The sequence below is a fragment of the Methylobacterium oryzae genome (genome assembly GCF_036441375.1).
Lineage (GTDB): Bacteria > Pseudomonadota > Alphaproteobacteria > Rhizobiales > Beijerinckiaceae > Methylobacterium > Methylobacterium oryzae_A.
In genome coordinates this window covers 447,425-558,273 of sequence record NZ_MLCA01000010.1, presented here as the reverse complement: position 1 = coordinate 558,273, position 110,849 = coordinate 447,425, and the positions used below count along the sequence as shown (strand labels likewise).

Genomic DNA, 110,849 nt, shown 5'->3' with positions numbered 1-110,849 from the left:
TTCGGCACCGTCTCGGCCCTGGGCGGCGTGCGCTCGCCCAAGGTTCCGCGGCGGCTTCCCCGGCCGCTGCCCGTCTCCGCCGCCGTGGCGCTGACCGAGACCGCGATCCGCGCCGGCGAGGAGCGGGAGCCCTGGGTCCTCGCTCGGGACGCCGCCGTGCTGGCGCTGCTCTACGGCGCGGGCCTGCGCATCTCCGAGGCGTTGGGTCTGACCCGCCGCGACGCGCCTGTGCCGGGCGTCGATCAGGTCACCGTGCTCGGCAAGGGGGGCAAGCAGCGCATGGTACCGATCCTGCCCGTCGTGGCGCAGGCGGTGGCTGACTACATCGCCGCCTGTCCGCTGCCGCTGCCGCAGGAGGGACCGCTCTTCCTCGGCACCCGGGGCGGCCCGCTCTCACCGCGCATCATCCAGTACACCGTCGCGCGCGCCCGCGGCGCCCTGGGCCTGCCCGAGAGCGCCACGCCGCACGCCCTGCGGCACTCCTTCGCCACGCATCTTCTGGCCCGCCAGGGGGAGCTGCGCGCGATCCAGGAACTTCTGGGCCACGCCTCTCTCTCCACCACGCAGCTCTACACGCAGGTCGATGCCGCCCGCCTCATGAGCGCCTACGCGGCGGCCCATCCGAGGGCCCGCCATTGACCAAGATAGCTAAGAACTTCGACTTCGAGAGCGCTGATCATCGGCTATAGGCGCGTCATCGTGTCCGTCCAGTGCAGAGCCACGCCCTTTAAGAGCTTCGTCACGATCTTCGGCCATTATGACCAACGAACGGGATCGGCTTGGGCGGGCGTCATGGATCTTGAGGATGGGAGGGCGCCGGCACGTGTTGTGATCGCGGATTGCGATCTGGGCCGACGCGCCTCCCTGAGGGAGATCGTCCTGCGATTCGATCCCCGCGCCGTGATCGACGAAGCGACCTCGGGCCAGGCGCTCTGCGACATCCTCCTCCGGCACCGTCCGACCCTGGCCTTCGTCGGGCTGCAGCTCGACGATCTCAGTGGCCCGGAGGCGGTCGCCGTGGCGCGCCGGAAGGGGGCGGAGCCCCCCTGTTTGGTGCTGGTGGCGACCCGCGTGCTGCCGCACTGGCAGGAGATCGCCACGAGCCTCGGGGCCTACGAGGTCCTGAAGACGCCCCTCGACCCGAGCCATATCGAGCCGCTGCTCCACGCGGATGCCCGCCGTCGCGCGCCAACCCGGGCCCTGCTCGCCTGCTCGACTCCGGCCGGGCGTTCCGCGATCAGCCGCGTCGTGGCGCGCAGCGGATTCGCGATCGAGCTCGACGAGACGGATGATGGCCGCCACGCCCTCAAGCAGCTGAAGCTCGCCGCCTACGACTTCGCCTTCATCGACGTGAAGCTCGGCGGCATCGACGGGCTCGAACTGGCCTGCCAAATCCAACCCCTAGGCCTCGCGACGCGGATCACCCTGCTGACCACGTCCGAGCTGGAGCCCGTCGCACAGGCAGGCCGCTACTTCGGCGTCGACGCGGTGCTGCGGATGCCGTTCTACGCCCGCGACATCGACCTCGCCCTGCACAACGCCCTGGGCCTGCGCCGGCCGTACCTGCTGAACGCCCTCACGGCCCCGCCTGCGCCGAGCGCGCTGCTGCGGATCGCCGACCTGCCCAATCCCCGGCGCAAGATCGCCTGATCCCGCTCCGGGTCTTCTCCGTAAGCGCCACACAGATTCGAGGCGCGCGGCTTGTGACGGAGCGCGACAGGTCCCTCTCCGGCACGGGAGAGGGGACCCTCGCCCCTTCGCGCTGACGGCCGAGCCTGCCGAGATGTCAAGCTTGTGTAGCCGTGGGCCTCCGCCCGTCAGACGTGGATGGCGCGCTTGTTCACGGCGAGCGCGGCTTCCTTGACGGCCTCGGTCAGCGTCGGGTGCGCGTGACAGGTGCGGGCGATGTCCTCGGACGAGGCGCCGAACTCCATCGCCACCGCGACCTCGGCGATCAGGTTGCCGGCGTCGGCGCCGACGATGTGCACCCCGAGCACCCGGTCGGTCTGGGCGTCGGCCAGCACCTTCACGAAGCCGTCCGTGGTGCCGTTGGCCTTCGCCCGGCCGTTCGCCGTGAAGGGGAACTTGCCGGCATTGTAGGCGATGCCGTCCTTCTTGAGCTCCTCTTCGGTCTTGCCGACCGAGGCGACCTCCGGGAACGTGTAGACCACGTTGGGGATCACGCCGTAATTCACGTGGCCGGACTGACCGGCCAGCATCTCGGCGATCGCCACGCCCTCGTCCTCGGCCTTGTGGGCCAGCATGGGGCCGGCGATCACGTCGCCGATGGCGTAGATGCCGGTGACGTTCGTGGCGTAGTGCGAATCCGTCAGGATCCGGCCCTTGTCGTCGCGCTGGACGCCGACCGTGTCGAGGCCCAGGCCCTCGGTGTAGGGCACCCGGCCAATCGCCACGAGAACCACGTCGGCCTGCAGGGTCTCGGCCGCGCCGCCCGCGGCCGGCTCGACCGTGACGCTCGCGCCCTTCTTGCCGACCTCGACGCCGGTCACCTTGGTGGACAGCTTGAAGGCGATGCCCTGCTTGGTCAGGATCCGCTGGAACTGCTTGCCGACCTCACCGTCCATGCCGGGCAGCACCCGGTCGAGGTACTCGACCACGGTGACCTCGGCGCCGAGCCGGCGCCAGACGGAGCCCAGCTCCAGCCCGATCACGCCGGCGCCGATGACGAGGAGCTTCCTCGGCACCCGATCGAGCTCGAGGGCGCCCGTGGAGGAGACCACGACCTTCTCGTCGATGGTCACGCCGGGCAGGCGCGTCACGTCCGAGCCGGTGGCGATGACGATGCTCTTGGTCTCGAGCATCTGGTTGCCGCCATCCTCGGCGATGACCTCGACGCGGCCGGCGCCGGCGATACGGCCGGTGCCGTGGAAGGTGTCGACCTTGTTCTTCTTGAGCAGGAACTCGACGCCCTTGGTGTTGCCCGCCACACCCTCGGCCTTGAAGGCCATCATCTTCTTCAGGTCGAGCTTCGGGGTGCCGACATCGATCCCGAGATCGGCGAAGTGCTTGTTGGCCTCCTCGAACGCCTCCGAGGCGTGGAGCAGCGCCTTCGACGGGATGCAGCCGATGTTGAGGCAGGTGCCGCCGTGCGTCGCGCGCTTCTCGACGACGGCGGTCCGCAGGCCGAGCTGCGCCGCACGGATCGCGCAGACGTAGCCGCCGGGGCCGGTGCCGATGACGACGAGATCGTAGGACATGGAGGTTCGCTTCCGCTCGGTCGTGCCGCGTGCGAGACGGGCAGGGAATGTCAGATGGGGCTTGGCCTCAGCGGCCGCCGCCGATGTCGAGGATGGCGCCCGTGGTGTAGGAGGCCTCGTCCGAGAGGAGCCACACGATCGGCGCGGCGACCTCCTCGGCGGTTCCGGCCCGGCCGATCGGGACGCCGGGTCCCAGGCGCTCCACCCGGTCGGGCTCGCCGCCGCTGGCGTGGATCTCGGTGGCGATGATGCCGGGCGCCACCGCGTTGACCCGGATGCCGTCGCCGGCGACCTCGCGGGCGAGCCCGATCGTCAGCGAGTCGATGGCGCCCTTGGAGGCGGCGTAGTCGACGAACTGGCCGGGTCCGCCGAGGCGCGCCGCCACCGAGGACAGGTTGACGATGGCGCCGCCAGCGCCGCCGCGCTTGGTCGACATGCGCCGCACCGCCTCGCGGGCGCACAGGAAGCTGCCGACCACGTTGGTGGTCATCATCCGCTGCAGCCGCTCCGCGCTCATGTCGGCGACGTCCGACTTCACGTCGACCACGCCGGCATTGTTGACGAGCGCCGTCAGGCGGCCGAGCCCGTCGGCCGCCCTGAACAGGGCGAGGACGTCGGCCTCGCTGCCGACGTCGCCCTTCACGGCGAGCGCCTGGCCGCCCTTGGCCGCGATCGCGTCCACCACGTCCTGCGCCGCGGCGGCGTCCGACACGTAGTTCAGGCAGACCGCGTAGCCGCGCTCAGCCAGGAGCAGCGCCACCGCGCGGCCGATGCCGCGGCCGCCGCCGGTGACGATGGCGACCCTGTTCTCAGCGCCCGACATGACGGCCTCAGAGGTCCAGCACGAGGCGCGCCGGATCCTCCAGCGCCTCCTTGACCCGCACCAGGAAGGTCACGGCCTCCTTACCGTCGACGATGCGATGATCGTACGACAGGGCGAGGTACATCATCGGCCGCGCCTCGATCTTGCCGGCGCGGACCACCGGGCGCTCCTCGATGCGGTGCATCCCGAGGATGCCCGATTGCGGCGCGTTGAGGATCGGCGTCGACATCAGAGAGCCGTAGATGCCGCCGTTGGTGATCGTGAAGGTCCCGCCCTGCATGTCCTCGATGGAGAGCTTGCCCTCGCGGGCCTTCTTGCCGAAGCCGGCGATCTTCTTCTCGATCCCGGCGATCGACAGGTCGTCGGCGTCGCGCACCACCGGCACGACGAGGCCCTTATCGGTGCCGACCGCGATGCCGATGTGGTAGTAGTTCTTGTAGACGAGGTCCTGGCCGTCGATCTCGGCGTTGACCGCCGGCACGTCCTTGAGGGCGCCGATCACCGCCTTGGTGAAGAAGCCCATGAAGCCGAGCTTCGTGCCGTGCTTCTTCTCGAAGATGTCCTTGTACTGGCTGCGCATCGCCATCACGGCCGACATGTCGACGTCGTTGAACGTCGTCAGCATCGCCGCCGTGTCCTGCGCGTCCTTGAGGCGGCGCGCGATGGTCTGGCGCAGCTTCGTCATGCGCACGCGCTCCTCGCGCGCGGCGTCGTCCGGCGCCGAGGGGGCGCGCGGCAGGGTCGGGCGGGCCTCCCTGGCGGGCGCGGCCGGGGCCGGGCCCTTGGCGATGGCGCCGAGCATGTCGCCCTTGGTGACGCGGCCGTCCTTTCCGGAGCCGTTCACCGACGACGGGTCGACGCCCGACTCCCGGGCGAGCTTCGCCACGGCCGGGCCGTTGTCGCCGGCGGGGCGCTGCTGGGCCGCGGGGGCGGCGGCATCGCCGTGGTTGCCGTAGCCGGCTGAGGATTCCTGGGCCGGCGCCTCGGACTTCGCGGGCGCGGCGGCCTTCGGGGCCTCGCTCCGGCTCTCGGCCTTGGTCTCGGCGGCCTCCTTCGGGGCCTCCTTCGGGGCGGCCTTCTTCGCCGTGCCGCCGCCGGCACCGGCCTCGACGATCGAGCCGAGCAGGGCGCCGGGCTCGACGGTCTCGCCGTCCTTGACCAAGATCTCGCCCAGCTCGCCGGCCGCCGGCGCGTTCACCTCCAGGGTGACCTTGTCGGTCTCGAGCTCGACGATCGGCTCGTCGGCCGCGACCGCGTCGCCGGGCTTCTTGAACCAGCGGCCGATCGTGGCCTCGCTCACGGATTCGCCGAGGGTCGGGACGAGGATGTCGGTTGCCATGCTCTTCTGCCCCGCGGGGGGCCTCCTCTGGATGTCGGGCCGCGACGTCAGCGCCGCAGGATCAGGGATGGAACGGGCGAGACGGTGTACCGGAAGCCTGCCTGCGCCATCAGGACGGGATCCGCTTCGCCGAGCGCCTCGGCCTGTGCCGCGTCGGCCGCCTCGACCAAGGCGAGGCCCCAGGTGCCGCCGGGCTCGAAGACGGGCCCGACCGCGATGGCGGCTCCCGCCTCCGCCTGCTCCATCCAGTAGCCGGAATGCGCAGAGAACAGCGCCTTCTCGGCCTCCGTCGCGTCGAACGGGAAGCTCGGGCGGGGCGGTTCCAGGCGGAGCAGGAAGTAGGCCATGGCCGGACGATCAGACCGCCAGGGCCTCGTTGAGGAAGGCCTGGAGCTGCGCCTGGTGCTTCGACATCTGACCGACCGCCGTGGAGGCGGAGGCCGGACGGCCGACGTAGCGGGCGCGCTTCACCGCGGAGCCGGCCTGGCCGAGCACCCACTCGAGGTAGGGCTCGACGAAGGACCAGGCGCCCATGTTCTTGGGCTCCTCCTGGCACCAGATCACGTCGGCGTTGCGGAAGCGGGCCATCTCGTTGGCCAGCGCCTTCAGGGGGAACGGGTAGAGCTGCTCGACGCGCATCAGGTAGATGTCGTTGAGGCCGCGCTTCTCCCGCTCCTCCAGCAGGTCGTAGTAGACCTTGCCCGAGCAGAGCACGACGCGGCGGATCTTGTCGTCGCGCACCAGCTTGTTCTGCGCGCCCTCCTCCTCGGCGTCGTCCCACAGGACGCGGTGGAAGGTCGAGCCCTCGGCCAGCGCGTCGAGGTTGGAGACCGCCCGCTTGTGGCGCAGCAGCGACTTCGGCGTCATCAGCACCAGCGGCTTGCGGAAGTCGCGCTTCAGCTGCCGGCGCAGGATGTGGAAGTAGTTCGCCGGCGTCGTGACGTTGGCGACCTGCATGTTGTCCTCGGCGCAGGCCTGGAGGTAGCGCTCCAGGCGGGCGGAGGAGTGCTCGGGCCCCTGCCCCTCGTAGCCGTGCGGCAGCAGCAGCACGAGGCCGGACATGCGCAGCCACTTGCGCTCGCCGGACGCGATGAACTGGTCGATCACCACCTGGGCGCCGTTGGCGAAGTCGCCGAACTGGGCCTCCCACAGGACCAGGGCGTTGGGCTCGGCCAGGGAGTAGCCGTACTCGAAGCCGAGCACCGCCTCCTCGGAGAGCATCGAGTTGATGATCTCGATCGAGGCCTGCCCCTCGCGGATGGCGTTGAGCGGCGTGAAGCGCTGCTCGTTCTCCTGATCGATCACCACCGCGTGGCGCTGCGAGAAGGTGCCGCGCTCGACGTCCTGGCCCGAGAGGCGGACCCGGTTGCCGTCGAGGAGCGTCGCCCCGAAGGCCAGGGCCTCGGCGGTCGCCCAGTCGACGCCCGCGCCCGTCTCCACCGCCTTGGCGCGGTTGTCCATGAAGCGCTGGATCGTGCGGTGCAGGTGGAAGCCCGGCGGCACCTGGGTGATCTTGCGGGCGATCTCCTGCAGGGTCTCGGCCGGCACGGCGGTGCGGCCGCGGCGCGGATCGTCCACGTCCTCGTGCACGGCCTTCACGCCGGACCAGCGGCCGTCGAGCCAGTCGGCCTTGTTCGCCTTGTAGTTGTTGGCGACGTCGAGCTCGCTGTCGAGCATCCCGCGGAACTCGGCCTTGCGGGCGTCGAGGGCCTCCTGGGTGACGGAGCCGTTCTCGACGAGCTTGCGGCCGTAATTCTCCAGCACCGACGGGTGCTTGCGGATCCGCTGGTACATCTTCGGCTGGGTGAAGGCCGGCTCGTCGCCCTCGTTGTGGCCGAAGCGGCGGTAGCAGAGCATGTCGATCACGACCGGCTTGCCGAACTTCTGCCGGTACTCGACCGCGACCTTCGCCGCGAAGGTGACGGCCTCGGGGTCGTCGCCGTTGCAGTGGAAGATCGGCGCCTCGACCATCTTGGCGACGTCGGACGGGTACGGTGACGAGCGCGAGAAGCGCGGATCGGTGGTGAAGCCGATCTGGTTGTTGATGATGAAATGCACCGAGCCGCCGGTGCGGTGGCCCTTCAGGCCCGACAGGCCGAAGCACTCCGCCACCACGCCCTGGCCCGCGAAGGCGGCGTCGCCGTGGATCAGGAGCGGCAGCACCGTGCGGCGCTCGATGTTGGGCTTGGCCCACTGGTCCTGCTTGGCGCGGACCTTACCGAGCACCACCGGGTCGACGATCTCCAGGTGCGACGGGTTGGCGGTGAGCGACAGGTGGACGTTGTTGCCGTCGAAGGCGCGGTCCGAGGACGCGCCCAGGTGGTACTTCACGTCGCCCGAGCCCTCGACCTCGGCCGGCGAGGCCGAGCCGCCCTTGAACTCGTGGAACACTGCCCGGAAGGGCTTGGCCATGACGTTGGTGAGCACGTTGAGCCGGCCGCGATGGGCCATGCCGAGCACGATCTCGCGCACGCCGAGCGCGCCGCCGCGCTTGATGATCTGCTCCAGCGCCGGGATCATCGCCTCGCTGCCGTCGAGGCCGAAGCGCTTGGTGCCGGTGTACTTGAGGTCCAGGAACTTCTCGAAGCCCTCGGCCTCGATCAGCTTGTTGAGGATCGCGCGACGGCCCTCGGGGGTGAAGGAGATCTCCTTGTCCTTGCCCTCGATGCGCTCCTGGATCCACGCCTTCTCGGCGGGATCGGAGATGTGCATGAACTCGACGCCGAGGGTCTGGCAGTAGGTCCGCTCCAGGATGTCGACGATCTCGCGGATCGTGCCGAACTGGAGGCCCAGCACGTTGTCGAGGAAGATCGGGCGGTCCCAATCGGATTCCTCGGTGAAGCCGTAATGCTGCGGGTGCAGCTCCTCGTGGTCGCCGCGGGGCGCGAGGCCCAGCGGGTCGAGCTTGGCGTGCAGGTGACCGCGCATGCGGTAGGAGCGGATCAGCATGATCGCCCGCACCGAATCCTTCGTCGCCTGCTCCACCGAGACGCCGGTGGTGGCTGTGACGCTGTCCTGCGGCTTGCCGGGCTTCGCCTCCTTGGCGTCGCGGGCGACGATCCGGTCGCCGACCGCCTTCTCCAGGGCGCCCCAGTTGCCGTCGAGGGCCGAGACCAGCTCGCCGTTGAGCGGCACCGGCCAGTTGGGCCGCTCCCAGGAGGCGCCGGCGGCGTTCTTCTCGACGAGGGTCTCGTCCTCGCCGAGCCCCTTGAAGAAGGTCTGCCACTCCGGATCCACCGAGGACGGATTGCGGGCGTAGGCCGCCTGCAATTCCTCGATGTAGGCGGCGTTGGCGCCGTAGAGGAACGAGGTTTCGAGGAGCGCTTCGTTCACGTCCTGGCGTGCCATGGTGCGTCCATCCTGTCGCGCGGGCAGGCTGCCCTGCCCTCCGGGCTTTCCGTCAGCGCGGCGGATCACCCTCAAACCGAAACGGGGCGGGTGACCGCCCCGCCGTCATCAATCGTCACGCCCGATATGGGCGTTGCGGCCCTGCGATGGCCGCAACGCTGGCGCGCGGGCTTCAGCCCTTCAGGACCTCGACCAGGGTCGAGCCCAGCCGGGCCGGCGACGGCGACACGCGGATGCCCGCGGCCTCCATGGCGGCGATCTTGTCCTCGGCGCCGCCCTTGCCGCCCGAGATGATCGCGCCCGCATGGCCCATACGGCGGCCGGGAGGCGCCGTGCGACCGGCGATGAAGCCGACCATCGGCTTCTTGCGCCCGCGCTTGGCCTCGTCCTTGAGGAACTGGGCCGCCTCCTCCTCGGCCGAGCCGCCGATCTCGCCGATCATCACGATCGACTCGGTCTTCGGGTCGGCGAGGAACAGCTCCAGCACGTCGATGAACTCGGTGCCCTTCACCGGGTCGCCGCCGATGCCCACCGCCGTCGTCTGGCCGAGGCCGGCATTGGAGGTCTGGAACACCGCCTCGTAGGTCAGCGTGCCCGAGCGGGACACGATGCCGACCGAGCCCGGCCGGAAGATGTTGGCCGGCATGATGCCGATCTTCGATTCGCCGGCCGTGACGATGCCGGGGCAGTTCGGCCCGACGAGGCGCGACTTCGAGCCCGTCAGCGCCCGCTTCACCCGCACCATGTCGAGCACCGGGATGCCCTCCGTGATGCAGACGATCAGCGGCACCTCGGCGGCGATCGCCTCACAGATCGCGTCGGCGGCGCCGGGCGGCGGCACGTAGACCACCGAGGCCTCGGCGCCCGTGGCCTCGCGCGCCTCGGCGACGGTGTCGAAGACCGGCAGGCCGAGATGGCTGGAGCCGCCCTTACCGGGGCTCGTGCCGCCGACCATCTTGGTGCCGTAGGCGATGGCCTGCTCGGAGTGGAAGGTCCCGTTCTTGCCGGTGAAGCCCTGGCAGATGACCTTGGTGTTGGCGTCGATCATCACCGACATGATCAGGCTCCCTTCACGGCGGCGACGATCTTCTGGGCGGCGTCGTCGAGGTCGTCCGCCGGGATCACGTTGAGGCCCGAGTTGCGGATGATGGCCTTGCCCTGCTCGACGTTGGTGCCCTCGAGGCGCACCACCAGCGGCACCTGCAGGCCCACCGCCTTCACGGCCGCGATCACGCCGTTGGCGATCACGTCGCACTTCATGATCCCGCCGAAGATGTTGACGAGGATGCCCTTCACGTTCGGGTCGGCGGTGATGATCTTGAACGCCGCCGTGACCTTCTCCTCCGAGGCGCCGCCGCCGACATCGAGGAAGTTCGCCGGCTCCTCGCCGTAGAGCTTGATGATATCAAGGGTCGCCATGGCGAGGCCGGCGCCGTTGACCATGCAGCCGATCGTGCCGTCCAGCGCGATGTAGGCGAGGTCGTACTTCGACGCCTCGATCTCCTTGGCGTCCTCCTCGGTCTCGTCGCGGAGCGCGACGATGTCCGGGTGCCGGTAGAGGGCGTTCGAATCGAAGGCCATCTTGGCGTCGAGGCACTTGAGGTGCCCGTCCGCGGTGAGCACCAGCGGGTTGATCTCGAGGAGGCTCATGTCCTTGGACACGAAGGCCGCGTAGAGCTTCTCGGTCAGCGCGGCCGCTTCCTTGGCCTGGGCACCGGAGAGGCCCAGCGCCTTGGCGACGGCGCGGCCGTGATGGGGCATGACGCCGGTGGCCGGATCGACCGCGATGGTGTGGATCTTCTCGGGCGTGTCGTGGGCGACCGCCTCGATGTCCATGCCGCCCTCGGTGGAGACCACGAAGGCGACGCCGCCCGTGGCGCGGTCGACCAGCATCGAGAGATAGAATTCCTCGGCGATCTGGGCGCCTTCCTCGATGTATAGGCGGTTGACCTGCTTGCCGGCCGGGCCGGTCTGGATCGTCACCAGCGTCTCGCCGAGCATCTCGCCGGCATACTGCTTCACCTCGTCGATCGACTTGGTGACGCGCACGCCGCCCTTGGCGCCCTCGGGCGCGCCCTTGAAGGTGCCCTTGCCGCGGCCGCCCGCGTGGATCTGGCTCTTGACGACCCAGACGGGGCCGCCGAGCTCCTTGGCGGCGGCTTCAGCCTCCGACGGATTGAAGATGGCCACGCCGCGGGAGACGGGCAGGCCGAACTCCTTCAGCACGGCCTTGGCCTGATATTCGTGGATATTCATCGGAGCCTCGTAGGGAGGAGCGAATAGGTGGCAGCGGGCGGCGCGTAGAGAAATCGAGCGATTGGGATTCGAATCTCCGAACGCTACGCGCTGCCCGGTCTCCGCTTACCGGTCAGGCGAGGTTGCTGTCGACGCCCTTGCAGGCCTCGATCAGGCCGGTCACCGAGGCGACCGACTTGTCGAACATGGCCTTCTCGGCTGCGTCGAAGGTCACCTCGAGCACGCGCTCGACGCCGTTCGCGCCGATCACGATCGGCACGCCGATGAACATGCCCTTCACGCCGTACTCGCCGTCGAGGTAGGCGGCGCAGGGCAGGACCCGCTTCTTGTCACGCAGGTAGCTCTCGGCCATGGCGATGGCGGAGGCGGCGGGGGCGTAGAAGGCGGAGCCGGTCTTGAGCAGGTTGACGATCTCGCCGCCGCCCTTGCGGGTGCGATCGACCATGGCGTCGAGCTTCTCCTGGGTGGTCCAGCCGAGCTTGACGAGGTCGGTCAGCGGCACGCCGGCCACCGTGGAGTAGCGGGTCAGCGGGACCATGTCGTCGCCGTGGCCGCCGAGCACGAAGGCCGTGACGTCCTCCACCGAGACCTTGAACTCCTCCGCGAGGAAGTGGCGGAAGCGGGCCGAGTCGAGCACGCCGGCCATGCCGACGATCTTGTTGGTGGGGAGCCCCGAGAACTTCTGCAGCGCCCAGACCATCGCGTCGAGCGGGTTGGTGATGCAGATCACGAAGGCGTCCGGCGCGTGGGTCTTGATGCCCTCGCCCACCGCCTGCATGACCTTCAGGTTGATGCCGATCAGGTCGTCGCGGCTCATGCCGGGCTTGCGCGGCACGCCGGCGGTGACGATCACCACGTCGGCACCCTTGATCGCCGCGTAGTCGCTGGCGCCCGCGTAGGTCGCGTCGAAGCCCTCGACCGGGGCGGCCTCGGCGATGTCGAGGGCCTTGCCCTGCGGCACGCCGTCGACGATGTCGAACAGGACCACGTCCCCGAGATCCTTGAGGCCCGCGAGAAGTGCCAGGGTGCCGCCGATCTGGCCTGCACCGATGAGGGCGATCTTGTTGCGAGCCATGTCGGATTCGTCTCCGCTGCGTGTCGACTTCAAGGGTCTTCCGCGGGGACCGGGACTCCTCGCCCACGCGGGTTCGAGGCCGGATTCGCCGCTCTGGAAATCTGCGCGGCTGTGTGGCCGAAAAGCACCGCCGCTTCAACCCGACGCGCGGCCCGCAGGGCCCCCCTCTTCCGGGTGGGGTGGCCAGGGGGGCACGGGACGTCGCCGGAGAAACGCCTGCGTCGCGAAGGTTTTAGGTGCAGTGCACGCGCCGCCGCCGAACCCGCGAATGTCCGATGACAGATCCGAAAAGCTGTCATTTCGGGTTCGCGGCGCGCCTCCCACATCGTGCCGGCCGGGGACGCAAAAGGCCCGGACACGGGGTCCGGGCCTGGGAAGATGTCGCGCTGCTGCGGCCGACTTCAGAGGATGCCGGAGCGCAGAACCCGCTGAATCGCGTGGATGACGGCCCCGAAGCGGGCCTCGATCAGGTCGCGCGGCACTTCGGCATCGTGCTGGATCGCCAGGGGATGCGTGAAGCGGTAGCTCGCGTCGAAGATGTAGGCGATCGCCCGCTCCCGATCCCGGGCCGAGAAGATCCCGGAAGTGATCCCTTCCTCGACCACGCGCTCGACGAGGCTGCGCAGGCGAACGCGATGCCGCCGGGCAATCGGCCGGGCCGACACGGTGGCGTCGAGATGGACCGCGAACAGGTTCGGCTCGTCGAACAGGGCGTCCCGCTGGACCGTCGCGAGGGCGGTCAGGAGGCGCTCGATCTTATCGTCGGCGGGATCGGGCGCGTCGGCGATGCCGGCGAGCCGGGCTTCGACCTCGCGCAACCAGCGGCCCGCCACCGCGTCGAGGAGCGCGTCCTTCGACGGGAAGTAGCGATACACGTTGGCATGCGTCATGCCGGCCTCGGCGGCGACGGCCACGACGGTCACCCGCTTGGGCCCGAGCCGCGAGAGATGCTCGGTGGCGATCCCGAGCAGCCGCACGTCTGCCGCGACCGGGGCCCGCGGGCGCGCGGGACTGGCCGCGTCACCGTTCTCGCGGAGTGCGCCGGATTCGGCGTCGGCGACGGAGATCTTGGCCTTGGCGCTGAGCGCCTCCTCCTTGGACCCGTCGGACTCTGGCTTGAGAAAAGGAAGCGGAAGGCGGGAAGTGGACAGGTGGTAGGGCGAGACGGACCCCCATCATACCGGCTGAAGCGTCCCGGCGCTTCGCGTTGACGTTACGGCTTCCCCCCGGGAGCCCGGTTACCTGAGCGGATTATGACCGCTTAAACACCCCTATGTGTCAGTTTGGCTTGAGAAGGCAACAAATTTTTCTCGTTATCACCTGCGTCAGAAGCGGTTCTTCCACGCCCGTAAGGCGACGAACACCGACTCGGGATCGCTTTCCGGCGGTAGGTTGACGGACTTCGCGAGGGCGGGCTGCCCGCTGCGCAAGAACGGGTTGGTCGCGCGCTCCGCCGCCATGGTCGAGGGGACGAGGAAGCGGCCCTCCGCCTGGGCACGCTCGGCCTCGGCCAAGCGGGCCTTCAGGTCCGCATTGTCCGGATCGGCCGCCAGGGCGAAACGCGCGTTGGAGAGTACGTAGTCGTGCCCGCTGAAGACCTGCGTCGCGTCCGGCAGGTCGTCGAAGCGCCGCAACGAGCGGTAGAGGGTCTCGGGCGGGCTCTCCATCACCCGCCCGCAGCCCAGGGTGAACAGGGTGTCGCCGGCGCAGACGAGGCCGGCCTGCGCGAACCAGTAGGTCACGTGGTCGGCACAGTGGCCCGGCGTCTCCCAGACCTGCGCCTCGAGGCGGCCGACCGCGACCGTGTCGCCCTCCCGGACCGTCGCGTCGACCTGCGGGACCGCGTCGCCGGCCCTCGCGGGGGCGACCACCCGGGCGCCGGTCGCCCGCTTCACCTCCGGAATGCCCTCGACGTGGTCGCCGTGCCGGTGCGTCACGAGGATGTCGGTGAGCCGCCAGCCCGTCTCGTCGAGGGCCCTGAGGACCGGCCCGGCTTCCGGCACGTCGATCGCCGCGCAGGCGCCGGTCTGCGGATCGCGGATCAGCACGCCGATATTGTCGCTGCGGCAGAGGAAGGTGCGAATCTCGGTCTCGGCGGCCATCGGACGGGGTCTCCCAGGAACGCGGACGGGCACAAGGCGGCGCGAAATCTGTTGCCGTGAACAGGTGATGGCCCGGCCGGGTTCCTCCGGCGCTTGCCGCGCGGCGCGCGGCTCACCATTGGTTACGTCGACCGTTCCGTCCGCGATCTCCTGTTCTCCCATGCGTCTCGACGTCAACGGCTTGCGGGCCTTCTACGCCAGCCCTCTGGGCCGCACGACGCACCGCGTGGTCGGCCGCGCGCTCCACGACTTCCTTGGCTCGGTCTCGGGGCTGCGCGTTCTCGGGATCGGCTACGCGACGCCGTATCTCGGGCCGGTCCACTGCATCGCCGAGCGCACCCTCGCCTTCATGCCGGCCACGCAGGGCGTGGTGAACTGGCCGGGCACCGGGCGCTCCTGCGCGGCGCTCGCCGATCCCACCATGATGCCGCTGCCGGAGGCCGCCATCGACCGGGTCATCCTGGTCCACGCCCTCGAATCGGTGGAGAGCCCGACGGAGCTGCTGCAGGAGGTCTGGCGGACGCTCACGCCGGGCGGCCGCATGATCCTCGTGGTGCCGAACCGCCGGGGCGTCTGGGCGCGCCGCGAGGCGACGCCGTTCGGCCACGGCCAGCCCTACAGCCGCTCGCAGCTCGGGCGGCTCATGCGCGACACGCTGTTCTCGCCGGTGAGCTGGGCCGAGACGCTGTACATGCCGCCGGCCCGCTCGCGCCTGATGCTGCGCACCGGACCCGCCTGGGAGTGGCTCGGCACCGGCCTGTCCCTGCCCTTCGCGGGCCTGCACGTGGTCCACGCGACGAAGCAGCTCTACCGGCCGGTGGCCGTCCAGCAGGTGCGGCGCGCCCGCCGCCTCGCGCCGGCCCGGGTCCTGGTGCCGGCCCCCTCCCCGGGCTGACCCCGATGAGCCTCGATTTCACGACCCAGCAGTTCCTGCTCGCCCTGTCGGCCCTGTTCTCGATCGTGAACCCGGTCGGGGGCGCCTTCATCTTCGCGCAGGTGGCGGGCGCCTTCAGCCACGCCGAGCGCGTGCTGCTGTCGCGCCGGATCGGCGTCTACGCCGCCCTGGTGATGCTCGGCGCCCTCTGGGCCGGCACGCCGATCCTGAACTTCTTCGGCGTCACCCTGGGCGCGCTGCGCATCGCCGGCGGCCTCGTGGTCATGTCGTCGGCCTGGACCCAGCTGAACCGGCCGGAGGCCCGCGAGGCGCGCAAGCAGGCCGAGGCCTCGGGCTCGGCGGCCCGCGGGGCGGTCCCAGCGGAGCCGCCGGGCGATCCGGCGCCCGGCCCCCTCGCCGACATCGCCTTTTTCCCCCTGACGCTCCCGTTCACCACGGGTCCGGGGACGATCGCTGTCGCCATCACCCTGGGGGCCAACCGGCCGGAAGCCTACGCGGAGCGATTCGGCTTCTACGTCGGCGTCACGCTGGCGGCCCTCGTGGTCGCCGCCACGGTCGCGGTTCTCTACGCCTCCGCCGACCGGGTGGTGGCGTTCATCGGCCCCGCCCGCGCCCGGGTGATGGGCCGCCTCTTCGCCTTCCTGCTCCTGTGCGTCGGCACGCAGATCCTGGTGAACGGCCTCATCGACGTGTTCGCGCCCATCGCCGCGGCCCGGTGAGGTCCGGGTAACCGCCGGACACGGCCGGGCGACCCCCGCGTGCCAGGGTAAGTCTGCGGGTTCCGGCACCGTCCCGCGGAGGCCCGCACGCGGCCGTTATGCGCGGAAGGCTGCGGGCCGCCCCGGATCCGAATCGCCGCGACTCTCGGGCCGCCGGGCGGATCAAGCCGCCTGGCAACGGCGCTGAGCGCGGGTCAGATGTTCAGCTGGCCGAATCGCCCGAATTGCCTGTTATTATTGTTTATATCCATATTATATCGCATTCGTGCGCCGTTACTGCCTTACAAGTGAAGTATAATTGGGAATATATGTTTGTTAATGATCTCGGTCTAGAGAGATTATTGGGACTTAAACCAGTCGAATGAGGCTTGCGTCCGGCTTGGCGCCGCGCAAGATCTTATCGGCACTCGGCCGCAGCGAGGAAAGCTTCTGGGCCAAACCGCCGGCGAAGCAGATCCAGCAACGGAGTGCAGATCGTGGCGACGGACGTCATTGCGAGATCCCATCGTCGGCCGTCCCCGTCCGGACCCCGATCGGATGGCGGCCGCATGGGTACGAAGCTGGCGGCAGCGGATCGGCGAGCGCGCGACGGCGGCCGCGTTGCTGCCGGCCCGCGCAAGAGCGGGGCCCTCTCGTGAGGAGGCCCGGGAGCCCTGAGCGCGACCGCTCCGTCGGGTCGCGCGTCCCGCCCTCACGGATCGCGCGTCCAGATCCGACCCCGTGAGCCCTCGAAATCCCGCAGGCCGGTGCCGCACGACGCGCGCGTGCGCGGCACCGGCCTGCAGGCATCAGCAAGGAGACACCGCATGACCACACGACGCAGATCAAGGTTCCGGCCTGGTACAGCCCGGACGAGCTTCAGGACATCCAGCGCGACGTGCTGGGCGCCGCCGCGAAGATTCTCGTTCTCTGCCTCGGCGGCAAGGGGGGTGTCGGCAAGACGACCATCGCCCTCCAGGTGGCCGATCTCTGCGCGGAGGTCGGTCCGGTGCTGGCGATCGACACCGACCCGGCCAACCGGCACTTCCACACGGCGCTCATGCAGGAGACCACCCCCGGCAGCGACAACTTCGTCCCGCGCCGTCCCGGCATCACCGCCGTCCGGCAGCGCCTGCGCGCCGAGGACAGCACGGGCCGCGTCGACCCGACTCTGTGCCAGGACCTGATCGAGCGGGTGACCGAGGCGGCCGAGCGCTTCGTCGTGGTCGATTTCCCGGCCGGCGACACCGAGACGACTCGCCGCTGCACCGAGATCATCGTGGAGAGCTGCCGCGAGGCGAATATCCGCCTCGCCGTGGTCGTGGCGGCCGGCGCGGTCGATCCCACCGCCCTGGAGGTTCTGAGAGAACTTCGGCCGATGCTGATCGAGTGCGATCGCGCGATCCTGGCGAAGAACACCGCCCAGGCCACCAACTTCGACTACCTCGAATCGTCCGATCTCGTGCGATCCCTGCGGAAGCAGTCGAATTTTCGCGTCCTCGAGATCGAGCGCATCGGCGAGCGGCTGATCGAGGCCCTGCGGGTCCGGAACATGACCTGGCAGGTCCTGGCGAGCAGCGCGCCGATGCGCCTGCGAGTCGAGGGCCGCCGCCTGCGGCGCAACTTCCACACGGCGTGGCGGGATGCGCTCCGGCCGTGACCAATCTCGAGCGGTTCTACCGGTCGGTCCACGGCCGCGATCTCCAGCCCTGGGAGCGTCAGCTCGCCGTGCGGATCGCGGCCGCCCTGAACACCACGACGGACGACGACTTCGTCGTCCACCTGCTGCTGGTGTACATGTCCACCAACGCCATCACCAACATGTACAACGAGCTGGTGGCGGCGCGGAACAGTCTCGCCGAACACAATCGGGATCTCATCCAGGCGCTCACGGCCGATCTGCGCCGCAACAGGCTGATCGCCTACGTGCTGCTCGGTGTGGCAGCCCTCGGCGTGCTCGTGAGCGCCGGCATCCTCGGCACCGTCCTCAACCTCTCTCAAGGCTCCGCGACCAGCGCGACGCGCCTCGCCGCGGCGCTGGAGGCCTGCGAGTCGCGCGGCCCGGCCGGCGCCCAGCGCGGGCTCGGCATCGGTCGCTGATTCACAGGAACGCGCCACCGTATCCCGCGCATCGCGCCGGCAAGCGCGGCGACGGCACTCACTCGAGCCGGACGGACACGCTGTCGCTGGCGCCGGTCGCGTCCAGGACCGAGATCCGGGCGAAGCCGGCGCCGCCCGGGGCCCACTCGGCCCGGCGCCGCGGCGACTGGACGACCGGCTGACCGTCGACCAGCCAGGTGAGCGGCGGCACGCCGCCCAGGGCCTTGAGGGCGAGGCCCGGGCTGCCCTCCGCGGCGCCGTGCCCGTCCGCCGCGAGGCCGAGATCGATCCGCGCCCCGTCCGGCGGGTAGGCGATCCGCAGGGCCGGGCCCGCGGCCTCGGCCGCCTCGCGGCGCAGGTGCCGCAGCGGCGGCGGCAGGCTCCCCGTCCCGACGACCAGCGCGTCCCGCGGCTGGGGGACCGGCTCGGGCTCGATCCCGAGGCGCGCGAAGGCGTCGAACAGGATCGGCGCCGCGACCGTGCGGCCCACGAGTCCCGGCACCGCGGCGCCGTCCGGCCGCCCGGCCCAGACGACGATCGTCGCGTGACGGTCGAAGCCGGCCGCCCAGGCGTCGCGGTACCCGTAGGAGGTGCCGGTCTTGTAGGCGATGCGATTCGGCAGGGCGTTGTCCGGCGGCGGCGTCCCGCGCAGGATGTCGGCGACGTACCAGGCCGCCACGGGCTCCGCGACGCGGTGCCGGGATTCGGCCACGACCCCGTCGGCGCGACGCAGCAGTTCCGGAACGGCACCGCCGCGGGCCAGTCCGGCGTAGAGACGGGCGAGATCGGTAACCGTGATGCCGAGGCCGCCGAGCGCGACCGGCAGCCCCGGGGCCGCCTCCCGCGGGAGCTGGATCCCGGCCCCGGCGGCGCGCAGCCGTGCGATGAACCGCGCGGGGCCCACCGCATCCATCAGTTCGACCGCCGGCACGTTGAGCGAGAGCTGCAGGGCCCGTCGGGCCGTGACCGTGCCCTGGAAGGTCAGGTCGAAATTCTCAGGCGCGTAGCTCGCCGAGAAGCGCGCCGGACGATCCTCCAGCAGGGTCTCGGGATGCGCCAGACCGTCCGCGAAGGCCATCGCGTAGACGAAGGGCTTCAGCGCGGAGCCGGGGGAGCGCACCGCCAGGGTCATGTCGATGGCGCCGCGCCGGGACGGGTCCAGGTAGCCGGCGCTGCCGACCTGGGCGAGGACCCGCCCGTCGCGGTTGTCGAGGACGAGGATCGCGGCCGAGAGGTCCGGACCGGCGGCGGCGGCGCGCTCGGCCGCCAGAGCTTCCAGCCGCTCCTGCAGGCGCCCGTCGATCGCGAGGCGGATCGTGGAGGCCCCGGGATCGGCCGCCACCGCCTCCTCGGCGGCGTGCGCCGCGAGCATCGGGAACGGCTTGCGCGCGGTCGGCACCGGTTCGGCCCGGGCGGCTTCGGCCTCTGCCGGAGTGAGGATGCCCCGCGCGACGGCCACCGCGAGGACCCGGTCGCGGGCGGCGCGGGCGCGCTCGGGGAACCGGTCCGGGCGGCGCGTCTCGGGCGATTGCGGCAGGGCGACGAGCAGGGCCGCCTGCGCGGCGGTCAGCCGGACGGGCTCGCGCCCGAAATACGCGACGCTCGCCGCCCGCACGCCCTCGAGCGGGCCGCCGTAGGGGGCCAGCGCCAGGTAGAGATCGAGCAGCCCGGACTTCCCGAGGCGCCGCTCCAGCGCGACCGCCCGCACCATCTGGCGGAGCTTGGCCTCGACCGAACGCGCGCGCCGCGGCTCGACGAGGCGCGCCACCTGCATCGACAGGGTGGAGGCGCCGGACACGATGCGGCCGCGGGTCAGCCACTGGAGGGCGGCGCGCAGCACGGCGGCCGGGTCGATGCCGGGATGGTCGGCGAAGCGGCGATCCTCGTAGGCGAGCAGCATCGCCCGGTAGCGCGGATCGACCGCCTCCGCGGTGACCGGCAGGCGCCAGCGCCCGTCCGCGGTCGCGAAGGGCCGCAGCAATGTGCCGGACCGGTCCAGCACCACCGTGGAGCGCGATTCGGCACCGGCGAGGTCGAGGGGGGGCAGCGCGGCGGCGTAGCGCCAGAGCGCACCGGCAGCGACTCCCATGAGGCCCAGCAGGAAACCCAGCCCGAGCGCCGCGGCTCCGAGCGCCCGTCGCAGGCCCCCGGACCGCCCCCGCGAAGTCGCGGGTCCGCGCGTATCCGACCCGTCGTGCGGCACGCGTCCTCCCGGTCTCGGCTCCGACGGCGCAGGATTCCGTGTTCCCGCGCCGCCGGCAAGCCCCCGGAAGCAATCGGTGTCTCGGGTCGGCGGCTCGGCCGCGGCCGGCCTCTAGGCCGTGCCGACGTCCCTCAGATCCTCGAAGGCGGCGCGCTCCGGACGGTTCACCCGGATCGGGAAGGGCACGACGTTGGAGGGCGTCGGGACGGCGGAGGTCTCAGGGGTCTGCGCCGCGGCGCGCGCCTTTCCGGGCTTCGCCCAGCGCTCGATCCGCTTGAAGTAGGTCCGCCTCGCCAGCCAAGCCGGAACTCGCCCGCTCTTCTGCATGATCTGTCCCTCGCCGTTGCGCCCGAGTCCCCCTCCAGACCCGCGCCCGGAACGCGTCAAGCGTTTCGAATCACGGCTGTATTCGCGATACGATCGCATCCCGGGAAGTCCCGCATCCCCCGTTTGGGTGACGCGGGGCGCGGGGTCATGACCGTCAGGCCGCCGCGTTCTCCTTCGCCCGGTCCAGCGCGAGCTTGGTGACGGCCACTTGGTCGACCTTGCCGGTGCCGAGCATCGGGATCGCGTCCAGCGCCACCACCTCGGCGGGGATCGCGACGTCGGAGGCGCCGCGGCCCTTGGCGAAGCCCTGGTAGGCGGCCCGGGTCGCGCCCTTCTCCTGCGTGAACAGGATCAGCCGCTCGCCCTTGCGCGGGTCCGGCACCGCCGCCACCGCGCTCGGGCGGTCGGGCCAGAGTTCGGCGGCCAGCGCCTCGATGCCGGCGAGCGACACCATCTCGCCCGCGATCTTCGCGAAGCGCTTGGCCCGGCCCTTGATGGTGACGAAGCCCATCGCGTCGATCGCCACGATGTCACCGGTGTCGTGCCAGCCTCCCGGCGGCGGCTCCAGAACCCCGGGCTTCTCGGCGCGCAGATAGCCTAGCATGATGTTCGGCCCGCGCAGGGACAGGCGGCCGCCCTCGTCGATCCCCGGAACCGGATCGAGACGGGTGTCGATGCCCGGCAGGATCCGCCCGACGGTGCCGAACCGGTTGAACATCGGCGTGTTGAGGGCGACGACCGGCCCGCACTCGGTGACGCCGTAGCCCTCGAGGATGCGCAGCCCGAACTTCTCCGCCCATGTCTTCCGGGTGGTCTCCTTCACAGCCTCGGCGCCGGCCACGACGTAGCGCAGCGAGCGCAGGTCGTAGGAATGGGCCGACCGGGCGTAGCCCGTCAGGAACGTGTCGGTCCCGAACAGGACGGTGCTGTTCGATCCGTAGATCAGCTCCGGCACGATCCGGTAGTGCAGCGGCGACGGGTAGAGGTAGACCGGCACCCCCGAGACCAGGGGCAGGACCAGCCCGGCCGTCAGGCCGAAGGCGTGGAACACCGGCAGCACGTTGAACACCTTGTCCATCGGTCCGAAGTCGATCCGGGCCGCCACCTGCGCCACGTTGGCGAGCATGCAGCGGTTGGCGAGCACCACACCCTTGGGGGTGCCCTCGCTACCGGACGTGAACAGCACCGCGCCTGGATCCTCCCCGGAGCGTGCCACCAGAGGGCGGCGCGGTGCGAGGAAACCCTGGATCTTGTCCCCTGTCGTGATCCCGGCCCGCACGTCCTCCAGGTAGATCAGCTCGACCGAGCCGCGGATCGCCTCCACGAGCGGCCCCAGCCGCCCCTTCTCGATGAAGGCCCGCGAGGTCAGGATCTTGCTGACCTCCGCCGCCCGGCAGGCCGAGAGCACGTTGGCGGGGCCCGCGGAAAAATTGATCATCGCCGGCACCCGGCCGGCGGAGGCGAGGGCGAACAGCGTCACCGCGGCGCCGTTGGCGTTCGGCAGCATGACGCCGATCCGACCGCCCACCGGCGCCAGCGGCATGAGCTTGCGGCCGAGGATGTTGGCGCCCATCACGAGCCGGCTGTAGCTGAGGCGGCCGCCGACCGGATCTTCCAGGGCGTTGCGGCCCCAGCCGTGGCGCTCGCCCGCCTCGATCAGCGCCGCCATCAGGCCGCGGTCGATGTCGGCGGTGCGGAACACGAGGTCCGACATGATCCCGTAGAGAGCCGCGCCCGCCGCCTGCCGCCGCGCCTTGCCCTTGAGCGCGGGATCCACCGTGAGGCGCACCGGCGGCATCACCGTCACGGTCACCTTGGGCCACCAGCGCCGGCGCACCTGCCCGCGCGACAGCCGCGAGAAGGCGGTGCGCTCCAGGCCGTCGAGCTTCACCGGCACGACCATCGCGCCGGACTTGTCGGCGATCAGCCCGGCGCCGTCATAGACCTTCATCAGGCTGCCGGTGACCGTGAGCCGGCCCTCGGGGAAGATGATCAGGGTCTCGCCGCCCTTGACCGCGTTGATCAGCGTCCGGGTGGCGAGCGGCCGGGTCGGGTCGAGAGGCATCGCCTTGGTGACGCGCAGGAACGGCCGGACCCACCAGCGCTGGGCGATCCCGCTGTCGATGGCGAAGACCGGCTCCTGATCGAGGAGCGACAGGGCGAGCGGCGCGTCGAGGAACGAGACGTGGTTGAGCGCCACGATGGCGTTCGGCCCGGCCGCCGCGAGATTGTCGAAGCCGCGGACCTCGAGCCGGTAGAAGGCCCGGAACAGGATCGACAGGGCGTCGCGGAACGGGCTGGTCGGCAGGGTCGCGAATACGACCGCACCCACGATCAGGTTCAGCACCGCGACCACGGCGAGGAGGCTCGCGATCGTGAGGCCCGCGCCCTGCAGCGCCGCGAGCGCCAGGGTGCCGGCGACCATGAAGGCCGCCGTCATGACGTTGACCGCACCGATGATCCGCGCGCGCATCGCCTTCTCGGCCCAGGCCTGCACGGCCGCGAAGGACGGGACGATGTAGAGGCCGCCGGAGATCGCCAGTCCGAGGAAGTCGATCCCGGTGCGCAGCCCGTGGCCGGTCTGCAGGAAGCCGAGGGGGCCGATCGGCTCGGCCGGCGGTGCCGGCAGGTGGCCGACCGTCCAGGCGAGGTCGAGGCCGAACAGGCCCATCAGCACCGCGCCGACCGGGGTCGGCAGCAGCACGATCCGGCCGCTGGCGAGCCACGAGGCGAGGCCGGACCCGACCGCGATGCCGATCGAGAACAGCGCCAGAAGCAGCGTGATCACCGTCTCGGTGCCGTTGAAGGCGCCCCGCACCAGCACCGGCAGCAGCGACAGCACCACCACGCCGACCAGCCAGAACCAGCTCACGGTGAGAGAGCCCCGCCACAGCCGCGTGTCGGCCCAGAGGTCGCGCAGCAGCGCGTAGGTCGAGCGGGCGACGTTCGGGTCGACGCGCAGGTCCGGGGCACCCTCCCCGGTCGCCGGGATCATCCGGGCCGAGAGCCAGCACAGGATCGCGAAGCCCATCACCAGGACGCCGAACAGGAGGCCCGAGCCGCCCATCGCCGAGGCCGCGCCGGCCGCGATCGTGCCCAGCAGGATCGCCAGGAAGGTCGCGGCCTCCACGAGGGCGTTGCCGGCGGGCAGCTCCTCGCGCCGGAGATGGTCCGGCAGGATCCCGTACTTGATCGGGCCGAACAGCGCCGCGATCGTCCCGAACAGGCCCAGCGCCACGAACAGCACCGGGATCGAGTGCAGGAGGAAGCCGAGCACGGCGGTGCCGGCCGCGAAGATCTCGGCGAACTTGAGCCGCCGCGCCATGAGCGCCTTGTCGTAGCGGTCGGCCCACTGGCCGCCGAGACCCGACAGGATGAAGAACGGCCCGATGAACACCGCGCTCGCCAGAGTCACCAGCACGCCGGCATGGGCATCTGCCTGACCGCCGATCCCGAACAGGATCAGGAAGGCGAGCGCGTTCTTGAGGAAATTGTCGTTGAACGCCGAGAAGAACTGGCACCAGAACAGCGGCGCGAAGCGCCGCGCAGTCATCAGGGTACGGAACATGGCGATCTCTCGGTTCCGAACCTGACTGGCCCACGAGAGACGGTCAGGTCAAATCGGACCGAGGCGAACGCACAGGGATCACGGGCCTCGCGGCGTCGAGCCGTGCGGACCGGCACCGCTTGCCGCCGCGCCGCTCGGCCGTCGATCGACGCCGTCAGGCCTTGTGGCCGTGGCGGCCTCGCCGCGCGACGGCGGCCCCGGCGTGCCGGGCGATGAACGTGTGCAGGGCGGCGCCGAGATCGTAGGACCAGTAGACGTGGGCCGCGACCGCCGAAATCACGAGGAGCACGGCCCCGACCGCGCAGGCCGGCACGAGCAGCAGGCCGGTCAGGACCATCCCGACGGCGGTCCGCTCGGCCAGGGACGCCTGCGGCCAGGGATCGATCGGCAGCGAGAGTAGCGAGAAGTGTCGTCCAGTGCGCATGGCTTCGACCCTCGGTGGTTCGGCATGACGCGGTACAGCCAGTCAACAGCGGGCACCGTCGGACGTTGCGTCCCGGACCGCGGAATCGGCATCCCCGTGACGTTGCGGCCCGGTCCGGCGGCGCAACCGAGCGCGCCGCTCCGTGTTGCCGGTTCGGTCTCTCGAGAATGAGGTGGGCATGGCACGGGTTGCGGTCGTTACCGGGGGCACGGCCGGAATCGGGCTCGCCACCGCGCATGGATTCGCCGCGCGCGGCTGGTCGGTGGCGGTGATCGCGCGGGATCCCGGCCGTCTCGCCGCCGCCGAGCGGGCGCTCGCCGCCTACGGCCAGCCGGTGCTGGCGATCAGTGCCGACGTCGCCGAGTCGCAGGCCGTCGACGCGGCGGCCGAGCGGGTGGAGCGCGAACTCGGCCCGATCCGCGCGTGGGTGAACAACGCCATGTCGACCGTGGTGAATCCGGCCGACCGGATCACCCCGGACGAGTACCGGCGGGTGACCGAGACCACCTATCTCAGCCAGGTCTACGGGACGCTCGCCGCCCTGCGCTTCATGAAGCGGCGCAACCGCGGCGCGATCATCCAGGTCTCGTCCGGTCTCGCGATCCGGGCGGCGCCGCTGCAGGCGCCCTACTGCGCGGCGAAGTTCGCGGTCTCGGGCTTCACCGACGCCCTGCGCTGCGAGCTGCTGCACGACCGGGTCGATGTCAGCCTCAGCGTGGTCTACCTGCCGGCGGTCAACACGCCTCAGTTCAACTGGGCGCGCAATCGCACCGGGCATCGCCAGTACGCGCCGGATCCGGTCTTCGACCCGCGGCTCTGCGCCGAGGCGATCCTGTACGCGGTCGAGCACCCGCGCCGCGAGGTCTGGGTCGGGCGGTCGTCGGTGATGATGGCGGCCGCCCAGGCGCTGGCGCCGGCGCTTGCCGACCGCAAGGCCGCCTCCATGTGGGCGGCGCAGCTTTCCGACGAGACCATCCCCGAGATGGACGGCAACCTCTACGAATCCGTGCCCGGCCCGGTCGGGATCGACGGGCGCTTCATCGGCCGGACCAAGGCGAGCCGCGGAGAGTTCGTCACGAGCCGAACCCGCGACGTCGTGGTCGGCGGGCTCGTCGGGCTGGCCCTCGTCGGCCTCGCCGGCACCGTCCACGCCGCCCGGTCGGCGCGCCGTCTGCCCGGGCGGACCTGACGGCTGTTGAGCCCGCGCCAATTGATAGGCTTGCCACCGTCGTTGCGAGCGGAGCGAAGCAATCCACGGTGGCGCTCCGCTCGGAGAACGCCCGCTGCCCTGGGTCGCTTCGCGACGCTCGCGAGGACGGAGACGGCGAGTTCAACTGGGGCCGTATCACTCGCGCCGCCCCCATAAAGGTCTACGACGATGCCCGGCTATCTGCCCTTCGCGGGCGCCCTGAAGCTGCCCGCCTATACCTGCGACAATTGCGGTTTCTGGCAGCGGCATTTCGAGGCGCCGGCCGCCTGCCCGATGTGCCTCGACGCCCGGCACGTCGTGCCGCAGGACGGCTGGCGCTTCCGCACCGCCCGCGAGGCGCAGGACGCCTTTCCCTGCCACTGGCAGGAGCTGGAGCCCGGCGTCTGGCGCTTCTGGAACGAGCCGGTCTCCGGCATCGGGCCGTCCGCCTACCTGATTCAGACCGAGCAGGGGAATATGGGCTTCGAGGGCTGCCCGGTCTTCAGCGAGGCCGCCCTCGACCAGATCGAGCGGCTCGGCGGGATGACCGTCCTCTCGGCCTCGCACCCGCATTCCTACGGGGCGCTGCCGCAGCTCCAGGACCGGTTCGACCCGGAACTGTGCCTGCCGGCGGCCGACTTCACCTGGAGCGCCGCGCTCCAGGTGAGCTGGCCCTACGACGATTTCCTCGAGCCGCTGCCCGGCCTCGAGCTGCACCGCACCGCCGGCCATTTCGACGGCCACGCGGTGCTATACGACCGGGCGCGGAAGATCTGCTTCTGCGGCGACGCGCTGAAATTCGAGCTCGACCCCGCGGATTTCCGCCGGGCCACCACGATCTCGGCCCACAAGGCCTTCGTGCGCGGGGTGCCGCTCACACCGAGCGAGCTGCGCCGCTACCGCGACGTGTTCGAGCGCCTCGACTTTATCCAGACCTGGACGCCCTTCGAGCCCGCGCGCAATTGCGGGCGGCCCGAGGTCCTGGCGCTGCTCGACCAGCTGATGAGCGGCCGGTCGCACGCGGCGCCGGTGCCGCTCGACAGCCTGCGGGTTCAGGGCCGGTAGAGCGGGTCGTTCTCCAGGCGGATCGGCTGGCCGTGCGGCGTCGCCTCGGCGGCCCGCAGGAAGGCCTCGGTCCGCGCCGCCACGCTCTCGGGGCCCGCCACGCCGCGCTCGGCCAAGAGTGCTTCGAGCGTCGCGAGCCACGCGCCGTAATCGGCCGCCTGCTCGGGGGCCTCGGTGGGGCGGATCTGGCGGCCGAGGCGGTCCGCCCATTCCGACCACGTGAACAGCCCGGATTCGCGCAGGGAGACCACCAGGGCGAAGACCTGCGCCTCCCAGGGCGCCGCGAAGGGGCTGGGCGACGGCGCGGTCACGCGGGGTCCAGATACGGTTCGAAGGCCGCCACCGTGACGATGCCGCCCGGGTCGCCGCTCTCACCCCACAGTTCCTGCGCCGTGAAGGCGACCGTGTAGAGCCAGGTCGGGTGCTCGCCCGACCCGTAGGCGTTGGTGTCGGGGAAGACGAAGATCCCGTCGACGCGCACGATCCGGCCGCGCTTGCCGCGCACGTAGCGCGGCAGCCGCGTGTGGCCGGTCGGGTGGAAATTGCGCGCCTGGACGGCGTCGTTCACCGCGAAGCGCGCCGGGGCATCGGTGGCGCGGCTGCTCGGGAAGCCGGCCCTGAAGCGCTGTTCCAGACCCTCGCGGGCCAGGACCCGCGCGACGGGCTTGGCCGGCTCCGCGGATCGGCCGCTCGCCATCTCGGCCGGTGTCGCCAGCCCGGTCGCGGCGACCTGCTTCTCCAGCGCCTTCAGCCAGATCTCGTAGTAGCTCGACGCGAGGTATTCCGCGGGCGGTAGGGATTCGCGGTTGGCCCGGCTGCCGTCGAGGTTCCAGGCGCCCGTGTAGCCCATGGCCATCGCCATGGCGAAGACGCGGCGCTCCCAATCGGCGTGGAAGACCGGCTCGTCCGGCTCCGGCACCACCGGCCCGAAGCCGTGCGCGCCGCCGAGATCCTGGGCTCCGTTCATACCGGCATCTCCGCGGGCGAGACCGGGATCGCCTTGGGCAGGCCCGTGCCGATCATGGAATCGCGCGTGACGAGGGCGGCCAGTGCCTCCTCGGAGAGGCCGTCCGTCTCCGTCGGCCGCATCGGCAGGACCATGTAGCGGGTCTCGGCCGTCGAGTCCCAGACCGTGATGCGGGTGGTTTCCGGCAGCGTCACCCCGAACTCGGCGAGCACGCCGCGCGGGTCGATCACCGCCCGGGCCCGGTAGGGCGGCGCCTTGTACCAGACCGGGGGCAGGCCCAGCACCGGCCAGGGGTAGCAGGAGCACAGGGTGCAGACGACGAGGTTGTGGGTCTCCGGCGTGTTCTCGACCACCACCATGTGTTCGCCGCCGCGACCGCCGATCCCCAGTTCGGCGATGGCCGGCGTGGCGTCGGCGAGGAGCCGCGCCCGGAAGGCGGGATCGGTCCAGGCCCGCGCCACGACGCGGGCGCCCGCGTGCGGACCGACCTTGGTCTCGTAGAGTTCGACAAGGGCATCGAGGGCCGCCGGGTCGACGTAGCCCTTCTCGGTGAGCAGGGATTCCAGGGCGCGGACCCGGGCCTCGACCGGCGACAAGTCGCTGCCGTGGTGATGATCGTGGTGATCATGCTCGTGCTGCGCGTGATCGTGACTCATCCCGCTCTCCTGACTGCCCGCACTCTGCATCGCCCGGGGCGGCCTTGCCAGCCCGGGGCGCGCGGATCCGGGCGGCGTTGTTACCCCGGACGCTCTGCCTAAATTTCCTGTCACATTCGGGAGCGTTTGGCATCGGTTCAGAATTTCACCGCTACCGACGTTAGAGCTATTCCAGTATGCCAGCCTCGGAGGCGGAAACGTTCATGACGGAGGACGCTGCGGACCGGTCAGATGCGGATGCACATGCCGGCGCCCGGGACGAAATCGGTTACGCCGCAGCCATCGGCCAGCACCTCGCCCTGCCGATCCGGGAGTATTTCCAGGTCGTCGAGCAGGAGCCCCTGCCGGCGCAGCTCGCGGCGCTGGTGTCCCGCTTCGAGGCGGCGGTCACCGCGCACGGCGATACGGTCCCCTTCGACTTCCGCGGTGACATCATCAAGGCCCTTCCGGCCCTGCGCACCTTCGCCCTGTCGCTCGTGGGCGACGTGAGCCGGGCCGACGACTTGGTGCAGGAGACCTTCGTGAAGGCCTGGGCCAACCAGGAGCGTTTCCGGCCTGGCACCAACTTCACCGCGTGGCTTTTCACGATCCTGCGCAACCAGTTCTACACCGACCTGCGCAAGACGCGGCGCGAGGTGGAGGATGTGGACGGGACGCATGCCGGTCAGATGACCAGCCCGTCCGACCAGGAGGATGCCAGCACCCTTAAGGTCGTGTGGGAGCGTCTGGGCGACCTGCCCTCGGCGCAGCGTCAGGCGCTGCTGCTGGTGGGCGCGGAGGGCCACACCTACGAGGAGGCGGCGGTCATGCTCGGCTGTCAGGTCGGCACCGTGAAGAGCCGGGTGAGCCGGGCCCGGTCGTCGCTCCTCGACACCCTCGGAGTCGTCGTCTCGGGGCAGGCACCGGCCGTCTGAACGGGCGGCCCGGCGCGGGTTCCGGACCGGCCTGGAAGGGGAATTTTGGACCGTCGGCGCGAGCGGTCTTCTCCGTTGAGGGGGCGTAAGCTGCGGCCGTACAGGATCGTGCGGATCTCCGCGGCTCGGGCGCGCGCATGGGACGTTCGTCTCGGCAAGACAGCTGCGCGATGCCCCGGGAGCCGGCGCAACCGGCGGGCGTCGCCCTCGGTCTCTGCTCGCTCGACTCGCCTGCTCTTACGCGTTCTTGCTTGCTCTTGGGCCAGCTGGCGGTGCGGTCCCGTCACCGAGGATCCCGCCCCGATGAGCGCGTTCCCCGGTGTCGCCGCGTGTCGCGCTCTCGCGTCGTTTGGGTTCAGGGCGCTGATCCGAGTCGAGAAAGCGGTCTCGCTTCATGTCGTCTGGATCTGGGGTCTGTTCGATCCCTGATCCGCGGTGCGGCCGGCGCGTCGTCTGTCGACCGCGCCGACCGGTCAGGCGATGATCGATCCGGCGGGGCGCCCCCGAACGCCCCTGGCACTCACACCGGCGGTCGGCGCAGGTGCCAATCGGTCGCGCGCTGGTAGGCCTGTCCGATCCGCAGGGCCGTCGTCTCCTCGTAAGCGCGGCAGACGATCTGCAGCGAGAGCGGCAGCCCGGACGCGGTGAAGCCGTTCGGCAGCGCCAGGGCGCAGAGGTCGAGCAGGTTGCCGAACCGTGTGAAGCGCGACGGCAGGTGCGCCTCGTCGACGGCGTCGAGCGCGACGGCCGCGCTCTCCGTGGTCGGCGTTAGGAGGGCGTCGATGCCCGCGAGGGCAACGTCGTACTGCTGCTTCATCGCGGCCCGGCGGTGGAGCGTGCCGAGATACTCCTGGGCCGAGACGCTCGCGCCGGCCAGGATCCGCGCCCGGACGGCGTCGCCGAGCTGTGCGGACGGATCCTCCGCCAGGGCCCCGTTGACGAAGTAGGCCTCCGCGTTGGTGATCTGGCTCATGGCCACGCAGTCGCTGAACCGGAACGGCAGGGCGACGTCGACGATCTCGGCGCCCTGACCGGCCAGGAGATCGAGGGCCGCGTCGTAGGCGGCCAGCATGTCGGGGGCGACCCCGTCCCGCTCCGAGGCCGGCATCCGGCCGAGGCGCAGCCCGCGGACGCCGTGGTTCAGCGCCGGCCAGGGCGCGTCCGGCTGGACCCCGCGCGTCGTCGGATCGCGGGGATCGGGGCCGGAGATCGCCTCGTAGAGCAGCGCGGTGTCCTCGACGGTGCGGGCCAGCGGCCCGGGCGTGTCGAGGGTCGTGGAGAGCGGCACGATCCCCCAGGTCGAGACCCGCCCGACCGTCACCTTGAGCCCCGTCAGCCCGCAGAAGGAGGCCGGCAGGCGCACCGATCCGCCGGTATCGGTGCCGATGCCCCAGGGCGCCATCCGGGCCGCCACCGACACGCCGGTGCCGCTGCTCGACCCGCCGGGGGTGCGCGGCGTCTCCGGATCCCAGGGATTCCACGGCGTGCCGAGATGCTGGTTCGTGCCCCAGCCGCCGTAGGCGAACTCGACCGTGTGGGTCTTGCCGAGCACGATCATGCCCTGGCCGATGAGGCGCCGGGCGATCGTCGCGGTGCGCTCGGCCCGGCGCGCCCGGTGGGCGGCCGAGCCGCCCATGGTGATCCGGCCCTCCAGGTCGATCAGGTCCTTGAGCACGACCGGGACGCCGTGGAGCGGCCCCACGGCGTGGCCGGACCGGATCGCCCGGTCGGCCCCCTCGGCGGCGAGGCGTGCGTCGGCGGCGAAGACCTCCGTGAAGGCCTGGAGCTTCGGCTCCAGCCGCTCGATTCGCCCGAGCAGGGCGTCGACGGCGTCGACCGGCGAGAGGGTCCGGGCTTGCATCGCCCGGGCCAGCTCGGCCGCGGAGGCGTGTACAGGATCGATGTCGGACATGGGTTCTACTGCACGCTGACGAGGGTGAGGTCGACGAACCAGGATTGCGGCGAGACGAAACCCTGGACCTTCTTGGACATCCCGCGGGGATTGAGGTCGTGAACGACGAACAGCCAGGGCGGATTGTCCACGAGGCGCTCGTGGGCGACCTTCGTCTGGGCGTCGATCACCTTGGCGTCGGTGGTCTCGGCCAGAGCCTTGAGAGCCGCGTCGAACTGGTCGTCCTTCCAAGTGGGAAAGTTGAAGCCGTTCGGCGGGAACCGGTCGCCCGCGAAGTAGCGCGCCATCACGGCCGGGTCCGACGAGGGCGACGACACGTTCAGCGCCATCGCCCCCTGGAGGGTCGGCGCGTCGGGGAGCGCGCGGCCGGCATTGAGGAGGACCTGCCACTCGACCACGTTGAAGGTCAGGTCGACGTTGCAGGCCTGCTTCAGGTTCTCCTGCAGGTACTCGTTCATCGGCATCGGCAGCATCTGGCCCGAGCCGGAGGAGGAGATCATCACCTTGAGGCTCAGCGGCTTCTTGTCGGTGTAGCCGGCCTCGGCCAGCAGCGCCTTCCCCTTGGCTGCGTCGAAGGTGTAGCGGTTCTTCGGGCTGCCGAAATTCGGATCCTTGTCGTTCAGCCACCCGGTCGCCGGCTCGGCGGTGCCGTTGAGGAGTTCGACGATGCCGGCGCGGTCGATGCAGTAGTTCAGGCCCTGCCGGACGCGGACATCCTTCAGCGGGCTGTCCTTGGCGCCCATGTTGAAGAAGTAGGGCCAGACATGCGGGTACGAGCCCGTGGTGATGGTGAAGCCCGCCTGCTTCAGCGACGGGATCGCGTCGGGCGCCGGCACCTCGATCCAGTCGACCTGGCCGGCCCGCAGGGCGGCGACCCGGGCATTCGCCTCCGGGATCGGCAGCAGCCGGATCCTGTCGACCTTCGCCATCCGGTTCGGATCCCAGTAGCCGTCGAACTTGGCGAGATCGACCGCCTCCCGCGGGGCGACGCGGGTGATCTTGAACGGGCCCGTGCCGGCCGCGGGCAGCGCCGCGACCTTGCTCCAGTCGCGCCCGGCCTTCTCGAAGGAGGCGGGGGAAGTGAAGAGCAGGTAGACCACCATGTAGGGGAAGTACGAGGCGACCTGCGTGGTGGTGATCTGCACGGTCGAATCGTCGATCTTCCTGTAGCCCCCGACCAGCGGCGCCCGTGCCCGGGAGATGCCCGCGCCCTGCGGCTCGAATTGCGGGCTGTCGTTCTTGAAGTAGCGGTCGAGGTTCCAGATCACCGCGTCGGCGTTGAACGGCGTCCCGTCGTGGAATTTCACGCCCTGCCGCAGGTGGAAGGTCCAGACCGCCTTGTCGTTCGGGTCCTGCTCCCAGCGCTCGGCCAGAGCGGGGATGACGCCGGCGAGCTTGGCGGTGCTCTTGAGATCCCACTGCACCAGCCCCTCGAAGATCGGGTAGCCGAGGAAGCGCATCCCCTCGAAGCCGTTGTTGGGCATGCCCGTCGTCGTGGGGATGTCGCTCGCCGTCATGGCGATGCGCAGGACGCTCTCGGCGCTGGCCGATCCCGTCAGGGCCACGGAACTCGCCAGGGCGGCGGCAATCAGGCGGCGAAATGTCATCCGGATCCCAATCGTCGAAGTTGCGGCGCGCCAAGCGCAATTCCCGCGCCACGCTCAGGCTTACGCCCTGCATCCGGCGAACAGAAGATGCCGGTCGTCGCCCCTTGCGCGTGGCGCCGGCTGCGCCACGATAATAAAAAATGCGATTCGCCAGCCGGGATGGCCGGCCCGTGAAGGAGACGCCCGTGACCGACGAGACGCCGCGCCCCATGAACGGGGCCGAGAGCTTGGTCCGGACTCTCGTGGAGGGCGGGGTCGAGGTCTGCTTCACCAATCCCGGCACCTCCGAGATGCACTTCGTCGCCGCCCTCGACCGCGTCGAGGGCATGCGCTGCGTCCTGTTCCTGTTCGAGGGGGGGGCGACCGGCGCCGCCGACGGCTACGCCCGCATGGCCGACAAGCCGGCCTCGACCCTGCTCCATCTAGGGCCCGGCCTCGCCAACGGGCTGGCCAATCTCCACAACGCCAAGAAGGCGCGCACCCCCGTCGTCAACATCGTCGGCGAGCACGCGACCTACCACCGGGAGTACAACGCGCCGCTCACCTCGGACATCGAGGGGCTGGCCCACCCGATGTCCTCCTGGGTGCGGACGGGCATGAGCGCGACCGAGATCGGTTCCGACGGCGCCGCCGCCATCGCGGCCGCCCGGACCGCCCCGGGACAGGTTGCGACCCTGATCCTGCCGGCCAACACCGCCTGGGATCCGGGCGCCGGACCCGCGCCGGTGCCGCCGATCCCCGAGCGCGCCCGAGCGAGTGACGACGCGGTGGCGGCGGCCGTGACGGCGCTGCAGAGCGGCGAGCCGGTGCTCCTGCATCTCGGTGACCGGGCCGTGCGCGGCGAGGGCCGAGTCCTCGCCGACCGGATCGCCCGCAAGACCGGCGCCCGGCTGATGGCGATGACGTCCAACGCCCGGATCGACCGCGGCGCCGGCACCGTGCCGATCGAGCGCCTCCCCTACCCGATCGACCAGGGCATCGCGGCGCTGAAGGACTTCCGCCACATCATCCTGGTCGGCGCGACCCCGCCGGTGGGCTTCTTCGCCTATCCGGGCAAGCCGAGCCTGCTGGCGCCGGAAGGCAGCGCCACGATCACGCTGGCCACGCCCGAGGAGGACCAGATCGACGCCCTCGTGCGGCTCGCCGAGGCCGTCGCGGCCCCGCCCGCCGAGCCGGTCGCCGTCGGGCCGCGCCCGAAGCTCCCGACCTCCGGTCCCCTCGACCAGGACACGATCGGGCAGGTACTCGGCGCGCTGATCCCCGAGGGCGCGGTGATCTGCGACGAGTCGATCACCACGGGCCGCAACTTCTTCGCCCTGACCCGGGACGCCGCGCCCCACACCTGGCTCCAGCTCAGCGGCGGCTCGATCGGGCTGGGCATCCCGATGGCGACCGGCGCGGCCGTGGCCTGCCCCGATCGCAAGGTTATCAACCTGCAGGCCGACGGCAGCGGGCTCTACACGGTGCAGGCGCTCTGGACCCAGGCCCGCGAGCACCTCGACGTGGTGACGCTCGTCTGGTCGAACCGCTCCTACGCGATCCTGCGGGCGGAACTCACCAATGTCGGCGCGCTCAATCCCGGCCCGAAGGCGCTTGGCATGCTGAGCCTCGACGATCCGGCCATCGACTGGGTGAGCCTCGCTCGCGGCTTCGGCGTCGCCGGGCGGCGGGTCGAGACCCTGCCCGACTTCGTCGAGGCGTTCCAGCACGCGCTGGCCAGCAAGGGGCCGCACCTCATCGAAGTGGCTCTGTGAGCGGGACGTCCTACGCCCTCCCCGGCCTCGACGGGCCGGCGGAGATCCGCGTCGACCGCTGGGGGCTGGCGCATATCCGTGCCGGCACCGCGCTCGACGCCTTCCGGGCGCAGGGGTTCAACGCGGCCCGGGACCGGCTCTGGCAGCTCGACCTGTGGCGCAAGCGCGGCCTCGGCCTGCTGGCGGCGGATTTCGGACCCGGCTACCTCGCCCAGGACCGGGCCGCCCGGCTGTTCCTCTACCGCGGCGACATGGCGGCCGAGTGGGCGGCCTACGGGCCGCAGGACACGCGGGCGATCGTCACCGCCTTCGTGGCGGGGATCAACGCCTACGTCGCCCTCACCGAGGCGCGGCCCGACCTGCGCCCGCCGGAATTCGCCGTGACGGACACGCGCCCGGCCCTGTGGCAGCCGGAGGACGTGGTGCGCATCCGCAGCCACGCGCTGATCCGCAACGTCCTGTCCGAGGTCGCCCGCGCGCGGGTCCTCGCCCGCGGTCGGAGCCCGGCGGACGGGCTCGCCGTGGACGACCTGCGCAAGCGGATCAGCCCGCCCCACGAGCCTTTCGTCCCGGACGGGCTCGACGCCGCCGACTGGCCGGACGACCTCCTCGACACCTTCCGGCTGGCGACGGCGACGGTGGGGTTCAGCCCGGAGCGGATGGCGGCGTCCCGCGCGGAGGCCTGGGACTGGTCGAAGGTCGACGCGCACGGGACCGTCACGCGCGGCCCCCGCAGCGCGCCGAAGGAGCCGGCCGAGGGCTCGAACAACTGGGCGGTGGCGCCGTCCCGCACCGCCACCGGGCGGGCGATCCTGGCGAGCGACCCGCACCGGGTCTACCTGCAGCCCTCGCTACGCTACGCCGTCCACCTCACTGCGCCGGGGCTCGACGTGATCGGGGCGGGCGAGCCGGCCCTGCCCGGCATCTCCATCGGCCACAACGGCCGGGCCGCCTTCAGCCTCACCATCGCGCCGATCGATCAGGAGGACCTGTTCGTCTGCGCGACCGACCCGGCCGATCCCGACCGCTACCGCTCCGGCGACGGCTGGGCCCCGATCGCGCGCGTCGCGGAGCGGATCCCGGTGCGCGGCGGGCCGGACGAGACCGTCATCCTCGGCTTCACCCGGCACGGGCCGGTGCTCCGCGAGGACGGGGGCCGCGCCTTCGCGCTGCGGACCGTGTGGTCGGAGCCCGGCGCTGCTGCCTATCTCGGCAGCCTCGCCTATCTCGGTGCCACGACGCTCGAGGCCTTCGGCGAGGCCCTACACCACTGGTCGGCGCCCTCGGTGAACCAGCTCTACGCCGACACGGCCGGACACATCGCGTGGTTCATGGCCGGCAAGGCGCCGGTGCGGCCCGGCCATGACGGCCTGCTGCCGGTGCCGGGCGACGGCCGCTACGACTGGGCCGGCTTCCACGATCCCGCCGCCCTGCCCCGGAGCGTCGACCCGGAAGCGGGCTGGCTCGCCACCGCCAACGAGATGAACCTGCCGCCGGACTATCCCGCGGAGGACCGGAGGGTCGGGTTCGAGTGGGCCGAGCCCTGGCGCGCCCGCCGCATCCGGGCGGTCCTCGGCGGGCAGGACCGGCACAGCCTCGCGGATTCGCGGGCGCTCCAGGGCGACGTCGTCTCCGAGCCGGCCCGGCGGCTGGCCGACCTGGTGCGGGCCCTGCCCGCGGCCGGCGATCCCGACGCCGCCGCGGCCCAGGCCCTGCTGGCCGCGTTCGACGGCGCGCTGCACCACGGTTCCGCCGCGGCTGCCCTCATCGAGGTGGTCTGGGTCCGGCACCTCCGCCCGGCCCTGGTCGCGGCGCTCGTGCCCGATGCCGGGACGCGCCGCCACCTCCCGCCCGGCGACACGCAGAGCCTGATCGAGCGGCTGGAGACCGGTCTCGACCCGGCGACCCGCGCGTCCCTGCTCACCGACGCCCTCGGCGCCGGCCTTCGCACCTGCCGGGAGCGGATGGGCACCGATGCGGCGGGCTGGTCCTGGGGCCGCCTGCACCGCGCGCTGTTCGCGCACCCGCTGACGGCCCTGGCGCCCGGATCCGGCTGGGACGTCGGCCCGCTGCCCGTGGGCGGCGCCGCGGCATCGGTCATGCACGCGGAGTACCGGACCGACACGTTCCGGCTCACCCACGGCGCCTCGTTCCGCATGGTCGTGGACGTGGGGGACTGGGACCGCTCGGTCTTCATCAACGTGCCGGGCCAGTCGGGAGACCCGGCAAGCCCGCACTACGCCGACCTGGCCCCGGTCTGGGGGCGCCAGGACTACGTGCCGATGCTCTACGGCCGCGCGGCCGTGGACGCGGCGACCGAGACGGTCATCACGCTGACCCCGAGCCCCGCCTGACCCGGCGGCCGGGACGGATTGGGACAGGACCTTGAAGATCTTCATCGCCGGCCTCGCCACCGAGACCAACACTTTCGCGCCGCTGCCCACCGGGCGGTCGGCATTCCTCGCCGACTACGCGCGCCGGGACGGCAGCCGGAACCCGCCGAGCCTCAGCAATATCGGCCTCAAGGCCTGGCGCGCGCTGGCCGAGGCGGACGGGCACACCGTCGTCGAGAGCCTGTCCACCTTCGCGCAGCCCGGCGGGATCACCCTGCGGGGCGTCTACGAGGAGCTGCGCGACGCCCTGCTGGAGGACCTGGAGGCCGCGATGCCGGTCGACGCGGTGCTGCTGTTCATGCACGGGGCCATGGTGGCCGAGGGGTACGACGACTGCGAGGGCGACACCCTGGAGCGGGTCCGCGCCATCGTGGGACCGGACGCCACGATCGGCGTCGAGCTCGACCTCCACTGCCACCTCACCGAGACGATGCGGGCCAGCGCCGACGTCATCGTGATCTACAAGGAATACCCGCACACCGACATCGTCGACCGCGCCCGCGACCTGTACCCGCTGGTCGTCCGGACCGTGGCGAAGGACATCCGCCCGGTGATGGCCTACGCCGACTGCCGGATCGTCAACATGTGGCGCACCAGCCGCGAGCCGGTCGCGGGCTTCGTGCGCCGGATGGAGGCGCTGGAGGGGCGCGACGGCATCCTGTCGGTCTCATTCGGGCACGGCTTCCCCTGGGGCGACGTGGCCGATGTCGGCGCCAAGATGCTGGTCGTGGCCGACGGCGATGCCGGCAAGGCACAGGCGCTGGCCAACGAGCTGGCCGGTGCCGTCTGGGCGATGCGGGAGGAGGCGGCGAGCCGCTGCGACACGATCGACGCGGCCATTGACCGGGCGCTCGCCTCCGGCGACCCGCGCCCGATGGTGCTCGCGGATTTCGCCGACAATGCCGGCGCGGGCGCGCCCTCCGACAACACCGCGATCCTCGCCCGCCTCGCCGAGCGGGGCATCGCGGACGTGGCGCTCGGCCTGATCTGGGATCCCGGCGCGGTCGGCATCTGCCACGAGGCCGGACTCGGCGCGACCTTCACGCTCCGCATCGGCGGCAAGTGCGGCGTCACCTCGGGTGACCCGGTAAACCTGCGCGTCACCGTGCGCGGCCTCTCGGACGACCACAGCCAGACCGGCCTCAGCGGCGGCCGGGCCCATCTCGGCCCCGCGGCCTGGGTCGAGGCGGACGGGATCCACGTGGTGCTGACCCACAAGCGCCAGCAGGCCTTCGCGCCCGACGCCTTCACGGGCCTCGGCCTGAGCCTCGACGACAAGCGGATCGTCGTGGTGAAGTCGATGCAGCACTTCTACGCCGCCTTCGCGCCGATCGCGAGCGAGGTCCGCTACGTCGCGGCGCCCGGCGCCGTCCCGCCCGATTACGGCGCGATCCCCTACACCAAGCGGTCCGGTCTCTACTGGCCGCGGGTCGCCGATCCGTTCGCCGAGGAGAAAGCCCGATGATACCGGAGATGATCCCGGACCTGCCCTTCGACGCGCGCGACATCCTCGCGACCCTGGAGCCCTGGGTCCTGTGCGAGAGCCCGACCCACGACGCGGCGGCGGTCAACCGCATGATGGGCGTCGCCGCCCGCGATCTCGCGCTCCTCGGGGCGACCGTCGAGACGATCCCGGGCCGCATGGGCCTGAGCGACTGCGTCCGCGCCCGGTTCCCGCACCGGGACCGCGACGCGCCCGGCATCCTGGTGCTCGGCCATCTCGACACGGTGCATCCGGTCGGCACCCTCGGCAGCCTGCCGTGGCGGATCGAGGGCGACCGCGCCTACGGTCCCGGCATCCTCGACATGAAGGGCGGCAACGTCGTCGCGCTGGCGGCGATCCGTGCCCTGGCGGCGGCCGGGATCGAGACGCCGTTGCCGGTGACCGTCCTGTTCACCGGCGACGAGGAGGTCGGCAGCCCCTCCACCCGCGACCTGATCGAGGCGGAGGCCGCCCGCCACGCCTTCGTGCTGGTGCCCGAACCCGGCCAGCCCGAGAACGGCGTGGTCACCGGGCGCTACGCCATCGCCCGCTTCGACCTGGAGGCCCTGGGTCGCCCGAGTCACGCCGGCGCATCGCCCCACGAGGGGCGCTCGGCGATCCGCGCGATGGCGCGCAAGATCCTCGCCATCGACGCGCTGTCGGATGCCGACTGCACCGTCTCGACCGGGATCGTCTCGGGCGGGCAGTGGGTGAACTGCGTCCCGACCGTCTGCCGCGGGCAGGCGCTCAGCATGGCCAAGCGGCAGGCCGACCTCGACCGCGGCGTCGAGCGGATGCTGGCCCTGTCGGGCGAGGAGGACGGCGTCCGCTTCACCGTGTCCCGGGGCGTGACCCGGCCGGTCTGGGAGCCGGACGCGGGTTGCATGGCGCTCTACGAGCGGGCGCGCGCGCTGAGCAAGGCGCTCGGGCAGCCCCTGCCCCATCGCAGCGCCGGCGGCGGCTCGGACGGCAACTTCACCGGCGCCAACGGCGTCCCGACCCTCGACGGGCTCGGACCGCTGGGCCAGGGCTACCACACCCTGGAGGAGCACGTGCTGATCGAGACCCTGCCGCAGCGTGCCCGGCTGTTCGCGGCCCTGCTGGCAAATCTCGGCGGCACCGGCCGGCCCTGAGGCCGGCCGCGCCGGTGTCAGGCGCGACCCAGGCCGAGGGTTGCGACCGCCAGCGCGCCCAGCAGGCCACCCGCGGTGCCGCCGCCGAAGAAGCCCGCCAGGGCGAGGAGCGGCCCCGACGGCGCGGCCAAGAGGCAGGTCAGGGTGCTTCCCAGGCACCCGGCGGTGGCGATCATCGACATGCTGCGCCTTCTGCAACCAATGGTTGTAAAAGCGGGGCAGCGACGCTTCGGTTCCGGCGGACGCGGTTCCGCCTCAGGCCGGGTCGACCGGCATCTCCGGCACGCCGCCGGCCTCAATCGCCGCGCCGGCCGCGAGGCAGAGGTCTTCCCGGTAGCGGGCGGCGACCAGCTGAACGCCGACGGGGGTCCGCCCGACGAGGCCGGTCGTCACCGTGAGCGCCGGGACGCCGATCGGCGCCAGCCCGACCTGCAGCAGGTTCGCCTCGAAGGCCCGGGCGATCCCGGCCTCGCCGGTGCGGTCGAGACCGTCCGGGAAGGGCAACTCCCCCGAGACCGGGACCAGCAGCACGGGGTTCTCGGCGAGGAACAGCGCCCAGTCCCGCACCAGCGTCGCGCGCCGGGTCAGCGCCCAGGCGATGGCGTCGGGCGCCATCGCCTGGGCCCTCGGCCGGAAGCTCTCCAGGAGACCGATCGCCGCCGGATCCCCCTCCCGCTCCGCCGCCGCCCGGACCGCCGCGTAGCCGTCGCCGAGCCAGAGCTGGAGCTGGAGCTCGCTCGCCTCGCGGATCGGCGGCGTGTCGGCGATCTCCATGACTGCCCAGCCGGCCTCGCTGAGGCGCCGCGCGGACTCGCGCAGGGCAGTCTCGACCTCCGGTGCGGTTGCGAGCCCTCCGGGCCGCACGCAGAGGGCGATTTTGCGCGCGACCGGCGGCCCGTCCAGCGGTGCCGGCACCCACCACGGGTCGCGCGGATCCGGCGCCGCCATGACCTCGAGGCCGAGGCGCACGTCGGCGATGCTGCGGGCGAGCGGGCCCGAGACCGCCATCAGCTGGGGTCCGATGCCGCGCTCGGGCGAGGACGCGTTCCAGGCCGGGATCCGGCCCAGGCTCGGCCGCAGCCCGTGCACCCCGCAGGCATAGGCCGGGTAGCGCACCGAGCCGGCGATGTCGGTGCCGTGGGCGATGGCCCCGATCCCCGCCGCAACCGCGGCGCCGGCGCCCCCGGACGAGCCGCCGGGCGTCAGCGCCGGATCGCGGGGATTCTTGGTGTCGCCGTGGAGCTGGTTGGTGGTGAACCAGCGCAATGAGAAGGCCGGTGTGTTGGTGCGCCCGAGGAGCACGGCGCCGGCCCGGCGCAGGTTGGCGACGACGGGATTGTCGTCCGTGGCCACGAGGTCGCGCTGGAGGCGCAGCCCGTTCGTCGTCGCGAAGCCGCGCTGGTCGGCGTTGACCTTGACGGTGACCGGCACGCCCGCGAGCGGGCCGGGGTCTTTGCCGCGCGCCCGGGCGGCGTCCACCGCGTCCGCCTGCGCCAGCACGTCCTCCGGCCGGTGCTCGACCACGGCGTTGATCCGCCCGTTGACCGCCTCCAGCCGGTCGAGGGCGTCCCGCGCGACCTCCCGGGCCGAGACCTGGCCGGAGCGGATCAGGGCCGCGAGGTCGGTCGCCGTCAGACGCCAGAGCTGCATGGGGGTTCCTTTCGCGCCCGGACGGGCGGGGTCCATCCTACGATTCGCACCGCCCGAGCGGCTCTCGGCCGGCGCGCGCAGCATATTCAAAATGCAAGACGGCGGCCGCTTTTTTGCGCATCCGCGGATTGCGAGCCCGGACAAGGCTTTGCCGCGTTGCAGCGGAAAGACCTAAGCATTTCGACGTATACGGCCCTTGCCACCCCTGGAACGACTGTTAACCTCGGCCTCGTTCGCGCGTTCGACCGGCCAATCCAACGAGAAGGGACGATTTCCTCAGACGAAGGCAGGCAATCTCCAGCATAAGGCAGGCTCCCATGGCAGAGGTGATTCGCGTCAGGCCGACTCACGACGGCACCTATACCGTGTATCGCGGGACACTCGCGTTGATATGCGGTCTCACCCGCCTCCAGGCCGAGCGCTACGAAGCGAGTCTCAGCCGACAGCAGCGCGCCGACCTCGCGGTCGCCGGCATCTGATCCGCACTGTTACCGATTACCGGGCCGGCGCCGCCGCCAGGGCGGCCGTGCCGGCTCACGATCTCAGGCGGGATCTGGACCGTCGAGATCCAGTGTGCCGAGATCGTTCACGGCGCCCGACGCGTCGAGGCCCCGCCGACGGGCCGTGACCGAGAATCCCCGCTCCGCCCGGTCGATCTCGAACAGCAGGTAGGAGGCCCGGCGCGACGCGATCGCCCCGTGGCCGTCCGGGCGCGCCGAGGCGGAAGGCGCGCCGATGACCGGAACACCCCGTCCGTCCGGCCCCGCGATCCGGGCGGCGCTGGTGACGTGATTGTGACCGTGCAGGATCAGGTCCGCCCCGGCCCGCGCGATCATCGCGGTGAGTGCGGCGGCGTCCTTCAACTCGCGCCCCGGCGAGGCGCCCCCGGGCTGCGGCGGGTGGTGGATCATCACCACCCGGAAGGGCCGTCCCGGCTCGGTGGCCAGGGCGCGGAGCAGGGTCTCGGTCGCGGCCAGCTGCGACGCGCCGAGGCGGCCGGTCGCCACGAAGGGTTTCGTCGGGATCGCGCTGGACAGGCCGACCAGGGCCAGCGGGCCGCGCCGCCGCAGGTACGGGAAGTGGCCCCAGGAGCCCGAATCGTCCCCGGTGTAGCGGCCGCACGCGGCGAGCAGGCCTTCCAGGGAGCCGCGGACATAGGCGTCGTGGTTGCCCGGCACGAAGCTCACCGCTTCCGGGGCGCCCAGCGCCTCCAGGAAGGTCCGGGCGGTCTCCCACTCGCTCGGCAGGCCGATGTTGCACAGGTCGCCCGTGCAGGCGACGTGTTCGGCCCCCTGTGCCTTCAGGTCGGTGACCAGCGCCTCCAGCACGGTCATGTCGTGGCTGCGCGAGCGCCCCCGCCGCCAGTTGGCGTAGCCGGTGACGCGCTTGCCGATGAGATGGCGGAGGCGCACCCGGCCGAGGGGCCCGACATGCGGATCGCTGAGATGGGCGAGGCGAAAGGTCAACGCCGGTGGTCACCCTCGACACGGGGACAGGAGGCGCCCCGCATCGCGGGCGCGGCGCGTCCCGTCAAGCGCTTCCGATCAGCATCCCGACGACCAGCACCAGCGCGCCGCCGAGCATGACCTGCAGGGCCGCGCGCCAGAACGGCGTCGCCATGAAGCGCGTGCGGATCGCCGCGATGACCGCGAGTTCCACGACCACCACCAAGACTGCGAGGCTGGTGGCCAGGACGAACGGGTTCGGCCAGCCGGCCGGGAGCGTGTCCGGAATCGCGTAGGGCAGCGTGTGGCCCAGGCCGCCGAGCGCGGTCATCGCCCCGCAGACGAGGCCGCGCAGCCACGGGTCGCCGCGGCCCGTGACGGCGCCGTCGTCCGACAGGGCCTCGGTGAATCCCATGCTGATGCCGGCCCCGACCGAGGCCGCGAGCCCCACCAGGAAGGTCGCGCCGTTGTGGCCCGTCGCGAACGCCGCCGCGAAGATCGGCGCGAGGGTCGAGACCGAGCCGTCGATCAGGCCCGCGAGGCCGGGCTGCACGTAGCGCAGCACGAAGGTCCGGCGCGCCTCGGCGTGCAGTTCGGCGGCGCTTTCGAGGACGGCGGCCATGCGAGTCTCCTTCTTTGGACCAGTTCCAATCTATAGTCTGGAATTGGTCTAAACAAGGCCGCTGCCGTGTTTTCGCCGCGCCGCAGGAGCATCCGCCAGGCCGGACAGGCGGCCGATCCCGGCAGCCTATCGGTGTGGTTGTGGGCGAGGCCGATTGTCTCGTCTCGGGCGCGGGAGCTAGACCATGCGCGGTCGGATTCGATCCGGAACTGATCGGGCGATGGCGGTCGAGCCGCCTCAGGCGTGACATGGGCCTCGGCAAGCGTATCCTCCGTCATCCCGCTGTGCAGCACGTCCTCGGCCGCGTCGCCGCGGCCTATCTGCGGCTCGTGCAGGTCACGAACCGCTTCGAGGTCCACGCGGCCGGGGTGGCCCCGGGCGGCGTGGATGGCTGGATGGACGCGCGGCTGCCGCTCATCGCCGGCATGTGGCACGGGCAGCACATCATGATGCCGTTCATGCGCCGGCCGGGCGATCGGGTCGCCACGATCATCTCCAAGAATCCCGACGGCAACATCAACACCATTGCGCTGGAGCGCCTCGGCGTGCGCGTGATCCGGGCCTCCGGCGCCCGCGGTCGGAGCCGGGCCAGCGACACCCGCGCCAAGGGCGGCGCGGAGGGTTTCCGGGCGATGCTGCGGGCCCTCAAGGCCGGCGAGTCGGTAGCCTTCAGCGCGGACGTGCCGAAGGTGTCGCGCCGGTGCGACGCCGGGATCCTGACGCTGGCGCGTTTCTCGGGCCGGCCGATCGTTCCCGCCGCCGTCGTGACGAGCCGGCACCTGCGCTTCAAGTCGTGGGACCGCGCCTGCCTCGGCCTGCCCTTCGGGCGCGGGGCGGTCGTGCTTGGCGAGCCCGTCTACGTCGCGCGCGACTGCGAGGGTGAGGCGTTCGAGGCGCTTCGGCGCCACGTCGAGGCCGAGATGAACCGCGTCCATGCTCGCGCCTACGCGCTGGTCGGCCGCGCCGACCGGGCCGCGCTCTACCGCGAGGCGCCCGAGGTGACAGGCTCCGTGCCGGCGGGAGACCTCGCGTGAGGCGCCCCTCGGTGACCCTGCCGCTGCAGGCCTACCGGGCCGGCCTGCGCATCGGCGAGCCGGCGCTGACCGGTCTGCTCGCGTGGCGCGCGCAGCGCGGCAAGGAGGATCCGCGCCGGCTTCCGGAGCGGCGGGGCCTGCCCGGGCGAGCCCGGCCGGTCGGGCCGCTGGCCTGGATGCACGGCGCGAGCGTCGGCGAGGCCCTGTCGTTGATCGGGCTCGTCGAGGGCATGATCGCCCGCGGCTTCTCGGTCCTCGTCACCACCGGCACGCGCGCGGCCGCCGAACTGGTCGGCGTCCGGCTGCCCCCGGGCGCGGTGCATCAGTACATGCCCCTGGACGCGCCGCGGTGGGTCGGACGGTTCCTCGATCACTGGCAGCCGGACCTCGCTGTGATCGCCGAGTCGGAGATCTGGCCGAACACGATCCTGGCGCTCGACGAGCGCGAGATCCCGCTGATCCTGGTCAACGGGCGGATGTCGGAGCGCTCGTTCCGGGGGTGGGAGCGCTGCCCGCGCACCGCGAAGGCGCTCCTGGCGCGGATCGCGATCTGCCTCACGCAGACCCAGGAGGACGGCGAGCGCTTCGCCAAGCTCGGCGCACCGCGGGTGAGCATCGCCGGCAACCTGAAATTCGACGCGTCGGTGCCGCCGGCCGACGCGCAGCAGCTCGCCTACTTGGGGTCCATGGTGGCCGGCCGACCGGTCTGGGTCGCGGCGAGCACCCATCCCGGCGAGGAGGCCATGGTCGCCTACGCGCACGCGATGCTGAAGGCGCAGTTTCCCCAGCTCCTGACCATCGTCGCCCCGCGCCACCCGGCCCGGGGGGGCGAGGCCGTCGCCTGCGCGAACGCCGTCGGCCTGCGCAGCGCGCAGCGGTCCACCGGCGGGCGCCCCCATCCCTCGATCGAGGTCTACGTCGCCGACACGATCGGCGAGCTGGGGCTGTTCTACCGCCTCAGCCCCCTGGTCTTCCTCGGCGGTTCCCTCGTTCCGCGGGGCGGCCAGAACCCGATCGAGCCCCTGCGCCTCGAGTCGGCGGTGCTGCACGGGCCGCACACCGAGAATTTCGGCGTGATCTACCAAGCCCTGGACCGCGCCGGCGGAGCGATGCCGGTGCGCGACGGCGTCGAGCTGGCGGCGGTCGCCGCCGAACTCCTCGGTGACCGGGAGCGCCTCGCCGACATGGCCCGCGCCGGGCAGCGCGCCCTGGAACCGTTCGAGGGCGCGGTGGCGCGCACGCTCGCGGTCCTCGACCCGTTCGTGGCGCAGATGAAGCTCCAGCGCCTCGACAGGGGCAGCCCCGCGCGCCCGCTCGCGCGGGCCTGATGCGGCCGCCGGCACGGAGTGCTCGTGGCCCGGCGGATGGATCGCTCCGGCACGCCGGCCGGCTGCCCGGTCCTGTGCCTGGGCAACTTCACCCTCGGCGGTGCGGGCAAGACGCCGGCCGCCCTGGCGGTCGCGGGCCTCGTTGCCGAACTCGGCGCCGCGCCGGCCTTCCTGTCGCGCGGATACGGCGGCCGGCACGCGGGCCCGGTGCTGGTCGATCCCGAGCGCCACACCGCTGCCGAGGTCGGCGACGAGCCGCTGCTCCTCGCCCGCCGCGCGCCCGCGATCGTCGCCCGCGACCGGCCGGCCGGGGCTGCCCTGTGCCGGAGCCTCGGCGCCGACGTCATCGTGATGGATGACGGCCTCCAGAACCCGAGTCTGGCGAAGGATCTCAGCCTCGCGGTGGTCGACGGCCCGGCCGGCCTCGGCAACGGCCTGCCGTTCCCGGCGGGGCCGCTGCGCGCGCCGCTCGCCCGGCAATGGCCGCATGTCGGCGGTCTGATCGTGATCGGCGACGGGGCCGGGGGCGACGCGGTCGCCCGGGCGGCCGAGCAGCGCGGCCTGCCCGTCCACCGCGCGCGCCTCGTTCGGGAGGCGGACGATCTCGCGAGCCACCGCTGCCTCGCCTTCGCGGGCATCGGCCGCCCGGAGAAATTCTTCGCGACCCTCGCCGAAGCGGGGGCGGTGATCGTCGGGACCCGCCCGTTCCCCGATCATCATCCGTATCGGGAGCGCGAGCTGGCGGCTCTCGCCGCGGCGGCCCGGCGCCTCGACGCCGAGCTCGTCACCACCGAGAAGGACGCGGTGCGCCTCCCGCCGGCCTTCGCGGCGCGCGTGCGGGTCCTGCGCGTCCGCCTCGCGCTCGACGACGCGGAGGCCCTGCGCCGGCAGATCCGCGGCGCGCTCGGTGCGCCGTGACCGTCAGGGGCGGCCGGTTTCCTTCAGCCGCTTCAGGATCGCCTCCGGGGAGACATAAGCCTCCTGGCGCGTGGCGCTCCAGTAACGCAGCGCGTCGAGCTGGATCGGCTCGCCGGTCACCGCGCAGCGCACGAAGCTGCCGGGCTTGACCACCCGCATGGTACCGTCGCCGTACTCGACGACGGCCTCGCCGTTGTTCGCGCGCTCGTAACGACCCAGCACGTCCGCCTCCTGCCCGTTGATGCCTTCTACACGATCCGCGCGCCCCGCGATGCCCGCGTGGCTCAGGTCAGCATCGACGGGGTCTCATCCCGCGCCAGCATGGATCGCGCCGCGGCCGCATCGACATGCATCCGCTCGACCAGCGCGTCGGCGCTGGCGAACCGCGCCTCGCCGCGGATGTACCCGACGAACTCGACGGCGATGTCCTGCCCGTAGAGATCGCCGGAGAAGTCGAAGAGATAGGTCTCCAGCAGCGGTGCGCCGTCATCGAAGGTCGGGCGCCGCCCGTAGCTCGCCACGCCGTCGCGGAACGCGCCCGAGGCGAGGCGGACCCGCACCGCGTAGATGCCGTGCGCCAGCCCGCAATCGGCCAGCATCATGTTGGCGGTGGGGAAGCCCAGCTGGCGGCCGCGCTTGTCGCCGTGGCGGACGGCCCCGAGGACGAACCAGCGATAGCCGAGCAGCGCGTTGGCGCGGGCGACGTCGCCGGCCGCGAGGGCCGCGCGGATCGCGCTCGAGGAGACCGGCTCGGTCTCGGCGCCGAGGGCGACCGGCGCCACGATGCGGCAGCTCATCCCCGCCTCCCGGCACAGGTCGGCCAGGATCGCGGGTGTGCCCTCACGGCCACGGCCGAAATGGAAATCGTGGCCGACGACCACGCCGGACAGGCCCAGGGATCCCTTCAAAAAGTCGAGCACGAAGGCGCGGGCGCCGGTCTCCGCCAGGACCCCGTCGAAGCGGCGCACGATCAACCCGTCGAGGCCGAGATGCGCGAACACGATCTCCTTCGCGGCGAGGTCGGTCAGCCGGAACATCGGCGCGTCGGGCGTGAAGTACGCCCGCGGGTGCGGCTCGAAGGTCAGGATCGCGGACGGCCGGCCGGCCGCGCGGGCTGCGGCGCGCACGTCGTCGACGAGCGTCCGGTGCCCGAGATGGACCCCGTCGAAGTTGCCGATCGCTGCCACGGCCCCGGCCAGGGCCGGTGGGACGGGGGCGTCGGCGCGGCAGATCGTGCAGGGTCGCGCGGCCGTGTCGTCGCCTGGGGCCATCGGTTCGGGGTCGAGTGTCGGAGGGGTCGGATGGGTCGCCTGACATGTCCGCGAGGGGCCCGACGCGGCCGGACCCTGCCCAAAGGCGCCCGGAGGGTCAAGCGACGCGTCGCGGACCTCGTGCCGGCTCGCACCGGCCGCAGCGGCGCCGCGTGCGCGGCCATGCGCGGGCCGCGCCGATTAACGGCTTCGCAATGCGCATGCCCTATTTGAAATGCTGTGCAGCGCAGCTAAATTGCAGCGTTAGCGAAGCGTTAATCTATCCGGGAGCCGCCGCGGCTTCCCGCCGGGCAATACGGAGCAGTTGTTCGATGGCTCTCGACCTGAGCATGCCGATCCTCGTTGTCGACGATTACCAGACGATGGTCCGCATTATCCGCAATCTACTGAAGCAGCTCGGCTTCGAAGAGGTTGACGACGCTTCCGACGGGACGGAGGCCCTCGCGCGGCTGAAGGGTCGCAAGTACGGGCTGGTCATCTCCGACTGGAACATGGAGCCGATGACCGGCTACGAGCTGCTCCGTCACGTGCGGGCCGATGAAAATCTTCGGACGACTCCGTTCATCATGGTGACGGCCGAATCGAAGACCGAGAACGTGATCGCGGCCAAGAAGGCCGGCGTGAACAACTACATCGTCAAGCCCTTCAACGCGGCCACGCTGAAGTCGAAGATCGAGGCGGTCTGCGGGAGCTGATCGGCTCCCCTTCTTCGTCCCCCACGCCGTCCGGTCGGATCGCTCCGGCGCCGCCGGACGCCGAGACGTGGCGTGGCCGGCCAGGACGGCCACAGATCCGAGGAGAAGAGCATGTCGACAGCCGCCGCGCGGCAGCCCGATCTGCGGCTTCGGGAACCGCAGACGGTGATCGCCGAGCTGATCGAGATCGCGGATTACATCGCCCATCTCCGCGAGGAGATCGGGGCGTTGCGCGCGAACGAGATGAGTCGCGACCGGATCCCCATGGCGCACGAGGAGCTCGGCAGCGTCGTCGAGGCGACGGCCGGCGCCACCAACACGATCATGGAAGCCGCCGAGGCGATGCTCGGCCTGCCCGACGGGCCGGGCTACCGCGAGGCGGTCGAGGAGCGCATCAACACGATCTTCGAGGCTTGCGCGTTCCAGGACATCACCGGCCAGCGAATCGCCAAGGTGGTCGAATCGCTGCGGTTGTTCGAGCAGCGTCTCGCCCGCTTCGTCGGCGCCGTGAAGGCCCGCGACGCGGCCTCCATGGATCCCGCCGAGCGGGCCCGGCGGACCCGGGCCGAGGACCTCATGCTGAACGGCCCGCAGGCCGTGGAGGCCATGCCCTCCCAGGACGACATCGACGCGCTGTTCGCCTGACGCGATCCCGGCCGGCGCAGGGCCTGCCCTCGGCGCGGCGGTCGACTTGGCGGCGGCCTGCCGGCTAGATCGCCTCTCGGACCCGCCGCGCGGCGGGGCGAGAGGAGGGCGCGGCAGGGATGACGGCGCAGTTCTGGACCGAGCTGACCACCGAAGACTTGGCCGGCCGCGACATGCGGCGGGCGATCGCCGTGCTGCCGGTGGCCGCCATCGAGCAGCACGGGCCCCACCTGCCGCTCGCTACCGACACCTACATCGCCGAGGGCTATCTCGCCCGGGTGCGCGGGGATGTGCCGGCGGATCTCGACGTGCTGCTGCTGCCGGTCCAGATGGTGGGCAAGTCCGACGAGCACGACGCCTTTCCGGGCACGCTCTCGCTGGAGACCGGCACCGCCCTCGCCGCCTGGACGGGGATCGGCGCGGCCGTCCATCGCGCCGGCTGCCGCAAGCTGGTGATCGTCACGAGCCACGGCGGCAATAGCGCGCTCATCGATCTCGTGGCGGGCGAGCTGCGCGCCCGGTTCGGCATGGTCGCGGTCACGACGTCCTGGGCGCGGCTCGGCTATCCCGAGGGCCTGTTCCCGGCGGACGAGATTGCCCACGGCATCCATGCCGGCGGCATCGAGACGGCACTGATGCTGGCCCTGCGGCCGGATCTCGTCCGGACCGACCGGGTCGCGGATTTCCCGCCGCGCACGCTGTCGATGGTCCGCGCGTTCACCCACCTGCGCGCCGGCCGCCCCGCCGCCTTCGCGTGGAAGGCCGGCGACCTCCAGGCTTCGGGCGCCATGGGCGATGCGCGGCTCGGCACGGCCGAGGCCGGCCGCGCGGCGCTGGACCACGGCGCCCGGGCCTTCGTCGCGCTGCTGCGCGACGTTGACGCCTTCGAACTCGCTCCGGTGTAACCACCGCCGCGCCATCGCCGAAAGAGCCGATACGCCGGGCTCGAACCGCCGGCGTGCGGGAGTTCCGGCCATGCGCCCTACCCTCTTGATCGCCGCCGCCCTGCTGTGCGGAAGCCTCTACCCGGCCGACGCGGCGGAGCGCCCCGTCGTGGTGGAATTGTTCACCTCGCAGAGCTGCTCCTCCTGCCCGCCCGCGGAGGCGCTGATCGGCCGCCTCGCCCACGAGCCGGCGGGGACGCAGGGCGACGTCCTGCCGCTCGCGTTCCACGTCACCTACTGGAACCATCTCAATTGGCGGGATCGCTACGCCCTGCCGGCCGCCACCGCGCGCCAGGAGGCCTACGCGGCCCGCCTGGGCGGACCCACCTTCACGCCGCAGGCGGTGATCGACGGGCAGGTCGGCCTGGTCGGTTCCGACGAGGCCGGCCTGCGGGCCGCGATCGCCCGCGCCCGTGAGACCGGCTCCGGCATTTCCGTGGCGCTCGTCCGCGACGGCGCGCGCGTCGTCGCGCAGATCGGAGCCGGGCCCGGCGGCTCCGCGGGGCGCGTCCTGCTGGTCGGCTACGATCCGGGCCACACCACCCGGGTGCTGCGCGGCGAGAATGCCGGGCGCACCATCGAGCAGGCCAACATCGTCCGATCGCTGCACGAGATCGGGCGCTGGTCCGGTCCCGCCGTAACCCTCGCGTCGGCCCGTCCCGAGGGCGAGACGGCGGCCCTGCTGCTCCAGTCCGACGACGGGCGCATCCTCGGCGCCGCGCGCCTCGCCGCTTCCCCCGAAGAAACGGTCCCGGAGGCCGTGCGATGATCCTCGCCGTGCCGGGCGGGATGCCCACGGGCGGCTGGGCGCTGGCGTCGAGATCGGAGCGTGGGGTAGACACACCGCGTGCCGAGGGACGGAACGACGGCGGAGCCCGGATGGCGCTCGAACAGGAATTGGCGGCCCTGATGGTGGCCGCGCAGGGCGGTGACGCGGCCGCCTACCGCGCGCTGCTGAAGACCTGTCTGCCCGTGGTCTCGGCCATCGCGCGGGCGCAGGGCGTGCGCGGCGAGGCGGTGGACGATGTCGTGCAGGACGCGCTGATGACGGTCCACCGAGCCCGGGCGAGCTACGATCCCGCCCGGCCCTTCCTGCCCTGGCTGCGCGCCATCACCCAGCGGCGGGCGATCGATCGGCTGCGCCGGGCCGGGCGGCGCCCCCGGGAGGTCAACGACCCTCTGGCCTACGAGGCGGAGGTCGATCCGGGCCCGGCTCCCGGTCAGGGATTGGAGGCGCGGGACCGGGCCGCCGCCCTGGCCAGGGCGGTGGCGGCCCTGCCCGACGGGCAGCGGCAGGCGGTGGAGCATCTGGGCCTGCGCGAATTGTCGCTCGACGAGACCGCGGCCCTCACCGGCCGGAGCAAGGGGGCGCTCAAGGTGAACCTGCACCGGGCGCTGAAGGCGCTCCGGGCCAGCCTGACGCAGGAGCGGGAGTGATGGCCGGAGAGGGGAGCAACTGGGCCGGCGGCGACCTGTCCCGTCACGAGCGGCTCGTCGAGGAACTCGCCGGCGGGCTCGAACCCGTGCGGCCCCTGCCGACCCCGGAGGCCCGCGCCGCCCTCTGGCTCGGCGTCGCGCTGGTGCTCGGCGTCGTCCTCGCCGGCGGGATCGGGACCGGCGGGTTCATGCTGCGCATGCATGTGCCGGATCTGGCCCTCGCGGCGGTCGGCGCCGTGCTGACGGCGATCACGGCCGCGTTCGCGGCCTTCGCCACGAGCGTGCCGGGCCGCTCCAGCCGCTGGGCGCTGCTGCCGCTTCCGCCCCTGGCTCTCTGGATCGGTGCGAGCGGGCTGGGCTGCCTGCGCGACTGGATCGCGCCGGGGGCCGACCTGCCCGGCGAGCACACGATCACGGGCTGCTTCAGCTTCCTGATCTGCGTCTCGGTGCCGCTGTCCGTCCTGATCGTCGTGATGCTGCGGCGCGCCTGCCCGCTGCGGCCGAACCTCACGGCCGCCCTCGGGGGGCTGGCGGTGGCGGCGGCGGCGGCGGCGCTGCTGATGCCGGTCCACCCGCACGACGCCACCGCCACGGACCTGCTGTTCCACGCGGCGGCGGTCGCCATCGTGATCGCGGCGAACGGATTGGCCGGCGGCCGGCTGCTCGTCCGGCCATCCGGGATGGGCTAGCGCGCACCAGTCGAGGCGCGGGATCGCGAGCGCCGGGCCTGCGGGGGTCTGCGGGCGTCCGGCGCGGTCGCCTCAGGCGGCGGTGGGATCGAGGCCCGGCCAGTCCACGATCCGGTCGGGGAGCTCGTCCTCGGAGAATTCCTCCTCGTTGCCACTGAGCCGGCCGCGGACCGAGATGCCCGCCTCGTGCACGCTCGCGGCCCGGCCGGAGACCAGGGGGTGCCACGGGTAGAGCGGCTGCCCGTCGCGCACGAGCCGGTACGCGCAGGTCGGCGGCAGCCAGGCGATCGACCGCACCGCCTCCGGCGTAAGGCGCACGCAGTCGGGCACCCGCTTCTGCCGTCGGGCGTAGTCGCGGCACCGGCAGGTGAGGCCGTCGAGCAGCGTGCAGCCGATGTCGGTGTGGTGGACCGCGCCGGTATCCTCGTCCTCGAGCTTCATCAGGCAGCAGCGGCCGCAGCCGTCGCACAGGCTCTCCCACTCGGACGGGGTCATGGCTTCGAGCGTCTTGGTCCGCCAGAACGGCTCGACCGCCCCGCGGCGCGGCGCCTCGGGCTTGGGCATCGGAAAAGTCTCTCGGATGGGAAGGCGCCTCTCTGCCCGAGGCGCGGCACCGCTGCAAGCGTGACCGTCGATAAGCCCCATGCGACCGGATCGCCCCGTCGCGCGTTACGCCCAAGCTCGTCCGCGGCGAATCGCGAGACTGCGCAGAGCCTCGCCGCCGGTTCCGGATCCTGCTATGGACGACGGATGCCGCGCGGTGGCGCCGGCGCAGGGTTCGTGTCCGCGGCGCGGGCGCTCGACCATCCGCCGCCAGGATCCGCCGCAGAGGCGCTCGACAAGCCGGGTTCGACATCGTGCGCCTGCCGACGTTCACCGAGATCAAGGTCCGCCTCGAACGCGCCGCCCTCGCCTTCGACGCCTGGGTCAATGCGAGCCTGTACGACGGCGGCCAGTCGACGGGTGAGGCCTACGAGCGTTTCCGGCGCGTCATGAGCCGCTTCGCGGTGCGCGGCTGGAAGCGCGTGGCCCTCGACCTCACGAGCGAGGGCGTCACCATCGGGACCGGCGGCGCCATCCTGATGCTCGCTCTGGCGCAGCCCGCCTTCCACCTGACCAGCGAGAATTGGCTGAAGCAGCAGGACCTCGCCGTCACCTTCCTCGACCGTTACGGCACCGAGGTCGGTCGGCGCGGCATCAAGCACGACGACTCGCTGAAGCTCGACGAGTTTCCCGACATCATGATCAAGGCGCTGGTCTCGACGGAGGACCGGCGCTTCTACGAGCACTGGGGCATCGACCCGATCGGCACGCTGCGCGCGCTGGTGAACAATTCCCGCGGCGGCAGCGGCACGCAGGGCGGCTCCTCGATCACCCAGCAGCTCGCCAAGAACCTGTTCCTGACGAACGAGCGCTCCCTCGAGCGCAAGGTCAACGAGGCCTTCCTGGCCCTGTGGCTCGAGAGCCACCTCACCAAGAACGAGATCCTGAAGCTCTACCTCGACCGCGCCTATATGGGCGGCGGCACATTCGGCGCGGTGGCGGCGGCGGATTACTATTTCGGCAAGCCGCTCAAGGACATCAGCCTCGCGGAGGCCGCCATGCTGGCGGGCCTTTTCAAGGCGCCGACCAAGTACGCCCCGCACGTGAACCTGCCCGCGGCCCGCGCCCGGGCGGCGGACGTGCTGCACAACATGGTGGAGGCGGGCTTCGTCACCGAGGGCCAGATCCAGACGGCGCTCCGCAACCCCGCGACCCCGGTGACCCGCACCCGCGACATCACCGCCGACTACTACCTCGACTGGGCCTTCGGCGAGATCAAGGCGATGGCCGACGCGGGCAAGCTCCGCAACGACCGCGTGCTGATCGTGAAGACGCCGCTGGACCTCGCGATCCAGAAGCGCGCCGACGAGGTGGTGGCCGATATCCTGCGCAAATCCGGCGACGCCTACGACGTGGACGAGGCCGCGATGGTGATCCTCGATCCCGACGGGGCGCTGCGCGCCATGGTGGGCGGCGCCGATTACGGCGAGAGCCAGTTCAACCGCGCCACCGACGCGCTGCGCCAGCCCGGTTCGTCGTTCAAGCCCTACGTCTACTCGGCCGCCCTGAATTCGGGCCTGTTCAAGCCCGACACGACGGTGGTCGACAGCCCCGTCTGCATCGGCAACTGGTGCCCGCAGAATTACGGCCGCTCCTACGCCGGCCGGGTGCCGATGTGGCTCGCGGTGGCGAAGTCGATCAACACGATCCCGATCAAGATCTCCATCGCGCTGGGCAAGGCGATGGGCATCACCCACGAGGCCAGGGCCGCGAAGGCCGGCCGCGCGAAGATCATCGAACTCGCCCACAAGATGGGCATCACCTCGAACCTAATCGACACGGTCTCGATGCCGATCGGCTCGGACGAGGTGACGGTGATCGACCAGGCCGCCGGCTACGCGGTCTTCGCCAACGGCGGCTTCCGCGCCAAGCCCTACGCGGCCATGGAGGTGAAGAACTCGTCCGGCGAGGTGATCTACCGCCACGCCGACGAGGCGCCCGAGCGGGTGCTCGCGCCCCAGGTCGTGGCGGACATGAACTTCATGCTCAACAAGGTGGTCGAGGAGGGCACCGGCAAGCGGGCGCAGCTCGAGGGCGTGAAGGTGGCCGGCAAGTCCGGCACGACGAACGCCTACCGGGACGCGTGGTTCGTCGGCTACACCGGCAATTACGTCGGCGCCGTCTGGTTCGGCAACGACGACCACACCTCGACCAACAAGCTCACCGGCGGCTCCCTCCCGGCCCAGCTCTGGCACGACGTGATGGAGCCGGCCCACCAGGGCATCGAGATCAAGGGCCTGCCCGGCCTGAAGGAGAGCCCGCGCGCCGCCCAGCAGCAGGCTGCCGGCGGCTCGACCGCGCCGACCGATCCCAATGCCAGCGCTTACGGCAAACTCTCCCGCCGCTCCTTCGAGGTGATCAGCGGCCTGAACGGCCTGTTCCGCACCGTCGAGCGCGCCCCCGGATCCGCCACGGACGCGCCCTCCGGCGCCGGAGACGCGCCGAAGACCGGCCGGAAGCCCGGCGATCGGGCGGCGGCGCCGTCGGGTCAGCTGCGCGAGGTCGCCGAGGGCGCCCGCCCGGTCGGCGGCTTCACCGAGCTGCGGTGAGCGCATGAAGCTCACGATCCCCGACGCGTTCGGCCGGACCTCCGCGTTCGCCGGCGCCCCGCGCCGCGGCGCGGGGCGCTTCGTCCTGCGACTCTGGCGCAAGAGTTCGGTCGCCGGCCTCGCCGCCTACACCCTGGCGCTCGGCGCCGTCCTCGGACTCGCCAGCGCCGACTGGGCCACGAGCGGCGGCTACCCGTTCGGCGGCGTGCAGGTCGGCGCCTGGACCGCGTGGCCGCGGGCCGGCGCGGCGAACGCGGATCCCTACACCCGCGCCGTCAACGCGCGGCGCGGCGAGATCCCTCTGGCGGTCGGCGAGGGCCTGCTCCTGACGGCGGCGGCCGACGAGTCCGGGCAGGCGCTCGACGCCGCCTGCACCTACCAGATCGGCGGCGCCACGCCGCCCGCGCGCGCCTGGACCATCACGGTGGCCGGCCGCGGTCCGCGCGACCCCGGCCGCGCGCCCCTGCGCGAGGGATTCACCTCCACGGAGGTGCTGCGCACGGCCGACGGGCGGTTCGCGATCACGCTCGCGCCGGATGTCCAGCCGGGCAACTGGCTTCCGAGCCCGCGGGCGACCGGCCCGGTCCGCCTGGCCCTGCGCCTCTACGATACGCCCGTCGCCGCCAGCGTCGGGTCTCTCGACCGGAGTTCCGTGCCGGCGATCACCCGCCTGGGATGCGCCCCGTGAGCCTGCGCTTCGTCTACGCCACGCTGGTCGGCCTCGTGCTGGCCGGGATCGTCCATATCGCGGCGGTTCTGGTGATCCCCGGCCTGTCCGAGGCCGACGCCGTCTCGCGCGCCCGCACCAGCGAGAATCTGGACCACCCGCAATCGATCTACACGGTCGCGACCGGTGACGACCCCTCCCCGCCCGAGGCTTGGCTGCCGATCCCGGATCCGGCGGTCGCCGTGGGCGTCTGTGCCTACAACCTCGCGGACGGGCCGATGCGCGTCTCGGCCCGCACCGGACCGCTGTCCCTGTCGCTCGCCGCGCATGCCCGCCGCGGGGCGTTCTACGCGGTGACCGATCAGGCCGCGGTCCGCGGCGCCCTCGACCTCGTGATCCTGACCCGCGCCCAGTACGACGAGGCCCTCGCCGACGACGACGAGAACGATCCAAGTCGCGACGTGCGCATCGTCGCGCCCGACGCGCGCGGCTTCGTGGTGGTGCGGGTGATCGCCGGTCTCCCGAGCCAGCGGCCCGCCGCCAACGCCGCCGTTCAGGCCGTCTCCTGCACCACCGACACGCCTTCGGACGACGCGCCGGCGGGTAAGGACGCGTCCGGCAAGGATGCGTCCGGCAGAGGGGCTGGGCGCTGAGGGATGACGTCGAACGGGTTCACTGCGTCGGTCGACGGATGTCGAAACTCGGCGGCCCTTCGTTGCTCCGGGGCACCCGCCCGCGGTCACGATGTCGCCCGGCAACAGCCCCCGCGAGTCCGAATGCTCGCGGCGGAGGTCGTGCCGGTGCACCCGGCCGACGACGTTCCGGGACAGGTGACCGGAGCCGACGTGCGGCGAGCGGCCAACGTTGCCGCGACAGTCGCGCTGCTGTCATCCGGGCGGCCGCCCCGCGACGCGACCGCCGTGACCGTCCTCTGCGACACCGGGTTGAACTACTAGGTCTGGCTTCCGGCGATCCGTGAAGCCGGAGCTTCACGCTATGGCGACGTCGGCGAGACCGCCCCGGCCGCTCAGTATTTGACCACCAGCGGCTCCGCCTGCGCGACCGGTGGCGGTGGCGGCAGCGGAACCGGCCCGAGGCCGCATCGGGCCGCAGCATCCGGGGGGAGAAGCGGGTCGAGCAGGTTGCGGCGCGCGGCCAGCATCAGGATGGACCGCTCGGCCGAGACCGATTCCGGCGCCGGCGCGGCGGCGAACAGGTGCTCCAGGGCGAACCGGTAGCGGGCGAGCCGCAGTCCGGCCTCGAAGCGCACCCAGGCGATCAGGCAGCGGTTCTCGGCGACCCGCTGGACGGCATCCCGGACGGCAGCATCGTCGAGGGTCTTGGCGAAGGGCAGGCTGCGCAGTCGCGCGGCATCCGCGTCGATGACGCGGGCGGCCAGCGCCACGAAGATCGGGATCAGCCGAGCATCGGCGGTCGCGTCGTCGCTGAGCTTCCGGTAGCGGGAGACCGGAGAGCGGGACGGCTCCGCCGTCAGGGCCTCGTAATAGGCGCCGACCTCCTCGTAGCGCCATGTCGGTGGCAGCGCGTGGGCGCTAGCGAGGCCGAACACCGTGTCCTGGAAGGCCGCGAAGCTGCTGGCGGGCTCGACGAAGCGCCAAGCGCGGTCGCGCAGGGCCTGCTCGTCGTCGGTGAGGCCGGAATCGAGCAGGAGGCGCCCGCGATCCCGGGTGCTGAAGCTGCCGGTGGTATCGATGAGCCCGTTCCAGACACCCGTGCGCGGCCGGCCGAAATCGCCGCTCTGGGTGCAGGCCGCGAGCAGGGCCAGCGCGGCGGCGGCGGGGGCGAGCCGCGTCGCAGCGCGCGCGCGGTCGAGCGGCAGGCGATCCGGGGCTGACATGGGAGAACCGTCGGCGGTGTCGCGCGGCCGGGGTGACATGCGCGAAGACGTCCTCAGGACGCGAGGCGCTCGTAGCGCACGCCGAGGAACAGGAGGATCTCGCCGCGCCGCTCGTCGGAGCGCGGGATCCGGCAGGTCCGCCGCGCCTCCGCGCCCGGAAACGCGATCAGGGTGGCGGACGCGGTCGGGGCCGCTCTGCGAATCTGATCGGCGGCCGGCTGCGACGAGCGGGTCTCGCAGGTCTCCTGCGGCTTGAAAAGGGTCATGGTCTCCGGCTCCTGTCGGCGGTCCGAGCGTGTGGCCCGGGCCCTTCGGAGGGCGTCGGCAAGGGCTACCGAAACAATCCAGCACGGCGTGGTTAACGGAGTCTTTCCGGCCTCCGGCCGCGAAATGGGCGTCCGGCGGAAGTTGGCGCGTGAATTGCGTGGCGGTCTGCGCCCATGGCGGGCGTTTCCTCCCTCGACTTGAGGCCCTGTCCGATCCCGGACGGGGCCTTCTTATGAGCGGCCGGTCTCCTCGGATGGCGCTGTGCGGCCGGCGTGCCACACCGCGGCGAAGCGTGGCCGCGACGTCCGCACGCGGAACCCGTCGGGACCTCCGACGCTTGCCTACCGCCCGGCCCGACCGATATGCCGGACACGGGCGATGGCGGGACCGCCGCGTCGGTTCTCCGCCCGATCGAGATTGAGGACACCGCTGAATGCGACTGGTTCCGGAACGATCCCTGCGCGCCTCCCGCCGTCGCGGGCTGGCTACTGCGGCGCTGGCGCTGATCGCGCTGACCGCCGGCCCCGCCTATGCCCAACGGGAGGACCAGGGTCTGCAGCTCGGCTGTGCCAACGACTATTTCCGCCTCTGCGCGGGTGTCGACCCGAACAGCCAGGACGCGGATCGCTGCATGATGCGCAACCGCAAGCGCCTGTCGCCGGAGTGCCGGTCCGCGATCGGCGACTACGACAAGCGCACGGGCAGCAAGTCTCTCTCCGACGATTGAGACCGGACCCGGTCGAGTTGCCCGCCGTTGGCGAGGGGCGTTTGGTATGAGCCTGACCGTCGCGGTTCAGATGGACCCGATCCAGAATATCCGGATCGCGGGTGACACCACGTTCGCCCTGCTGCTGGAAGCCCAGCGGCGGGGGCACGCGCTCGTCTACTACACGCCGGACCGGCTCTCGATGCAGGGCCGGCGCGTGACCGCCCGCGTCGAGCGGCTGACCGTGCAGGACGTCGAGGGCGCGCATTTCACCCTGGCGCCGCCGGAACGACTCGACCTCGCCGAGACCGACGTGGTGCTGATGCGCCAGGATCCGCCCTTCGACATGGCCTACATCACGGCCACCCACATGCTCGAGCGGATCCACCCCGAGACTCTCGTGGTCAACGATCCCTTCGAGGTCCGCAACGCGCCCGAGAAGCTGTTCGTCCTCGACTTTCCCGAGCTGATGCCGCCGACCCTGATCAGCCGCGACAAGGCCGAGATCGAGGCATTCCGGCTCGAGCACGGCACCGTGGCGATGAAGCCGCTGCACGGGCACGGCGGCGCGGCCGTGTTCAAGGTCACCGAGAAGGACCCGAATTTCGGCTCGATGTTCGACCTGTTCGCCACGACCTTCCGGGAAGCCTGGGTCGTGCAGCGCTACCTCGACCGGGTCACGGAGGGCGACAAGCGCATCATCCTGGTCGACGGCGTGGCCATGGGGGCGGTCAACCGCGTCCCGGCCGCCAACGACATCCGGTCCAACATGGTCCGCGGCGGCGCCGCCTCCGCCTCGGAACTGACCGACCGCGAGCGCGAGATCTGCGCCACGATCGGTCCGCAACTGGCGCGGCGGGGTCTGATCCTGGTGGGGATCGACGTGATCGACGGCCATCTCACCGAGATCAACGTCACCTCCCCCACCGGCATCCGGGCGATCCAGCGGCTCGGCGGGCCCGACCTGTCGGTCGCCGTCTGGGACGCTATCGAGGCCCGAGTCGCGGCGCGCAAGGGCGTCTGACGGCGCGCGCCCTCACGTCTCCGCGCGCGGCGTCGCGCTGAGTTCGGCCCAGTCGAACTCCTCCTCCAGCAGGTAGTAGGCGTCGTCGCCGATCCGACCCTGGCGGCGCAGGGCGAGCACCGCGTCGCGGGCGGCCTCGACGGCGCGCCGCCGCGCGGCATCCGCCGGCAGGCTCTCCGGCGCCAGGCCCTCGTCGTGCGCCTCGGCCTCGGCGAGGGCCGCGCGGAACTCGGCGCGCAGGGCGTCGGTCGCCGGCTCGTCCTCGGCGTCGGCGAGGCTCTCGAGAGCGGCCTCGTAGGCGGCCGCGCGGGCCCAGCCCGTCTCGCGGCCCACCGGGTCGTCGTCCTCCAGACGCAGGTGGGCGAGCAGCGGCCGCAGGGTCAGGCCCTGGACGATCAGGGTGCCGAGCACCGTGACGAAGGCGGTCACCACCACGAGGTCACGGTACGGGAACTGGGCGGGCAGCGCCAGGGCGGCCGCCACGGTGACGATCCCGCGCATGCCCGCCCAGGACAGGGCGAGGCCCGGTCCCAGCCGCGCCGGGGCACCGGCTTGCCGGAGGCCGAACCCGCGGATCCCGGTGGTCGGCAGCACCCAGGCGAGGCGCGTCAGAACCACGGTGGCGAAGGTCGCGCCCGCGAGGATCAGGGCCTGCCACGCGTCCGCGCCGCTCAGCCGCTCCCGGATCGGGTCGATCTGGATGCCGATGAGCACGAAGGCCAGGACGTTGAGCACGAACACCGCCGTGTCCCAGACCGCGTAGGAGATCACCCGGGCCCGGGGTGCGGTGATGCCCGGCGCCCAGCGGGCGACCGTCACCGCGAAGGTCACGATGGTCAGGACCCCCGACAGCTCCAGCCTTTCCGCGGCGAGCCAGATCCCGAAAGCCGCGACGAACTGCATCACGATCGCGCTCGCCGGGTCGGTCACGCGCCGGGTCACGGCCACGAACAGCAGGCCGAGGCAGGGGCCGACGACGAGGCTCGCCACGACGCCCAGGAGGAACGCGGGCGCCACCTCCGCGGGGTGGAAGGTGCCGGCCATCGCGGCCGTCACGCCGAGCCGGTAGATCAGCAGCGAGGCCGCGTCGTTGAGCAGGCTCTCGCCGCGCAGGATCGTGGCGAGCCGGTGCGGCATCGGCGCGTGCTTGAGCACCGCCAGCGCCGCCACGGCGTCGGGCGGGGCGACCACGGCGCCGAGCACGATGCAGGCGGAGAGCGGCATGTCCGGCACGACGAGCCGCGCCACGACCGCGACCGCGAGCGTCGTCACCGCGACGGCCCCGACGGCGAGCCCGAAAACCGGGCGCCAGTTCTCCTTCAGGTCCCGCACGGAGGCGTCGAACCCGGCGTCGAGCAGGACCGGGGCTAGGAACAGGGCGAGCGCCAGTTCGGGATCGAGCCGCAGGTTCGGGACGCCGGGGACGAAGGCGAGGCCGACGCCGCCCAGCGCCAGGAAGGCGGGATACGGCGCCCCGAGCCGGCGCGCGACGCCGGCCAGGAGGACGGCGCCGAACAGGACGCCGACGACCCACTCGAAAATCAACATGCTGCTGAAAGAGGCTGGGCCCCGGGAGCGTTCCGGGTGCCGCGGTCGCAGGCCGGCTCAGTACTGCACGGTCGCGCGCAGGCCGAGCACCGCCGCGTTGCGCAGCCGGCGGCCGTCCGGACCGGCGATACCGGCGCCCGGCCGGATGACGTACTGCGCGTCGGGCTGCACCGTGAAGCCCGGCACGACCACCGCCTGATAGGTCGCCTCGATCACCGCCTCGGCGCGGCGGCGCGGCATCGGCAGGCCCGTGTAGAGGATCGTGTCCCGGTCGGCCCGCTGCGCGTCGTCGCCGATTCGGGCGTAGGCGAAGCTGAGGCCGGCCGTGTCGTCGTCGCGCCCGTCGAACAGGCCCTTGTAGGCGAGGCCGGTATCCACGTAGGCGTCGATCAGGCTGGAGCGGGTGGGCGACCACGCGGCGCGCACGAAGAAGCCGAGGCCCTCGTCGTCCTTGCCGGATTCCCGGTAGAGGGTCTGGTCGTAGATCGCGTAGAGGCCGGCATTGCCGCGGACCGGCCGGCCGATCCCGGTGGCGTTCGGGTCGGCGCGCGGCACGCCGGTGATGTCGAAGCGCAGGCTGTCGAACCGGCCGAAATGCTGCCAGCCGCCCAGGGTGATGTCGCCGGGCAGGCCCTTGGATCCGGGGGCGATGTTGTACGCGTAGGTCGCCTCGGCGATGACGAGGGCCGGATCGCGCAGGCGGAAATTCGTACCCGTGCGGTCGAGACGCTGCGCCTCCGGATCGTCGCCCGGGCGGTTGGCACCCGCCGGATCGCCATCGTAGAGCCCGACCTGCAGGGAGAAGCCGTTGCCCGGAACGTACTTGGCCCGGATCGCAGGCGCCGCGAGCGGGTAGGCCGGGCCCCCGCTCGGCAGGTCGAGCCCGGTGATGGCCGGCCAGCCGAAGGTGGAGTTCACGAACAGGGTCGCGGTCTGGCTGACGAAGAACTCGGTATCGGCGGCCTGCTGGCCGATCCGGATCCCGAGCTTTCCGTCCATCAGGCTCTGGTCGAGCCAGAGCACGTAGAGGCGGCTCGAGGGCAGCGCCTCGATGACGCTCGTGGTCAGCAGATTGCCGACATAGTAGCGCGACAGGCCCGTGCCGTGGATGAAGTAGGCGTTGGCGTGGACCGTCGCCCCCTGCCAGCCCGCGAGCCGGTCGAGGTCGAGGTTGAGGCGCAGGTTGAGGCGATCCTCGACGATCGCGCCCCGGCGGAGGCCGCCGACCGGATTGCCGAGGACGTCGACGATGTAGGTGAGGCTGTACTCGATGCCCCGCGCCTTCAGAGCCGGGCGGATCGCCAGCGGGTCGCCGAGCGGTCCGAGAGACGGCTCCACCGACCGGACATAACCGCCGGAGGCCTGGCTGGTCGTCTCCGGCTGTGAGACCGAGATGCGGGGATCGGCGCCCGCTCCCTCGAGGACCGACGGGACATGTTGCTGAGCCGCGGCAGGCAAGACCGACAGGCCGAGGGCGAACCAGGGTGTGAGCTTCGGGACCATGGGCCGCTTCTGGGCGACAGCGCGCGCGCAGCATAGCACGGCGTACCGCTTGTACACGGCCGGCCTTTGCAGGAGGCACCGGCTCGCCTAACCCTGCGGCCGTACAGCACAGGACCGTCGATGCCCGAGACTCCCGTCTTCACGTCCGCCGCCGTCGCCGCGCCCCACAGCCTCACCGCCCGGGCCGGCCAGACCGTCCTGGCGCAGGGCGGCAACGCCATCGAGGCGATGGTGGCGATGGCCGCCTCCATCGCGGTGGTCTACCCGCACATGAACGGCATCGGCGGCGACGGCTTCTGGCTGGTGCGCGAGCGCGGCGGCCGCGTGCGCGGCATCGAGGCCTGCGGTCCGGCCGGGCGCCTCGCCACGATCCCGCGCTACCGGGAGAAGGGCTACGACGCGATCCCGGCCCGCGGCCCCGACGCGATGGTGACGGTCGCGGGGGCCGTGGGCGGCTGGCGCCTCGCCCTCGAGCTGGCGCGGGCGCTCGGCGGCCGCCTCCCGCTGGAGACCCTGCTCGCCGACGCGATCGCGCAGGCGCGGGCCGGCGTCCCGGTCTCGCCCTCGGAGGCGCGCTACGTGCCCCAGGAACTCGACACCCTCCACGACGCCCCGAATTTTTCCGCCACCTTCCTGAAGGACGGGAAGCCCTACCCGGCCGGCGAATCCCGCGCCCTGCCCCGGCTGGCCGCCACGCTCGAACAGCTCGCCCATGCGGGCCTCGGCGACTTCTATCGCGGCGATATCGGGCGGGAGATCGCCGCCGACCTGGAGCGCCTCGGCGCCCCGGTGACCCGGGCGGATCTGGAATCCTTCGCGGCGGTCGAGCGGGCGCCCCTGTCGATCCGCCGCCGCGACGCGACGCTGTACAACTTCCCGCCGCCGACCCAGGGGCTCGCGGCGCTCCTGATCCTCGGGATCTTCGACCGGTTGAACATCGCCGAGCCCGAGAGCACGGGACATTACCACGGGCTGATCGAGGCGACGAAGCGGGCCTTCGCGATCCGCGACCGGGTGGTGACCGACTTCGCCCGCCTGCGGCACGACCCGGCCGCCTTCCTCGCGCCCGACCGGCTCGCCCGCGAGGCCGCGCTCGTCGACATGGGCCGCGCCGCCCGGGTGCCCCTGCCGGATCCGGGCCACGGCGACACGGTCTGGATGGGCGCGATCGACAAGGACGGCCTCGCCGTCTCCTACATCCAGTCGGTCTACTGGGAGTACGGCTCCGGGACGGTCCTGCCCGCCACCGGCATCTGCTGGCAGAACCGGGGCATGTCGTTCGCCCTCGACCCGAAGGCCGTGAACCCCCTGGAGCCGGGCCGGCGCCCCTTCCACACGCTGATCCCGGCGCTCGCCGCCTTCGACGACGGCCGGGTGATGAGCTACGGCAGCATGGGCGGCGACGGGCAGCCGCAGTTCCAGGCCCAGATCTTCACCCGCTACGCCGATTACGGGATGTCGGTGGCGGACGCGGTCGACGCGCCGCGCCTGCTCTACGGGCGCACCTGGGGGGCGCCCTCGCTCAGCGTGAAGGTCGAGGACCGGTTCGATCCGGCCCGCATCGCGGCCCTCGGCCGCCTCGGCCACGAGATCGAGGAGCTCGGCGGCCCCTACATCGACTCGCTCGGGCACGCGGGCATGCTGGTCCGCCATCCCCGGAACGGGCGGATCGAGGCGACCCACGACCCGCGCTCGGACGGCGGCGCCCTGGGCCTCTGATACCGCCTCCGATCGACCTCTTCGGCGGCTGTCACGCCGTTCGTCATCACGCGCGCAGTGAAGTGACCCAGGACAGCGGGACGTCCGGGATCGCAGCGCTGGCTGGATCGCTTCGCGCCGCCCGCGAAGACGGTGTCACCGAAGCGACGGCCGAGAACCGCCCTCGCCGCGACAGCGGCGCAGAACCTATCCCGCCTGGACGAGCCAGCAGGCGGCGCGCAGGCGTACGGCGCCGCCCGCCGCGTGCCGCCGCAGGGCCTCCGCGACTGCCGCCTCGGCGCGCGCCCGGAGATCCGGTGCTGCCTCGCGGACGAGGTGGGAGCTCGGGCCGAGGTTCAGTGAGACGTGGGTGGCGGCCGCGATGGCCGCCGCGTCGGTCTCGCCCTGGCCGATGACGATGTCCCGGTCGAGGGCGTCGCAGGTCACGCTGTCGAACCCGGTGCCGCGCAGGAGCGTGACGAGCGGGTCGGCCTCGGCGAAGCGGAACGGCCCCGGCGCGTCGGGCTGCGGCGGCGGCGGCACTTCCGGCAGGAGCGGCAGCACCGCGTCGCGCGGCACGCGCACCCACGCATTCTCCGAGAGGACCCGCCAGCACAGGAAGGTCATCCGGCCGCCCGGCCGGAGCATCCGGCGCACGTTGGCGAAGGCGCGGGCGGAATCCGGGAAGAACATCACGCCGAACCGCGACACGACCTGGTCGAACCGGCCGAGATCGGCCGCCTCGACATCCGCCTCGACGAACCGGATCGGGGCGGCCCCGGGCGGCTCCGCCTCGGCGCGATCCCGCCCCACGGCGAGGAGCGGCGCCGAGATGTCGGCGCCCGTCACGCCGCCGCCGGGCCCGACCCGGCGCGCCGCCTCCAGGGTCGTGGCGCCCGCGCCGCAGCCGATGTCGAGCACCGTCTTGCCCGGAACGAGCGGCGCGCGGGCGAAGAGCGCCTCGGTCAGCGGGACGAACATCGCGTCGAGAACGGCCTGATTGCGCGCCCAGCGCGTCCCGACCTCGCCGTTCCAGTACTCGGCCTGGGTGATGCCGCCCGCCATGGTGCCCTCCGTCAGGCGGTCGTCGCAGCGACCGACAGTTCCGGCTTGTGGTTGAGGGTCTGGAAGACCACGCAGTAGCGCTCGGTCAGCTTCAGGAGCTGGGCGAGCTTGTCCTCCGGCGCGTCGGTGTCGAGCTCGAAGAACAGGCGGATGCTCCGGAAGCCCACCGGCGCCTCCTTGTCGACCCCGAGGGTGCCGCGGAAATCGAGGTCGCCCTCGGCGCTGACCGTGCCGGCGCGCAGCGGGATCTCCAGGGCTGTCGCCACCGCCTTGAGCGTCACGCCCGCGCAGGCGACCAGCGCCTCCAGCAGCATGTCGCCCGAGCACAGCTCCGCGCCCGAGCCGCCCGTTGCCGGATGCAGCCCGGCCTCCGCGATGGCGCGGCCCGTCTCGACCTTGCAGGCGATCTTGGTGTCGTCCAGCGTGCCCCTGGCCTTCAAGGTGATGACCGCCGCGTCCGGCGCGGTGCGGTACTTGTCCTTGATCGGAGCCTGGAGGGCTCGCAGCGCGGTGGCGTCCATGGCGTCGTCCTCTCGATCCCGGATCCTGGCCCGCTTCTCGGCGGCGGGCCGGCCGGAGCGCTCCGGCTCCGTCAGGGCCTCGGTATAGGTGCGCGCCGCGCGGACGGGAAGCGGCTCTCAGGCGCGCCCGGTGAGGGCGGCCACCGCCTCCGCGAGGGCGTCGACCTGGACCTCGTCGTGGGCGGCCGAGAAGGCCACGCGCAGCCGCGCGGTCCCGGCCGGCACGGTCGGCGGCCGGATCGCCACCACCAGGAAGCCGGAGGCCTCCAGCGCGGCCGAGATGTCGAGCGCCGCCTGCGCCTCGCCGACCAGGACCGGCACGACCGCGCTCTCGGCCTCCGGGAGGCCCAGGCGGGCGGTGAAGCGCCGGGCCAGGGCGAGCGGCCGGGCCCGGCGGTCGGGCTCCGCCTCCAGGATCGCCAGCGCCTCCAGGGCGGCGGCGGCCGAGGCCGGGGGCAGGCCGGTCGTGTAGACGAAGCTGCGGGCGCGACTGGTCATCAGGTCGACGACCGGGCGCGAGGCGCAGAGATAGCCGCCGTACGAGCCGAGCGCCTTCGACAGGGTACCCATCTCCAGAGGCGCGCGCGGTCCGTCCTCGACCACGCCGATGCCGTGGGCATCGTCCACCAGCGTCCAGGCGTCGAAGGATTCGGCGACGCGCAGGATGTCGCCGAGCGGCGCCCGGTCACCGTCCATGCTGAACACCCGCTCGGTGAGCACGAGGGCGCGCCCGTGGTGCGGCCGGTGCTCGGCGAGCCGCGCCGCGAGGTCGCCGGGATCGTTGTGGCGGAAGGTCAGGACCCGCGCGCCCGAGAGCCGCGCGCCGGCCCACATGCAGGCGTGGGACAGCTCGTCCAGCAGGACGAGGTCGCCCCGCCCGGCGAGGGCCGGGGTGATGCCGAGATTGGCGAGGTAGCCGCTGCCGAAGACCAGGGCGGCCTCCGTGCCCTTGTGCCGGGCGAGGCCTGCCTCCAGCGCGCCGAGATACGGGTGATCGCCGGTCACGAGCCGCGACCCGCCCGCCCCCGCGCCGTGGGACGCCACGGCCGCCTGAGCCGCCGCGATCACCCGCGGGTGGTGCGAGAGGCCGAGGTAATCGTTGCACGAGAAGGAGATGAGCGCCCGCCCCAGCCGCGCCGCCGCGGCGCCGGCGCCGCGCTCCGTCGGCACCAGCTTGCGGCGCAGGCTGCCGGAATCGAGGGCGTCGAGTTTCCCGGTGGCGAAGGCGTCGAGGCTGTCCATGGGGACGGGGATGGGCGGTGCCGCGCCGGCAAAGTCAAGCGGCGGTTGCCGGACCCTTGACCCCCGTCCGAGGCCCCACCATGCCGGAGGCATGACCCTCGCAACGCCCGCAGGCCATCTCTGGCGGCCCTACACGCAGATGCGCCGCGCGGCGCCGCCCCTGGAGGCGGTCGCGACCCACGGCACCCGCATCCGCCTCGCCGACGGCCGCGAGCTCGTGGACGGCATCGCCTCCTGGTGGACGGCTGTTCACGGCTACAATCACCCGCACATAGCGGGCACGGTGGCCGAGCAGCTCGCGCGCATGCCGCACGTGATGTTCGGCGGCCTCACCCACGCCCCGGCGGAGACGCTGGCCCGGCGGCTCGCCGCCCTGCTGCCGGGCGATCTCGACCACGTCTTCCTGAGCGATTCGGGCTCGGTCGCCGTCGAGGTCGCGCTCAAGATGGCGGCGCAGATGTGGATCAACCGTGGGGTCAGCGGTCGGACGAAGGTCCTGGCGTTCCGCGGCGGCTACCACGGCGACACGATGGGGGCGATGTCGGTCTGCGACCCCGAGGAGGGCATGCACCGCCGCTTCGGTGCCTACCTGCCGAGCCAGATCTTCTGCGACCTGCCGCGGAGCGCCGCCGAGACCGCGGCGCTCGACGCGGCCCTCGCGGCCCATCGCGACACCCTGGCGGCGGTGATCGTCGAGCCGCTGGTGCAGGGGGCCGGCGGGATGCGGACGCACCCGCCGGAGGTGCTGGCGACGGTCGCCGGCCTGGCGCGCCGCCACGGGCTGCCGCTCATCGCCGACGAGATCTTCACCGGCTTCGGGCGCACCGGCACCCTGTTCGCCTGCGAGCAGGCGGGAATCGTGCCCGACATCCTGTGCCTGTCGAAGGCGCTCACGGGCGGCACGATGGCGCTCGCCGCCACGATTGCCCGCACGGAGGTGTTCGCGGCGTTCTGGTCCGAGGATCCGGCGGCGGCGCTGATGCACGGCCCGACCTTCATGGCCAATCCCCTCGCCTGCGCGGCGGCCAATGCGAGCCTCGACCTGTTCGAGACCGAGCCGCGCCTGTCCCAGGCCCGCGCCATCGCGGAGCGCCTCGCCGCGGGGCTGGAGCCTCTGTGGCGGGTGCCCGGCGTGGCCGATGTCCGGGTCCTCGGGGCCATCGGCGCGGTCCAGTTCGCGCGGGCGCCCGATCTGGCCGTCCTGAAGGCGGCCCTGCTCGCCCGCGGCGTCTGGGTGCGGCCCTTCGGCGATATCGTCTACCTCACCCCGGCCCTCACGATCGATGCGGCGGATCTCGACCGGCTGATCGAGGCCGTCGCCGGGGTGGTGACCGAGCTGGCCCCGTCATCGCCGTGACGCCCGCGCGCACCACTTTCCCGTGACGAGCCCCCGTGTCGGCCTGCAACCCGGGACCGTTTCTGCCGTTGGGCCTACGGCTGGAGATGCGTGCGGCGGCCCGCGCGGCCGGGTGCTGCCGGAGGGAGTACACAGTGGCGAGCGAGCAGACGGGTTCGAGCGGCGATCGGCCGGTAATCCTCCTCGTCGAGGACGAGGCGCTGACGATCATGGACCTCGGGGACGTGCTGGAGGAAGGCGGCTACGACACCGTTCAGTGCGCCTCGGCCGAGCGGGCGCTGAGCATCTTGCAGGCGCGCCCGGACATTTGCGGGCTGGTCACGGACGTGCAGCTCTCGGGCAAGACGGACGGTTTCGACCTCGCGAGTTCCGTGGCCGAGGCGCGGCCGCAATTGCCGATCCTGATCGTGTCCGGGCGCGCGTCCCCCGACCCGGCCCGCATGCCCAAGCACGCCGAGTTCATCGCCCGTCCCTGCACCGGCGAGGACATCCTGGACCGGCTCGAGCGTCTCATGCACTGCTGAGCGGTCGTCCGCGCGAGCCCCGTCATCGCACCGTCACCGGTCGTCGCCACAGGGACCGGGGCGGCCGCTTGATGGGGGTGGACGGTGCAGGTTCAGGATCGTCCGGCGGCCGCCGGCACTAATTCGGGCGCTCCGGTGGGCGACAAGCAGAAGCGCGATCATCAGGACGAGGCGACCGCCGTGCTCGGCCTCCCGTCCAAGAAGCTGCGGCCACCCGGCGTGCGCAGCGTCGGCTGGGCCCTGGTCCAGGCGGCGCGCCTGCACCGGGCGCGGACCGGCGACCGCTTGGCCAAGCTCGGCCTGTTCGCTGGGCAGGAGCAGGTGGTGCAGGCACTGGCCGCGGCCGGTACGATGACGATGGGCGATCTCGCCGCGCTGCTGCGCGTCCGGCCGCCCACCGCCTCCAAGACCGTCACGCGGCTCGCCGCCCTCGGCATCGTCGAGCGCCGGGCCGAATCGGGCGATGGCCGCGTGGTCCGGGTCCAGCTCACGGAGGCCGGCCGGGCCAAGGCCGAGGCCATCGAGCGGATCCAGGAAGAGGTCGAGGCCGAGCTGCTCGACCACCTCGACAAGACCGATCGCCGCCGCCTCCGGAAGCTCCTGCGGAAGGCGGCGCGCGGTCTCGCCGAGGCGGCCGGCGCCTCCGGTCAGGCGACCGAGGCGGATTCCGAGATCGAGGCCGAGGACGAGGCCGAGGCGGTGGCGACCTGACCGCCGGCCTCAGGCCGCGCGCCGCCACGCCGGGAACGGGTCCGGCAGGCCGCGATAGGGTGCCGGATCGAACGGCTCTTGGTCCGCGCCTGTCTCGATCAGGCAGGCGTCCAGCGCCGCCGTGAGCGCCGCCACGTCCATGCCGGTGCCGATGAAGACCAGCTCCTGGCGGCGGTCGCCCCAGACCTCGCTCCAGACGTCCTGAAGGCGCGCCCGGAACTCGGGCGCCTCCGGCCAGCGCCGCCGCGGCACGGCCGACCACCAGAACCCCATCGCCGAGACCCGGGCCACGGCGCCCGCCAGGGAGAACTCGCCGACCCAGTCCGGCCGCGTCGCGAGCCAGAAGTGGCCCTTCGCGCGGATCAGGCCCGGCCACGTGGCGTTGACGAAGGCGTTGAAGCGCTCCGGGTCGAAGGGCCGCCGGGCCCGGTAGACGAAGGAGGCGATGCCGTACTCCTCGGTCTCCGGCACGTGCGCGTGGGCGCCGTAGAGTTCCTTGAACCAGAGCGGGTGCTGCTGGGCCTTCTCCTCGTCGAACAGGCCGGTATCGAGGATCGCGGCGAGCGGCGCGCGCCCGTGATCGGTCTCGAGGATGCGGGCGTCGGCGTTCAGGCCGCGCACGACGGAGCGGACCAGCGCGAGATGCTCGGCGGAGACGTCGTGCGCCTTGTTGATCACCACCACGTCGGCGAACTCGATCTGCTCCACGAGCAGGTCCACGAGCGTGCGCGTGTCCTCGGCGCCGGCGGTCTCGCCGCGCTCGCGCAGGAAGGCGGCCGAGCCGTAATCCTTCAGCAGGTTCACCGCGTCGACCACCGTGACCATCGTGTCGAGCCGGGCGAGATCCGACAGGGAGCGGCCGGCCTCGTCGCGGAACGAGAAGGTCGAGGCGACCGGCAGCGGCTCGGCGATGCCGGTCCCCTCGATCAGCAGGTAGTCGAACCGCCCCGTCTCCGACAGCCGCCGCACCTCCGCGAGCAGGTCGTCGCGCAGGGTGCAGCAGATGCAGCCGTTGGTCATCTCGACCAGCGTCTCGTCGGTCCGGGACAGGTCGGCGCCCCCGGCGCGGACCAGATCCGCGTCGATGTTCACCTCGCTCATGTCGTTGACGATCACCGCGACGCGGCGGCCGTCGCGATTGGTGAGCACGTGATTGAGCAGGGTCGTCTTCCCGGCCCCGAGGAAGCCGGACAGGACGGTGACGGGAAGGCGGGTGTCGCGCTGGGTCATGACGCGATCAAAATGTTATAACGTTTCGAAGTCAACCGGCGTCGTGAGCTTGTGCAGGCGCGCCGACCGGATCGCTGTTGCAACGATGTAACGTTTCTCCACCGTGTCGGACACCGGCGGGATTAACGCTTGCACCGGACCGGGGCACCGCAACAATGAAACGATATAACACTGTGTGAGTCTCGATGCTTCCCTCGCGCCGCTTCGGCTTCCTCGCCAGCACGGTCCTGTCCTCGACCGTCTGCGCCGGCCTCCTCACGCCCTCCGCCGCGCGGGCGCAGCAGGCCGTCGCCCTCGACGAGATCAGCGTCACCAGCCCGAGCCCGATCCAGCCGTCGCGCGGCGCGGTCGCGGCGGATGCGGCGGTGCCGATCGGCGTCCTGCCGGTGGCGACCAACACGTTCTCGCCGGTCACCGTGGTGACCCAGGACCAGATCGCGCGCGACCAGCCGCGGACGCTGGGGGACGCCCTGTTCGACCGGCCGGGCATCTCGGGCACGACCTACGCGCCGGGCGCGGCGTCCCGGCCGATCATCCGCGGCCTCGACAATGCGCGGGTGCGGATCCAGGAGAACGGCATCGTCAACGGCGGCGTGTCCGACCTCGGCGAGGACCACGCCGTGCCGGTCAACCCGCTGGTCTCCGACCGGATCGAGGTGATCCGCGGTCCCGCGACCCTGCGCTACGGCTCGGGGGCCATCGGCGGCGTCGTCTCGGCCGACAACAACCGGGTGCCGACCTTCATCCCGGCGAACGGGGTGCAGGGCCAGGTCACCAGCGGCTTCTCCAGCGTGGATAACGGCCGGCTCGGGGCCGCCACGGTGGATGCCGGCGGCGACGGCATCGCGGTCCACGCCGACGGCTTCAAGACCGCCAACGACAGCTACGCGATCCCCGGCGGGATCCAGCGCAACTCCTACAACGAGTCGCAGGGCGGCGCGGTCGGCATCTCGGCGATCGGCGACCGGGGCTTCGTGGGTATCTCGTTCAGCCACTACGACGCGGTCTACGCGATCCCCGGCGGCGTGGCCGAGCAGGACCGGACCCGCCTGACCCCCAACCAGGACCGGGTCCTGTCGCGGGGCGAGTACCGCCCGCTCGACGGGCCCTTCGAGGTGATCCGCTACTGGGCGGGCTACTCGGTCTACCGCCACAACGAGGTCGGGATCGGCGACGATGGGATCGAGGGCGTCCAGGCGATCTTCAAGAACCGCGAGGCCGAAGGCCGCCTGGAACTCCAGCACGTCCCGGTCATCACCGAGTTCGGAAAACTCACCGGCGCGCTCGGCTTCCAGTCGGACCGGCGCGTGATCAACACGCAGCTCGAATCGTTCCTGCCGAAGACGGAGTCGCGCGCGAACGCGGTCTACCTGTTCGAGGAGCTGGAGCTGCGCCCGGGCACGCGGCTGCAGGCGGCCGGGCGCTACGAGGTCGACCGGCTGTCGAGCACGGCGGCGCAGTTCCCCGCCGACTACGTGCCGGTCGACGGCCAGGAGCCGTTCCAGTACGCGCGGACCCGGCGCTTCGCCCCGAAGAGCGCCAGCATCGGCGCCCTGCAGGACCTGCCCTACGGGTTCGTGGCGAGCCTCACCGGCTCCTACGTCGAGCGCGGGCCCACGGGCTACGAGCTGTTCTCGCAGGGCCCGCACGACGCCACCGCGACCTTCGAGATCGGCAACCCGAACCTCAAGAAGGAGCGCGCCCGGACCGTCGAGGCCAGCATCCGGCGGGCCGAGGGGCCGTTCCGTCTCGACGCCACCGGCTACTTCACCCGCTATACCGGCTTCATCTACCGGAACTACACGGGCCTGACCTGCGACGACGACTTCGCGTCCTGCGGCGTCGGCACCGACAACCGGCAGATCGTCTACCAGCAGCAGAACGCGACCTTCTACGGCGCCGAGATCATCGGCCAGTACGACCTCGTGCCGGTGGGCAACGGCTTCGCCGGCGTCGAGGCGCAGTTCGACTTCGTCCGCGCCCAGTTCGACAACGGCGCGAACGTGCCGCGCATCCCGCCCTACCGGGTCGGCGGCGGCGTCTACCTGCGGGCCGACGGCTGGTTCGCGCGGGTGAACCTGCTCCACGCCTTCAGCCACGACGCCACGGCCGTGTACGAGACGCCGACCCCCGGCTACGACGACCTGCGCGCCGAGCTGAGCTACACCAAGGCCGTCGATCCCGCGGTCTACGGGGCGAGCGCGATCACCCTCGGCGTCCAGGGCCGCAACCTCCTGAACGACGACATCCGCAACTCGACCTCGTTCAAGAAGGACGAGATCCTGCTGCCGGGGCGCAACGTGCGGCTGTTCCTGACGGCGCGGTTCTGAGCGCCGCGTCGGTCATCGAGGTTTCTGAGCCGGCAGGCCGCGGCGCAGCCTGCGCCCGCCCGCGACGATCCCCGTCACGGCGATCCCGGCCGCCAGGAGGTTCAGGATCCACTGGGCCGCGTCGTGGAGCGGGCGGCTGCCGGTGAGCCCGGGCAGGTCGAGGCGGTGCGCCGCGTCGAACAGCCAGCGATTGATCCGGCCCGCGCGATCCAGGCGCTGGAGGATGGTCCCGTCCCGGGGATCGACGTGGAGCCAGGTGGCGTCCGGGTCGCCGAACCGCAGGCGCAGCACCGGCAGCGGGCGCGGATCGGACCCGTGCGGGTACCAGTAGAGATCGTAGGCACGCAGGCGCTCCGCCGTCCGCAACCCGCCGCCGGGCAGGGGATCGCCAACCCGATCGGCCAGATCTGGTCGGGCGCGATGATGCTGGAGCATCTCGGCGAGCACGCGGCGGCGGCCGAGATCGTCGGCGGGATCGAGCGGGTGCTGTCCGAGCGGACGCTGCNGTCGAGGGCCGCGCCGTCATCCGCGCGGCGCGCTGGGCCTTCGGCCGGACTGCCGGCGACGACCCACCACGATCCGCCGATGGCGGCGAAGCGCAGCGCCCGCGTCCCGGGCCCGGCGAAGCCGCGCAGGGCCTCGGCGGTGAGGCCGAGGGCCTGAGGCTGCCCGGCATAGGCGGCGCGGAGGGTGGCGGGCGCGGCGCTCGACGAGAACCAGCGGTTCGGGTTCATCGAGATCCAGCCGCTGAGGATGAAGGTGCTGAGCCCGATCCCGCCGACGAGGCCGAACAGGTGGTGCCAGCGGCCGAGCCCGCGATAGGGCGTGACCGCCCCGCCTGCGTACCGCCGCCGGAGGCGCAGGCGCCAGATTCCGATCGCCAGCCCGCTCAGTGCCCCCAGGGCGGCGAAGCCCGACAGCCAGAGCAGGACCGCCCGCCACAGCTCCGGCCGGGCGCGCAGCGGCGTGAGGTAGATCCAGTGCGCGACGGCGCCGACCCAGTTCCAGCCCCGCTCGGACCGTGTCGTGTCGAGGACGATCTCGCCGGTGACCTGCGAGACGTAGAGCTCGGTCCCCGCCGGGTCGCCGAGGGCGACCTTCAGGAATGGGCGGAGCGGGTCGTACCGGGCCGTGACGGTCCACTGGTCGCGGTCGACCGGCTCGACCCGCGCATCCGGAGCCCCCTCGGCCGCGAGACGCCGCGCGTCCTCGGGCGTCGGCGGGCCGAGCCGCGCGCCGGTCCGCGCCGAGACCGTGGCCCGGGCGCCGTCGCGGTCGGCAATCCGGTAGACGGGCTCGCCGCCCCGCATCTCCAGGCCGAAGGCGGCCGGCACGCCGCCGAGGTCGCCGGCGCGAAGAGCGTCATCCGGTGAGACCATGACCTGGTCCCAGGCGATCGGGCCGAGCCGTGACAGGCGCTCGGCGTCGGTGAGTGCCGGGAACGGCACGTAGAGCATCACCAGCCCCGATCCGATCCACAGGGCGAAGAACAGCCCCGCGGAGATCCCGGCCCAGCGGTGGAACAGGAGCAGCCAGCGCCGTCCCGCCTTGCCGAGCCGGCGCGGCCGGCTCACCACGTCACCGTGTAGGCGACCTCGACCGAGCGCGGGCGGCCGAGCAGCCAGTTGGTGCCGGTCCCGTTCACGGCGTTGCCCGAGATCGCGTAGACCTTGTCGAACAGGTTGTAGACCCGCACGGACAGGCGCGACTCCGCCGTGACCTGATGGTCGAGGACGAGGTTGACGAGGTTGTAGGCCGGGCGCCGCGCCGTGTTGCCGAAGTCGCTGTAGACCTGCCCCACGTTCTGGAGCCCGACCCGCGCGGTCCAGTCGCGGGTGACGTCCCAGGTCAGCCAGAGATTGGCCACGCGCTCGGGCACGTCGATCGGCTGGTTGCCGGCGTACGAGACCGTGGCGCCGCCCACCGTCTGGTCGAACCGGTCGTACTGCGCGTGGAGGAGCGCGAGGTTGCCGTCGAGGCGCCAGCCCGGCGCGAACCGCCAGCCCAGCGCCAGCTCGAAGCCCTGCGAGGACTGGCGCCCCACCTGCGTGGACAGCGTCGGCTGGCCGGGGATCGCCGAGATCAGGTTGTCCTTGACGATCCGGTAGCCCGCGACGGTCCATTCCACGGCACCGTCGAAGGCCAGCCCCTTGGCGCCGATCTCGACCTGATCGCCGGTCGCCAGCTTGAAGCCGGCCAGGGACTGAGACAGCGTGATCAGGCTGTTCACCGGGTCGGTGGCGAAGCTGTACTGGGCGTAGAGCGCGCTGTCCGGCGTCGGGTTGTAGACGAGGCCGAACCGGTAGCCGAGCGCCCGGTAGGTCTTCTCGAACCGCGATCCCGTCTGCAGATCCTCGCGGTTCAGCGTGGGCACGTCGAGGCGCACGCCGGTGAGGAACGAGAGCTTGTCCGACAGGATCAGCCGGTCCTCTGCGAAGACCGAGGCCTGGCTCGTCTGCGTGGCGTAGGCTGGGCGCGCCCGCCCGTTCTGCGGGAACAGGCCGGGATCGTAGCCGGTGAGCGGCACGCTCGTGGTCTGGTCGAAGTAGAAGTTGTTGGTGTGGCGGAAATCGATGTGGTTCACGTCGAAACCGGCCACGAACTGGTTGCGCAGGCCGAACAGGTCGCCCCGGAACGTGGCGTCGAGACGGTCCCCGACCTGCTCCTGGCTGTGGTAGATCTCCAGGTAGTCGCCCCGGTCCACGAGCCCGGTGCCGCGGTTGTAGCTGTACTGCTCGACGTCGAGCCAGTGGCGCCGGCTGGTGAGCCGGTAGGCGGTGTTGCGGATCGTGATGTCGGCCGAGGGGGACCACTCGGTCTTGAACTGGGTCCAGTTGTCGGCCCAGGTGATCTTCGCGTCGCGGACGTTGTAGTTGTTGAACCGGATGAGATCCGGGATGCGTCCCTCGACGAGCGGCGTGCCCCAGTAGCGGGCGGGCTCCTGGTAGCCGAGATCGTGGCTCAGCGTGAACGCGAGGTCGGCGCTCGGCCGGAACAGCAGCGCGGCGGAGACGGCGAGGTTGCGGAAATCACCCTCCGGCCGGATCCAGCCGTCGGCGCGGTTGCCGCTGACGTTGAGGCGGTACGCGAAGGTGTCGCCGTACTCCGCCTGGCCCAGCGGGCCGCCGGAATCGAGGGCGAGCCGCGCGACTCCATCGGTGCCGATGACCGCGCGGGCGGCGTTGATCGGCACGAAGACCGGCTTCTTGGGCACCACGTTGATGACGCCGCCGATGGCGCCGTCGCCGTAGAGCACCGAGGACGGCCCGCGCAGCACCTCGATCCGCTCGACGTTCCACGTGTCGAACGGGAAGGTCACGGTGTTGGCGCCGACGTAGAAGCGCGTGCCGTCGTAGAGCTGCTGGATCGAGTTCGGGCCCGCGAAGCCGCGGGACGTGAACGCGCCGTTGCCGTTGCCGGGCGCCGCGATGGTGGTGATGCCGGTCGCGTCCTGGGTCACGGCCTCGGCGATCGTGTCCTGGCCGCGCAGCCGCGCGGTCTCGCCCGACACGATGTCGAGGCTGGCCGGCGTCTCCAGCGGCGTCAGGCCGAGGCGGCTCGCGGTCCGGTCGGGGGTGCGCAGGTTCAGGCCGTTCGGCGGGAGGCGGCTCGGGTCGCCGCCCGCGCCCGCGACCGACAGCTCATCCAGGGTGACCGCCTCCTGGGCGGCGGTCGGACCGGCGAGGAGCGCGAGGAGAACGCCGCAGAGCGGGGCCCGCCCGTCGAGGCGGGAGCGATAGGTCGATGGAGACATGGGAGAAGCGGTCCGTGCACGGCGCGCGCCGGCCCCCACCCCGTACATGCATTGTAATAACATTACAACGCTTCGGCCGTCCGGAAGCCTCAGCCTGTGCGGGCGCGCGACGGCGTCCCGGGACAGGGAAAGAGAGTCTTAGGACGGCGGCGACGGGCATGGGGAACGGCGACGCGGGCGCGCTTGCTGTGGCACGTCACCGCGAACGAGGCCTCGGCGACCGCCTCCCTCGGGACTGGCGGCGCCTCGACACTCGCCAGGACACCCCGCCCAGCGCGTTTCGCGTGTGACCACGGCTGACGGCAGGTCTCCTGGCTCGCGGGTCGCCGCCCTCGCACCGTCTTCCCGGGGTGACCCAGTGACGTGGTGGTGAAGGGCTCGCCGCTTACAGTTGCGGGGGCAGCCGCGGCTTCGGGGCGAACCCCTCACCGCGTTCCCTTTTGATCCCCGAGGGGAACCGTCGGGCACAGCTTGGCCGTAGCGGGCGCGGGCGTCAACCGTGTGTCCGGTTGTTGCCGTGGATCGGCGCGCGGCGCGCCGGTCCGTTGCGGCCGCGCCGACGACGGCCTAGTCGTTGCGGGATGACGGTCTGGAGGCCCCCTCAGGAGATCCGCGTGAAGGCGCTGGGCCTGCCCCGGCGCGGCGACAGCCCGCGCGTGGCGGAGGTCCGCGCGGATGACGGGCGGCTGAAAGGCGTCCGGCCGCTCGGCGGCAGCGTCGCGTTCGGCGAGTGGGCCGAGGACGCCCTGATCCGCGAGTTCGAGGAGGAGCTCGGCGTCACCGTCTCGGTGCTCGGCAGCCCTCGCGTCGTGGAGAACATCTTCACGCACGAGGGGCAGGTCGGGCACGAGGTGCTGTTCCTGTTCCCGGTCGGCCTGCCGCCGGGGCGGTTCGACGGGCAGGCGCGCTTCGTCTTCCACGAGGATTGCGGCACCGCCTGCGTGGCGCGGTGGTGCGACCTGGACGGGCTCGACGTGCCGGGCGGTCCGGATCTCTTCCCCGCCGGCCTGGAGGCCCGGCTCCGCGACGCGTGGAACGCGGAGTCCTGACGGACTGAACCGCTTCGCCGCCTTTGCCGCTCGACGCGGGCGGTGCTACAGCCGGGCAATCCCATCGGTCCGGACGTCCGCGACGCCGCGGCCCATGCGCCCGGACGCTCCGTCCGACGCGGAGACGGGTGCCGGCGGAAGCATGACGACACGACCTCCCAGAAGCGGCGGGCCGAAGGGGCGCAAGCCTCAGGCCGGCAAGTTCGATGCGGGCAAGTTCAGGGGCGGCAAGGCCCAGGCCGACGGGCGCGCCCGCACGGGCCCGCGCACCAGCGCCCGAGACGCCGCCGAGCGCGCGGCCCGCAACCGCGGCGAGGATGCCGCTGCGCGCGATCCCAGTGTGGCTGATCATCCTCTCAGACCAGCTACTGATCGTCGCCTTGGTAGGCCGTTACCCCACCAACTAGCTAATCAGACGCGGGCCGATCTTCCGGCAGTAAACCTTTCCCCATAAGGGCGTATCCGGTATTAGCCCTAGTTTCCCAGGGTTATTCCGAACCAGAAGGCACGTTCCCACGCGTTACTCACCCGTCCGCCGCTGACCCCGAAGGGCCCGCTCGACTTGCATGTGTTAAGCCTGCCGCCAGCGTTCGCTCTGAGCCAGGATCAAACTCTCACGTTGAAGAGATTGATCTAAGCTGATCACAACATCTTGACAGAGGCTCACAATCATCCAGGCATCCCTGCCCGGATAGTGTGAGCTTCCGAAGCGTTGAACAGCTCGCTTCTCTCGATGATCCAGCTTTCGCCGGATCCGCAAGGACAAGCGCCGTCCACGCTTCTCTTTCTCGTATTCACTTGTCAAAGAGCGGCGCCCGCTCGCGCAGGAACCATTCGAGATCGACGGAAAACCACTCCAGCTCTCGCCGGCAGTTGCTCGCGCTCGTCTCGGGAAGTCTGTCCGGGCGGCCCGCCCTGCTCGGGCACCGCGTCGGGAGCAGCCGTATAGGGCGCCCCAAATCGGCTGTCAATCGCCCCCCTCACCAGCCGAAAAACGACCCCGGACCGTGACGGCNACAGCTCGCTTCTCTCGATGATCCAGCTTTCGCCGGATCCGCAAGGACAAGCGCCGTCCACGCTTCTCTTTCTCGTATTCACTTGTCAAAGAGCGGCGCCCGCTCGCGCAGGAACCATTCGAGATCGACGGAAAACCACTCCAGCTCTCGCCGGCAGTTGCTCGCGCTCGTCTCGGGAAGTCTGTCCGGGCGGCCCGCCCTGCTCGGGCACCGCGTCGGGAGCAGCCGTATAGGGCGCCCCAAATCGGCTGTCAATCGCCCCCCTCACCAGCCGAAAAACGACCCCGGACCGTGACGGCTCTAGGTAAATGGCACGGTTGTTCTGGCTCTCGGATGACACCGGGGCGCGGAGCGAGCCGCACCTGCCGCACGGCCAACCGGGCAAACCTGGGGTCGACGACAGGGGTGGGATCGGCGGCATCCTGCACGTCCGGAAGGTCCGCTGCCGCTGGCAGGACACGCCCTCCGCCTATGGCCCACACACGACGATCTACAACCGCTACAACAGGTGGTCTCAGCGCGGGATCTGGCAGCGGCTGTTTGCCAAGATCGCGGTTGCAGGCTCCGTTCCAGACGGTCTGATGCTCGACGTGTCCCACGTGAAGGCCCGCCGCTCGGCAGCTGGCGGAAAAGGAGGGGCCTGGAGCCAGGCGGTCGGCCGCTCGCGCGGCGGGTTCATGAGCAAGATCCATTGCTTGGCCGATGGTCGTGGCCGACCGGTTGCGTTCGCCCGGCAACGTGGTCGACATCACCATGGCGCTGCCTCTGCTGTGCGCTGTGGTGCCTCCGAAGCGTCCGGTCGCCGGCAGGGCCTATGACGCGCAGAGCCTGAGAGATTGGCTGAAGAGCCGGCGGCTGATCGCCACCATCCCGTCCACGGCCACCCGGACGGTGCCCTACAAGCACAGCCGGGTCGCCTACCGGCGGCGCAATCGGATCGAGCGGCTGTTTGGCCACCTCAGAACTGGCGGCGCGTCGCGACCCGCTACGATCGCTTAGCCTGCAACTATCTGGCCGCCGTCGCGCTCATTTCTTGCGTCATCGCTTGGACCTGAATGTGTCCCTTACCTAGCGTGACGGTGACGTCGCACGCCCGCATCGTCGCGCACGGCTTCCACGCCACGATAGGGCGCGAAAGATCGTCGGGCACCGTCGAGAGAGAGTAGTAGCCCCCCTCCCACGACCTTCAGGTAGGTGAAATCCGTCTGCCGGAGCTGGTTGTGCGCGGTCGTCCTGTCGCAGAATGCGTCGGCGGCTTTGACCACGATGTAGGCCGGGCTGGTATCAGGTCCTGGGCTTTGAGCAGGCGGTAGACGGTTGCCCCCGAGACGAAGTGGCGCCGCTCATCGGTGAATCGCAACGCCAACTCGCGCCGGCTGAGCTCCGGCTGCTCCAGCGCGAGGGCGACGATCTGCTCGTGGATCTCTGCGGGCAGACGGTTCCAGACCCGACTGGTCCGGGACAAACGATCCGCCGATGCCTACGGGCCGCCGCACTGGAAGGCGTCATACCAGCGGTAGAAGGTAGCACGCCGGATGGTGGGCTTCTCCAAGGTGGCACGCACCGGCAGGTGAGACGGCTCGACCAGTTGGATGATCTCCAGCTTCTCAGAGGCCAGGTACTTCATGCCACGTCGCCCCACCCCCAATCATACTTTTTTCAGCGGGCGATTCTGCAGGACGAGGTCGGCTACGCTTCCTTCAGCGCACCGGTTTCGCGGCGCAGCTGTGCGAGGTCCCAACCGCCTGCCCGCTGCCTTCGTCCTGTAGGTCGGTGTCGGCGGCCTCAGGTGGCCTCAGGCGGGAGCAGCGGCGCACCACGCCGCGGGTAGCGCCCTAGGCGTGCTTGTGGAGCCTCCGGACCGTTTTGAGGACGCATCGCTGCTTTATGTCCGCCGAGCGCATCCCAAGCCTCTGCATCTCAACCTATGCCGCTAGCCGCTTCCGGGCAGTCGGCCGACGTTGCGGAGCGACTGGTATGGGTGCGGCGCCGATCGTCGCTCTCAGGCAGGAATTACGGACTGACACCGATGACCTGGCGCAGCAGGTGGTTCTGCGACAGAGCTGGCAGGCAGCCGATCTCGAACCTCGTCCGAGCTGTCCGCGCGAGCGCTCGGGACGGAGTGGCAGGATAAATATTTTCCGCGCAGATCGGTATGAATGAACTTATTTCGCCGCGCGGTTGTCATCGTCGCAGCGATAGCGTAAAGATGATCCCTCGACTTTTGGCCAGATATCCGGCCGCATCGCCTCAACAGGGCGAGCGCTCTGCATCTCTCCCATTTTCGACGATCGGCGACCGGGCGCGTACGATTCACGCGCCCGGCCTTGTTGTTTGCCTAACTTGATATGGATTACTTATGACCATCGGCACCGTTAAATGGTTCAACGACACCAAAGGCTTCGGCTTCATCCAGCCGGATGACGGCGGTAAGGACGTGTTCGTCCATATCTCCGCCGTCGAGCGCGCCGGCATGCAGGGCCTGAGCGAGGGCCAGAAAGTTTCCTACGAGATGGAGACCGACCGCCGGAGCGGCAAACAGTCAGCGGGCAGCCTGCAGGCCGCTTGAGCACCGCGGGTCCGCCCGTGACGCGCTTCGAAGCCGTTCCCATCGCGGAACGGCTTTTCGATTTCACGCCCCGGAGCTGAACTCTGGGACGCCTCAGGAGAGTCCGTGATCCCTTTCAAAAGCAACCAACTCGTCGATCGTCTTGAAGCGACGGCCAAAGCGCGGCAGGCCACGCTGGCTCGCTTCCGGGCACGCCCCGCGGCTGATGATCCGGCCGTCCTTGCCCGCCAAGCTGCGCGTCACGCGGTTGTTCAGGCGCGAGAGGTGCGGTCGACCGAGCGGGAAGCGGCCCGTCTCGCCGCGCAGACCGCGCGCGAGGCTGAGGTTCTGGCCGCGGAGGCCGATGCCGCCGCCGAGCGCGTCCGTCAGGCTGCAGAAAAGGCGGACCGGCAGGCTACCCTCGCGGCCGAGCAGAAGGCCGCGCGCGACGCGCGTTTCGCGGCCCGCAAGGCGCGGGCCCGCCGGTAAGTCGGCCCCAGTCTGCAAACGCCATCACCCGGAGGACGCCTATGTCTCACAAGTTCAAGATCGGCCAGCAGGTCAGGCAGCTGGGGGTCAGCTACGCCGGTGGGAAAAGCACCGTCGACGGCCTCTTCGAGGTGGTTCGCCTGACGCCGGACGACCGTTCCGGCGAGCCGACGTATCGGATCCGGTCTGCGGGCGGCGAGCGCGCCGTGCGGGAGGGCGAGCTCACACGCGCGACCTAAGTGGTCTCGGTCGACCCACCCTTCGGACGGAGAGACAACGCCCTGCAATGTGCATCCGCCAAGGTTTTCTGACTGCGTGGAGATGCGACGGACAGTGCGCGATCGAGGTTGTTGAAGCTCGCGATGATGAACACGCCTACTCATTCGGCCGAAGCGGCGATGATCGAGCCCAATCAGACGGCCTTCATCCTCAAGGTGACGCGGCCTGACGAGGCGGAATTGTCCGGGCAGTTGGTGATGTTCTACGTCGCGATCACCACATCCGAGCCCGAAGCGCTGGCCATCGTGCGCCGCGCGGTGAAGGAGGACGCGACCGTCGAGGCGACGGGCGTTCGCCTTTCTCAGCAGACGGCCAGCGCCCTCAATCTGGAGGCCGGTCTCGCGCGCGCCCTCTGACGCAACCGCTACGTCCGGCAACGCAGCGAAGCTTCGCGATAGGCCCCGGCTAAAGCGTTCTCACGGTCGAGTTGGACCTCCGGACGGGACATCGCGTTGTGATAAAGGGGCGGTGAACGGAGGAGGTCGGCTTTGGACATGGGTCGCCTCGCGGAGACCGAGAATGCCCTTGCCGTCACGGATCGCCTCTGGCGCGCCGAGATGCGGCGGGTCTTCGGACCGGACGCTGTTCTGCTCCACGGCTTCGGTGCCGAGCGTCAGGGTGAGCCCGGGACGCGGCTGCGCACGACCTTCGAGGCGAGACGGAACGCGATCGCGGCGTGGCGGCATGTGAGACGGCCGGCAGCGTGAGCCAAGCGTACGAATGGGCCTAGTCATCCGCACCCGGTACGTTCCGGCGCCCCGCCGCCCGATCCGAGAAATGGCGGTGGCGCTATGGTCCGAGAAGGCGCATAGTTCACGTATCCCTCCGCGCAATCCCGTGCCCTGGGCGACGATGCGGAGACCGAGATGGCTCGCGAATTCACGACCGGCAAAGCGCAGGCGGTGACGCCCGAAGACTTCAACGAGCGAGTGAAACGACTTCTGGCCAACAAGCCTGAGCCGTTCAAGCCCGAACCGAAGATCCGGAACTTCAGGACCGGAAGGGCTCCGCAGAAGATTTTAGGGCGGTGCTCGCCGGATCGCGGGCGTCACCCGTCCCGCTCTGATCGTTCCCCGGGGTCGCTCGACCGCGCGGCGAGGGCTGCGGAATGCCTCCGGTGGTCTGCCACCGCTGCGGGCGGGGAGCGGTGCCTGTAACTGCAGCGGCGTAACAGCGAGGTCAGGCTCATCCCAAGCGAAACACGCCCCCGCCGCCGCAGACGAGACGGGGCCCCGAGGCTTCCCGCAGCCTCCGTCCTGGATCGATCCTGCGGCTCCTGCACAGTGTGTTGTCGTGTTCTGGAGATCCAAGCTCTCGACAAGCCCGCGGGAATCCTGTGCCGGCACAACACCGGAACGGGGTGTGGGATCTACCCCGAGCGCCCGGACGCCTGCGCCCGGTGGCATTGCCTGTGGCGCAGGATCAGCGCGCTGCCGGACGCGCTCAGGCCTGATCGATCCGGCGTGATGTTCTCGATGGATAGCCGATCTCCCGCGGCGGATGGGCCGAATTCAGCCTGCATCGTCGGTCGTGCCGTGCGCGACGTCGAAGACTTCGACCGACCGGATGCGATCGAAGGCTTCGCCATGTTCGTTCGCGAGGGATCCTTGCCGGTGTGGAAGGCATCCGATCGCGGTGCGATTCTGGTGCATCCAGGCCCCCAGATCGCGCCGCCGTGGAGCGAGGTGCGGTCGCCTGCCTGACTGGCCCGACGCTGGTCTCCGAACGACCCAGGCCGCCGTCGCGATCCCCATTCTGACTGCCGCCGAACTTGGCCATGACGCTGCCGGCCCGACACCCTTCCCCCGGTGTCCCGCGCAGACGGACAAACCCGCGTAGGCTGACCGCATGACAATGCGAAGCCCATAGCGACCGACAGAGTGTGCTATTGCAACCGTGAGGGTGCGTCCGTCGATACCCGAACAGGAGATTCCGATGCTTGTCATCCGGTGGCTGATCTCCAAAACGATCCAGCTTTTCCTGGGAAGCGCACACGCGCGCAGGTCCGATAAGACGGCAAAAAGGAAGGAAAACGGGACGTTCGAGGGCGCGTCCGCGAGCAAGGATAGGAAGTTCGAGGAAAACTACGCTGCGGCTGCACGACTCCTCAGGACCCGGATCGATAAAGAGTTTCCGGATGCCTACTATGCGAGGCTGAGCTCCGGCCGGAACAGTTCGTACGATTACGGACAGGACCGTGCCCTCGCCATCGACACCATGTCGATCGCCATCGCCATGGCGCTGCGGAACGGTGCCACCGTCCAACAGGCCGCCCAGGCTGGGGCGGCGAGCATCGGCATCTAATCGAAACCGGGGAGCGCCGGGCTCCGCCGGACTGCTCGGCCTTATCTTCTGGCGTTATCCCTTACCGGCCGCGCTTGAGATAACTCGCAGCATGATCTCCTGGGCGGCGAGGTCATCCCGATCCGCCCTGCTGACGAGCGCGCGACGTTTGTTCGAGCACGCTTCGTGTCCGGTCATGCACCACTAGCGGTCAGTGAACGTGCGGGAGTGGCGTCCTGGGCATCAGGCCCTCGACGCGCAGCTTCAACCGGGTGGCCCGGATTGCCTCCACGGTGCGCCGGGGAACGTCACGGGCTACGCCCTCGGCTTCGAGCTCCGTGAGCCGGTCAATCAGCTGTCCTCGCTCCTGAAGGCCCGGGCGCTGTGACATGCAGACGGTTATCCCGATCAGCTTCTGCATCACCGGGCACATCCGCGCTCGAACAGGCTCTACCATACCGAGCAGCCATCGTGGTCGGACATCGCCTCAGCCTCGACCGCTGGTCTTCATGGCAGTCGCGACCGTGCCCTTGCTCGAGGGCGCCGCGGCGTTGGTCTTGGGCACGGGCTTCTTCGGCTTCCTGGTCTCGCGATTCCCGCGCTTCTTTTCCGTCGCCACCGTGTTGCTCCTGGATATGCTGCGCGGCCGGACGGAGCCGTTCTCACCGTCCGGTCGTGGGGTGGTCCGCAAGCTGGATCGCGGTCGCGAGCGGGCTCTCGACCGAGCCGAAGACGGCCACGAGCCGATCACTGGCCCAGAGCTCGGTGCGATGGCCGTCGATCAGTCGCGCCGCCTGCCGCTTGGCGTCACCGTCGTCGCGAGCGGTGATGATGCAGGACCTGAGCACACCGCCACCCTGAGCGAACCGATGCACCTGATAGGCTCGGCGCGCGTGGCGAGAGCGGGGCTTTGTGGAGAACGTGATAATGTCCGCCATGCGCGCCTGTCCGTTGCAGGCGGGGGCATGGACCCTCAGCCACCGGAGCCTGGATCAACCGATCCGGTGATGTTGGCACTCTGCGCTTTCGCAACCGGTAAAGATAGCTCTGACGGGAGCGGCCGTTTCCACACCCTGCCGTAAGCTCGATCCTTCGTCGGCTTGACTGGCTCATCGCCGCGATTGACTGGGGGCGGAGTCGGCGCGAGACGCCGCTTGAACACGCCATGATTGGGTGGGCACCCGGCCCGGTATCTTGCAAGGACTCACAACCCACCGGATCCACGTATCAGCGTCGTCGAAAAATGTAGAAAAGGCTCGCCGGAATGCTTTTCAGGGTCACAGGTCTCCAATTGCGGCCTCGATCGTCATGCGCTGATCGAGCTGTGCTTGGCCTGCCGAATGCGGATAGGAACGCTCCTAAAACTTTGCCGAAACTTCATTGAAGGTCGCGAGCCGCCATAGACCCCGAAGCCGCCTGTAGCTGAACAACGGCTCGGGCAAACGGCTGCGTCCGCTCCACCGCAATCGCGTCTGGAGCTTCGACTTCGTACAGGCGCAGACCCGCGACGGGCGGAGCCTGCGCATCCTGACGCTGATCGACGAGCACAGCCGGGCCTGCCTGGCGCTGAAGGTCGCACGGTGGATCGACAGCGTCGGCGTGATCGAGGCCCTGGCCGATGCGATGTGCCTGCACGGCATCCCGGAGCACATCCGCTGCGACAACGGCCCGGAGATGATCTCGAAGGCGCTACGCAAATGGGTCGCCAGGACGGGGCCGCAGATCCAGTACATCGCACCCGGCTCGCCGTGGGAGAACGGGTCTTGCGAGAGCTTCGACGGAAAGCTGCGCGACGCGTGCCTGCGTCAGGAGATCTTCTGCTCGCTGAAGGAAGCGCGGATCGTGATCAGTCTATGGCGAAACACATACAACCGCGTCCGCCCGCATTCGTCGTTAGGCTACCGGCCGCCCGGCATGTCGAGCCGGCTGCCCCCCCGCGGACCAGTTCCTCCGACCCGGAGCCTGCCGGATCTGTCGCATCGCGGCGGCGCCGGGTGGCTGTCCCTGCGGGTTCAACGCGACGAGCGCGCTCCGGAGAAGGTCGGGTCGAACCGGCTTGCGAAGCAGCGGGACCGCGCTGTCCGAGGTCTGTCGCAGGCGATCGGGCGCTCATGGAGCCTGCCCGGGGAAGCCCGCTCCCGTCCTGAGCCACAGCCCGTCCAGCGCCGCCTCGATCGCGAACAGGCGCAGGGCACGGAACGACCAGCCGGGCGAGACGGAGCCGTCCCGAAGGTCGAACGAGGCGCGGTGCCGGGGGCAGAGCAGCCGCCCTGCCACGCATCGGCCGCGAGCGAGGTCGGCCCCCTCGTGCGGGCAGGCGCGCTCGGCGGCGACGATCCGCGCGCCGGCCCGCACGAGGATCAGCTGGCGGCCGGCGACCGTGACCGGCAGGAGGTCCCGGTCGCCGAGCAGGTCGGCCGGGCCGAGGCGGATCCGCCCCGGCGCGCGCCCGTCAGCCACCGAGATAGGCGTCCCGCACGTGGGGATCGGCGATGAGGTCCTGCCCGCGTCCCTCGAGGACGATCCGGCCGGTCTCCAGCAGGTAGGCGTAGTCGCAGAGCTCGAGGGCCGCGAAGGCGTTCTGCTCGACGAGCAGCACGGTCGTGCCAGCATCGCGGATCGCCCCGATCACCGCGAACATCCGCTCGACGATGTTGGGGGCGAGCCCCAGGGAGGGCTCGTCGAACAGCACGAGCTTCGGGCGCCCCATCAGCGCGCGGCCGATCGCCAGCATCTGCTGCTCGCCGCCCGACAGCGTGCCGGCCGCCTGGTCGCGGCGCTCCGCGAGGCGCGGGAACTCCCCGTAGATGCGCGTCAGGTCCGCCGCGACCGCCGCCCGGTCGCGGCGCAGATAGGCGCCCATGGCGAGGTTCTCGGCGACCGTCATCTGCGGGAAGACGCGCCGCCCCTCCGGGCAATGGGCGATGCCCGCCGCCAGGATCCGGCGGGGCTCCGCCCCCGCGATGTCCCGGCCGGCGAACCGGATCGCGCCCGCGCGCGGCGCGACGAGGCCGGAGATCGCCCGGAGCGTCGTCGACTTGCCGGCCCCGTTCGCGCCGACGAGGGCCACGAGCTGGCCCTCGCGCACCTCGATCGTGAGCCCCTTCAGCGCCGTGACGTGGCCGTAGCCGCAGACGAGGTCGCGGATCTCAAGCATGGACCGCCTCCTGAGCGGCGGCGGCCTGACGGGCGGCGCTGCCTTGGCCGAGATAGGCCTCGATCACCGCCGGGTCGGTACGGATCCGGTCCGGCGGCCCCTCCGCGATCAGGCGGCCGTAATTGAGGACGACGATGCGATCGGAGACCTCCATGACCATCGGCATGTCGTGCTCGACGAGAAGGATGCTGACGCCACGCTCGCGGATCTGCCGGATCAGCCGAACGAAAACCCGCGTCTCGGAGGCGTTCATCCCCGAGACCGGCTCGTCGAGGAGCAGCATGGCGGGCTCGGTGGCGAGCGCCAGCGCCACCCCGACGAGGCGCTGCTCCCCGTAGGCGAGGGCGCCGGCCTTCTCGTGCGCCCGGCCGGCGAGCCCGACCCAGTCGAGGAGCGCCTCGGCGCGGGCCCGCGCCGCGCGCTCGGCNAGCCGGCCTCCGGCCAGGCGCCCGGCGGCCCCCGCCCCCGCGCTTGCCGCAGCCCCTGCCCCCGCTTCTGCTCCCGGTCCGACCCGGCGCGAGCAGCGCGCCGCCGCCTCCGCGACGCTCGCCTCCGGCGTGCAGACCCTGACGGTCGAGCCGGACGAGGCCGGGATGCGGATCGACCGCTTCCTCACCGCCCGCTTCCCGCTCCTGCCCTTCACCCGCGTGCAGACCATCGTGCGCAAGGGCGAGTTGCGGGTCGACGGCAAGCGCGCCAAGCCGAACGACCGGCTGGAGCCGGGCATGAGCGTGCGCGTGCCGCCGCTGCGCCTCGACCAGCCCACCGAGCGGCCGCGCAGCGCCGCGCGCGAGCAGGACGACGCCGCGTTCATCCGGTCGCTGATCCTCTACGAGGATGCCGACATGATGATCCTCAACAAGCCCTTCGGCCTCGCGGTCCAGGGCGGGTCGGGGACGGTCCGGCACGTGGACGGCCTGCTCGCCGCGCTCACGGGTCCGGACGGCCAGAAGCCGCGCCTCGTCCACCGGCTGGACAAGGACACGGCCGGCTGCCTGATCATCGCCAAGACCCGGCTCGCCGCCGCGACGCTGGCGAAAAGCTTCCGCTCGCGGGCGGCTCGGAAGATCTACTGGGCGCTCACCGCGGGCGTGCCGCGGGTCCGGCAGGGGCGCGTCTCGACCTACCTCGCCAAGGAGGAGCCCACCGACGCCGACGCGCGGATGCGGGTCGCCAAGCACGGCGACGAGGGCGCGAGCCACGCGCTGACCTACTACGCGATGGTCGATCAGGCCGCCCAGAAGCTGTCCTGGCTGTCGTTCAAGCCGGTCACCGGCCGCACCCACCAGCTGCGCGCCCACGCGGCCCATATCGGCCACCCGATCGTGGGCGACCCGAAATACTTCTCGGTGGAGAATTGGGAGCTGCCGGGCGGCATCCAGAACCGCCTCCACCTGCTCGCCCGGCGGATCGTCATCCCGCACCCGCGTACCGGCAAGCCGGTCGACGTGAGCGCGCCGCTCCCGCCCCACATGGCCCAGAGCTGGAACCTCCTGGGCTTCGACGCCGCCCGCTATGACCCGATCGTCGAGGCCCCGGAGGCCTGAGCCCGCAGCCAGGGCACGGTCGCGTCCACGAGGGCGTCCGGGGCTTCCAGCGGCAGCATGTGGCCCGACCCGTCGATCACCGTCAGGGTCGCGCCCGGGATGCCGTCCCGGAGCTCCCGCGCCTCGTCGAGGCTGCGCAGGGCGTCCTGAGCCGCCGCCACGACCAGGGTCGGGCAGCCGATCGCGCCGAGGCGGTCGCGGTCGGATTCCCGCGCCTGCCCGGCCTGGCGCAGGAAGACCTCCCCGCCGAGACGGTCGCCCATCTGCCGGATCCGGGCCAGGAGGGGGCCGTCGCCGGCCCGGTCCGGGTGCACCGACTGGAGGATCGCCGCGCGGCTGAGACCCCGGTAGCCCTGCTGGCGGATATGGGCGACCGCGGCGGCTTTCCGACGCGCCTGGGCGGGCGTGTCGGCCCGCGACGAGGTGGCGACGAGGACGAGCGCCTCCACCCGGTCCGGCACGAGCGGGGCGACCGCGCGGGCGACGTAGCCGCCCATGGAGAAGCCGATGAGCCCGAAGCGCGCCGGCGCCTCCGCGGCGACGCGGCGCGCCATGTCGGCGATGGCGGCGTCCCGCGCGAGGTCGCCGTGCGCGACCGGACCGACCTCGGCGAGGCGCGCGACGATGTCCGACCAGAGGTCGGCATCGGTCATGAAGCCGGGCAGCAGCACGAGGTTCATCGCCGGATCACCGTTGCCATCACCTGGATTACCGTGACGCGAGCGCCCCGCCGCGCCGCGGAATCCCCGGTGGAAGTGGGGCGCCGCCCGAGCATCCGGTGCGGCGCATGCCTTGGCAATCGGCCGCGCCGCCTCATATGCTGCCCCGCGCCCCGCCGATCCGCCGCGGGGCCTGTTCCCGGCGGTTCGAGACCCTGACACATGAAGCTCGCGATGCTGGCCTGCCTCGCCGCCCTGTGCCTCACCGGGCCGACCGCGCATGCCGCACCGGGCGAGACGATCAAGGCGCCGCCGACGGCGAACGGCACCCACCCGCCCGAGACGGCGGCCCCGCATCCGGCGGCGCCCGCACAGAGCGCGGCGCCCGCGCAGNGGCAGCACCTGCGCGGACATCCCCTGGCACTGGCTCGGCACCGACAACACCACGCGGGACGTGCTGGCGCGGGTGATCTACGGCTTCCGCATCTCGGTCCTGTTCGGCCTGATCCTGGCCGCGGGCCAACAGTGCCCGCGCGGAGCGCCGGCGGCGCTCCTATGCGGCCTGCAATCGCGCCTCGCACCAGCGCGGATTGCGCGGCGGCAAGCGCCGGCGCTTCCTGATCCGCTGCCGGCTCGGCTACGAGCGGACCCGGGTCCCCGGCGGGCAGCCCGCCGCGGCCGCGCCGGCACAGCCGGGCCGGAAGCCGTGACGGAGACCCGCATCTTTCCGCCCGCGCCGTCGGGGCGGCTTTCTGCGCGTTTCGCGGCGCGTCGGTCGCGATGAGGCTCGTCGTCTTCGACGTCGACGGCACCCTCGTCGACAGCCAGCACCTGATCGTGGCGGCCCAGGAGGTTGCGTTCGCGGAGAACGGTCTGCCGGCGCCCGGGCGGCGGGAGGCCCTGTCGGTGGTCGGCCTGTCGCTGCCGCAGGCCTTCCGGCGCCTAGTCGGCGAGGACGGCCCGGTCGCGGAACTCTCGGAGAGCTACAAGCAGGCCTACAACCGCCTGCGGCTCGACCCCGCCCACGAGGAACCCCTGTTCCCCGGTATGGCCGACCTGCTGACCCGGCTGCACGGGCGCTCCGACGTGCTGATCGGCCTCGCCACCGGGAAGTCGCGGCGCGGTGTCGACCGGCTGATCGCGCATCACGGCTGGGCGGGCTGGTTCGCCACCACCCAGAGCGCCGACGACGCGCCGTCGAAGCCGGATCCGACCATGCTGCAGCAGGCGATCCGCGAGGCCGGCTGCGAGCCCGGGGCCACCGTGATGGTCGGCGACACCACCTTCGACGTCGCCATGGGCGTGGCGGCCGGTGCCACCGCGATCGGCGTCGCGTGGGGCTACCACCCGCCGGACGCGCTCTACGGGGCCGGGGCCGCGACGGTGGTCCCGAGCGCCGCGGCGCTGGAGGCGCTGCTTCTGGAGGGGCTCGCGACCGGCGCGTGATCGCGAAAGGCTCGCGCGCGGGGCCGGAAGTGCCTATCTCGCCCGCATGAGCGATCAGACGACAGACTGGCTCGGCGAGCCGAGCGATGGCGAGAAGCCCGATCCGGTGCGGGCGGCCCGCGGCCACGCCAAGCCGGCCCTGCCCCGGCGGTTCTACGGCGAGGCCGCCTTCGCCGAGGACCAGGGCGGATACCGGCTGACACTGGACGGACGTCCGGCCAACACGCCGGCCCGCAACCCGCTGCGCCTTCCCAACCGGGGTCTGGCCGAGCGTGTCGCGGCGGAGTGGCAGGCCCAGGACACCGCGATCGACCCGGCGCGGATGCCCCTGACCCGGCTCGCCAACACAGCGATCGACGGCGTCGCGCCCCGGCTGGCCGAGGTCGCGGCCGATCTCTGTGCCTACGCGGGCACCGATCTCGTGGCCTACCGGGCCGGAGACCCGGAGCGCCTCGTGGCGGCCCAGGCGGCGGCCTGGGATCCGATCCTCGCCTGGGCACGCGACGCGTTCGGCGCGCGGGTGATCCTGAGCGAAGGCGTCATGCATGTCGCGCAGCCGGCCGACACGGTCGCGGCCCTCTCCGCGGCGGTGAACGCGGTGACGGACCCGTTCCAGCTGGCGGGCCTGCACACCCTGACGACGCTGAGCGGCTCCCTGCTGATCGCCCTGGCGGTTCTCAAGGGCCGGCTGACACCAGCGGAGGCCTGGGCGGCGGCCCATGTCGACGAGACCTACCAGGCCGCCGTCTGGGGGCGCGACACCGAGGCGGCGGCCCGCCTGGAGGCGCGCCGGACGGAGTTCGAGGCGGCCGCCGCGTTCGTCGGCGCCGGCGCCTGAGCCGGGCCGCCGTCCGCAGCGGCCGCGCAGATGCAATTGCGCAACAATCCCGCATTCGCGACGCCCGCCCCGCGTCGGCGGCTGACAAAGCGCGAACACTGTTTTAGGGTTGGCGCACATTGTGTTCGAGTCGACGATGCGTGCCGATCAGCCTGTCCGATGCAGATTTGAGGGCGAGCTGGCTAATTTGGTCGCGTCGAAGAAGTCTTCCCAGGATCCTGACGCGCGATACGCGCTCTTCGACGCTCTTTCGGACCTCGAGCGCCGTGCTCAGAGCGCCGGGGCGCCCGACTTGACCTTGCGCAAGATCGCCGAGATCCGGTTCCTGACGGGCATCCTGCGCGAGTCGGTACGCCCGTTTCCGATCGCGCCCCTGCGGACGGTGCTGCGCGCCCGCGAACGCGGCGACAGACGCCGCGTCTCCCCGGCCGCGGCCGCGGATCTCGACGCGGTCTGACGCGGGCGCGGCTCAGGCGGGCTTGGCCAGGGCAGCCTGGATCTTCGCCTCCAGGGCCGCGGGCTTCGTCCCGGGCCCGAACCGGGCGATGACCCGTCCGTCGCGTCCCACCAGGAACTTGGTGAAGTTCCACTTGACCGCCCGCGTGCCGAACAGCCCGGCTCGCGCCCGGGTGAGATGGGCGTAGAGCGGGTCGGCCCCCGACCCGTTCACCGCGATCTTGGCGAGCACCGGGAAGCTCACGTCGTAGCGCAGCGCGCAGAAGCTCGCGATCTCGGCGGCGTCGCCCGGCTCCTGCGCCCCGAACTGGTTGCAGGGGAAGCCCAGGACCGTCAGCCCCGCCTCCCGGTGCCGGCGCCAGAGCGCCTCGAGCCCCTCGTATTGCGGGGTGAAGCCGCAGCGGGAGGCCGTGTTCACGATGAGCAGCACCCGACCGCGATACTGCGCGAGCGGGTACGGCGTTCCGTCGGCCGCGGAGACACTGAAATCGTGAACGGTCGTCATGCCCGATCACTCGGGCAAACCGGCCGGATCCGCAAGGCTCGCGCGACGCGGCATCGCGTCGGCGGCGGGGTTCGGAGATCCCGGTCGGGAGTCGAGCCCCGTCTATGGCCGGGACCGCGCGGGTGGCGTAACGGATCCGCCAGTCGCGACGATCCTCGGCACGGTCGCGAGTGAGGGAGCCTCGCATCCCGCGCCTGGATTCGACCGGGATGCGTGGATGCCGCGCTATCACTTCCACATCCACGACGGATCCACGATCCTGAACGCGGCGGGCGTGGAGTTGCCGGACTGGCACTCCGCGCGGCCGGAGGCCGTCCGCCGCGCCGGCGACATCCCGAAGCAGGACGCCCAGCGCATCGCCCTCGGGACGGATCGGCGGCTTGAGCACACGGACGCGACGGGGCTGATCCTGTTCCAGATGGCCTTCCCGGTGGTCGAATCTCCGGTGATGCGGAGGCAATCCGCCACGGAACGCTGAGCCGCTCCGGTTCCTGAGCCGTCACGAGCCGGCTCGGCCCGGGTCGGCGGCTCAGGCCGGCACTTTCCGGACGTCGAAGCTCGGGCCCTGTGGCGTCATCCGATCGGTGGTGACGATGCGCTCGTCGGCGCCGACAATTCCGAGGCTGACGTCGCGGTCCGGCAGGATGACGGTTGTGCTCTTGTTGACGTGGACCAGCACGTGCCGCCGCAGGGGCACCGAGGCCACCGCCCAGCGCCTGAGCTGCCCGTAATAGGGCTCGCGCCGCCACGCGCCCGGCTGTCCGGGATCGACCTGCACGTTCATGTTGCGGGTGAGCGGGTCGAGGCTCAGGACCATCTTGGCGCGGTCCGGCTTCCATTCCGGTCCGAGCCAGCCCTCCGTCATCCAGAGGCAGTGGAACGCCCGGCAATGGTCCGGCCGGGTGGCATGGATGGCGCAGCCCTGGCCGGCCCTGGTGTGGCGGCACCACTGGCCCGCGACGCTCTCGACGGCGGGCACGTCGTAGACCTTGCAGCACAGCGTGCAGGGGCCGCAGGCGCGGCCGGGGGCGGGTTGTGCGACGAAGGCTTCCGGATTGAGCATCGGTCGGGCGCGGCGAGGGGCGGTGCTGGCGGCATGCGTCCGGCAACGGCCGGACGCGGATCCTGCGGGCTACCTGCCGGGGCATCGGGTCGGTAGTGTGGCGGCGGTGACCCTCGCACGAGGACCTTGCGAACCATGCTCTCGAACCTCGCGACCCGCGACGTCGAAACCCTTCTCCATCCCTACACCAACCTGTCGACGCACCGACAGACCGGCCCGCTGGTTCTGGAGCGCGGCGAGGGTGTGCACGTCTTCGACACCGAGGGGCGTTCCTACATCGAAGGCATGTCCGGCCTGTGGTGCACGGCCTTGGGCTACTCGAATGCCGAACTCGTGGAGGCGGCCCGGGCGCAGATGGCGCGCCTGCCCTTCACGCACCTCTTCTCCGGCCGCAGCCACGATCCGGGTATCGAGCTTGCCGAGACGCTCAAGGAGCTGATGCCGGTCCCGACCTCGAAGATCTTCTTCACCTCCTCGGGGTCGGAGGCGAACGACACGCAGGTGAAGCTGACCTGGTACTACAACAACGCCCTGGGCCGGCCGAAGAAGAAGAAGATCATCGCCCGCCAGAAGGGCTACCACGGCGTCACGGTGGCGAGCGCCTCGATGACCGGGCTCGCCGCCAACCACGCCGACTGGGACCTGCCGCTGCCGGGCTTCCTGCACGTCTCGCCCGCGCACCATTACCGGGGCGCCGAGCCGGGCGAGACCGAGGAGGCCTACTCGGCGCGCCTCGCCGCCGAGCTGGAGGAGACGATCCTGCGCGAGGGGCCGGACACGGTGGCGGCCTTCATCGCCGAGCCGGTGATGGGCGCGGGGGGCGCGATCGTGCCGCCGCGGGGCTACTTCTCCGCGATCCAGGCGGTGCTGGCGAAGTACGACGTCCGCTTCATCGCCGACGAGGTGATCTGCGGCTTCGGCCGGCTCGGCACGTGGTTCGGCAGCGAGGCGATGGGGGCCCGGCCCGACTCGATCTCCTTCGCCAAGGCCCTGACCTCGGCCTACATGCCGCTCGGCGGCGTCAGCATCGACGAGCCGCTCTACGAGGCGCTGATCGGGCAGAGCGAGAAGATCGGCACCTTCGGCCACGGCACCACCTATTCCGGGCACCCGGTGGCCGCCGCGGTGGCGCTGAAGGCGATCGAGATCTACCGCCGCGACCGGGTGATCGAGGGAGCGGCCGAGAGGGCGCCCCAGTTCCAGCGCCGCCTCGCGGCCCTCGCCGAGCACGACATCGTGGGCGAGGCCGGCGGGATCGGGCTGATCGGCGGCCTGGAGATCGTCGCCGACAAGGCCACGAAGCGGCAGTACGACCCGAAGAAGGGGGTGGCCGCCCGCTGCGTCGCCTTCGCGCAGGGCGAGGGGCTGATCGTGCGGGCGCTGGCCGGTGACCGCGTCGCCGTCTGCCCGCCGCTGATCATCGCGCCGGACGAGATCGACGCCCTGTTCGACCGGCTCGGCCGCGCGCTGGACCGCACCCGCGACTGGATCCGCGCCGAGGGGCTGGAGGCGATGCCGGGCTGACCGGCGCCGGAATCCCGCGCGCCTGGGCACGCGCGGTCTTCGGGCCGCGCTTCCCCTTCGATCGCCGGCCGCGCGCCGCCGCGAGGATGGCGGTGGCGCGATCGCCGGTCCGGTCCGGGGTCACACCGCGTCGCGCTGCGCGTCCGGCAGCGCCGCGGCCTGGATCCCGGCCGAGGTCAGCGGCGTGATCCGCAGCGTGGTGATGCGGTTCTTGGCCTTCCGCAGCACTTGGAAGCGGAAGCCGTGAAAGTTGAAGGCCGTCCCCTGATCCGGGATGGTTCGGGCCTCGTGGATGACGAGGCCGGCGATCGTGGTCGCCTCCTCGTCGGGCAGGTTCCAGTCCATGGCCCGGTTCAGGTCGCGGATCGGCACGCCGCCGTCCACGTTCACCGACCCGTCCCCCTGCGGGCGCACGCCCGAGACGGTGACGTCGTGCTCGTCGGCGATGTCGCCGACGATCTCCTCCAGGATGTCCTCCAGGGTTACGAGCCCCATCACCTCGCCGTACTCGTCGACCACCAGCGCGAAGTGGGTCTTCTTGGTCAGGAAGGCCTTGAGCTGGGCGCGCAGCGACGTCGTGCCCGGCACGAACCACGTCTCCAGGGCCAGCGCCTCGACCTTGAGGCCGGACGCGTCGCCGCCCGCGGCGTCGAGCGCCCGCAGCAGGTCCTTGGCGTGGAGGACGCCGACGATGTTCTCGGGCGTGCCGCGCCACAGCGGCATGCGGGTGTAGGGCGAGGACAGCACCGCCCGGACGATGTCCTCGGAGGGCTGGTCGGCATCGATCGCCCGCATCTTGGTGCGGTGGACCATCACGTCGGAGACCGACAGGTCCGACAGGTCGAGGAGGCCGCCCAGCATGTCCCGCTCGGCCTTGGCGACGCCGCCCTCCCGGTGCATCAGCGCCACCTGCCCGCGCAGCTCCTCGGCGGCGGTGAGGATCGACTGGTGCTCGCCGATGGTGACGCCGAACGGCTTCAGCATCAGCCGCACCACGTGCTCGATCGCGATCGCCAGCGGGCCCATCAGCGCCACCGCGAAGGCCACCGGCCTGGCGGTGAGCAGCGCGGCCTTGTCGGGTTTCGAGATCGCCAGCGTCTTCGGCAGCACCTCGGCGAAGACGATGACCAGCACCGACATGCCGATCGTCGCGTAGATCACGCCGCTCTTGCCGAACAGCGCGGTGAGCACGCTGGTGGTGAAGGCCGAGGCGCCGATCGCCACGATGTTGTAGCCGATCAGCATGGCGCCGATGAAGCGCTCGCGGATGGCCAGGATGCGGTTGACGATCGCGGCGCGCGGGTCGCCCGCCTGCTCGAGGGCGTGCATCCGGGCCCGCGAGGCTGCCGTGAAGGCGGTCTCCGCGCCCGCGAAGAAGGCCGAGAGCAGCAACGAGATCGCCACGATGCTCGCGGCGAACCACAGGTCGATATGGGTTTCCATCGGGTCCGTCAGGCACGCCTCGAGCGGCTCGTCGGCCGCCCATATAGCGCCTCCTGCGACTTATTGCGCGCCGATCTGGCGCACCGTCCACGTCGCCCAGTAGACGGGCCGCCCGTAGAGGCTCGACGTGTCGCGCCCGGAGGCGGTCGGGGCGAGCCGGTCGAGCCAGGTCAGGAAACCGGCCTTGTTCGGGTAGATCGCGGGCGTGTCGAGGTTGCCCTCCGCGTCCGTCATCCAGAAATGCGCGCTCCGGTCGTACCGGCCGCTGCCGTCGCCCCCCGAGCGCAGCCCGAGATACGCGGAGGAGCGGCCCGCCTCCACCGGGTCGGCGTAGAGCTTGAGGGCGCCGATCCCGTCGAGGCTCAGGTCGGCCGTGTACTGCAGGCAGATATCGGCGACCGGGCCGCCCGGGGCGTTGGCGGGCCGCTGGCACGTGTAGGAGACCGCCCAGCGCGACATGCCCTTGGCCCGCGCCACCCGCACGAGGGTCCCGGGCGGCAGCGGCCCGGCCAGCTTGCGCGCCGTCGACCAGACCTTCGGCCCGGACAGGTCCCGCGCGGTGCGCAGGAACAGACCGGTCCGGCGCTTCTCGGGGGCGAGGCCGCAATCCTCGGGCAGCACGTCGGTGTAGATGTAGTGGTAGGTTCGGTCGACGACGCTGATCGAGCCGGCGAGCCCGTGGGTCTCGAAGGCCGGCGCCGTGCAGGCCGAGGTGACCGGCTTGCCCGCCTCGTCGATCACCGCGGCCGGGATCAGCGGATCGCCGCGCCGCCCGCGGCCGGCGCCCGACTCGAACGGTGTCCAGGTCAGCCCGTAGCCGTCGGCGGTGCGGGTCCGGATCTCGAAGGTCTGGAAGTCGAGGGTGCGGGCCTCGATCTGGACGCGGCGCCGGACATCGGCCGGCCCGGTCGCCGGCGCATCCTGCTCATCCCGCTCGGCCCGTCGGCGCCGACGCCGGCCACGGCGTTCGGTATCGGCCTCGTCGCCGCCGGTAACGCCCACGCGCTCCTGCCCGAGCAGGAAGACGTAGCTGTAGGCCTCCCCGGCCCAGGTCCGGCCCGTCACGGCGATCGGGTCGCGGGGACCGATCCCCTCGGCGGTCGGCGTCGGTTCGGACCAGCCCCGCGTCCGCGCCCGCTCTTCCGGCAGGTCGACCCAGAATCGGTCGGCCGAGGGCGGCAGCGTCGTGGCCAGGGCCTCGAAGGTGCGGCCGGTGCGCAGGGCCCCGCCGTCGCGGCTGTCCGTGGCGCGGCGCTCCGGGCAGGGCTCGTCCCGGCGGGCCACGACCGGGGTCTGGCCCTGGAACACCGCCTGGAGCGGGCCGGGCGCCTCGGACCTAGCCAGCCGCAGGATCTGCACGCCGCGCACGAAGGCGCAGGGTGCCGGCGCGATCAGGACGCCCTCGGCCTCCGAACCCTCGCGGCAGATCTCGAGGGCGCCGCCGCCGGTGAGGAAGCAGCTCGGCGCGCTGCCCTCGTAGCTCGCGGGCCGGGCCTCGGCGCCCCCCGGCCCCAACAGCGCAGATCCCGCTATCATGCAGAAGCCCGCGAGAGCCGGCATGCGCCAGCCGTGCGCGGCCGAGCGCCGGGACTTTACGTCGCGCGTGCGGGGAATGACGGTATCGGCATGCGGGGTCCCGGCAGTCTTTCTGGAAACCACGTCTATCGCCGATGTCGATCCGGTTGTCGGAATAGTCTCGCAGCCTCTATCCCACAGTCGATGAGCCGGGAAGTGGCGCGGACCACGCACGCCGCGTTCGGTGGGGATGGCGCGAACCCGGGGCCCGCTCGCCCGTTGTCGCGGCTTGAGGGCCCCGCTTGCCCCACCCCGTCAGCGTCCGGAGATCAGCGCATGGATATCGCCGTCGAAACCGTCACCGACATCGTCATGCGGCTGCGCGCCATCGAGGTGAAGGAGGGCAACACCGATCCGGATTCGGGCTCGAACCCGATCGACGACGGTGCCACCGACGTCCTGATCTCCGGCACCGACGACGCCACGGAATCCGAGGTCCGCGGCCTGATCGCCGGGCTCGACGACGATTCCCGGGCCGAGCTGCTCGCCCTGCTCTATGTCGGGCGCGGCGACATGGAGCCGGAAGAGTGGAGCGAGGCCGTGCGCTTTGCCCGCGAGCGCGAGGCCGCCGGCGAGGGCGCCGTGCGCGAGCTGCTGGGGTCCCCCGATGCCGGGGATCTGCTGGAGGAAGGCCTCGACGCGATGGGGCTCAGCCCCGAACTTCCGCAGGCCTGAGCGTCCGACCGGCGGGCGGCCCCGTGGTCTCGCGCGTGCGCAAGGGCGCCACCAAGGCGCTGCGCGTCCTCATCCGGCCGGTCCGCCGCGCGCAGGGACGGGGCGGCAAGGGCCGGGGCGGGCTCGTGGTCGAGCCCTACCGCGGTTACGGATCCCGGGACGAGGTGTTCCTGATCGGCCGCGTCTTCCGGCAATCGCCGGGGATTCCCGGCGAGGATCCCGAATCGGTGCGGGCGCAGTGGCGCGACCTGCGGCGTCGCATCGCCCGGCGGACGATCGCTGGCGCGGGCGTGACCGCCCGGTTCGGCGACGACGCGGTCCGGGTCGAGACCGACCGCGACGGCTATTTCCGCGTGCACCTGCACCCGCGCTCGCCCCCGGCCGAGCCCGGCGACTGGCAGACGGTCGATCTCCTCCTCGAGGCCGATCCGCCGATCCCCGCCGAGGGCGCGGTCTTCATCCCGCCCGACCGGTGCCGGTGCGTCGTGGTCAGCGACATCGACGACACGGTCATGCGGACCGGCGTCGCCAACAAGCTGAAGATGCTCTGGCGCCTGTTCGTCGAGGATGCCGAGAGCCGCGTCGCCTTCCCGGGCGTCGCGGCCCTGTACCGGGCCCTGCACGCGGGCGCCGGCGGCGACGAGGGCAACCCGATGCTCTACGTGTCCCGCGCGCCCTGGGGCCTCTACGAGATGCTGTCGGAGTTCTTCCAGCGGCACGGCATCCCGGCGGGCCCGGTGCTGTTCCTGCGGGAATGGGGCCTGTCCTGGACGCACCCGCTGCCGCGCCGGGCCACCGACCACAAGCAGGCGCTGATCCGGCACATGCTCGCCCTCTACCGGGATCTGCCCTTCGTGCTGATCGGCGACAGCGGCCAGCACGACCCGGAGGTCTACGCGCAGGTCGTCGAGGAGAATCCCGGGCGGGTGCTGGCGGTCTACATCCGCAACGTGTCCCGCGATTCCGCGCGCGTGGAGGAGATCGTCCGCCTCGCCGGCGCCGTCGCCCGGGCCGGGTCGAGCCTCGTGCTCGCCGCCGACAGCGTCGCCATGGCCGAGCACGCGGCCGCCATCGGGCTGATCGCNGAGACCGGCCCGCGCCGGGAGACCGCCCGGATCACGCCGGAACCGTCGGGCGCCGCCGCGGCCGAGGACCCGGTCGCGCCGGAGGCGATCGCCGAGGCGCTCGCCGGCGACGGCAGCGTGCCGGCGACGCTGGTGGTCGAACCGGAGACGCCGGCGGCCCTGCCGCGGCTCGGTGCGTGAACGCGCGGCCGCGATCGTAACCCTGGCCGCTGTCGCGGTCCGTCCCGTCCGATAGTGTCCGGGCCTGCGCAGCGGGCACCCGCCGAGGCGGGTTCGCAGACTGGGCTGCCGCTGGAGGAACAGAGATGCGTTCGAGCCTGTCCGCGCTGCTGATGATCGCCTGCGGCACCCAGGCCGCCTTCGGGCAGGCCGCGCCGGCGGAGAGGCCGGCGCCGCGTTTCGAGCAACTGGAAGCCGAGATGGGGGCCGCCAACGCCGCCCCGGGTCCGCGGACGGTCCCGGCCAAGGTCGTGCCTGTGCCCGACACGACGAGCCCGCAATTCCGAGCCGCCGTGGCGGCGCCCTACCGCGTGCCGGCCTGGAACGCGAACCCGCCGGATGCCGCGGCCTGGAAGGCGCTGGTCGACCGGCTGGCCGCGGCCGGTGCCGCCACGCTCCCGGCCCTGCGCGAGAAGCTCGGCGTCACCAGCGAGGCCGCGGTGATCGGCGGCGTGAAGGCCTTCGTGATCCAGCCCCGGCAGATGCCCGAGGCCAACCGCAACCGGCTGCTCCTGCACATCCACGGCGGCGGCTACGTCTACAATCCCGGCGAGTCCGGCACGCTGGAGGCGATCCTGATGGCCGGCCTCGGCGGCTACAAGGTCATCTCGGTGGATTACCGCATGCCGCCGGATGCCCCCTACCCGGCCGCCATGGACGATGCGACCGCCGTATGGCGGGCCATGCTGACCATGCAGAAGCCCCAGAACATGGCGGTCTTCGGCACCTCGACGGGCGGCGGGATGACGCTGGCCCTGATGCTCCGCGCCAAGGCCGAGGGTCTGGCGCTCCCCGCCGCGATCGGCCTCGGCACGCCCTGGTCCGACATGACCGAGACCGGTGACAGCTACCGGACCAACGAGTGGCTCGACAACGTCCTCGTCAGCTATTCCGGCTACCTGACGCCGGCCGCCAAGCTCTACGCCGCCGGCCGCGACCTGAAGGATCCGCAACTCTCGCCGATCTACGGCGACTTCGCCGGCCTGCCACCCGCGATCCTGATCACCGGCACCCGCGACCTGTTCCTGTCGAACACCGTGCGCACCCACCGGAAGTTGCGCGCCGCCGGGATCGAAGCGTCGCTCCAGGTGTTCGAGGGCATGTCCCACGCGCAGTACCTGTTCACGCCCGACGCGCCCGAAACCAAGGAGGTGTTCGGCGAGATGGCGCGCTTCTTCGACGGGCATCTCGGGCGCTGAAGCGCGGCAGGGCCGGCTTGCGCGAAGCTTGCGCTCACGAAATGGTGCAATGCAGCATTTCGGTCGGAAGGGTTCACATCGCGGCCGCGATGCCTAGGTTCGGGCGCTCCCATGCCGGTCCACGCTCTTCGAGCCTCCTGGAGGCCATCCGTGCAAACCTACACCCTCGCCATCGCCGACGGCGTCCTGTTCGCCTGCCTGCCCGACGAGTCCGACATCACGGCCGCGATCACCGACGCGACCGCCACCAATTACGGATTCGGCCTCAGCCTCGACATCGTCCGCGGGGCGACCCTGACCGATGCGGCGGGTCCCGAGGACGAGGTCGTGTGGCAGGAGGGACCGGACAGCGAACTGCTCGACGCGCAGGGACGGCGCTACCGCTACGCCGTCCGCCGACCCTGCTGAGCGCCCTGCATCGGGGCCCCGACGCGGACCCGTCCCGCGGTGCTAAGCGCCGCCCGTTCGGTCGGGGCGCCGTGACGCCGGACCGATCTCCGCGACCCGCTCCGCGCGCCGTCATCCCGGGCTCGCCCCCCGCGGCGCGGCACGACCGGGCGAGGACCTTCCCGGTGCGAGCACCCTGATGCGCTGGGGGCTGGGCAGCGCGGAACGGCGCGGCCGGCTCGCCCGGTTTCTCGTCCTGTACGCGGCGCTCTACGGCGCCTACGGCGTCCTGTCGCCGGTCCTGCCGGGCTTCCTGGCCGCGCGGGGCCTGACGCCCGGCGAGATCGGCCTCCTGCTCGCCGCCGCGGGCGCGTTGCGCCTCGGGGTCGGACCCCTGGCCGGCGCCTTCGCCGACCGTCATCGGGCCGGCCGCTCCGTCCTGGCGGCGAGCCTCGCGCTGGCGGGGCTCAGCGTCTTGGCGCATTTGCCGGTCGTGGGCCTGGTGCAGATGATCGGGCCGGCGCTCCTCTACGCGGCGGGCACCGCGGCCCCGGCCCCCCTCGCCGACGCGCTGGCCCTGGCTGGTCCGGGCGGCGCGGCTCGGGCCGGGGCGCCGTGGCACGGCTTCGCCGCCCTCGTCGCCCTGCCGCGCTTCCGCCGCACGGTGCTGGTCGCCGCCCTGGTGATCGGCGCGCACGCGATGCACGACGGCTTCGCCATGATCCTGTGGCGGTCCGCCGGGATCGCGGCGACCACCGCCGGCCTGCTCTGGTCGGTCTCGGTCGCCGCCGAGGTGCTGGTCTTCCTGCTGGTCGGACCGCCCCTGCTGGCGCGGATCGGCCCCGTGGCCGGCGTCGCGGTGGCGGCCTGCGCGGGGGGCGTGCGCTGGGCTTTGCTGGGATCGACGACCGCGATCCCGTGGCTCGCCGCCGCCGAATCCCTGCACGGGCTGAGCTTCGCCCTCCTGCACCTCGCCTGCCTGGCGCTCATCGAGGAATCGACGCCGGCCGATCTGCGGACGACCGCGCTGGCGCTCTACGGAACGCTGGGCCTCGGCCTGTCGGGCGTCGCCGCGACGCTGGCCTCCGGGGCGCTCTACGGGGCGTTCGGCGCACCGGCCTTCTGGGCCATGGCGGCGCTGAGCCTCGCGGCCCTGCCGCTCGTGCCGGCGCTGCGGGATCGCTGAAGCGGCGGGTTCTTTTCCCGCGCCTATGGTACGGACCCGGAACGGACCCGCCCGAAAAGCCCCGCATGCCCGTCGTCGCCGAGATCCTGATCCCGCTCGCCCTCGATACGCCCTACAGCTACGTGGCGCCGGCCGGGCTCGACCTCGCCCCGGGCGACGTGGTGCAGGTGCCCCTCGGCCCGCGCGAGATCGTCGGGGTCGTCTGGGGCGTCACCGAGACGGCCGGCGGCTCGAACCTGCGGCCGGTGACCGGCCGCCTGCCCTTCCCGCCCCTGTCGGACCCGCTGCGCAGCCTCGTCGACTGGATCGCCCGCTACACGCTGGCGCCGAAGGGCTCGGCGCTCGCCATGGTGCTGCGGCTGCCCGACGAGGCGGCGGCCGGCGAGACCGCCCGCGTCGCCGTGCGCCTCACCGACAAACCCCCGTCCCGGCCGACCCCGGCCCGCACCAAGGTGCTCGCCGCGGCGGCCGACGGCGCCCTGCGCGGCAAGAGCGCGCTCGCCAAGGAGGCCGGCGTCTCGCTCTCGGTGGTCGACGGGCTGATCGACGACGGCGTCCTCGAGACCGTCGCGGTCGAGCCGGAGCCGGTCGCGCCGCGACCCGACCCGGACTTCCCGCGGGCGCCGCTCTCGCCCGCCCAAGCCGCGGCCGTGGCGGAACTCGTCGCGCCGTTCCCGTGGGACCGGCCGCAGGCGCAGGACTCCGACGATCTCCGCCCGGTCCTGCTGGAGGGCGTCACGGGCTCCGGCAAGACCGAGGTCTATTTCGAGGCGGTGGCGGCCTGCGTCCGGGCGGGCCGGCAAGCGCTGATCCTGATGCCCGAGATCGCCCTGACGGCGCAGTTCCTCGACCGGTTCGCCGCCCGGTTCGGGGTCCGGCCGGCGGCGTGGCATTCTGGGATCGGCGGCAAGCGGCGCGAGCGCCTGCGCGCCGCCGTAGCCGAAGGCGAGGCGCTCGTGGTGGTCGGCGCGCGCTCCGCCCTGTTCCTGCCCTTCGCGCGGCTCGGCCTGATCGTGGTCGATGAGGAGCACGAGACGGCCTACAAGCAGGAGGACGGCGTCCATTACCACGCCCGCGACATGGCGGTGGTGCGCGGGCGCCTCGAGAACTGCCCGGTGGTCCTGACCTCGGCGACGCCCGCGATCGAGACCCGCGTCAACGCCGCGCGGGGGCGCTACCGGCACGTCCTGCTCCCCGAGCGCTTCGGCGGACGGCGCCTGCCCGACATCGCCGCCATCGACATGCGCCTCGACCAGCCCGAGCGCGGCCGCTTCCTGAGCCCGCCGCTGGTCAACGCGGTGAAGAGCACCCTGGAGCGCGGCGAGCAGGCGCTGCTGTTCCTCAACCGCCGGGGCTACGCGCCGCTGACCCTCTGCCGCGCCTGCGGCCACCGCTACCAGTGCAAGAACTGCTCGACCTGGCTCGTGGAGCACCGGTTCCGCCGGGCGCTGGTCTGCCACCAGTGCGGCTACGCCGAGCGCCGGCCGGAGGCCTGCACCGAGTGCGGGACCTTCGACAACCTCACCGCCTGCGGGCCCGGCGTCGAGCGGATCGCCGAGGAGGCCGCCGAGATGTTCCCGGACCGGCGCATCGTCGTCCTGTCGAGCGACTTCCCCGGGGGCGCCGAGCGCCTGCGGCAGGAACTCGAAGCGGTGGCCGCCGGCGAGTGCGACGTCGTGATCGGCACGCAGCTCGTGGCCAAGGGCCACAACTTCCCGTTCCTGACGCTGGTCGGCGTCCTCGACGCCGATATCGGCCTGACCTCGGGCGATCCCCGGGCGGCGGAGCGGACCTTCCAGCTGCTCCAGCAGGTCACCGGACGCGCCGGACGCGGCGAGAAGCCCGGGCGCGCCCTCGTCCAGACCTACCAGCCGGACCACCCGGTGATCGCCGCCCTGCTGTCGGGCGACGCCGAGCGCTTCTACGCGGAGGAGATCCAGGCCCGCGAGGCGGCGGGCCTGCCGCCGTTCGGGCGGCTCGCCGCGCTGATCGTCTCGGCGAGCGAGCGCGAGGTGGCGGAGGCGCACGGGCAGGCGCTCGCCCGCGCCGCGGAGCCGCCGGAGGGCGTGATGGTCCTCGGGCCCGCCGAGGCGCCGCTCGCCCTGGTGCGCGGCCGCTACCGCTTCCGCCTGCTCGTGAAGACCGAGCGCAACGTCGATCTCCAGGCCTATCTGCGCGCCTGGATCGCCCGGGGCCCGAAGGTGCGCGGCAACGTCCGGGTCGCCATCGATGTCGACCCGCAGAGCTTTTTGTAGGAGACTTCGCCGGCTTCCCGGCGACGCGAACGCCGGTTCGCCGCCGGGGCACGTCAGAGCGAGGGTTCGGAGCCATACCGGTTCGCACCGCGATCGGGTATGGCTCGGGTCACGGGCGGCGGACCCTGGTCGGAGACCGGCTACGGGACGCATGCGGTTCCCGGAGGAGCGATCAGTGCTGACCTACACCAAGACGCCGGATTCGAATGTCGCCGAGATCGTGGTCGACGGGAAGATCACCGACGAGGAGATGAACGCGGCGATGACCGCGATGAAGGCCGACCTCGACAAGGGCGGCAAGATCAAGCTGCTCGAGGATATCCGCGCCTTCGAGGGCATGGAGCCGGCGGCCTTCTTCAAGGATCCGCGCTTCGGCTTCTCGATGATGAAGAGCGTCAGCCACGTCGCCCTGGTGACGGACGCGCCCTGGCTGAAGGCGCTCGCCGAGACCTTCAACTTCGTCTCGCCGACCCAGATCAAGGTGTTCGAGCGCGCCCGCATCGACGAGGCGCGCAGCTGGCTCGCCGCGGCGGCCTGAGCGACCTCAATCGGCCTGCGCGGTGCGGGTGTCGCTGCGCCGCGCGGTCCAGTGGCCGGAGCACAGGGACGAGACCTTCCAGGTGCCGGCACCGCTGCCGGCCTGGAGCCGCCCGGTGCCGGTGCCGCTCGCCGTCCCGTTGCTGACGGTGATCCCGACGCTGCCGTCGGGGCCGACATGGCCGTTCACCTGCGCCCCGGCGGTGCCGGAGATGAGCTGCATCTGCCCCTCGCGGATGGCGAGCGCGTAGGTGTAGCGGGCGCTGCACAGGCCGCTCTCCGTCACCAGTTCCACCGACCACCGCCCGTTATGCGTGCTCGGCCCCGCGCTGGCGGGCAGACACGTCGGGAGGGACAGGCCGGCGGCGAGGGCCGCGGCCGCGGTCAGCTTGATCATGCAATGCAATCTTTCAGCGAGGCGGACACCGCCGGAGCCGGCGGGCACGGTCAGAATCATCGATTGAGGATGACTCGACGCTGAACGATGGAAGCGGCAAGAGTATGGCCGGCTCCAGCCTGTTCAAGATAGATTACGGTCGGCGAGGCCGACCCGAATAGTCAAGCTCGATACGGACGATGCTGTCGCCGGATCTGCCGACCGGGCCGTCCAGGTCTCCGCTGATCACGAAGGCGGCGAAGGCGGTCCAGGACTTCCACGCAGCACATCGAGGATCGCCGCGCCCGCAGAGAAGCTCTCTCGGTAGTGTTCCTGTCGGGGTCTCGGCTGGAGAGCACCGGGCGCCTGGGGCCGGACGGCCTCTCGGTGGGCCGGCACCGATAGGTTCGCGCGGCCCGCGCCCGGATCGGTGCGCGGGCCCGAGCAGCGATCCAGCACCCCTGCCCGTCTTCCACGTCGTGTCGGGCCGCTCCGCCGCGCGCGACGGCCGGAGCGACTGGCGGCGCTCAGTCGGTCAGCGGCCGGGCTTCCTCGGGCAGCATGATCGGGATGCCGTCGCGGATCGGGTAGGCGAGCTTCGCCGAGCGGCTGATCAGCTCCTGCCGGGCGGAGTCGTATTCCAGGGTGCCCTTGGTCAGCGGGCAGACCAGGATCTCCAGGAGCTTCGGGTCGACGCGGGTCGCCTCGACGGGGGCGGTGAGATCGTTCGACATCGGTGCGGCCACCTATTGCATCGGCGACTCGGGACTCGAGCCGCGAACCAGTTCCATCTGCGTGACCGCGATCAGGATCTCGGCCCGGGTCTTCAGGTCGGGAGCCTCCAGCATCGCCTGCTTCTCGCGCACGCCGAACGGGCTCATCATGCACAGGGCGTTGACCAGCGCCTCGTCGGGCGCCTCGTCGATCCCGGCCCAGTCCACCTTGAGGTCGTTCGACTCCACGAAATCGCGCAGCGCCTTGAGGACACCCTCGCGGTCGACCTGCTCCTCGCCCGCCCGCGGCTCGAAGTCCACCGCGAACTCGTCGTACGAGACGTGGCAGCGGCGATAGGGGCCGATCGAGGCCAGCTCGCTCTCGACCCGGAACCGGGTGATGCCGGTGAGCGAGATCAGGTAGCGGCCGTCGCCGGTCTCGGCGTACTGGGTCACGCGGCCCGCGCAGCCGACGCGGTAGAGCTTCGGGTTCGACCCGCCCGAACCGTCCGGATCGGGCTGGATCATGCCGATGATGCGGTCCGTGCGCATGGCGTCGTCGACCATGGCGAGGTAGCGCGGCTCGAAGATGTTCAGCGGCATCTGCCCCCGCGGCAGCAGCAGCGCGCCGGACAGGGGGAAGACCGGGATGACGGCGGGGCAGTCCGCAGGGCCCTTGTAGCTCGCATGGGTGCTCATGGCGCCTCCCAGAGGGGCCGATTGGTGGGCCGGAGCGCGAGCCGGTGCCTCACGAGAACAGAAGCGCCGAGAGCTTGCGCCGACCGCGGATCGTGTCGGGGTCCATCACGCCCCAGGCCTCGAAGAACTGCAGCAGCTGCTTGCGCGCCCCGTCCTCGTTCCAGTCCTTGTCGCGCCTGCGCAGCTCGATCAGGTGATCGACCGCCTGGCCGCGCTCCCCCTGGGCGGCGAGCCCGAGCGCGAGGTCGAACCGCGCCTGGTGGGCGTCGGGATTGGTCTCGACCTCCCGCTGCAGGCCCGCGAGGTCGCCCAGCGACGCCGCCTGCTCGGCGAGTTCCAGGGCGGCGCGGATGCCGACGAGCGCCGGGTCGCCGGCCTTCGCCTCCGGGACCATCTCCAGCACGCGCTTGGCGTTCTCGATCTCGCCCGCGTCGAGCTGCATCTTGGCCAGGCCGGCCAGCGCCGTGACGTTGTCGGGCTGCTGCTCCAGGACCGCCGCGTAGATTTCGGCGGCGCCGGCGAGGTCGCCTTCCTGGATCAGGGCGGCCGCGTCGGCGAGCGCCGCCTCCAGCGGGTCCTGCTGCGGTCCGGCCACCCGCCCGATCAGCTCCTTGATCTGGCTCTCGGGGACCGCGCCCATGAAGCCGTCGACGGGCTGGCCCTTCTGGAAGACGATGACCGCCGGGATCGACTGGATCCCGAGCTGACCCGCGATCGAGGGGTGCTCGTCGATGTTCATCTTCACCAGGGCGACCGCGCCCGCGGCCTCCCGGACCACCTTCTCCAGGACCGGCGTGAGCTGCTTGCACGGACCGCACCAGGGCGCCCAGAAGTCGACCAGGACCGGTCGATGCATCGACTCGGCGATGACATCCTGACGAAAGCTCGCGGTGGTCGTGTCCTTGATGAGGGAGCCGGTGTCGCCGGCCGGGGCACCGCCCGCGGCGAGGGTGTCGTTGAGCATCGGTCTGGCTTCGGAACCTTTTGCGTGGAGCCTCTAAATGGGGCTTCCGCCACGATCTGACCAGCCCAAAGACCGGGATCCTCAGCGCGGCGGCGCGGCGGCCGGCGCTCCCGCCGCCGCCTTGGCGGCCGTCACGAACGTGCCCGCGAAGGGGCGCCCGTCGGCCGCGCTGGCCTCGCAGGTGATCGCGGTGCGGCCGGGTTCGGGCGTGGAGAAGCGGCAGGCGCCGATCGCTAGGATCGGGGCGCCGTCCTTGCCGGTGGTGACGACGTTGATCGGCTGGAGCGGATCGGTCTCCTCGGTCGCTTCCTGCTGGGCACCGTTGCCGCTGAAGCTCAGGGTCTGGCCGTCGGCGGTGGTGAAGTCGAAGCTCGTGCGGTTGCGGCTCACCGCGTTCGTCAGGACGTTGCTGCAGGCCTTGCTCAGATCCTGCGTGCCGATGACGAGCTTCTCGCAGGTCCCCTCCAGCCGCAGCGCCGCCTGGGCGCGCGCCGCGGAGGGCAGGCTGACGAGGGCGCAGAGCAGCGCGAGGCGCAGGCTGTTGGTCATGGCGTGTCGGACATCCTCCGGTTCAGAGCCGAACTAGGCGCGCCGCGAACGTCGTCGAGGGTCGTGGCCCGAGAACCGGCTCGACGGCAGGTGAGCCGGAGACGCGCCGGACGGAACGACGCGCGGGTCCCACCTCTCGTGCGGCAGAGAGGGCATGTCGCAGCCGTCCAGACCGGAGAGGCCGGTCGTGCAGGCCGTCGCGAAGGCGCTCGGGACCGCTCTAGCCCGCGAACCGGAGGGCGCGGTCGTTCGGCGCGGCGAGATCCAGCTCCGGCCCGAGGGGGACGATCCCGGTCGGATTGATGGTCGGATGGCTCTCGTAATAGTGCCGCTTGATGTGGGTGAGGTTCACGGTCGGCGCGACGCCGGGCAGCGCGTGGAGATCGTGCAGGTAGTTCGACAGGTTCGGATAGTCGGCGATCCGGCGCTTGTTGCACTTGAAGTGCCCGACATAGACCGCGTCGAACCGCACCAGCGTCGTGAACAGCCGGATGTCGGCCTCGGTCAGCCGCTCCCCGCAGAGATAGCGGCTCCGGTCGAGGCGGGCCTCCAGCGCGTCGAGTTCCGCGAACAGCGCCGCGAAGGCCTCGGCATAGGCCTCCTGCGTCGTCGCGAAGCCGGCCTTGTAGACGCCGTTATTCACCCGGTCGTAGACGCGGGCATTCACGGTATCGATCTCGGCGCGCAGGTCCGGCGGGTAGAGGTCGGGACCCGTCCCCCCGAAGGCGCCGTTCAGCATCCGCAGGATCTCGGCGGATTCGTTCGACACGATGGTGGCGCGCTGCCGGTCCCAGAGGGTCGGGACGGTGACCCGGCCGCTGTAGGACGGATCTGCCGCCAGGTA

The 110,849-nt window shown here is 71.6% G+C and carries 105 protein-coding genes, 8 pseudogenes, 1 riboswitch and 1 other annotated feature (2 of these 115 running past the window's edge); of the genes and pseudogenes, 62 read left to right on the top strand and 51 right to left on the bottom strand.

Going from position 1 to position 110,849, the window contains the following annotated elements; translation table 11 throughout:
- Together MOTC310_RS21050 and MOTC310_RS21045 are read left to right on the top strand one after the other, a co-directional pair.
- Positions 1–639: the 3' portion of a tyrosine recombinase XerC gene (locus MOTC310_RS21050; protein WP_331303173.1), read on the top strand. 342 nt of this gene lie to the left of the window's left edge; only the last 639 of its 981 coding nucleotides appear in the window; its start codon lies off the left edge, out of view; it ends in the stop codon at positions 637–639.
- A gap of 261 nt (positions 640–900) precedes the next feature.
- Positions 901–1,650 carry a response regulator gene (locus MOTC310_RS21045; RefSeq protein WP_331290989.1) on the top strand — a complete coding sequence of 250 codons (750 nt, stop codon included), beginning with the start codon at positions 901–903 and terminating at the stop codon, positions 1,648–1,650.
- Positions 1,651–1,817: 167 nt separating this feature from the next.
- On the opposite strand, the gene lpdA is transcribed toward MOTC310_RS21045, so the two are convergent.
- The 10 genes from lpdA to gloB all read right to left on the bottom strand — a co-directional run bounded on the left by lpdA (position 1,818) and on the right by gloB (position 14,161).
- A complete protein-coding gene (lpdA, locus tag MOTC310_RS21040; RefSeq protein WP_331303172.1) occupies positions 1,818–3,218 on the bottom strand; it encodes a dihydrolipoyl dehydrogenase in 1,401 nt (466 codons plus the stop codon).
- A gap of 67 nt (positions 3,219–3,285) precedes the next feature.
- Positions 3,286–4,041 carry an SDR family oxidoreductase gene (locus MOTC310_RS21035; RefSeq protein ID WP_331303171.1) on the bottom strand — a complete coding sequence of 252 codons (756 nt, stop codon included), beginning with the start codon at positions 4,039–4,041 and terminating at the stop codon, positions 3,286–3,288.
- 7 nt (positions 4,042–4,048) lie between these two features.
- Positions 4,049–5,380, bottom strand: a complete 1,332-nt coding sequence (odhB, locus tag MOTC310_RS21030; protein WP_331303170.1) for a 2-oxoglutarate dehydrogenase complex dihydrolipoyllysine-residue succinyltransferase — start codon at positions 5,378–5,380, stop codon at positions 4,049–4,051.
- Between the two features lie 47 nt (positions 5,381–5,427).
- Positions 5,428–5,727 carry a YciI family protein gene (locus MOTC310_RS21025; protein ID WP_192708760.1) on the bottom strand — a complete coding sequence of 100 codons (300 nt, stop codon included), beginning with the start codon at positions 5,725–5,727 and terminating at the stop codon, positions 5,428–5,430.
- Positions 5,728–5,737: 10 nt separating this feature from the next.
- On the bottom strand, positions 5,738–8,728 hold the full coding sequence (locus MOTC310_RS21020) for a 2-oxoglutarate dehydrogenase E1 component (protein WP_331303169.1): 2,991 nt from the start codon (positions 8,726–8,728) through the stop codon (positions 5,738–5,740).
- 172 nt (positions 8,729–8,900) lie between these two features.
- Entirely contained in the window at positions 8,901–9,785 is an 885-nt protein-coding gene (gene sucD, locus MOTC310_RS21015) for a succinate--CoA ligase subunit alpha (RefSeq protein ID WP_012317924.1), read from the bottom strand.
- Positions 9,786–9,787: 2 nt separating this feature from the next.
- Positions 9,788–10,984 carry an ADP-forming succinate--CoA ligase subunit beta gene (sucC, locus tag MOTC310_RS21010; RefSeq protein ID WP_331303168.1) on the bottom strand — a complete coding sequence of 399 codons (1,197 nt, stop codon included), beginning with the start codon at positions 10,982–10,984 and terminating at the stop codon, positions 9,788–9,790.
- 112 nt (positions 10,985–11,096) lie between these two features.
- Positions 11,097–12,059, bottom strand: a complete 963-nt coding sequence (gene mdh, locus MOTC310_RS21005) for a malate dehydrogenase (RefSeq protein WP_331290984.1) — start codon at positions 12,057–12,059, stop codon at positions 11,097–11,099.
- Positions 12,060–12,460: 401 nt separating this feature from the next.
- Positions 12,461–13,036 (bottom strand): TetR family transcriptional regulator, encoded by a 576-nt coding sequence (locus tag MOTC310_RS21000; protein ID WP_012317921.1) that lies wholly within the window; start codon positions 13,034–13,036, stop codon positions 12,461–12,463.
- Between the two features lie 348 nt (positions 13,037–13,384).
- Complete coding sequence (gene gloB / locus MOTC310_RS20995) at positions 13,385–14,161, bottom strand: hydroxyacylglutathione hydrolase (protein ID WP_331303167.1); 777 nt, start codon at positions 14,159–14,161, stop codon at positions 13,385–13,387.
- A 160-nt stretch (positions 14,162–14,321) separates the two neighbouring features.
- Between gloB and MOTC310_RS20990 the strand changes: the two genes are divergently transcribed.
- The 4 genes from MOTC310_RS20990 (at position 14,322) to MOTC310_RS20975 (ending at position 17,854) form a co-directional block, all read left to right on the top strand.
- Entirely contained in the window at positions 14,322–15,056 is a 735-nt protein-coding gene (locus MOTC310_RS20990) for a class I SAM-dependent methyltransferase (protein WP_331303166.1), read from the top strand.
- Between the two features lie 5 nt (positions 15,057–15,061).
- The gene (locus tag MOTC310_RS20985) at positions 15,062–15,775 is read left to right on the top strand and encodes a MarC family protein (RefSeq protein WP_331303165.1); all 714 of its coding nucleotides are present in this window, start codon (positions 15,062–15,064) and stop codon (positions 15,773–15,775) included.
- An 877-nt stretch (positions 15,776–16,652) separates the two neighbouring features.
- Positions 16,653–17,414: a nucleotide-binding protein gene (locus MOTC310_RS20980; RefSeq protein WP_331303164.1), complete on the top strand. Its 762-nt coding sequence runs from the start codon at positions 16,653–16,655 to the stop codon at positions 17,412–17,414.
- Positions 17,411–17,854 (top strand): hypothetical protein, encoded by a 444-nt coding sequence (locus MOTC310_RS20975; RefSeq protein WP_331303163.1) that lies wholly within the window; start codon positions 17,411–17,413, stop codon positions 17,852–17,854. Before MOTC310_RS20980 ends, MOTC310_RS20975 begins: the two co-directional genes overlap by 4 nt.
- A 58-nt stretch (positions 17,855–17,912) precedes the next feature.
- Here MOTC310_RS20975 and pbpC read toward each other — a convergent pair whose 3' ends face one another.
- The 4 genes from pbpC to MOTC310_RS20955 all read right to left on the bottom strand — a co-directional run bounded on the left by pbpC (position 17,913) and on the right by MOTC310_RS20955 (position 24,376).
- Positions 17,913–19,943, bottom strand: coding sequence for a penicillin-binding protein 1C (gene pbpC / locus MOTC310_RS20970; RefSeq protein ID WP_331303162.1), 2,031 nt, complete (start codon positions 19,941–19,943; stop codon positions 17,913–17,915).
- A gap of 225 nt (positions 19,944–20,168) precedes the next feature.
- Positions 20,169–20,384 (bottom strand): hypothetical protein, encoded by a 216-nt coding sequence (locus tag MOTC310_RS20965; protein ID WP_331303161.1) that lies wholly within the window; start codon positions 20,382–20,384, stop codon positions 20,169–20,171.
- A gap of 154 nt (positions 20,385–20,538) precedes the next feature.
- Positions 20,539–23,952 (bottom strand): acyl-[ACP]--phospholipid O-acyltransferase, encoded by a 3,414-nt coding sequence (locus MOTC310_RS20960; protein ID WP_331290975.1) that lies wholly within the window; start codon positions 23,950–23,952, stop codon positions 20,539–20,541.
- Between the two features lie 154 nt (positions 23,953–24,106).
- The gene (locus tag MOTC310_RS20955) at positions 24,107–24,376 is read right to left on the bottom strand and encodes a hypothetical protein (protein ID WP_331303160.1); all 270 of its coding nucleotides are present in this window, start codon (positions 24,374–24,376) and stop codon (positions 24,107–24,109) included.
- Positions 24,377–24,554: 178 nt separating this feature from the next.
- Between MOTC310_RS20955 and MOTC310_RS20950 the strand changes: the two genes are divergently transcribed.
- Entirely contained in the window at positions 24,555–25,565 is a 1,011-nt protein-coding gene (locus MOTC310_RS20950; RefSeq protein ID WP_331303159.1) for an SDR family oxidoreductase, read from the top strand.
- Positions 25,566–25,754: 189 nt separating this feature from the next.
- A complete protein-coding gene (locus tag MOTC310_RS20945; RefSeq protein WP_331303158.1) occupies positions 25,755–26,630 on the top strand; it encodes an MBL fold metallo-hydrolase in 876 nt (291 codons plus the stop codon).
- On the opposite strand, the gene MOTC310_RS20940 is transcribed toward MOTC310_RS20945, so the two are convergent.
- Genes MOTC310_RS20940 through nthA form a run of 3 tightly spaced genes read right to left on the bottom strand, consistent with a single transcriptional unit; the run spans position 26,618 to position 28,253 of the window.
- Positions 26,618–26,941 (bottom strand): nitrile hydratase accessory protein, encoded by a 324-nt coding sequence (locus MOTC310_RS20940; protein WP_056525624.1) that lies wholly within the window; start codon positions 26,939–26,941, stop codon positions 26,618–26,620. The genes MOTC310_RS20945 and MOTC310_RS20940 overlap by 13 nt on opposite strands.
- On the bottom strand, positions 26,938–27,597 hold the full coding sequence (nthB, locus tag MOTC310_RS20935) for a nitrile hydratase subunit beta (protein WP_331303157.1): 660 nt from the start codon (positions 27,595–27,597) through the stop codon (positions 26,938–26,940). Before nthB ends, MOTC310_RS20940 begins: the two co-directional genes overlap by 4 nt.
- The gene (nthA, locus tag MOTC310_RS20930) at positions 27,594–28,253 is read right to left on the bottom strand and encodes a nitrile hydratase subunit alpha (protein WP_331303156.1); all 660 of its coding nucleotides are present in this window, start codon (positions 28,251–28,253) and stop codon (positions 27,594–27,596) included. The genes nthB and nthA overlap by 4 nt, the downstream gene beginning before the upstream one ends.
- 203 nt (positions 28,254–28,456) lie before the next feature.
- Here nthA and MOTC310_RS20925 point away from each other — a divergent pair, with 203 nt between their 5' ends.
- Entirely contained in the window at positions 28,457–29,167 is a 711-nt protein-coding gene (locus MOTC310_RS20925; protein ID WP_331290968.1) for a sigma-70 family RNA polymerase sigma factor, read from the top strand.
- Between the two features lie 520 nt (positions 29,168–29,687).
- Here MOTC310_RS20925 and MOTC310_RS20920 read toward each other — a convergent pair.
- Positions 29,688–31,079, bottom strand: coding sequence for an amidase (locus MOTC310_RS20920; protein WP_331303155.1), 1,392 nt, complete (start codon positions 31,077–31,079; stop codon positions 29,688–29,690).
- Between the two features lie 5 nt (positions 31,080–31,084).
- Complete coding sequence (locus tag MOTC310_RS20915; protein WP_331303154.1) at positions 31,085–32,686, bottom strand: ABC transporter substrate-binding protein; 1,602 nt, start codon at positions 32,684–32,686, stop codon at positions 31,085–31,087.
- A 209-nt stretch (positions 32,687–32,895) separates the two neighbouring features.
- Between MOTC310_RS20915 and MOTC310_RS20910 the strand changes: the two genes are divergently transcribed.
- From MOTC310_RS20910 to MOTC310_RS20895, 4 genes are read left to right on the top strand one after another with little or no spacing between them, the layout of a single operon-like run.
- Positions 32,896–34,440, top strand: coding sequence for an acetolactate synthase large subunit (locus tag MOTC310_RS20910; RefSeq protein ID WP_331303381.1), 1,545 nt, complete (start codon positions 32,896–32,898; stop codon positions 34,438–34,440).
- Positions 34,437–36,794, top strand: a complete 2,358-nt coding sequence (locus MOTC310_RS20905) for a penicillin acylase family protein (RefSeq protein WP_331303153.1) — start codon at positions 34,437–34,439, stop codon at positions 36,792–36,794. The genes MOTC310_RS20910 and MOTC310_RS20905 overlap by 4 nt, the downstream gene beginning before the upstream one ends.
- 31 nt (positions 36,795–36,825) lie before the next feature.
- Complete coding sequence (locus MOTC310_RS20900; protein WP_331303152.1) at positions 36,826–38,298, top strand: M81 family metallopeptidase; 1,473 nt, start codon at positions 36,826–36,828, stop codon at positions 38,296–38,298.
- 8 nt (positions 38,299–38,306) lie between these two features.
- Complete coding sequence (locus MOTC310_RS20895; RefSeq protein ID WP_331303380.1) at positions 38,307–39,449, top strand: M20/M25/M40 family metallo-hydrolase; 1,143 nt, start codon at positions 38,307–38,309, stop codon at positions 39,447–39,449.
- A 17-nt stretch (positions 39,450–39,466) separates the two neighbouring features.
- Here MOTC310_RS20895 and MOTC310_RS20890 read toward each other — a convergent pair whose 3' ends face one another.
- Positions 39,467–39,631, bottom strand: coding sequence for a hypothetical protein (locus tag MOTC310_RS20890; protein WP_331290961.1), 165 nt, complete (start codon positions 39,629–39,631; stop codon positions 39,467–39,469).
- Positions 39,632–39,704: 73 nt separating this feature from the next.
- A complete protein-coding gene (locus tag MOTC310_RS20885; RefSeq protein ID WP_331303151.1) occupies positions 39,705–41,099 on the bottom strand; it encodes an amidase family protein in 1,395 nt (464 codons plus the stop codon).
- A 317-nt stretch (positions 41,100–41,416) separates the two neighbouring features.
- On the opposite strand from MOTC310_RS20885, the gene MOTC310_RS20880 reads away from it, so the two are divergent.
- Positions 41,417–41,578, top strand: coding sequence for a hypothetical protein (locus MOTC310_RS20880; protein ID WP_012317896.1), 162 nt, complete (start codon positions 41,417–41,419; stop codon positions 41,576–41,578).
- Positions 41,579–41,641: 63 nt separating this feature from the next.
- Here MOTC310_RS20880 and MOTC310_RS20875 read toward each other — a convergent pair whose 3' ends face one another.
- Positions 41,642–42,565, bottom strand: coding sequence for a metallophosphoesterase family protein (locus tag MOTC310_RS20875; RefSeq protein ID WP_331290959.1), 924 nt, complete (start codon positions 42,563–42,565; stop codon positions 41,642–41,644).
- A gap of 64 nt (positions 42,566–42,629) precedes the next feature.
- Positions 42,630–43,145, bottom strand: a pseudogene (locus tag MOTC310_RS20870) (VIT1/CCC1 transporter family protein); the annotation flags it as partial.
- 269 nt (positions 43,146–43,414) lie between these two features.
- On the opposite strand from MOTC310_RS20870, the gene MOTC310_RS20865 reads away from it, so the two are divergent.
- The 3 genes and pseudogenes from MOTC310_RS20865 to lpxK form a co-directional block, all read left to right on the top strand.
- Positions 43,415–44,200 (top strand): lysophospholipid acyltransferase family protein, encoded by a 786-nt coding sequence (locus tag MOTC310_RS20865; protein ID WP_331303150.1) that lies wholly within the window; start codon positions 43,415–43,417, stop codon positions 44,198–44,200.
- Entirely contained in the window at positions 44,197–45,528 is a 1,332-nt protein-coding gene (locus MOTC310_RS20860) for a 3-deoxy-D-manno-octulosonic acid transferase (RefSeq protein WP_331303149.1), read from the top strand. Before MOTC310_RS20865 ends, MOTC310_RS20860 begins: the two co-directional genes overlap by 4 nt.
- Before the next feature lie 3 nt (positions 45,529–45,531).
- Positions 45,532–46,446 (top strand): annotated as a pseudogene (gene lpxK, locus MOTC310_RS20855) (tetraacyldisaccharide 4'-kinase); the annotation flags it as partial.
- 3 nt (positions 46,447–46,449) lie between these two features.
- Here lpxK and MOTC310_RS20850 read toward each other — a convergent pair.
- Entirely contained in the window at positions 46,450–46,668 is a 219-nt protein-coding gene (locus tag MOTC310_RS20850) for a DUF2093 domain-containing protein (protein ID WP_331290955.1), read from the bottom strand.
- A 62-nt stretch (positions 46,669–46,730) separates the two neighbouring features.
- Positions 46,731–47,717 carry a bifunctional riboflavin kinase/FAD synthetase gene (locus MOTC310_RS20845; RefSeq protein ID WP_331303147.1) on the bottom strand — a complete coding sequence of 329 codons (987 nt, stop codon included), beginning with the start codon at positions 47,715–47,717 and terminating at the stop codon, positions 46,731–46,733.
- A gap of 311 nt (positions 47,718–48,028) precedes the next feature.
- Here MOTC310_RS20845 and MOTC310_RS20840 point away from each other — a divergent pair, with 311 nt between their 5' ends.
- The 6 genes from MOTC310_RS20840 to MOTC310_RS20815 all read left to right on the top strand — a co-directional run bounded on the left by MOTC310_RS20840 (position 48,029) and on the right by MOTC310_RS20815 (position 52,127).
- Positions 48,029–48,412 carry a response regulator gene (locus tag MOTC310_RS20840; protein ID WP_012317888.1) on the top strand — a complete coding sequence of 128 codons (384 nt, stop codon included), beginning with the start codon at positions 48,029–48,031 and terminating at the stop codon, positions 48,410–48,412.
- A gap of 111 nt (positions 48,413–48,523) precedes the next feature.
- Positions 48,524–49,057, top strand: coding sequence for a protein phosphatase CheZ (locus MOTC310_RS20835; protein ID WP_331290952.1), 534 nt, complete (start codon positions 48,524–48,526; stop codon positions 49,055–49,057).
- A 119-nt stretch (positions 49,058–49,176) separates the two neighbouring features.
- The gene (locus MOTC310_RS20830) at positions 49,177–49,962 is read left to right on the top strand and encodes a creatininase family protein (protein WP_331303146.1); all 786 of its coding nucleotides are present in this window, start codon (positions 49,177–49,179) and stop codon (positions 49,960–49,962) included.
- 70 nt (positions 49,963–50,032) lie between these two features.
- The gene (locus MOTC310_RS20825) at positions 50,033–50,770 is read left to right on the top strand and encodes a DUF1223 domain-containing protein (RefSeq protein ID WP_331303145.1); all 738 of its coding nucleotides are present in this window, start codon (positions 50,033–50,035) and stop codon (positions 50,768–50,770) included.
- A gap of 110 nt (positions 50,771–50,880) precedes the next feature.
- Positions 50,881–51,438, top strand: a complete 558-nt coding sequence (locus MOTC310_RS20820) for a sigma-70 family RNA polymerase sigma factor (protein ID WP_331303144.1) — start codon at positions 50,881–50,883, stop codon at positions 51,436–51,438.
- Positions 51,438–52,127 (top strand): NrsF family protein, encoded by a 690-nt coding sequence (locus MOTC310_RS20815; RefSeq protein ID WP_331303143.1) that lies wholly within the window; start codon positions 51,438–51,440, stop codon positions 52,125–52,127. The genes MOTC310_RS20820 and MOTC310_RS20815 overlap by 1 nt, the downstream gene beginning before the upstream one ends.
- A gap of 72 nt (positions 52,128–52,199) precedes the next feature.
- Here the strand turns inward: MOTC310_RS20815 and MOTC310_RS20810 are convergent, their stop codons facing one another.
- Positions 52,200–52,691 (bottom strand): YcgN family cysteine cluster protein, encoded by a 492-nt coding sequence (locus tag MOTC310_RS20810; protein ID WP_331290947.1) that lies wholly within the window; start codon positions 52,689–52,691, stop codon positions 52,200–52,202.
- Between the two features lie 293 nt (positions 52,692–52,984).
- Here MOTC310_RS20810 and MOTC310_RS20805 point away from each other — a divergent pair, with 293 nt between their 5' ends.
- The 4 genes from MOTC310_RS20805 (at position 52,985) to MOTC310_RS20790 (ending at position 56,902) form a co-directional block, all read left to right on the top strand.
- The gene (locus MOTC310_RS20805; RefSeq protein WP_331290946.1) at positions 52,985–55,279 is read left to right on the top strand and encodes a transglycosylase domain-containing protein; all 2,295 of its coding nucleotides are present in this window, start codon (positions 52,985–52,987) and stop codon (positions 55,277–55,279) included.
- Between the two features lie 4 nt (positions 55,280–55,283).
- Positions 55,284–55,967 (top strand): DUF1214 domain-containing protein, encoded by a 684-nt coding sequence (locus MOTC310_RS20800; RefSeq protein ID WP_331290945.1) that lies wholly within the window; start codon positions 55,284–55,286, stop codon positions 55,965–55,967.
- On the top strand, positions 55,955–56,599 hold the full coding sequence (locus tag MOTC310_RS20795; RefSeq protein WP_331303142.1) for a DUF1254 domain-containing protein: 645 nt from the start codon (positions 55,955–55,957) through the stop codon (positions 56,597–56,599). The genes MOTC310_RS20800 and MOTC310_RS20795 overlap by 13 nt, the downstream gene beginning before the upstream one ends.
- A gap of 123 nt (positions 56,600–56,722) precedes the next feature.
- Positions 56,723–56,902 (top strand): hypothetical protein, encoded by a 180-nt coding sequence (locus tag MOTC310_RS20790; protein ID WP_331303141.1) that lies wholly within the window; start codon positions 56,723–56,725, stop codon positions 56,900–56,902.
- 71 nt (positions 56,903–56,973) lie between these two features.
- Here MOTC310_RS20790 and MOTC310_RS20785 read toward each other — a convergent pair whose 3' ends face one another.
- A complete protein-coding gene (locus tag MOTC310_RS20785; RefSeq protein ID WP_331303140.1) occupies positions 56,974–57,804 on the bottom strand; it encodes a hypothetical protein in 831 nt (276 codons plus the stop codon).
- Positions 57,805–57,857: 53 nt separating this feature from the next.
- A complete protein-coding gene (locus MOTC310_RS20780; RefSeq protein ID WP_331290940.1) occupies positions 57,858–58,070 on the bottom strand; it encodes a hypothetical protein in 213 nt (70 codons plus the stop codon).
- A 434-nt stretch (positions 58,071–58,504) separates the two neighbouring features.
- Here MOTC310_RS20780 and MOTC310_RS20775 point away from each other — a divergent pair, with 434 nt between their 5' ends.
- Both MOTC310_RS20775 and gshB read left to right on the top strand, forming a co-directional pair.
- The gene (locus MOTC310_RS20775; RefSeq protein ID WP_331290939.1) at positions 58,505–58,798 is read left to right on the top strand and encodes a hypothetical protein; all 294 of its coding nucleotides are present in this window, start codon (positions 58,505–58,507) and stop codon (positions 58,796–58,798) included.
- Positions 58,799–58,844: 46 nt separating this feature from the next.
- Positions 58,845–59,801, top strand: coding sequence for a glutathione synthase (gene gshB, locus MOTC310_RS20770; RefSeq protein WP_331290937.1), 957 nt, complete (start codon positions 58,845–58,847; stop codon positions 59,799–59,801).
- A gap of 12 nt (positions 59,802–59,813) precedes the next feature.
- Here the strand turns inward: gshB and MOTC310_RS20765 are convergent, their stop codons facing one another.
- Together MOTC310_RS20765 and MOTC310_RS20760 are read right to left on the bottom strand one after the other, a co-directional pair.
- Positions 59,814–61,349 carry a cation:proton antiporter gene (locus MOTC310_RS20765; RefSeq protein ID WP_331303139.1) on the bottom strand — a complete coding sequence of 512 codons (1,536 nt, stop codon included), beginning with the start codon at positions 61,347–61,349 and terminating at the stop codon, positions 59,814–59,816.
- A gap of 57 nt (positions 61,350–61,406) precedes the next feature.
- Positions 61,407–62,852 carry a carbohydrate porin gene (locus MOTC310_RS20760; RefSeq protein ID WP_331303138.1) on the bottom strand — a complete coding sequence of 482 codons (1,446 nt, stop codon included), beginning with the start codon at positions 62,850–62,852 and terminating at the stop codon, positions 61,407–61,409.
- A gap of 120 nt (positions 62,853–62,972) precedes the next feature.
- Between MOTC310_RS20760 and MOTC310_RS20755 the strand changes: the two genes are divergently transcribed.
- Entirely contained in the window at positions 62,973–64,571 is a 1,599-nt protein-coding gene (locus tag MOTC310_RS20755; protein ID WP_331303137.1) for a gamma-glutamyltransferase family protein, read from the top strand.
- A 186-nt stretch (positions 64,572–64,757) separates the two neighbouring features.
- Here the strand turns inward: MOTC310_RS20755 and MOTC310_RS20750 are convergent, their stop codons facing one another.
- The 3 genes from MOTC310_RS20750 to MOTC310_RS20740 all read right to left on the bottom strand — a co-directional run bounded on the left by MOTC310_RS20750 (position 64,758) and on the right by MOTC310_RS20740 (position 67,378).
- Positions 64,758–65,615, bottom strand: coding sequence for a class I SAM-dependent methyltransferase (locus tag MOTC310_RS20750; protein WP_331303136.1), 858 nt, complete (start codon positions 65,613–65,615; stop codon positions 64,758–64,760).
- A gap of 11 nt (positions 65,616–65,626) precedes the next feature.
- Complete coding sequence (locus MOTC310_RS20745) at positions 65,627–66,136, bottom strand: OsmC family protein (protein WP_012317870.1); 510 nt, start codon at positions 66,134–66,136, stop codon at positions 65,627–65,629.
- Between the two features lie 117 nt (positions 66,137–66,253).
- A complete protein-coding gene (locus MOTC310_RS20740) occupies positions 66,254–67,378 on the bottom strand; it encodes an aminotransferase class I/II-fold pyridoxal phosphate-dependent enzyme (RefSeq protein WP_331303135.1) in 1,125 nt (374 codons plus the stop codon).
- A 91-nt stretch (positions 67,379–67,469) separates the two neighbouring features.
- Between MOTC310_RS20740 and MOTC310_RS20735 the strand changes: the two genes are divergently transcribed.
- The 3 genes from MOTC310_RS20735 to MOTC310_RS20725 all read left to right on the top strand — a co-directional run bounded on the left by MOTC310_RS20735 (position 67,470) and on the right by MOTC310_RS20725 (position 69,970).
- Positions 67,470–68,735 carry an adenosylmethionine--8-amino-7-oxononanoate transaminase gene (locus MOTC310_RS20735; protein ID WP_331303134.1) on the top strand — a complete coding sequence of 422 codons (1,266 nt, stop codon included), beginning with the start codon at positions 67,470–67,472 and terminating at the stop codon, positions 68,733–68,735.
- 134 nt (positions 68,736–68,869) lie between these two features.
- Entirely contained in the window at positions 68,870–69,259 is a 390-nt protein-coding gene (locus MOTC310_RS20730; RefSeq protein WP_331303133.1) for a response regulator, read from the top strand.
- A gap of 84 nt (positions 69,260–69,343) precedes the next feature.
- A complete protein-coding gene (locus MOTC310_RS20725; protein ID WP_419539940.1) occupies positions 69,344–69,970 on the top strand; it encodes a MarR family winged helix-turn-helix transcriptional regulator in 627 nt (208 codons plus the stop codon).
- A 9-nt stretch (positions 69,971–69,979) separates the two neighbouring features.
- Here MOTC310_RS20725 and zigA read toward each other — a convergent pair whose 3' ends face one another.
- Complete coding sequence (gene zigA, locus MOTC310_RS20720) at positions 69,980–71,200, bottom strand: zinc metallochaperone GTPase ZigA (protein WP_331303131.1); 1,221 nt, start codon at positions 71,198–71,200, stop codon at positions 69,980–69,982.
- A gap of 185 nt (positions 71,201–71,385) precedes the next feature.
- On the opposite strand from zigA, the gene MOTC310_RS20715 reads away from it, so the two are divergent.
- The gene (locus MOTC310_RS20715) at positions 71,386–73,530 is read left to right on the top strand and encodes a TonB-dependent receptor (RefSeq protein ID WP_331303130.1); all 2,145 of its coding nucleotides are present in this window, start codon (positions 71,386–71,388) and stop codon (positions 73,528–73,530) included.
- Between the two features lie 12 nt (positions 73,531–73,542).
- Here MOTC310_RS20715 and MOTC310_RS20710 read toward each other — a convergent pair whose 3' ends face one another.
- The gene (locus MOTC310_RS20710; protein WP_331303129.1) at positions 73,543–73,821 is read right to left on the bottom strand and encodes a hypothetical protein; all 279 of its coding nucleotides are present in this window, start codon (positions 73,819–73,821) and stop codon (positions 73,543–73,545) included.
- Positions 73,822–73,902: 81 nt separating this feature from the next.
- Here MOTC310_RS20710 and MOTC310_RS20705 point away from each other — a divergent pair.
- Together MOTC310_RS20705 and MOTC310_RS20700 are read left to right on the top strand one after the other, a co-directional pair.
- Positions 73,903–74,043 (top strand): annotated as a pseudogene (locus tag MOTC310_RS20705) (isocitrate/isopropylmalate family dehydrogenase); the annotation flags it as partial.
- A 467-nt stretch (positions 74,044–74,510) separates the two neighbouring features.
- The gene (locus MOTC310_RS20700) at positions 74,511–74,903 is read left to right on the top strand and encodes a hypothetical protein (RefSeq protein WP_331303128.1); all 393 of its coding nucleotides are present in this window, start codon (positions 74,511–74,513) and stop codon (positions 74,901–74,903) included.
- 197 nt (positions 74,904–75,100) lie between these two features.
- Here the strand turns inward: MOTC310_RS20700 and MOTC310_RS20695 are convergent, their stop codons facing one another.
- On the bottom strand, positions 75,101–77,284 hold the full coding sequence (locus MOTC310_RS20695) for a TonB-dependent receptor (protein WP_331303127.1): 2,184 nt from the start codon (positions 77,282–77,284) through the stop codon (positions 75,101–75,103).
- Positions 77,285–77,568: 284 nt separating this feature from the next.
- A riboswitch (cobalamin riboswitch) is annotated at positions 77,569–77,761 on the bottom strand.
- Positions 77,762–77,898: 137 nt separating this feature from the next.
- Between MOTC310_RS20695 and MOTC310_RS20690 the strand changes: the two genes are divergently transcribed.
- Positions 77,899–78,333, top strand: coding sequence for an NUDIX hydrolase (locus MOTC310_RS20690; protein ID WP_419539939.1), 435 nt, complete (start codon positions 77,899–77,901; stop codon positions 78,331–78,333).
- Positions 78,334–78,632: 299 nt separating this feature from the next.
- Positions 78,633–78,909: a sequence feature (16S ribosomal RNA rRNA prediction is too short), on the bottom strand.
- Between the two features lie 748 nt (positions 78,910–79,657).
- A pseudogene (locus tag MOTC310_RS20685) lies at positions 79,658–80,404 on the top strand (IS5 family transposase).
- A 14-nt stretch (positions 80,405–80,418) separates the two neighbouring features.
- Here the strand turns inward: MOTC310_RS20685 and MOTC310_RS20680 are convergent.
- A pseudogene (locus MOTC310_RS20680) lies at positions 80,419–81,077 on the bottom strand (helix-turn-helix domain-containing protein); the annotation flags it as partial.
- Positions 81,078–81,708: 631 nt separating this feature from the next.
- Here MOTC310_RS20680 and MOTC310_RS20675 point away from each other — a divergent pair.
- The 10 genes and pseudogenes from MOTC310_RS20675 to MOTC310_RS20630 form a co-directional block, all read left to right on the top strand.
- The gene (locus MOTC310_RS20675) at positions 81,709–81,918 is read left to right on the top strand and encodes a cold-shock protein (protein WP_091715344.1); all 210 of its coding nucleotides are present in this window, start codon (positions 81,709–81,711) and stop codon (positions 81,916–81,918) included.
- Positions 81,919–82,023: 105 nt separating this feature from the next.
- Positions 82,024–82,386 (top strand): DUF6481 family protein, encoded by a 363-nt coding sequence (locus MOTC310_RS20670; RefSeq protein ID WP_331303125.1) that lies wholly within the window; start codon positions 82,024–82,026, stop codon positions 82,384–82,386.
- Between the two features lie 41 nt (positions 82,387–82,427).
- On the top strand, positions 82,428–82,625 hold the full coding sequence (locus MOTC310_RS20665; RefSeq protein WP_331292607.1) for a hypothetical protein: 198 nt from the start codon (positions 82,428–82,430) through the stop codon (positions 82,623–82,625).
- 111 nt (positions 82,626–82,736) lie between these two features.
- The gene (locus MOTC310_RS20660; protein WP_331292608.1) at positions 82,737–83,021 is read left to right on the top strand and encodes a hypothetical protein; all 285 of its coding nucleotides are present in this window, start codon (positions 82,737–82,739) and stop codon (positions 83,019–83,021) included.
- 138 nt (positions 83,022–83,159) lie between these two features.
- Complete coding sequence (locus tag MOTC310_RS20655) at positions 83,160–83,372, top strand: hypothetical protein (protein ID WP_331292609.1); 213 nt, start codon at positions 83,160–83,162, stop codon at positions 83,370–83,372.
- 759 nt (positions 83,373–84,131) lie between these two features.
- Positions 84,132–84,368, top strand: a complete 237-nt coding sequence (locus MOTC310_RS20650; RefSeq protein ID WP_331292610.1) for a hypothetical protein — start codon at positions 84,132–84,134, stop codon at positions 84,366–84,368.
- Between the two features lie 232 nt (positions 84,369–84,600).
- Positions 84,601–84,969, top strand: a complete 369-nt coding sequence (locus MOTC310_RS20645; protein ID WP_331292611.1) for a hypothetical protein — start codon at positions 84,601–84,603, stop codon at positions 84,967–84,969.
- A 199-nt stretch (positions 84,970–85,168) separates the two neighbouring features.
- A complete protein-coding gene (locus MOTC310_RS20640) occupies positions 85,169–85,336 on the top strand; it encodes a hypothetical protein (protein WP_331292612.1) in 168 nt (55 codons plus the stop codon).
- A gap of 121 nt (positions 85,337–85,457) precedes the next feature.
- A complete protein-coding gene (locus MOTC310_RS20635; protein WP_331292613.1) occupies positions 85,458–86,030 on the top strand; it encodes a hypothetical protein in 573 nt (190 codons plus the stop codon).
- 298 nt (positions 86,031–86,328) lie between these two features.
- Positions 86,329–86,877, top strand: a pseudogene (locus MOTC310_RS20630) (integrase core domain-containing protein); the annotation flags it as partial.
- Positions 86,878–87,057: 180 nt separating this feature from the next.
- On the opposite strand, the gene MOTC310_RS20625 reads toward MOTC310_RS20630, so the two are convergent.
- The 3 genes and pseudogenes from MOTC310_RS20625 to MOTC310_RS20615 all read right to left on the bottom strand — a co-directional run.
- Positions 87,058–87,408: a Rieske (2Fe-2S) protein gene (locus tag MOTC310_RS20625; protein ID WP_331292642.1), complete on the bottom strand. Its 351-nt coding sequence runs from the start codon at positions 87,406–87,408 to the stop codon at positions 87,058–87,060.
- Entirely contained in the window at positions 87,401–88,105 is a 705-nt protein-coding gene (locus MOTC310_RS20620) for an ABC transporter ATP-binding protein (RefSeq protein ID WP_331292614.1), read from the bottom strand. The genes MOTC310_RS20625 and MOTC310_RS20620 overlap by 8 nt, the downstream gene beginning before the upstream one ends.
- Positions 88,098–88,550: pseudogene (locus MOTC310_RS20615) on the bottom strand (ABC transporter ATP-binding protein C-terminal domain-containing protein); the annotation flags it as partial. The gene MOTC310_RS20620 and the pseudogene MOTC310_RS20615, both read right to left, overlap by 8 nt.
- 148 nt (positions 88,551–88,698) lie before the next feature.
- Here MOTC310_RS20615 and MOTC310_RS20610 point away from each other — a divergent pair.
- Positions 88,699–89,652, top strand: a complete 954-nt coding sequence (locus MOTC310_RS20610) for an RluA family pseudouridine synthase (RefSeq protein ID WP_331326289.1) — start codon at positions 88,699–88,701, stop codon at positions 89,650–89,652.
- On the opposite strand, the gene MOTC310_RS20605 is transcribed toward MOTC310_RS20610, so the two are convergent.
- Positions 89,619–90,332 carry an alpha/beta fold hydrolase gene (locus MOTC310_RS20605; protein ID WP_331303124.1) on the bottom strand — a complete coding sequence of 238 codons (714 nt, stop codon included), beginning with the start codon at positions 90,330–90,332 and terminating at the stop codon, positions 89,619–89,621. The genes MOTC310_RS20610 and MOTC310_RS20605 overlap by 34 nt on opposite strands.
- A 382-nt stretch (positions 90,333–90,714) precedes the next feature.
- Between MOTC310_RS20605 and MOTC310_RS32880 the strand changes: the two are divergent.
- From MOTC310_RS32880 to MOTC310_RS20590, 4 genes and pseudogenes are all read left to right on the top strand, one after another.
- Positions 90,715–90,828, top strand: a pseudogene (locus MOTC310_RS32880) (ABC transporter permease); the annotation flags it as partial.
- A gap of 263 nt (positions 90,829–91,091) precedes the next feature.
- Positions 91,092–91,757 (top strand): HAD-IA family hydrolase, encoded by a 666-nt coding sequence (locus MOTC310_RS20600; protein WP_331303123.1) that lies wholly within the window; start codon positions 91,092–91,094, stop codon positions 91,755–91,757.
- A gap of 46 nt (positions 91,758–91,803) precedes the next feature.
- Positions 91,804–92,595: an ATP12 family chaperone protein gene (locus MOTC310_RS20595; protein ID WP_331303122.1), complete on the top strand. Its 792-nt coding sequence runs from the start codon at positions 91,804–91,806 to the stop codon at positions 92,593–92,595.
- A 136-nt stretch (positions 92,596–92,731) separates the two neighbouring features.
- Positions 92,732–93,052: a hypothetical protein gene (locus tag MOTC310_RS20590; RefSeq protein ID WP_331289931.1), complete on the top strand. Its 321-nt coding sequence runs from the start codon at positions 92,732–92,734 to the stop codon at positions 93,050–93,052.
- 12 nt (positions 93,053–93,064) lie between these two features.
- Here the strand turns inward: MOTC310_RS20590 and MOTC310_RS20585 are convergent, their stop codons facing one another.
- On the bottom strand, positions 93,065–93,556 hold the full coding sequence (locus MOTC310_RS20585) for a glutathione peroxidase (protein ID WP_331303121.1): 492 nt from the start codon (positions 93,554–93,556) through the stop codon (positions 93,065–93,067).
- A gap of 217 nt (positions 93,557–93,773) precedes the next feature.
- Here MOTC310_RS20585 and MOTC310_RS20580 point away from each other — a divergent pair, with 217 nt between their 5' ends.
- Complete coding sequence (locus MOTC310_RS20580) at positions 93,774–94,034, top strand: DUF6894 family protein (protein ID WP_331303120.1); 261 nt, start codon at positions 93,774–93,776, stop codon at positions 94,032–94,034.
- Positions 94,035–94,085: 51 nt separating this feature from the next.
- On the opposite strand, the gene MOTC310_RS20575 is transcribed toward MOTC310_RS20580, so the two are convergent.
- Entirely contained in the window at positions 94,086–94,619 is a 534-nt protein-coding gene (locus tag MOTC310_RS20575; protein WP_331303119.1) for a hypothetical protein, read from the bottom strand.
- Positions 94,620–94,754: 135 nt separating this feature from the next.
- Between MOTC310_RS20575 and MOTC310_RS20570 the strand changes: the two genes are divergently transcribed.
- On the top strand, positions 94,755–96,143 hold the full coding sequence (locus MOTC310_RS20570; protein ID WP_331303118.1) for an aminotransferase: 1,389 nt from the start codon (positions 94,755–94,757) through the stop codon (positions 96,141–96,143).
- Positions 96,144–96,263: 120 nt separating this feature from the next.
- Here the strand turns inward: MOTC310_RS20570 and MOTC310_RS20565 are convergent, their stop codons facing one another.
- Both MOTC310_RS20565 and MOTC310_RS20560 read right to left on the bottom strand, forming a co-directional pair.
- Complete coding sequence (locus tag MOTC310_RS20565) at positions 96,264–97,586, bottom strand: HlyC/CorC family transporter (RefSeq protein WP_331289936.1); 1,323 nt, start codon at positions 97,584–97,586, stop codon at positions 96,264–96,266.
- A 60-nt stretch (positions 97,587–97,646) separates the two neighbouring features.
- Complete coding sequence (locus MOTC310_RS20560) at positions 97,647–99,101, bottom strand: hypothetical protein (RefSeq protein WP_331303117.1); 1,455 nt, start codon at positions 99,099–99,101, stop codon at positions 97,647–97,649.
- A 336-nt stretch (positions 99,102–99,437) separates the two neighbouring features.
- Between MOTC310_RS20560 and MOTC310_RS20555 the strand changes: the two genes are divergently transcribed.
- The 7 genes from MOTC310_RS20555 (at position 99,438) to MOTC310_RS20525 (ending at position 106,705) form a co-directional block, all read left to right on the top strand.
- On the top strand, positions 99,438–99,836 hold the full coding sequence (locus MOTC310_RS20555; RefSeq protein ID WP_331289938.1) for a DUF3775 domain-containing protein: 399 nt from the start codon (positions 99,438–99,440) through the stop codon (positions 99,834–99,836).
- Between the two features lie 485 nt (positions 99,837–100,321).
- On the top strand, positions 100,322–101,101 hold the full coding sequence (locus MOTC310_RS32875) for an App1 family protein (RefSeq protein ID WP_419539944.1): 780 nt from the start codon (positions 100,322–100,324) through the stop codon (positions 101,099–101,101).
- Positions 101,102–101,226: 125 nt separating this feature from the next.
- The gene (locus tag MOTC310_RS20545) at positions 101,227–102,339 is read left to right on the top strand and encodes an alpha/beta hydrolase (protein WP_331303115.1); all 1,113 of its coding nucleotides are present in this window, start codon (positions 101,227–101,229) and stop codon (positions 102,337–102,339) included.
- A gap of 150 nt (positions 102,340–102,489) precedes the next feature.
- The gene (locus MOTC310_RS20540; protein WP_331289941.1) at positions 102,490–102,747 is read left to right on the top strand and encodes a hypothetical protein; all 258 of its coding nucleotides are present in this window, start codon (positions 102,490–102,492) and stop codon (positions 102,745–102,747) included.
- A 178-nt stretch (positions 102,748–102,925) separates the two neighbouring features.
- Positions 102,926–103,912, top strand: coding sequence for an MFS transporter (locus MOTC310_RS20535; protein WP_331303114.1), 987 nt, complete (start codon positions 102,926–102,928; stop codon positions 103,910–103,912).
- Between the two features lie 65 nt (positions 103,913–103,977).
- The gene (locus tag MOTC310_RS20530) at positions 103,978–106,167 is read left to right on the top strand and encodes a primosomal protein N' (RefSeq protein ID WP_331303113.1); all 2,190 of its coding nucleotides are present in this window, start codon (positions 103,978–103,980) and stop codon (positions 106,165–106,167) included.
- 175 nt (positions 106,168–106,342) lie between these two features.
- Positions 106,343–106,705, top strand: a complete 363-nt coding sequence (locus MOTC310_RS20525) for a SpoIIAA family protein (protein ID WP_012317842.1) — start codon at positions 106,343–106,345, stop codon at positions 106,703–106,705.
- A 6-nt stretch (positions 106,706–106,711) separates the two neighbouring features.
- On the opposite strand, the gene MOTC310_RS20520 is transcribed toward MOTC310_RS20525, so the two are convergent.
- The 6 genes from MOTC310_RS20520 to MOTC310_RS20495 all read right to left on the bottom strand — a co-directional run.
- Positions 106,712–107,101: a hypothetical protein gene (locus tag MOTC310_RS20520; protein ID WP_331289942.1), complete on the bottom strand. Its 390-nt coding sequence runs from the start codon at positions 107,099–107,101 to the stop codon at positions 106,712–106,714.
- 506 nt (positions 107,102–107,607) lie between these two features.
- The gene (locus tag MOTC310_RS20515) at positions 107,608–107,814 is read right to left on the bottom strand and encodes a Trm112 family protein (protein WP_020093643.1); all 207 of its coding nucleotides are present in this window, start codon (positions 107,812–107,814) and stop codon (positions 107,608–107,610) included.
- A gap of 12 nt (positions 107,815–107,826) precedes the next feature.
- Positions 107,827–108,492, bottom strand: coding sequence for an LON peptidase substrate-binding domain-containing protein (locus MOTC310_RS20510; RefSeq protein WP_331289943.1), 666 nt, complete (start codon positions 108,490–108,492; stop codon positions 107,827–107,829).
- A gap of 49 nt (positions 108,493–108,541) precedes the next feature.
- Positions 108,542–109,456 carry a thioredoxin gene (trxA, locus tag MOTC310_RS20505; RefSeq protein WP_331303112.1) on the bottom strand — a complete coding sequence of 305 codons (915 nt, stop codon included), beginning with the start codon at positions 109,454–109,456 and terminating at the stop codon, positions 108,542–108,544.
- Positions 109,457–109,537: 81 nt separating this feature from the next.
- Entirely contained in the window at positions 109,538–110,005 is a 468-nt protein-coding gene (locus MOTC310_RS20500; protein ID WP_331303111.1) for a hypothetical protein, read from the bottom strand.
- Positions 110,006–110,225: 220 nt separating this feature from the next.
- Positions 110,226–110,849, bottom strand: partial view of a glutathione S-transferase family protein gene (locus tag MOTC310_RS20495; RefSeq protein WP_331303110.1) — the 3' portion only. Its footprint extends 354 nt past the window's final position; 624 of the gene's 978 nt are visible here — the last part of the coding sequence; its start codon lies off the right edge, out of view — the gene reads right to left on this strand; its stop codon occupies positions 110,226–110,228.

Coding starts and splice junctions, on each gene's coding strand:
- lpdA (WP_331303172.1), bottom strand. CDS start 3,218: ATGTCCTACGATCTCGTCGTCATCGGCACCGGCCCCGGCGGCTACGTC.
- MOTC310_RS21035 (WP_331303171.1), bottom strand. CDS start 4,041: ATGTCGGGCGCTGAGAACAGGGTCGCCATCGTCACCGGCGGCGGCCGC.
- odhB (WP_331303170.1), bottom strand. CDS start 5,380: ATGGCAACCGACATCCTCGTCCCGACCCTCGGCGAATCCGTGAGCGAG.
- MOTC310_RS21025 (WP_192708760.1), bottom strand. CDS start 5,727: ATGGCCTACTTCCTGCTCCGCCTGGAACCGCCCCGCCCGAGCTTCCCG.
- MOTC310_RS21020 (WP_331303169.1), bottom strand. CDS start 8,728: ATGGCACGCCAGGACGTGAACGAAGCGCTCCTCGAAACCTCGTTCCTC.
- sucD (WP_012317924.1), bottom strand. CDS start 9,785: ATGTCGGTGATGATCGACGCCAACACCAAGGTCATCTGCCAGGGCTTC.
- sucC (WP_331303168.1), bottom strand. CDS start 10,984: ATGAATATCCACGAATATCAGGCCAAGGCCGTGCTGAAGGAGTTCGGC.
- mdh (WP_331290984.1), bottom strand. CDS start 12,059: ATGGCTCGCAACAAGATCGCCCTCATCGGTGCAGGCCAGATCGGCGGC.
- gloB (WP_331303167.1), bottom strand. CDS start 14,161: ATGGCCGCCGAGACCGAGATTCGCACCTTCCTCTGCCGCAGCGACAAT.
- MOTC310_RS20990 (WP_331303166.1), top strand. CDS start 14,322: ATGCGTCTCGACGTCAACGGCTTGCGGGCCTTCTACGCCAGCCCTCTG.
- MOTC310_RS20985 (WP_331303165.1), top strand. CDS start 15,062: ATGAGCCTCGATTTCACGACCCAGCAGTTCCTGCTCGCCCTGTCGGCC.
- pbpC (WP_331303162.1), bottom strand. CDS start 19,943: ATGGGAGTCGCTGCCGGTGCGCTCTGGCGCTACGCCGCCGCGCTGCCC.
- MOTC310_RS20965 (WP_331303161.1), bottom strand. CDS start 20,384: ATGCAGAAGAGCGGGCGAGTTCCGGCTTGGCTGGCGAGGCGGACCTAC.
- MOTC310_RS20960 (WP_331290975.1), bottom strand. CDS start 23,952: ATGTTCCGTACCCTGATGACTGCGCGGCGCTTCGCGCCGCTGTTCTGG.
- MOTC310_RS20955 (WP_331303160.1), bottom strand. CDS start 24,376: ATGCGCACTGGACGACACTTCTCGCTACTCTCGCTGCCGATCGATCCC.
- MOTC310_RS20950 (WP_331303159.1), top strand. CDS start 24,555: ATGGCACGGGTTGCGGTCGTTACCGGGGGCACGGCCGGAATCGGGCTC.
- MOTC310_RS20945 (WP_331303158.1), top strand. CDS start 25,755: ATGCCCGGCTATCTGCCCTTCGCGGGCGCCCTGAAGCTGCCCGCCTAT.
- nthB (WP_331303157.1), bottom strand. CDS start 27,597: ATGAACGGAGCCCAGGATCTCGGCGGCGCGCACGGCTTCGGGCCGGTG.
- nthA (WP_331303156.1), bottom strand. CDS start 28,253: ATGAGTCACGATCACGCGCAGCACGAGCATGATCACCACGATCATCAC.
- MOTC310_RS20925 (WP_331290968.1), top strand. CDS start 28,457: ATGACGGAGGACGCTGCGGACCGGTCAGATGCGGATGCACATGCCGGC.
- MOTC310_RS20920 (WP_331303155.1), bottom strand. CDS start 31,079: ATGTCCGACATCGATCCTGTACACGCCTCCGCGGCCGAGCTGGCCCGG.
- MOTC310_RS20915 (WP_331303154.1), bottom strand. CDS start 32,686: ATGACATTTCGCCGCCTGATTGCCGCCGCCCTGGCGAGTTCCGTGGCC.
- MOTC310_RS20910 (WP_331303381.1), top strand. CDS start 32,896: ATGAACGGGGCCGAGAGCTTGGTCCGGACTCTCGTGGAGGGCGGGGTC.
- MOTC310_RS20895 (WP_331303380.1), top strand. CDS start 38,307: ATGATCCCGGACCTGCCCTTCGACGCGCGCGACATCCTCGCGACCCTG.
- MOTC310_RS20890 (WP_331290961.1), bottom strand. CDS start 39,631: ATGTCGATGATCGCCACCGCCGGGTGCCTGGGAAGCACCCTGACCTGC.
- MOTC310_RS20885 (WP_331303151.1), bottom strand. CDS start 41,099: ATGCAGCTCTGGCGTCTGACGGCGACCGACCTCGCGGCCCTGATCCGC.
- MOTC310_RS20880 (WP_012317896.1), top strand. CDS start 41,417: ATGGCAGAGGTGATTCGCGTCAGGCCGACTCACGACGGCACCTATACC.
- MOTC310_RS20865 (WP_331303150.1), top strand. CDS start 43,415: ATGGGCCTCGGCAAGCGTATCCTCCGTCATCCCGCTGTGCAGCACGTC.
- MOTC310_RS20845 (WP_331303147.1), bottom strand. CDS start 47,717: ATGGCCCCAGGCGACGACACGGCCGCGCGACCCTGCACGATCTGCCGC.
- MOTC310_RS20840 (WP_012317888.1), top strand. CDS start 48,029: ATGGCTCTCGACCTGAGCATGCCGATCCTCGTTGTCGACGATTACCAG.
- MOTC310_RS20835 (WP_331290952.1), top strand. CDS start 48,524: ATGTCGACAGCCGCCGCGCGGCAGCCCGATCTGCGGCTTCGGGAACCG.
- MOTC310_RS20830 (WP_331303146.1), top strand. CDS start 49,177: ATGACGGCGCAGTTCTGGACCGAGCTGACCACCGAAGACTTGGCCGGC.
- MOTC310_RS20825 (WP_331303145.1), top strand. CDS start 50,033: ATGCGCCCTACCCTCTTGATCGCCGCCGCCCTGCTGTGCGGAAGCCTC.
- MOTC310_RS20820 (WP_331303144.1), top strand. CDS start 50,881: ATGGCGCTCGAACAGGAATTGGCGGCCCTGATGGTGGCCGCGCAGGGC.
- MOTC310_RS20815 (WP_331303143.1), top strand. CDS start 51,438: ATGGCCGGAGAGGGGAGCAACTGGGCCGGCGGCGACCTGTCCCGTCAC.
- MOTC310_RS20810 (WP_331290947.1), bottom strand. CDS start 52,691: ATGCCCAAGCCCGAGGCGCCGCGCCGCGGGGCGGTCGAGCCGTTCTGG.
- MOTC310_RS20800 (WP_331290945.1), top strand. CDS start 55,284: ATGAAGCTCACGATCCCCGACGCGTTCGGCCGGACCTCCGCGTTCGCC.
- MOTC310_RS20795 (WP_331303142.1), top strand. CDS start 55,955: ATGCGCCCCGTGAGCCTGCGCTTCGTCTACGCCACGCTGGTCGGCCTC.
- MOTC310_RS20790 (WP_331303141.1), top strand. CDS start 56,723: ATGCTCGCGGCGGAGGTCGTGCCGGTGCACCCGGCCGACGACGTTCCG.
- MOTC310_RS20785 (WP_331303140.1), bottom strand. CDS start 57,804: ATGTCAGCCCCGGATCGCCTGCCGCTCGACCGCGCGCGCGCTGCGACG.
- MOTC310_RS20780 (WP_331290940.1), bottom strand. CDS start 58,070: ATGACCCTTTTCAAGCCGCAGGAGACCTGCGAGACCCGCTCGTCGCAG.
- MOTC310_RS20775 (WP_331290939.1), top strand. CDS start 58,505: ATGCGACTGGTTCCGGAACGATCCCTGCGCGCCTCCCGCCGTCGCGGG.
- gshB (WP_331290937.1), top strand. CDS start 58,845: ATGAGCCTGACCGTCGCGGTTCAGATGGACCCGATCCAGAATATCCGG.
- MOTC310_RS20765 (WP_331303139.1), bottom strand. CDS start 61,349: ATGTTGATTTTCGAGTGGGTCGTCGGCGTCCTGTTCGGCGCCGTCCTC.
- MOTC310_RS20760 (WP_331303138.1), bottom strand. CDS start 62,852: ATGGTCCCGAAGCTCACACCCTGGTTCGCCCTCGGCCTGTCGGTCTTG.
- MOTC310_RS20755 (WP_331303137.1), top strand. CDS start 62,973: ATGCCCGAGACTCCCGTCTTCACGTCCGCCGCCGTCGCCGCGCCCCAC.
- MOTC310_RS20750 (WP_331303136.1), bottom strand. CDS start 65,615: ATGGCGGGCGGCATCACCCAGGCCGAGTACTGGAACGGCGAGGTCGGG.
- MOTC310_RS20745 (WP_012317870.1), bottom strand. CDS start 66,136: ATGGACGCCACCGCGCTGCGAGCCCTCCAGGCTCCGATCAAGGACAAG.
- MOTC310_RS20740 (WP_331303135.1), bottom strand. CDS start 67,378: ATGGACAGCCTCGACGCCTTCGCCACCGGGAAACTCGACGCCCTCGAT.
- MOTC310_RS20735 (WP_331303134.1), top strand. CDS start 67,470: ATGACCCTCGCAACGCCCGCAGGCCATCTCTGGCGGCCCTACACGCAG.
- zigA (WP_331303131.1), bottom strand. CDS start 71,200: ATGACCCAGCGCGACACCCGCCTTCCCGTCACCGTCCTGTCCGGCTTC.
- MOTC310_RS20715 (WP_331303130.1), top strand. CDS start 71,386: ATGCTTCCCTCGCGCCGCTTCGGCTTCCTCGCCAGCACGGTCCTGTCC.
- MOTC310_RS20695 (WP_331303127.1), bottom strand. CDS start 77,284: ATGTCTCCATCGACCTATCGCTCCCGCCTCGACGGGCGGGCCCCGCTC.
- MOTC310_RS20675 (WP_091715344.1), top strand. CDS start 81,709: ATGACCATCGGCACCGTTAAATGGTTCAACGACACCAAAGGCTTCGGC.
- MOTC310_RS20665 (WP_331292607.1), top strand. CDS start 82,428: ATGTCTCACAAGTTCAAGATCGGCCAGCAGGTCAGGCAGCTGGGGGTC.
- MOTC310_RS20655 (WP_331292609.1), top strand. CDS start 83,160: ATGGGTCGCCTCGCGGAGACCGAGAATGCCCTTGCCGTCACGGATCGC.
- MOTC310_RS20650 (WP_331292610.1), top strand. CDS start 84,132: ATGTTCTCGATGGATAGCCGATCTCCCGCGGCGGATGGGCCGAATTCA.
- MOTC310_RS20645 (WP_331292611.1), top strand. CDS start 84,601: ATGCTTGTCATCCGGTGGCTGATCTCCAAAACGATCCAGCTTTTCCTG.
- MOTC310_RS20635 (WP_331292613.1), top strand. CDS start 85,458: ATGGCAGTCGCGACCGTGCCCTTGCTCGAGGGCGCCGCGGCGTTGGTC.
- MOTC310_RS20620 (WP_331292614.1), bottom strand. CDS start 88,105: ATGCTTGAGATCCGCGACCTCGTCTGCGGCTACGGCCACGTCACGGCG.
- MOTC310_RS20610 (WP_331326289.1), top strand. CDS start 88,699: ATGCGGATCGACCGCTTCCTCACCGCCCGCTTCCCGCTCCTGCCCTTC.
- MOTC310_RS20605 (WP_331303124.1), bottom strand. CDS start 90,332: ATGAACCTCGTGCTGCTGCCCGGCTTCATGACCGATGCCGACCTCTGG.
- MOTC310_RS20600 (WP_331303123.1), top strand. CDS start 91,092: ATGAGGCTCGTCGTCTTCGACGTCGACGGCACCCTCGTCGACAGCCAG.
- MOTC310_RS20595 (WP_331303122.1), top strand. CDS start 91,804: ATGAGCGATCAGACGACAGACTGGCTCGGCGAGCCGAGCGATGGCGAG.
- MOTC310_RS20590 (WP_331289931.1), top strand. CDS start 92,732: ATGCGTGCCGATCAGCCTGTCCGATGCAGATTTGAGGGCGAGCTGGCT.
- MOTC310_RS20585 (WP_331303121.1), bottom strand. CDS start 93,556: ATGACGACCGTTCACGATTTCAGTGTCTCCGCGGCCGACGGAACGCCG.
- MOTC310_RS20580 (WP_331303120.1), top strand. CDS start 93,774: ATGCCGCGCTATCACTTCCACATCCACGACGGATCCACGATCCTGAAC.
- MOTC310_RS20575 (WP_331303119.1), bottom strand. CDS start 94,619: ATGCTCAATCCGGAAGCCTTCGTCGCACAACCCGCCCCCGGCCGCGCC.
- MOTC310_RS20570 (WP_331303118.1), top strand. CDS start 94,755: ATGCTCTCGAACCTCGCGACCCGCGACGTCGAAACCCTTCTCCATCCC.
- MOTC310_RS20565 (WP_331289936.1), bottom strand. CDS start 97,586: ATGGAAACCCATATCGACCTGTGGTTCGCCGCGAGCATCGTGGCGATC.
- MOTC310_RS20555 (WP_331289938.1), top strand. CDS start 99,438: ATGGATATCGCCGTCGAAACCGTCACCGACATCGTCATGCGGCTGCGC.
- MOTC310_RS20545 (WP_331303115.1), top strand. CDS start 101,227: ATGCGTTCGAGCCTGTCCGCGCTGCTGATGATCGCCTGCGGCACCCAG.
- MOTC310_RS20535 (WP_331303114.1), top strand. CDS start 102,926: ATGCGCTGGGGGCTGGGCAGCGCGGAACGGCGCGGCCGGCTCGCCCGG.
- MOTC310_RS20530 (WP_331303113.1), top strand. CDS start 103,978: ATGCCCGTCGTCGCCGAGATCCTGATCCCGCTCGCCCTCGATACGCCC.
- MOTC310_RS20520 (WP_331289942.1), bottom strand. CDS start 107,101: ATGATCAAGCTGACCGCGGCCGCGGCCCTCGCCGCCGGCCTGTCCCTC.
- MOTC310_RS20515 (WP_020093643.1), bottom strand. CDS start 107,814: ATGTCGAACGATCTCACCGCCCCCGTCGAGGCGACCCGCGTCGACCCG.
- MOTC310_RS20510 (WP_331289943.1), bottom strand. CDS start 108,492: ATGAGCACCCATGCGAGCTACAAGGGCCCTGCGGACTGCCCCGCCGTC.
- trxA (WP_331303112.1), bottom strand. CDS start 109,456: ATGCTCAACGACACCCTCGCCGCGGGCGGTGCCCCGGCCGGCGACACC.
- MOTC310_RS20500 (WP_331303111.1), bottom strand. CDS start 110,005: ATGACCAACAGCCTGCGCCTCGCGCTGCTCTGCGCCCTCGTCAGCCTG.